Origin of the sequence: Pseudomonas gingeri (assembly GCF_013385425.1) — a bacterium.
In the GTDB taxonomy this organism is placed as follows: domain Bacteria; phylum Pseudomonadota; class Gammaproteobacteria; order Pseudomonadales; family Pseudomonadaceae; genus Aquipseudomonas; species Aquipseudomonas gingeri_D.
The window spans coordinates 113,208-228,550 of the sequence record NZ_JACAQA010000003.1 but is presented as its reverse complement, the minus strand read 5'-3'; the positions used below and the strand labels follow the sequence as shown (position 1 = coordinate 228,550).

Genomic DNA, 115,343 nt, shown 5'->3' with positions numbered 1-115,343 from the left:
ATGACCGCATCATCTCGGCCTGCGGTCGCATGCACTCCGCTGACGAGTGCGTGGAAACCATCCATCACGCCCGTGAAATCGGCCTGGACTGGGTCAGCGTCGACCTTATCTACGGCATGCTCGGCCAAAGCGTGGATGACGTGAAATACGACATGGAGAAGTCCCTCGAGCTCGAGCTTTCCCATGTGGTCATCAGCAAGCTGCACATGGAAGAGTTCATGAAAACCCGTACCGGCGTGTCGGGAGAGAAAGAAAGCCACTGGCAGAGAAAAGGGCTGATCAGTGTCAACGACATGAGCTTCCCGGGTCTTGGCAAGCAGTATCAGATGCGCGAGCTGGTGGAGCAGCACCTGTCATCCGGTTATCGCGAACACCCGACCATGTACTTCCACCAGAACCATCGACAACCGGAGAAATGGAAGGGGCTTATCACCGATCTCGATAAACAGTACCCGGAAGTGGCGATCGGTCTTGGTGGCAGCTCGAAATGCACGGGCTCCGAAGCCATCAATATCACCGGCTACAACAAGTACAAGCAGGCACTTGATGACGGCCGCCTGCCGATTGATGAAAGCCGGGGGTTCTCACCGCTCCAGCGCGAAGTGAATGCTTTCAAAATGGCACTTTCCACGCTGATTCCAGTGAATGACCAGGTCTTCAAACAGCGTTTTGAAGGCAGAAGCTTTTACGACAATCCGATTATCGGCGGCACGCTCAAAACCCTGGTCGACAAGGCTCTCGTCAGTGTCGATGGCGATCTGGTCAGCCTGACGCCCAACGGCGTAACGCTGGTCGAAGCCGTCATCAACACCCAGTTCGTGACGCCGCAAGCCTGAGGGAGGTATCCGATGGAACAGCAAAAAAGCTCGTCCGTGCCGGTCTTCAGCCTCTACTACATTGCTATCGACACTGAAGCCGGCGTGACGCCAGAACAGTTTGAGCACTTTGTTCGCCACAAGGGCGTACATATTCCCAGCTATCCGGGCTGGAGCTGGACCTTGTTACGCGGGTTGCGGGGCGAACGGGCAGGGCAATACCTGATGCTGTTTGAGATCGACAGCGCCGCGCAGCGCGATTGTTATATGGCCGCGGATGGTAATAAAACAGAACTGGCCCACCAGTTCTGGCGTGAACATCCCGAAGCGCTGGATATTCTCGGGGAGTGGAAGCGTTACGCTACCTTCAGCGAGCTACCCACCCTTTACACCGATTATCGGCTGCTGGCGGAAAACAGCAAAAGCACCTTGCCCCATGGCCCGCGTTACCAGGAGCGGGCAGGGGAGGAGCCTGTCGCGCGGGTTATCGGTATCCACAATCTCGCGTTGCGCCCCGATGTCCAGGCGCAGACCTTCGAGACCTTTATTGCGCAAAACCACCACCGCATCGAGGACTATCCAGACTGGAAATTCCGCTTGCTCAAAGGCGAGCGGGGCAACCGTCTGGACCAGTACGTGGTGCTGATGGAGATCGCGAGCCTGAAGGCGCTCGATGTGTTTTATCCGGAGCCGGATATCGCCACCGATGAAGCGGCGAAATTTGCCCGGGCACACCGGGACACCAAGCAGATGTACGAAGAGTGGAAGCAACTGGCCTCGTTTTCCGGCTCGCCGCAGATCTATACCGACTATCTGTCAGTGGCGCAAAGCCTGTGAGTACAAATGTATCCCTCTTGCAGAGCGGCTCGAATCTTCGTCAGCAGAACGCCACACGGGGCATCTTCTTTATTGCCGGGCTGGGCATGGCGTCCTGGGCGCCGTTGATTCCATTTGTCAAAGCCCGGCTCGATATTGATGACGGCACGCTGGGCCTGCTGCTGTTTTGTATTGCGGCGGGCTCCATGCTGGTAATGCCCTTTACCGGGCGCGCCATCGCCAGGCTCGGCTGTCGGACGCTGATCCTTGCCTGCGCAGCGGTCTTCTGTTTGATCCTGCCGTTCATGATGCACGCCACCTCTGCCGTGGAGATTGGCGGCGCATTGCTGGTTTTTGGCGCGGTGAACGGCCTGTTGGATGTGTCGATGAATGCCCAGGCGGTGATTGTCGAACGTGACAGCGGGCAGGCGAGGATGTCCGGGTTTCACGGCTTCTACAGCATTGGCTGTGTCGCCGGGGCAGGGGGCGTCAGCCTGCTGCTGTGGGCGGGGCTGATGCCTCTGCAGGCCATTTTCCTGATCGTGCTGCTGATTGCACTTGTGGTGATGACGGCTTCCGGTCATCTGCTCGCCAAGCGGCCGCAGGAAAGCGGTGAGTCTGGCGGTACGTTTCAGGCGCTCTCTCACCCGGGGATTCTGTTTATTGCCGTGTTGTGCTTTTTCATCTTCCTGATTGAGGGCGCGATGCTGGACTGGTCGGCTGTGTTCCTTCATACGGAGCGCGGCATGGAAAAAAGCCATGCCGGTTTTGGCTACACCCTTTATGCCATCGCCGTCGCGCTGGGCAGGTTGTACGGCGATCGCCTGGTCAACGCGTTCGGCCGGCAACGCATGCTGATGCTGGGCGGTTCATGTGCCGCAGTCGGGTTGCTGCTGATCGTCTCGGTCGATCTCCCTGGTGTGGCCCTCGCCGGGTTCATCCTGGCAGGCATCGGCCTGTCCAATATCATCCCGATTCTGTTCACCACCGCCGGCAACCAGCCGGATGTCCCGTCGAGCTTCGCGCTTTCGGCCGTGACCCTTATCGGTTACACGGGGTTGTTGAGCGGCCCGGCGCTTATCGGATTTGTTGCCCACCATTCCAGCCTGACCACGGCTTTCAGTGCGGGAGTGGTGATCATGCTGCTGGTCTGTTCCAGTGCTCGACGCATTGCGCGTTGAGGCTATGACAGGTCTGTCCTGACGTTGTCAATCCATGGAGTCTTTATGAGTCAATTATCCGGTCCGGTGTTCAGCCTGCATTACATTGGCCTCAATTTGAAAAAGGGCGTTACGGCTGAGCATTTCGAAAATTTCGTGCGCGAACGCGGTGTCGGGATCCCGGCTTATCCGGGCTGGCACTGGACATTATTGAAAGGGTTGCGCGGTGAAAGGGAAAATCAGTATCTGATGCTGCAGGAGGCACCCAGCGCGGAACAGTACGCCCAGTATATTGACCGCAACGGCGATCAGACCGTCCGTGCGCGGGATTTCTGGCGGGAACATTCGCAGGCACAGGCTCTGATTGCCGAGTGGAAAACCTTCTCAACCTTCGCCGAGCTGCCGACCATCTTTTCGTACTATTCAACAGTGGCGGAGAACACCAACAGCTCACTGCCGGAAGGCCCTAACTATCAGGCCAAAGCGCTGGCCCGCGTGGTGGGGATTCACAACCTGGCCCTGCGTTCCGGCGTGGCGCCGGAGACCTTCGAGGATTTCATCACCGGCAATATTCACCGGGTGGAAGACTACCCGGGCTGGAAATTTCACATGCTCAAAGGGCAGGGCGGCAGTCGCCTCGACCAATACGCGGTCATGCTGGAAATCGAAAGCCTGGAGTCCCTGAACGCCTTCCACCCTGAGCTGGATGTTTCGACGGACAAGGCCCTGACGTTCGTGCGCGAGCATCAGGAGAGCGAGCGTATGTACGACGAGTGGCGTGAACTGGCGTCTTTTTCTGGCGCGCCGCAGCTCTATACCGACTACATCACCATCGCCGGCAACAGTGGCTGAAAGGACGCTTGGCTAAGAGGTTTATTCCATCAGGCTGTGTGTGTTTTTCTGGCGGCTGATCAAGCGTAGGGGATTGGTTGAAATGAGCTTTCCCCGGGGCTAGTCTCATCCGGCCCCAGTGTTGTCTCAGCCGAGGGCGATGTCCCCGGGGTTCTAGCGTGATATTCAGGTGGGGTTATGAAGTCAAAACTTGCAGTCGCTGTTTTATTGCTGACAGCCTTCAACGGTGCGCAAGCCGCTGAAATCAAGGTGTTGACCACGGGAGCATTCAAACCGGTGTTATTGGCCATCGCGCCGGAGCTTGAGGCTTCGAAGCATATTACCCTGAACATTTCTAACGGTACTGCCGGGGAGCTGAACAAAAGGATTGAGTCAGGGGAACGTTTTGATGTGGCGATTCTTACGGATTCGCTGGTCAGCAAGTTCGAAGCCGCCGGGAGTTTGGATAAGGATACTGCGAAGAACGTTGCGAAGGTCGGTATCGGTGTGGCCGTCCCGTTGAACGCTCCGAAGCCAGTGATTTCCACGGTCAACGACTTCAAGTCCATGCTGCATTCTGAGGCAAAAATTGCTTATATCGACCCCAAGTCTGGAGGCTCATCGGGCATCTACCTGACTGGGTTATTCGATAAGCTGGGCGTTTCTGAAGAGGTTGCCAGAAAGGCTGTCCTGGTGAATGGTGGGCTGGTGGGTACGAAGCTCGTCGACGGTGAGGCAAGCGTTGCCATTCATCAAATCAGCGAATTATTGGCTGTACCCTGCATCCAGTTTGTTGGAGCGCTCCCGGCCGAAATCCAGAGCTATACGACCTACACGGCAGCAATGGCGAAAGGTTCTCGGCATGCAAAGGACTCGCTCGAGTTGATCAAGGCGTTGGGTGAAGAAAAAGCCGTGAGTTTATTGCAGGCCAAAGGGATGGAATGAGCGCCATGCCCTTGTTGATTGTGCAAGGTCTAGTGACCCGGGATCCCGAACGCGACTTTCACGTCGTGGATGTAGATCTGCCAGGCAATCAGCGCAAGCACTGTTTGTATCGCAGCCAGTCCCAAACCACCCCAAATGATCCCAATCGCGATTTCGTAGGCCAGGCGGCGTTCCGGAGTCTTTCTGGTCACCCTTGGTTCGTCATCATCACGTTCAGCGCGCATTTTCTGTCCTTGGCGTTTTTGAGAGCCGCTGCTGATCGTACAGCAATTGCTGAGATGCTCGAACGCTTCTGAGCTTTAATCCATGTGGCTCGAAACGCTCCTCACGGGTGGTACCAGTGCCAGGGCGAAGTTTTTTGGCCTGGCCGCCGTAACGTCAACTCCCGTGTTCATCAACCATACGCGGAGGAAAACAACATGAATCGTTTCGCAGGCAAAGTTGTAGTCGTGACAGGGGCCGGGACAGGCATTGGGGCCGCTACGGCCCGCCGGTTCTTGTCCGAGGGCGCATCGGTGGTGCTTAACGGCCGCCGCGAACACAAGCTCGCCAAAACAGTGGAAGGAGCCGATCCGACCAAGGTGATGCTCCATCCTGGCGACATCTCGGACGAGACGTACGTCAAGCGGCTCATAGCCGACACCGTCGCAAAGTTCGGCCGGCTGGACGTACTGGTCAACAACGCCGGCTTCGCCATCTTTGGCCCATTCGCCCAGCTTTCCACGGAGGACTGGCGGCGACAGATCGCCACTGACCTGGACGGAGTCTATTTCGGCTGCCGGGAGGCGTTGCCTCACTTGCTCGCCACCAAGGGCTCAATCGTCAATGTATCGTCAGCCTCCGGCCTGGGTGGTGACTGGGGAGGAAGCGGGTACAACGCAGCGAAGGGGGCGGTCAGCAATCTGACCCGGTCGCTTGCCCTGGAGTACGCCGCTCGGAACGTCCGGGTAAACGCCGTCGCTCCCAGCCTCACCAGCACCGATGCGACGGCAGATCTCGAGAAGAACGAGGCCATCATGGCGGCGTTTCGCGCCCGTCTGCCTGCCGGCCGGCAGGCATCACCGGAAGAAGTCGCGGCTGTCATTGCGTTTCTGGCCAGTGATGACGCCAGCTTCGTCAACGGGGTAATCATACCGGTCGACGGCGGCTTGGCCGCATCTAACGGCCAGCCAAACTTTCTTGCGATGTTCGGGGAGGACTGATACGCCTGGCACCGCGCCACGGGTGTCCTTGGCGTTTATCGTTTTCTGTGAGGCGCATCGGGCGAACGCTTGTCAGCTTGCTGACACCGTCGCTCGATGTTGCTGTGGAGTTTTTGCCTGTGGCGGTGAAGCGGCTCGGTTCAGAGCGCGGAACCGTCGCAAGCAGTCATGTCGGCGTAGTGGCTTGGCTTAGGTGCCTGAGGTTACGTCGATTTATGCAGGCCAGGGCCCGTAGGTCTCAATCCATAACTTCGCATAATGTATATTATGTTAAATTAAGTGATATGTTTCGAATGTTACTGCTGCGGCGCACACCTTGCTTCGCTGTTCACACTCCCTGTACGATTTCCCCAGTTTGTTTGGCTATCCACTCATTCCAAGGAAGGACCATGCGCTTCGTACAGTTCCTCAGCAATCCTCCTGAAAATTTCAAGGGTGGAGCCCGCCAGCGTGTGAAACGGCTCGTTGCCGAGATGTCACCGGGGGTGAAGCCTCACACGCCAACTCCACGAAACAACACGGTCCTGCCTCTTTCGATGTATGAAGGTGGAGTGGCTGACACCCGGCACGAAGACTGCCACCGAGGACACCTCATTGCTCTGGAGTTTGGTGGGCCCGAGTCCTCGAGCAACCTGGTTCCGATGTATGGCTCATTCAACTCGGGAGGTATATGGCGCCAATTCGAGCGTGAGCTTGAGAGCTGGGTGGATGCCGCAGGAGGTAATTGCGAAGTGGCCATCACCTGCGATTACGCTACCGAAATTTCCGAAGAACAGCGTGTGCCCACGCGGTTCACGATTATCACGAAAGTCCTGGCCGGCCTGCACGTCAATCGCACACGCACGTGGCCTATTCTGCATCCAAAGCCAGCGCCTATCATCGGCGGTGCCGACCCGACGAAGAAGGCCGAATACCTCGCACTCATCGACGAAATGACAAACGCAGGCTGGAACATCCAGGACCAGTTGAATACTGTAGGGTTTCCCTCTTACCGACGGCTCCCCGTTTTTCCTGCCGCGGCAAGGCCTTACGCGTTCCTCGATTATGCCGAGTGGAAGTCCGTCAAGGATGACCCCAAGCAGCTTGCGCATTGGAATGACCGCGTAATACTGTCGCAGGCAGCCGAGTTCTCAAGCACACAGATCGAAACTATCCGCGCAGTCAACCGCGTTCTCAACGATGGGTATCTTATAAGCGACGACATCGTTGACCCTGTGTACACCGACAAGTACCGCATTCCAGGCCAGCGGGTTGGTCTACTGGTCGAAGGTGGTCATGATCTCACACCTCAGGTCGATCACATTATTGCCAAGTCTGCCAGCGGAGCGGCCGTTTACAGCAATGCCATGTTGATCAGCGCCAAGCACAACAGCGACAAGCGCGCACGATTGGCGTTCGCAGACAGCAATGCTTTGAGCAGCATTGTTCGCGGTACCGGCAGAGTCAAAAGATATAAGCCTTACTGAACTTGATTTCGAAGACTCGATAGCTGCAGGCAAGCATCAGTGCCTGCCCTCCTCTCGGGCCTGTGAGCTACTTATGAACATCTGACATCGCCCACTTGTTAAATACGATATATTCATAAGGTCCCACCTGGTGTCAGCTTCAGACATTACGCCTTAAATTTCTGTCGCCTCCTCAAATCGAACCCGCGGACGCTCTGCTTGGAGCCTCTCATCGATTACACTGATGATTACTATCGAAGCCCCCGCCTATTGGGTTGCCAGAACCGATTCATATAATCGCCTCCAATTTCTCCCTTCCGCCTGGCTTCAGGCGAATACCCCCGGAACCCAACACCATGCCAAGCGCAAGCCAGGCCCCTCGAGGTCTTCCCGAACATAATCAACAGAGCGTCAAGCAGCAATGGCTGGCGATTCTCTCGGTCGCCGTGGGTGCCTTCGCCTTGGTGACCAGTGAGTTTCTCCCGGTGGGCGTACTCAACGACGTCGCCAGTGACCTGGGTATCAGTGCCGGCCACGCCGGGCTGATGGTTACCTTGCCCGGCATCATGGCCGCCCTCGCCGCGCCATTGCTGTCTGTCGGCATTGGCGCCATGGACCGTCGCTATCTGCTGATCGGCCTGACGCTGATAATGATCATCGCCAACTCGGTCGTGGCCTACGCCAGCGACTTCAGTCTGCTGCTGTTCGGCCGCGTACTCCTGGGCATCAGTATCGGCGGTTTCTGGGCCACTGCCATTGCCCTCAGCGGCCGCCTGGCCCCCAAGGGAGTCGGCGTAGCCCAGGCCACCTCGATCATCATGGTGGGTGTGACATTGGCCACCGTACTGGGTGTGCCCGTAGGCACCTGGCTGAGTGGCCTGATGGGCTGGCGCATGACCTTCCTGGTCACCGCGCTGTTGGGCGTACCGGTGCTACTGGCGCAGATATTCCTGCTACCGCGGCTCGCCCCGGAAAAGGCCATTCGCATCAGCGACCTGCCGGCCTTGTTCATCAATCCACAATCTCGGGTTGGCTTGATCGCTGTACTGCTGATTGGCCTGGCGCACTTTGCCGCTTACACCTATGTCGCCCCCTTCTTCAAACACAGTTCCGGCTTCGACGGGCCGACTATTGGCTCATTGCTGCTGCTCTATGGCGTGGCCGGGGTAATGGGTAATATTTTCGCCGGTTTCGCCGCCAACCGCAGCGTCCGTCACACCCTGTTGCTGGTCGCCCTGATGATCGGCACCAGCACTGCCCTGTTTCCCTATTTCGCCACGGGCATGACCGGCGCAGCGATGCTCATAGCGCTCTGGGGCTTCGCCTTCGGCGCCTTTCCGGCCTGCGCCAGCATCTGGATGTTTGTCGTAGCGCCCAAGGATGTGGAGCGCGGCATGCCGCTCTTCGTCGCCTTGTTCCAGGTGATTATTGCCCTGGGCTCATTCTTTGGCGGGCAGATCGTCGACCAACTGGGCAGCTCGGTGCTGTTGAGCCTGGCGACGGCCCTGGTGGGCTGCGGTTTTGTTACTGTGCTTGTGCTGGGGAGTAACGTCAGTAATAGCCTGGCGGCCCAACCCAGCTAACCAAGAAGGCTGGTCAAGTGTGCACCTGGTTCATTCAAACTCCTGCCGATTCTCCGGAGTGATCAGCTTGAACGGCACCCAGATCAGCGGTGAATCCAGGCTCTCTCCCCTGGCCAGGCGCAATGCAACCTCCACCGCGCCATTCGCCTGGCCGATGGCGTCCTGGAACACACTCACGGCCATCTTGCCATCGGCCATCAGCTTCAAACCGTCAGGCGTGCCATCAATGCCACCGACCCAATAGTCCTTGGCATTATTACCGGCCTTTTCCAGCCCCATGATCGCGCCAATAGCCATCTCATCGTTATTGGCCGCGATGATCGAGAAGTCCACGCCCGCCTTGACCCAATCGATAACAATGGCAGCCGCCTGGCTACGCTCCCAGTTACCGACCTTCTTCTGTACCACTTTCATGTTCGGGTATTTGGCGACGACCTTTTCCACATCTTCGGTGCGCATCAACGAGGACTTGTTGTTGGGGTCCCCCACCAGGATCACCACATTGCCCTTGTAGTTGGCGCGGCGGGCCAGCTCTTCCATTTGCAGCGTGCCCGACTCCAGCTCATCGGATCCGACGAATGCCGTCTGCGCCGGCCATTTATCGGGACCGGGGTTGCGGTTGACGAACACCAGCGGGATTTTCGCCGCAGTGGCCAAACGCAGCATTTCAGGGGCGCTCTTGGCATTGACCATCGCGACCACGATGGCGTCTACCTTGGAATTGACCAGGTTACGAAACTGGCGCATCTGCAACTCGGCGCTATCATGACCATCTTCCATGAAGATATCGGTATCCAGCACGGCGGCATGCTTCTGCACGCCATTGCGCAGGATGGTCTGGAAGTTGTCGTCGTATTTGGCCATGGCCACGCCCAACAGCGGCGTAGCGGCCTGGGCCAAACCGGCAGTAAGGCAACTGATACCCAAGGCAAGCGTCAACCACTGTTTCATGTTCGGTCTCCCCGGCGTCATACGCTGAAATGATGGAGCAGCTCACGCTGCACCTTGGCCATGTCCGACAGGCCCTGGCTGCTGCTGGCCGTACGCTCGGCGCCCTCGGCGGCCTGTTGGGCGGAGTCGTTGATCTGGGTGACCATGCGGCTGGTTTCCTGCACCGTGGCACTCTGTTCCTCGGTGGCGGCAGCGATCTGGATGTTCATGTCACGGATGGTGCCCACCGCTTCCCCCATCGCCACCAGCAGCTCATCGGCGCCAGAGGCCAAGGTCACGCAGTTGTTGGATTGCACCTGGCTTTCGTTCATCACTTGCACGGCGGAATGAATCTTGCCCTGCATCTGGCCGATCATTTCCTGGATTTCGCTGGTCGACGCCTGGGTGCGGCTGGCCAGTGAACGCACTTCGTCAGCCACCACCGCAAAGCCCCTGCCTTGCTCGCCGGCACGGGCCGCTTCAATGGCGGCGTTGAGCGCCAACAGGTTGGTCTGTTCGGCAATGGTGCGAATCGCATCGACGATACTGTCGATGTTCTGGCCATATTTCTGCAGTTCGTCGGTGACCGCCGAGGCCTTGTTCACCTGCTCGGCCTGCTGGCGGATATTGACGATGGTCTCGGCTACTCGCTGTTGCACCTTGTGGGTCAGCTCGCTGGTGTCGTCCACCGCGCTACGGGTGTCCTGCGCCCGCCGCGCGACTTCTTCGACGGTACTCTCCATCTCGGTCATCGCCGAAGCAGCGGAATGCAGGCGATCTTTCTGTTCATCCACTACCCGTGTGGTCTGCTCGCTGACCACCGCGTTATCGCTCGCGGACTGGGCCAGGGTATCGGCGGAGCCGATCAGCTCACGGAAGGTAGTCTGCAAGGACTGAGTCAGTTCGTTGAGGTAGCCGCCGAGTTCACCGAATTCATCTTTGCGACTGACATCGAAGCGCACCCGCATGTCACCCCAGGTAAGCTGCTTCAGCACCTCGCGAAAGGCCGCCAGCGGCCGACGCAGGCTGAAGGCCACCCACGTCCCGATCACCAAGGCGGCCAACACCGCCAGCACACAGACGATCAACAGCAGGCTGAGGCTGTTGCTGATGGTGGCGTCGGCATCGCTCTTCGCCGCGCTGGCCACGTCAAGAGACTGGCTACCGAATTCACCGATCTTGTCCAGCGTGGCCTGCAGGCGGGTTTCCGTCGTCTGGCGTTGTTCACGAACGTGGTCGGCCAGGCTGGCTTCCTGCTGAAAGGCACGATACAGCCCATCACTGCCGGTCAGGTCGTTGAGCAAGCGGTTGACCATGACCGCGACGATGCGCCCTACCCTGGGGTCAACCGCCAAAAATGCCTGGACCCGCGAGTTAATCACTTCGTTCTGCAGGTTAAGCAGGCGCTGCAAGGTCACGATATCCGGCTTGGCGGCGTGGGCGGCCAGACTGTCGTAGGACTTATTGACTTCCAGCAGCAACTTCTCCGCTGCGGCCAGGTGTTCATCTGCACCGGCACTGCGCTCACGGGCGATATAATCGCGCAGATAGCTGGTCAGTTGGACTCCCTGGCTGCCGCTGTAACCTTGCAACTCGTGGGTCAGGGCAACTTGCGCCACATACTGGCGATGGGTCTCCATCAGGCTCTGGGCCTGTTCGACATAAGCCGCACTGAGTTGGCGTTGTTGAGTCAGGTTGTCGCGTAACTGCGGGTGATCGCCGATATAGGTCGGAATACTCTCGAGCAATTGGGTAAAGCGCACCAGGCTGTCGTTGAACGGCTGCTTGCCGTCGTCGATCTGCTTGGGGTCGTTGCTGATAAGAACCGCCAACAGTGCCTGATTGGCCCTGAGAATATGAACGTAAAGCTCGCTGGCCGCCCGGCTCAACGGCGCAGATTGGCCGGTGATGATCGTCAAGCGCTCGCTGATCGAGTGGGTGCTTTGATAGCTGATGCCGACCATGGTGAGCAACACCACCAACAACACGGCAAATCCGCCAATCACTCGCTGAAGAATGGTCATGGCTATCCTCTTTTATTTTTATACGGACTCAAGCATACGTTGCACAGAGCACCAATCTTGGCGGTTTCTTGGTGGCCTGAACGGTTATCGGCGTGTCAATGGCCAACTTTAGGCTCAGCCTGTTGGCCTCTCCGACGACCTCACTCACGTTGGTACTTTGGCAGCTTCTCGACCACCCCGGCCAATAATGGCAATATGCCGCTTGACGAGCGGTACGTTCACTTTGAGGAATGGTAATATCGCTGGCCATCATTCACAGACAGCCCTTGAGAAGTGCTGAGGCTCTTTCGCTCAGGACGATGCAGTGAGCACCTTATATGCCAGCACGATATAAAAAAATAATAGCCCTCTTGTTTTATGTCATTTTACAAGGGACTAATCCTGCCTACGCCGCGAATGAAGAGCCTGACGCCAGCAAGATGCCAGAGGCCTCCATGAATGAGCGTGTGCTCAATATTCCCGGTGATAGCGAGCGTCCTGTTGCCCTGCAACTGACAATATTGACGCCCAATGGCCCAGGCCCGTTTCCCTTGGTGGTGATGAATCACGGCTCCGACGGCAAAAAAAAGCCGAAGGATAATCCCCGTTATCACCTGACTTTTTCCGCCTATTATTTTCTGTCGCGCGGTTATGCCGTGGCGCTGCCCATGATGCGTGGCTTTGCCGGATCGGGCGGACAACCAGAGCACCATGGTTGCGACTTTATAGCGACCGGTCTCAGCAATGCCCAAGACATCCGCGCAGTCATCCAGTATATGACCGCACAGTCCTACATCGATGGTCGGCGCATTGTTGTCGCAGGCCAAAGTTTTGGCGGCTTTAACACATTGGCACTCGGCACGCTCAACATCCCTAACGTCAAAGGCCTGATTAACTTTGCAGGTGGGCTCAAAGAGTCTGATTGTGCCACCTCGGAGCAAAGTATGGCCGTTGCCGCTGCCTACAACGGCGCACATACCAGCATTCCGTCCATCTGGTTTTATGGCAGCAATGACAAAGTGTTTTCTGAGCCGACCTGGCGCACCGTCTATGAGCGGTATACCGCAGCGGGTGGTGCGGCCGAACTAGTGGCGTATGGCGACTTCATGGACGACTCGCATAACCTGTTGGGTTTTCCGGAAGGCCTGGCGATTTGGGGGGCTAAAGTAGACGCCTTCCTGGCCAAATTGGGGCTGCCTCACCAACCGCTCCACCCCGAGTACCTGCCAGTACCTGCGCCGCCGCCAACCCGGTATGCCGCCATCGAGGATATTGGCGCCGTGCCGCTTACGAACGACCTGGATCGACAGAAATACCGAGAGTTCTTGACCCAATCCATGCCGCGCGCTTTCCTTATCGGCGAAAATGGTGGCGTCGCTTCCATGCATGGTGGGTTCGATCCGCTCGGTGCCGGGCTTCGCGCCTGTAAAAATAAAGGCGCCACGTGCTACCCCTACGCGGTGGATAATGAAGTGGTCTGGGTGAAGCGATTACCGACACAGGTTCCACCACCAACACATTTCGCGGCACTCAATGATGCGAATGCCGTACCGTATATCAACGATCAGGGCCGGCAAACCTATCAACAGTTTCTAACAAAACAGCTTCCACGCGCCTTTCTGATTGCTGGCGATGGCACTGCTGCTTCAATGCAAGGTGGTTTTGATCCGCTTGGCAGGGGATTGGCCGAATGTAAAAAAGTGGGAAAAAACTGCCGGCCCTACGCCGTGGACAATGACGTAGTTTGGGTTAAACCCGCACAAACTCCACCCCCCACGCATTTTGCGACGCTAGAGGATACGACGGCTATTCCCTATCTCAGCACAACGGCCCGAGACGGGTATCGAAAGTTTCTGGCACTTAAAAAGCCACGCGCTTTTACCATCGCCCCCGATGGCGGCTGGTCTGCATCGGCCGGCGGTCACGAACCACTGCAAACTGCTTTGGATGAATGTGCAAAAGCCCATCGAGACTGTCGACCTTATGCGGTCGACGATGAGGTCGTATGGTCGAAAAGGTAACTGAAAAAAGGCGCCAGTTCCGATGATCGTTGTGTGATTTAGTCGTTTCCAACCTGCTCTGATAACGCGTTCCATCGTGCGATGATCGCCACCTCGGGGTGGTGGGCATCGTAGGTGAGAATGCTCAGTGTGGTTACATCTGAGTCTGTGTAACAGCGCCTGTTGAGCGGCCACCACATTCGCCTCCTCACCGCGCCAGATCTCCAAAGCCGGCTCGACGATGGGCACCAGCCCCTCCTCCTGGCACAACGCGGCATAACGGGCCAGCGCCTGGGCGTTGGCCTCGATGCAACCGCTGCTGGGAATGCCGCTCCCCACGGTGATGACCGCACGCCACTTGGCAAACCGGGCGCCCATTTGCAAGTATTCCTTGAGCCGGTTGCGCAGCCCGTCCAGGCCCTCGGTGATTTTTTCTCCTGGATGAGCGGCCAGATCCGTTGCCCCCATGTCCACTTTGATGCCTGGAATAACACCCGCGGCGCCCAGGGCGTCACTGAATGAGACGCCTTGTTAATAGAGGATTTCCGGCGGCTGGCCACAGTGTAGAAGATGGCCGAAGCGCCAGATTCACCAAAGAGCTGCCCCAGCCCTGGACACCCGTTAATACTCAGGATAAAAAACATCAAGTCCGTTTTGTTCTATGCCCATGCATTGACAGCCATTTGATATCACGCTCTACTTCGGCTTACATAAAGCTATATCCATATAAGGAAATGAAAGCATGCGCAAGGACGCTGAGCAATCGAGCTTGCTCACCCTCAAAAGCGTCGTTAATTCGCATTCAACTCTTTGATTTTATTCTGCGCGCACCATGATTTTGGTGCGTTCTAAACTGGGTCGATTCGAATAAAGAGGGGCACCTTCTCGTGGAGAACTACAAAGAAAAGCATAACCTGTCCTCCCTGCCTTTCTGGGTGCTCTCCGCGAGACAACTCTGTGACCTGGAGCTTCTGGCTAACGAGGCTTTTTCGCCACTGACGGGTTTTCTCGGTTTAGAGGATTATCTCAGCGTCGTCCACCACATGAGACTGAGCTCGGGTGCCCTTTGGCCAATGCCGATCACCCTGGATATCCCGCAGACATTGGCTGATCAGCTGGTACCCGGGGGCGAGTTGGCGCTACGTGATCCGGAAGGCCTCACATTAGCCGTACTGGCCATTGAGTCAATCTACCAACCGGACCATCACATCGAGGCGTTGCGGGTTTTTGGCACCCAGGACAAGGGCCATCCCGGTGTGGCAGCCTTGTATCGGCAGCATGCTTTCAATGTCGGCGGGATCATCAAAAAAGTCGACTCGGTGACGCACTATGATTTTTCTGATTTGCGCTTGTCGCCCGCGCAAGTCAAACGCGAAATAGCCCGTCGTGGCTGGGACGCGGTCGTTGCCTTTCAAACACGTAATCCGATGCATTGTGCCCATGTCGAACTGACCCTTCGCGCCATGAAACAGGCCAATGCGGCCTTGTTGCTACAGCCCGTCGTGGGGCTGACCAAACCGGATGATATCGATTATTACACCCGTGTCAGGTGCTACAAACACGCCCTGAAGTCTTACCCCGCCGATGCCGTCCTGCTGTCATTGCTGCCGTTGGCCATGCGTATGGGCGGCCCCCGTGAGGCCGTTTGGCACGCCCTGATTCGCAAGAACTTTGGTGCCACGCACTTTATCGTTGGCCGTGATCACGCCGGTCCCGGCAACGATAAGCACGGCAACGCGTTCTACTCGCCCTATGCCGCCCAGGAAATGGCGTTGGCACATGCGCAGGAAATCGGCCTGCAGATCCTGGCCTTCGAGGAAATGTTGTATATCAAGGAGGAGCGACGTTACGCGCCGGCCTCAGAGGTGCCACCAGGTGCCGCCGTGCTGAGCCTGTCGGGAACCGCCGTCAGGGAAAAGCTGGCCAGCGGCGCGGAAATTCCCGAATGGTTCAGTACACCCGATATCGTCGCAGAACTGCGTCGTTCATATCGTCCGAAACAACAGCAAGGCTTTGTGCTCTTTTTTACCGGGCTGTCTGGCGCCGGCAAGTCAACGATTGCCAATGGCATCGCCGTACGACTGCGGGAGGATGGGAGACGAACCGTGAGTTTGCTGGATGGCGATGTGGTCCGACATAGCCTCTGCAAGGGGCTCGGTTTTTCAAAAGAGGACCGCGAGGCCAATGTAGAGCGTATTGGTTTTGTGGCTATCGAGATCGCCAGGGCCGGCGGGATCGCAATCTGCGCGTGTATTGCGCCCTACGCGAGTACGCGCCAGGTCTGTCGAGAGTTGGCCGGCACCCACAAGACGGCTTTTTTCGAAATATATATAGCGGCGGATCTGGAAGTTTGTGAAAGACGTGACCGAAAGGGTTTGTATGCCAAAGCCAGGGCCGGGAAGCTACCGGGGATGACGGGTATTGATGCCCCCTATGAAGCACCGCTCTATCCCGACTTGCGAATTGACACCGCCTCCCTGAGTGCGGCCCAGGCGGTGGAGTTGATCATTGCCACCCTGGTCGAGCTGGACTATCTCCCCTCCTCTCTCCTTCATGAGCCCTGAACCACAACAGCCTTGTATACACCCATCCAAGTAGCCTGAGCCCGCTGTGTTTCCAAGGAGAACGACGTGAACGTGACCGACAAACCCGTGTCCACTGGCAATGCGCGCCCACGGCCCATCTTGATGATCCCGTTGCGTCGCTGCGGTAGTCATGCTCTGCGCCTACGCCTCAATCTCAATCCGCAGTTCTTTTCACCTTATCCGTTGCACATCGCTGACTATATGCCGATTGTTCCCCTGTACGGTGATATCGCCGATGACAACGCCTACTTTCGCATGGTGGTCGATGTTGTCGGTCTGCAGGCCGCCAGCATCGTCAAATGGCCCGGCAGCGCTTTCGATCCGATCGATATTTTCGAGCGGGTTCGCCACGAGCCGCGAAGCGTGCATCGGATTACCTGGGAGTTGCTGTTATGCGCGGCGGAGCAGCAGCACGCCCATGTGGCGATGGACAAGTCGCTCGACGATGTGCACTACGCCCATGAACTCATGCAGCTTTTCCCCAATATGCTGCTGCTCAATGTTGTCCGTGACCCCCGTGCGCAGGTCGCTTCAATGAATCGCGCGATCATTCATGACTTCGACACCTTGATCAATGCACAAACCTGGGTGGCGGCGCATCGAGCGGCGCAATCCTTGATCGAGCGTTACCCCGGGCGCGTATTGACCATACGCTATGAAGATTTCCTGCTCGATGAAGAATCGACACTCAAGCAGATCTGCCATTTTTTCGGCATTGAATTTCTCGACAAAATGCTCGATATCTCCGAATCCCGGGAAGCAAGGCAGATTTCGAAAATGTCGGCGCTTTGGTCATCCAACAGCTCTTCGCCGATCACCACGAATATTGATAAATTCAAAGGGCAACTGAGCACCCAGGAGATCGAAGTTATCGAGACCCTGGCCAAGGAGTTCATGTTGCGATATGGCTATGAGCCCATGACCGAGGCCAATTTCGCCTTTGACACGCACATGTTGGTGGACGCCGCCGAGCGCTCGGGTGACGCCCGCAAATTTGCCTGGCAAGACTTGGAACAGAAGAATTTCCAAGACTACATTTTGCGCCAATACCGCGTGGACTACCTGGCCTCGGTGCGCAGTCGGCTTGAGCGAAGTCGATAACGCCAGGCGGATGGCGGAGTAGCCGGGCAAATCGGCATAATCCGCCTATCCCACCTCAAGCAAGAGAATTTCATGGCGAACCAAGACATTACCTTCCTTCCCGACCCCGACGCGGATTCCATCTCCTCCGATGTTGCCGGTTTCGGCGGCCTGCTGGTCTCCACCCAGATCCCTACCCGTGCCGACGGCAGCCTGGAACTGGGCGACATCACCCTGCAGAGCGAGTGCACGCTACAGGCGCTCAAAGTGGCACTGGAAAAAGCCGGCAGTTCCATGGACCGGGTTCTGCACCTGACCATCTACCTCACCGACATCGCCGATCGCCCCGCCTTCAACGAAGTCTATAAACGCTTCTTCGCCAAGCCCTGGCCGGTGCGCGCAGCCGTTGGCGTGGCGGCCCTGGCGGTCGAAGGCATGCGGGTGGAAGTCACCGCGATGGCCGCCAAGGGCTGAGTTCGCGGCTTTATCCGGCGGCCGCGCTCAGCGAGTGGTCGCCGACTGGCAGCATTCGGGTGTCGGTCAGGCGTTTCGCCGCTACAATGCACGCCTTGACCGTGAAGCCTGACTAAAAAAACATGTCCCTACCCAAGCATCACCTGGAATTGCTCAGCCCCGCCCGCGACGTAGCCATCGCCCGCGAGGCCATCCTGCATGGCGCTGATGCCGTGTATATCGGCGGCCCGAGCTTCGGCGCGCGCCACAACGCCTGCAACGAAGTGAGCGATATCGCCGGATTGGTGGAGTTCGCCCGTCGTTACCACGCCCGGGTGTTCACCACGATCAACACGATCCTGCACGACAACGAGCTGGAACCGGCCCGCAAGCTGATCCATCAGCTCTACGATGCCGGCGTCGACGCCTTGATCGTCCAGGACCTGGGCGTGATGGAGCTGGATATTCCGCCCATCGAGCTGCATGCCAGTACCCAGACCGATATCCGCACCCTGGCACGGGCGAAGTTCCTCGACCAGGCCGGCTTCTCGCAGCTGGTACTGGCCCGCGAGCTGAACCTGCAAGAGATCCGCGCCATCGCCGACGAGACCGATGCCGCAGTCGAGTTCTTCATTCACGGCGCGTTGTGCGTGGCGTTCTCCGGTCAATGCAATATCTCCCACGCGCAGAATGGCCGTAGCGCCAACCGTGGCGATTGCTCCCAGGCCTGTCGCCTGCCCTACACCCTGAAAGATGACCAGGGTCGTGTGGTTGCCTTTGAGAAACACCTGCTGTCGATGAAGGACAACAACCAGAGCGCCAACATTCGCGCCCTGGTTGAAGCCGGCGTGCGCTCGTTCAAGATCGAGGGGCGCTACAAGGACATGGGCTATGTGAAAAACATCACCGCCTACTACCGCCAGCGCCTGGACGACGTCCTCGAAGACCGCCCGGACCTGGCCCGTGCTTCCAGTGGTCGTACCGCGCATTTCTTCTTGCCCGATCCGGAGAAAACCTTCCATCGTGGCAGCACCGACTACTTTGTCAGTGATCGCAAGATCGACATTGGCGCCTTCGACACCCCAACCTTCACCGGCCTGCCGGTGGGCGTGGTGGAGAAAGTCGGCAAGCGCGATATGCAGGTGGTGACCCATGAGCCGCTGTCCAACGGCGACGGCCTCAATGTGCAGGTCAAGCGCGAGGTAGTGGGCTTCCGCGCCAACATCGCCGAACCCAAGGGCGAATTCGAAGAAGATGGCGAGAAGCGCTATCGCTATCGCGTCGAACCCAACGAGATGCCGGCCGGGCTGCACAACCTGCGGCCGAACCATCCGCTGAGCCGTAACCTGGACCACAACTGGCAGCAAGCCCTGCTCAAGACCTCCGCTGAACGCCGGATCGGCCTTTCGTGGGAGGCTCGTCTGCGCGAAGAACGCCTGGAACTGACCGCCACCAGCGAAGAAGGCGTCAGCGCCAGCGTTGCCCTGGACGGTCCGTTCGGTCTGGCCAACAAACCGGAACAGGCCCTGGAACAACTGCAGGACCTGCTCGGTCAACTGGGCACCACCCAGTACCACGCCACGGATATCAAGCTGGATGCGCCACAGGCGTATTTCATTCCTAATTCGCAGCTCAAGACCTTGCGCCGTGAAGTGATCGAAGCGCTGACCGTGGCCCGTATTGCCGCGCACCCACGGGGCAGCCGCAAGGCCGAGACCACGCCGCCACCGGTGTACCCTGAGTCGCATCTGTCGTTCCTGGCCAACGTCTACAACCAGAAGGCCCGCGACTTCTATCACCGTCACGGCGTCAAGCTGATCGACGCGGCTTTCGAGGCGCACGAGGAGACCGGTGAAGTGCCGGTGATGATCACCAAGCACTGCCTGCGCTTCTCCTTCAACCTCTGCCCCAAGCAGGCCAAGGGTGTGACGGGCGTGCGCACCAAGGTCGCGCCGATGCAGCTGATCCACGGTGACGAGGTGCTGACGCTGAAGTTCGACTGCAAGCCTTGCGAGATGCATGTGGTCGGCAAGATCAAGGGGCATATCCTTGACCTGCCGCTACCAGGCAGCGGCGTGCAGCAAGTCGTTGGGCATATCAGTCCTGAAGATCTGCTCAAGACGATTCATCGGGCGCCGCACTGAGGCCATGACTGTTTGACACAAGAACGGGGAGCAAACTCCCCGTTTTCAGACGTTTGAGTCATGTGGCAAGACATCGGCCCGGGGTCGCTCCTGAATACGCTCCCACGCGATGCCCAAGCCTACGCAACCCCAGGAAAAGTCCGACTATCTCTCCCAACAGGTTTAGTCGAGCATACGGGCTGGATCGCTGTTGTTCACAGCACTCGGCCAGGAAGGCTACGTTGACGGCTACAACCCCTTGCGGCCGCCGTCAGAGGATGCCTCCAGGTCGCGGGTCAATTGCAGGAGGCATGATGAAACTATCGCTCACCTTATACGATGCACTGACAGCTGCCACCATTCCGGCGAACAAGGCCAAGGCAGTTGTAAATGCCTGGGAGGCCGATGTGGAAAATCTCGCGTCAAAATCTGACTTGCAACAAACCGAGACGCACCTGAAAGCATCCATCTCGGAGCTGGGTTCCGCCATCAGGGAGCAAGGTGTCGAACTGCGCGCACTGATCAAGGAACAAGGCGCTGAACTGCGCGCCTCCATTTCGGGATTGGAGTCGCAGAACAAAATCCTGCGCTGGCAGTTTGGCCTGATCTTCATCTGTGTCGCGGTACCGATCCTGAAAATGGGATTTGAGCTACTGGCCCGGTCAGCTTGACCCCCTCTTTCGATTTCGGTTGTCCGCGATTTTTCGGGGCTGTGCGCTTGTTGCGCACAGCCCCACGAACCTATACTCGGCAGCCGTCATAGGGGGTTTTACATGGGCTGTCCCCAAGTCTGTTCCGGCGCTACCCTGCAATGCACCTTCGGCCTGGCGCCCGGCGTGCTCAACGTACTGCCGCAGAACCGCACCCTGGTGTCTGGTATGCCTGCAGCGAATCTCATGGACCATATTCCCCTGGTCAACATCATGCCCTTCGGCATGTGCCAGAGCCTGGCCAACCCCATGGTGGTGGCCGCAACGGCGGCGGCACTCGGGGTGCTGGTGCCCATGCCCTGTATTCCCGTGACCGTCGCGCCCTGGATACCCGGTGGTGCGCCGACCATGCTGCTGGGGCCGATGCCCGCGCTGGATGCCAACAGCACGCTGATGTGCAACTGGGCCGGGGTGATCAAGATCCTCTTCCCGGGCCAGGTGCAGATGCTGATTCCCTGATCAGGCATCGGGCGGCTGCCGCCATTTCAACCACCAGGCTTTCCAACGCGCCATGGGTTTTCCCGATTCATCGAGTGGCCGTCCATCCGCGGCATAGGATTGTGCGCCGTCCTGCGGTTGACCTTTGTCGTATTCAATCCGCGCCGCCAGCTGGCCATTGCCATGGAATCGCTGGTAAAGCCCCTGCAATTGCCCCTGCTGATAGTGTTCGCGAGACGCCAGCGTGCCGTCTTCGAAGTAACTGAGCACCTGCCCGTGCAGCAAGCCGGCGCGGTATTGCGCCTCGCGGATCAAGGCGCCTTGCGGGTTGTGGAACACCGCCTGGCCGTCGAGTTTATCCTTGCGGAAATTCAGCCGTGCCGAAGGCTGGCCGTTGGGGTGATAAATCACCATCGGCCCCTCCAGCGTGCCCTGGCTATAACTGAGCACTGCCTGCGGGCGACCACTTTCGCTCACCCGGGCCGGGCCTTCCAACTGGCCACCGATCAGGGTGGCGTTGAGAGTACTGTCGCCGCTGACGACTTCAACCTTGGCTGGTTTGTCCATATCCCCTCCTCAGTTGACCTTGACCAGGCCGCCCTTGATGGTCAGCATCGCACCGCCGTCCACGGTCTGCTCGGCACCGCCCTTGTTCATCAGGCTGACGCCGGCGTCGTTGGTCAGCGTGGTACCGGCCTTGTTTTCCAGTGAGGTCCCGGCTTTGTTGCTCAAGGCCGTACCAGCCTGGTTGCTCAGGGCCATACCGGCCTTGGCGCTGAGATTGGCGTCGCTCTTCGCCGTGAAATCGCCGCCACTTTGCAGGGTCAGGGTACCGGTCACCTTGATGGTGAGGTTGCCGTCCACGGTCAGTTGGTAATTGCCGCTCACCGTGTGGCTGTAGTTGCCACTGGTGGTGTGGGTCTGGTCGCCGCCGACCTTGAGTGTACGATCGCCCTTGACGTCCAGGGTGTCGCTGCCGGTCTGCAGGGTCACCGTACGCTTGCCCTTTTCCAGGGTGACGGTTTCATCGCCTTCCTTGACCGTGCGCGTACGGGCATTCTGCACCGTGAGGGTTTCGTCGTGGCCGACGGTGGCGGTGGTGTCGTTGAGTACATTGAACTTGAGGTCCTTCTGCGCCTGGAGAAAGACCTCCTCCGCGTCTTTCTTGTCCTCGAAACGCAGTTCGTTGAAGCCCTCGCCGCCCTTGGAAGACTGGGTCTTGATCCCGGACTGGGTCTGGTTGGCCGGCAAGGCATAGGGCAGCGTGTTTTCGCCGTTGTAGATACAGGCGGTGACCAGAGGGCGGTCCGGGTCGCCGTCGATAAAGGTCACCACCACTTCCTGGCCGATGCGTGGAATGAACTGCATGCCGAAGCCCTTGCCGGTCCAGCCTTGGGCTACGCGGACCCAGCACGAACTGTTCTCGTTCTTTTCACCCTCGCGGTCCCAGGTGAACTGGACCTTTATCCGCCCGTACTCGTCGGTCCAGATGTCCTCGCCGTCCTTGCCCACCACCCTGGCCGTCTGGGTATGCATGGTCGGCTTCGGGGTCAGGCGCAGGGGCCGATAGTTGACGCTCTTGGGAACCGCCTCGAAGCGATTGCGATAGTGTTCGTGACTGGCCTCATGGCTGACCGAGGTCAACAGCCATTCAATGTTCGCGCTGCTGTCGTCGTGCCCGGTCAGGGCGAAGGTGTAGCCGGGCTGCAACCAACGGCAATCGCTTTCACCGATCAGCCGCAGCGCCTGGGTACGCAGGGCGTCCATGCGCTGTTTGCCCAGGGCATCGCCCCGCGCCTTGGCGGTGTAGCCACCGGGGTGTTCATAGACCGACAGAGGTCCTGACTCGGCTTCAGCGCGGCCGTACAACGAAGTGGTGGGGGTGACGAACTGATAGTCGGTGGCACTGTAGACCCCGGATACCGCTTGCTGGCTGATTTGCGCCGAGCGGATGCCCTGCAACTCCCGATTGCCGATCTGCTGGCCAAGATAGGCGATGCTGGCACCGTTCGGGCAGGCGACAAAGGCGCTGTTGCTGTCCGCCAATATCAGGGTATGCCGCCCTTCGGCATGGCTGAAAAACCAGAAGATCCCCTCCTCCTCCAGCAACCTGCAGACAAAGGCGAAATCGGTCTCGCCGTACTGGATGCAGTATTCGCGCGGTTCGTAGGTGCCGGAAAGCTTCAACTCGTAGTCGCTGAAGCCATGGGCCTTGAAGATACTGGTGACGATATCGCTGGTGGGCAGGTTCTGGTACACCCGGTTGTTGCTGGCCAGGGTCAGCCACCAGAGCCACGGGCGCAGTTGCAGGCTATAGCGCTCGGCGGTGGCATCGGCCGGTAGCTGGCGAATCTGCGCGCAAAGCCCATCCACGGGACGCTTCAGCGCGTCGTTATGCAGGGTCAGGGTCACATGGGTGGCCACGGCGCTGGCCATGGCCACTGTCTCGCTGCTGTAACCGGTGACGCTGAACTCGCCCAGTTGGTTCAGGGACTCTTCGCCGCTCAGGGTTTCGGGGAACAACGGCGCCATGACCGCACCGCTCAACGACAGCGAGGTGTTGGTATCAGTGGGACGGGGCATGGTTTTCCTTGAGGATCATCTTTGACTACCTGTATTCATTCCAGCACCCATTGCGCCAGCTGCCCTGCCACCTGTTCCATCAGTACATGTTCCACATCCCGCGCGCCAGCGGCACTGCAACGGGCCAGCACGGCCTTGACGATGCCATCGTCGTAGTCGAAACGCTTGCCGGTGGCCGCCAGGTAGCGCGCGCGCAGTTTCTCCAGCTTGGCCAGGACAATCCCTTCCAGGGTCACCTCATCCAGGGCGCGATACGGTACCACGGTCATGCGTGCCAGAAAGGCCGGGCGAAACGCCTGCAACAACACAGTGTGCAACTGCTGGTTGAAGGCTTCGGCGGTTTGTTGCTCAACGGCGCTGTCGAGGATCAGTTCCGCCCCGACATTGCTGGTCGCCAGCATCACGGTGTTCTTGAAGTCGACCACCAGGCCGCTGCCATCCTCCATAAGGCCTTTGTCAAACACGTTATAGAAGGCTTCGAGCACGTCCGGATGGGCTTTTTCGATTTCGTCCAGCAAGACCACGCTGTAGGGCTTGCGCCGTACCGCCTCGGTCAATACGCCGCCGCTGCCATAACCGACGTAGCCCGGCGGCGCGCCCTTGAGCTGGCTGACGGTATGGGCTTCCTGGTATTCGGAAAGGTTGATGCTGATCAGATTGCGCTCGCCACCGTACAGCGCATCGGCCAGGGCATAGGCGGTCTCGGTCTTGCCCACGCCGGTGGGTCCCAGCAGCAGGAACACCCCGACCGGTTTTTGCGGGTCGGTGAGCCCGGCGCGATAAGCTTGCAGCCGTTGGGCGATGGCGCCGAGGGCAGCCCCCTGCCCCATTACCCGTTGGCCGAGGCGCTCGGCCAGGGTGCGCAGGGCATAGGCTTCGTCGGCGAGCACCTTGCCTTGTGGAATGCCGGTCCAGGCGGCAATCACCGCGGCGACGACTTTCGAGTCGACCTGTTCCGGTACCAGCGGATCGTCCTCGCGAATCGCGTTCAGGCCACTTTCCAGGCGCACCAGTTCGCTGGCCAGTTGTTCGAGACGGTTGTCCAGTTCCTCGTCATCGCGGTTCGGATCGACGCTTTCGTTGAGCGCGAGCATCTCGCGACGGGCCCTGAGCAACTCGGTCACGGCCTCGCGTTCCTTGTGCCAACGGGTTTCCAGTTCGACGATGGCCTGGCGGTCTTCCTGCTCCTGAAGTTCGAGCGGCCGGATACGCAGATCATGATCATGCCCGATGGCCTGTTCGCGGCGCAGGCGTTGCAGTTCGTCATGGGTCGCCGCCTGGCGATGCCGCAGGCTTTCCAGGGCAGGCGGCACGTCGTGCTGGGCCAGTGCCACCCGGGCACAGGCGGTGTCGAGCACGCTGATGGCCTTGTCCGGCAGTTGCCGCCCGGAGATATAGCGCTGGCTGAGCTTCACCGCATCCTGGATCGCCGCGTCCAGTACTTCGACGCCATGGTGCTGCTCCAGCTTGCCGGCCACGGCGCGTAACATTTGTATGGCGGTCTGCTCGTCCGGCTCTTCGACCTGGACCAGTTGGAAGCGTCGGGTCAGCGCCGGGTCTTTCTCGAAATATTTCTTGTACTCAAGCCAGGTGGTGGCGGCCAGGGTCCGCAGTTCACCACGGGCCAAAGCCGGCTTGAGCAGATTGGCCGCGTCGTTCTGCCCTTCGGCGGCACCGGCGCCGATCAGGGTATGGGCCTCGTCGATAAACAGGATGATCTTGCCGGCGGCGTTACGCACGCCTTCGATCACCCCCTTGAGGCGCTGTTCGAATTCACCCTTGACCCCCGCCCCGGCTTGCAGCAGCCCGAGGTCCAGTACCCGCAGGCTGACCGCCTGCAAGGGCGGCGGCACATCCCCTTGGGCAATGCGCAGCGCCAGGCCCTCGACCACCGCGGTCTTGCCGACCCCGGGAGCCCCCACCAGGATCGGGTTGTTCTGCCGACGGCGCAGGAGGATGTCGATGCACTGGCGGATCTCCCCGTCGCGGCCGATGATCGGGTCGATGCGCCCCTGGCGGGCGTCCTCCGTGAGGTCCTGGGTGTACTGCTCGAGCAATGATGCGTCAGCGCCGCCGGCTCGCGACGAAGCTTTTCCGGGGCGGGCCGGCAGGCCGGTTTCACAGGAGTGCTCGGTCAAGGCCATGAACTGGGTGCGCAACGGATCGCGGGCAATTCCGAGCAATGACGGGATGCTGCCTTGCAGCAGGGCCCGATATTCGTCGCGATCGAGCAGCGCCAGCAACAGCAGCCCGGAACGCACCCCCGTGGTGCCGAACACGCTGGCCTGGACCACGGCGTCCTCGATCAGCGCCAGCAGTTGTTTGGACAGCGTCGGTGTGCGGGTATTACCGGTCTTGAACAGCTCCAGGGCGAGATTGATTTCACTCGCCAGGCGATCGCGCTCCAACCCCAGCGCCGGCAACAGGCAAGCCAGGTCGCCGCCTTCGATCTCCAGCAATTCCAGCATCAGGTGTTCGATCTCGACAAAGTGCTGGTTACGCTGCCAACTGCGCTGGGCGGCCCGTTCCATGGCGTCGCGGCACTGATGGTTCAAGCGTGAGATCAGCACGGCGATTTCCATCTCAGGCACTTCCCTCTTCGTGCAAACGCAGGTCGATCCGGAAATCTCCCGTGCGCGCGACACGGTTCAACCGGGTTCCCTGACCCAGAGCGGTAGGTTGCTCGCGGCCAATCGTCAGGGTTGCGCTGCTGGTGACGTGCACGGACAGCGTACAACGCAGCTGCGCGCCAAAATAGAAGGCCACCAGCGCCGCCAACTGTTGGTGAGCCTCCCGGCCCGGCATAAAGCGCTCGGCCATCTCGGGCTCCTGTGGGCCGAGGCGGATATGAATACCGGCATGCTCATCCCAGACCCGGGTCCCGCACAGGGCGTTGCGTCCCAGGACCAGGTTACGGCCCTTGCGGCCCAGCACGCTCTGGTCGTTGGAAGCAATCTGTTGCCAGGCGCCCTGGTAGCCGTGCAGTTGCACGGGCAAATCGAAGTAGTGCTTGAGCAGGTTCTGAAACCCGGCCAGGGATCGTCGCCGGTTGGCCAGCAATCCGGCGCGAGCGATCAGGGCCCTTTCCGGCAGCACAGTCAGCTGCTCCACGGAGCTGGACGACAGCCCGCACAAGGCACGCAACTGTTGGTACACCGGGCTGAGTGCCGGCTGGCTGTAAGGCAAGGCTACTCGCTGGCGTTGTTGCACCCGATACATCAGGCTCAGCAAGCGGTGCTGGAACAGATCGAGAAACGCCACCGTGCCGTGATCGCGGTTGCGCGCCCTCTGCTGCAACCATTCCTGATAGGCATAGGGTAACGGGCCGTCCGGGCCGCCGAGGCCGAACACCTGGGTGTGCAGGGTCAGCCGGGACCCGGGCATTTTCGCATTGGGGACCTGGCGCAAGCTGCTGATCTCGCTCGGTGCGAACTCCGGCAACAGCGGCCCGCGCAGGCGCACCACCTCTCGCTCGGGATCACTGCCGGTACCCAGCGAGTCGACGGTTTGCTGCGCGCGTAAACGCGCCAACTCTTCTTCGAGGTCACTGCCAGTCCCCGGCGAATCAGCCGTTTGCTGCTCGCGCTCCAGAATCAGCAACGCTTGCAGCAATTCGAAACGCTGGGGGACCTGACGCAGCAGCGCGCCTAGAGAGCCAGGATGGGGTTGCTGCTCGGACTCCATTGCTTGATCTCCTTATCGCCCTCTACCAGCACGGTGCGAACAAAACAGTTGGCATTGGCATACAGCGCGAAAAAGTGCGCCAGTACCCCGGAGAACAGCACCCGGCTGCTACCGGAAAACTTGCTCGGATCCAGTTCCAGATGAACCTCCAGGCCGTTGCGCCAGCCGCGCCAGGCATCCTTGCCGACACGGCCGACAACCCGTTCGGTTTTCAGCGAGAGAATGCCATTGATCTGCAGGCGAGCCGAGGGCTCGTCGCGCAGATTATGCAGAATCAGCATCTCCTTGAGGGCCTCCAGGGCCTGGGGGCCTTCGGTCAACGACAGATGATTGAGGTTGAGTTGCGAGATCAGGCGCCAGCGTGAAGACCCCTCCAGGTCGGGCAGTGATTGCGGCGTGGGGCTTTTCAGCAAGGCAATGGTGGCCACCGGACCGCTACGTTCGAACTTCAAGGAGGTGCCGGTCAACAGGTTTTGCGCCATATGCCGGTTGGTACACCAGACCTGCGCGGTAAAGGTGTCGTCAGGCGACGCGGAGCGCGGCTGGAACTGGCTGTCCACCAGGCTCAGGATCATGTCGGTGCCGGCTCGCGAGTGACCGGGGGCACTGATCCGCCGGGCGTGCCAGAACAGGCCATCCTCCCCTTGCCCATGCTGGTAGCCGTAGTACGGCGGCACGGTCTGGTAGCCGTTGGCGGTACCGGCCACCAGCTTGCGGATGCTGTGGATTTCAACACTGTTGTCACGGTGTGAGTCGGCTACCAAACGGTATTCGCTTTGCGTGCCGTCCGGGCGCAGGGTTTCAGCGGTACGGGAAAACAGATTGATGACCGGCGTACAGCCCAGGGCGATATCTTCGCGTTGCAGGCTGATACGGCTGTCGGGGGCGCGATCGAAGGCGACATAGACCTCGAGCAGATCCGTAGCCTGCGGCGGGATCTTCAGGGCGAGATCGAAAAAAGCGAACTTCTCCGGAAAAGCAAAATACTCCACCAACAAGTGCAGCCCGGGGTGCACGCCGTCTTCCTCCGGCAACAGCCGCTGGTTATCGTCATAACCGGCTGGCAAAGGCCGGACCCCGAGTGGCTGGCCGAGGCTGCCGGGCAAGCCGCAGACAATATCCAGACTATGGGCGGCCAGCAGATCATAGAGTTGGGAACGATTACCCGCAGGCCCCGCCAGGTGAATGCGCAAGGTCTGGATCGGCAATTCGCTCCAGGGCTTGCCATTGTTGCATTTCAACACCAGACGCAGTGCCGCCTCGGCATTGGCGATCCCGGTGACCGACTGCGCGGCGCTGCCTTCGATCAGGCTGGCGTCCTGAACCTCCAGGGGCCATAGGGTGACATCGGCGCAGGTGCGGAAATACAGGCTGTCGAGCTGCTCTTTCTGCGGGGCCTTGAACACTTGCGTACCACGCGGCAGGTGATAGCCGGCGGCCAGGCTGCCTTTGCTCGGGTCCGGCCCGAACTGCACGATGGCGCAGGACGGCATCGGCCGTAGCGCCATCGGATACAGCTGTTCCAGCAAGGCGTCGCTGAATTCGGAGTAACCGTCGTCGAGCCGGCGTTGCAAGCGCGCGGCGAGCAAGGCGAAGCTTTCGATCAAGCGTTCGACATGGGGGTCCTGGGAGCCACTGGACGACAGCTTCAGGCTGCTGGCCAGACTCGGATGGTTCTCGACGAAGTCGCTGCCGGCACGATGCAGCCAGGTCAATTCGCGCTGATAGTAATCCAGCAGTCGGGCATCAATCGAATCACTCATGCCTGACCTCGAAGCCGCTTTCACCCAGCTCCAGGACGAACGACATGTTCGGGGCCGTGTCCAGGCCCCGGACATGCCCCATCACGCGCACCGTCATGCGTGTACGTTGCCCCGGCAGCGCCTGTACATCGACGTCTTCCAGCGCCAGGCGTGGTTCGAAACGGGTAATGGCCTTCCGTATATCGCGAATCAGGATGCGATGATCCTCTTCACGGTCGGCATACAGGGTGCTCCAGTCGCTCATCCCGTAATCGATGATGGTCGGGGCGAACCCATGAACCCGTTCGGTGCGCCGGGTATTGAGCAGGCGCTCCAGCTCAAGGCGAATGGACTCGACGATCCGCAACGGATCACGGGCATCGAAGTAGCCCTCCGTGTCCCCCGCCAGGAGGTCGAACAGCGCAACACGCATGAAAATCTCCAACCGGATGAAAACAGGCGATCAACCCTTGATGAGTTTGTTCGCCGCCAGGTCCCAGGTGGAGGCTGCAGTGCCTTCCTTGGTGCCGTCGTCTTTCTGGGCGGTCAGTTCCCACTTGATCTTGGTGAAGTTCAGCGACAGGGTTTCCACTGGCTTGCCACCGGCGCCGCCGCTGACACTGACGTTGGAGACCACCACGTTGGTCAGGGTGTAGATAATGAACGGCATCAACTGGCCGTTGCTCTCGGCGGCGTTACGGCCGACGGTGACCTTGACCTCGGCGATCGGCTTGCCGCCGCAGCAGTACTCGTTGATGCTCGGGGTGGCGGAGTCGACGAATTTGGTCAGGGTGAACTCACCGATATGCGGCTTGCCGGAGGTACGTTCCGAGTTGCTGACATCGTTGGTGACCTGCATGGCCACGTTGTGGCTGTAGGACATGACTTCGATCTTGTCGGCATAGCCTTCCAGCAGGGAGTCGCCTTTGATCGTGGTGCCCAGGTCGAGAATAATTGCATCCATGGGGTGTTGTTCCTTGCACGACTAGCAGAAATGGAGGGCCCGCCGGGTCACGGCGGGCTGCATGGCATGGATCAGGCCGCGGCGGGTGCCGGCAGCGCGGCGACCAGGCGGATCGAAGCGGTCAGCTCTTCCAACTGGAAGTGCGGCCGCAGGAACACCGTGGCGGTGTAGCTGCCGGGACGTCCAGGCACATCGCTGACATCGACCCGGGCTTCCCGCAGCGGATACTGCGCCTTGATTTCCTGGGGGGCGTTGTCATTGATCAGCACGTAGTCGGCGATCCAGTTGTTGAGGTAGGTCTGCACGTTGTCGCGGGTGGCGAAGCTGCCGACCTTGTCGCGCAAGATCACCTTCAGGTAATGGGCAAAGCGCGAGGCGGCCAGGATGTACGGCAGCATGCCGGAAATCCGTGCGTTCGCGTTGGCCTCGAAGGTGTTGTAGGTCTGCGGTTTGTTGGTGGTCTGGCCACCGAAAAATACCGCGACATTGCTGTTCTTGCGATGGCACAAAGCGATGAAGCCCAGCGAGTCGAGTTCCTTTTCCCGGCGATCGGTGATCGCCACTTCGGTCGGGCACTTGATCGCCAGGTCGCCGACCTGGGTATTGAACTGGTACACCGGCAAATCGCTGACCGTACCGCCGCCTTCCGTTCCGCGAATCGCGGCACACCAACGGTACTGCGCAAAGGCGTTGGTGATACGTTGGGTCAGCAGCCAGGCGGCGTTGCCCCAGAGGAACTTCGCCGAGTCGGGCTCGACCATCTTTTGCGCATCGACATCGGCGCTCTCAGGCGGTACGCCCGAGGCTTTGGCCGCCGCAACGGCGGCAATGGCCGCTGCCGCCGCCGTCGCCCCGGCGGTGGTGTTGACGTCCTCGACGAAGGTCGACATCCCCGGTACCGGATTGTTCAGCGGATCGTACGGCAGACGCGACAGGTAATGCGGCAGGACCATGGCCACATAACGCGAGTCCTCGGTCTTGCGGAACGCGTTCCACTCGATCAGCGCGCCGCTTTCGAAAACCTTGCTCAGGTCACGGGGCACGCCCAGGTCGGCGAAGGTCTTGAGGTCGAACAGGGCCGGACTGGCCGCCGTGATCAACGGCGCATGGGCCGCCGCCGCGACACCCGACAGGTTGGTGAGCATCTTGACGTCGACACTGTTGCGACCGAATTCATAGTCGCCCATCAGCAGGCTGAACGGGCTGCCACCGAGGGTGCCGTACTCTTCCTCGTAGACCTTCTTGAACAGTACGCTCTGGTCGAAATCGATGGCTTTCTCCAGGTCCTGTTGCAGTTCGCTTTTGGTGACGTTGAGCAGGCGCAACTTCAGGGATTCACCGGTTTCGGTGTTCATCACCAATTGGTGCAGGCCACGCCAGGACGCTTCCAGGGCCTGGAACGACGGATCGTGCAGCACCAGGTTGAGCTGGGCGTTGATCAGCGTGTCGAGATCGGCGATACGCTTGCTGATGGTGGTCAGCATGTTCTCGTCGGCCTGGACATTCTTTTCGCCCACTTCGTCGGCGAAGACGCTGAGCATCTGCTGGGCATACTTCTTCTGGACGCCATCCTGGGCACCCAGGATCATCGCCTGGACGATGCTTTCAAGCAGTGGGGTTGGAGCTGTCTGGTCGGCCGTTGGTGCGGCCGCCGCCGGCGTGGTTGCGGGCGTCAAAGCGGGGTCATTAGGCATCGCGATTCCTCCATGGAGGGGAGCTGATCAACTAGGATTTGGTAGGATCGACAACCGGTGCGGGGTCCACGGGCTTGTTGGGATCCACGGGCGCCACTGCGGGGTCAGCCTTGACCGGGTCGACGACGGCCGCGGGGTCGGTCTTGGCAGGATCGACAATCGCTGCGGGGTCCGCTGCTGGCGGCGCGAGGGCCTTTTGCAGGTCGCCCTTGAAGGCCAGAATCGCCGCGTCATCGTGCAGCCTGGCAATCAGGCTCCGGTCCAGATCGTCATTGCCATCGAGCTTGATCAGCAGGTCCTGCAGCTTCTGACGTTTGTTGTAGAGGTCTTTGAGTCCATCGATCTGGGAAACGATATTTTCCGGGCTGAAATCTTCGATGGTCTTGAAGGACAGCTCGGCCCACAGGCCGTCGTTTACTTTTTGGGGATCGATCAGGTTCGCGACTTTGAACTTTTGTTGCGGGTTGATCCGGCTCAGCACCGTGTCGAAGCTGTCCCGGTCGATGTCGACAAAACCGCGCGAAGACAGTGGATCGGGTTTGTTCGGCTGGTTGTTGCCGGAGAGGTCGGACAGGATGCCCACCACCAGCGGCAGTTCCTCTTTGGTGAAGGCGTTACCGATTTCTACGTCATAAGTGATTTGCACACGCGGGGGGCGGTTACGACCCAAGTACTTCTGCTTGCTTTCCTGATTAGCGGCCATGCCCTTCTCCTTCTGGCGCGCCTACCGAACGGCAACGCGCTCCTGGTGGTATAAACCTTTTCCGACGGCTTGAGTGCGAATTTTCTGTAGGAAAATCGACTGTCCAAAACCTTAGAAGAGGTCTATAAGACAAGCAAGAAATATCTGGCAAAACCTATATTTGAATCCTATGAAGCGAATTAAGTTCCTCGGTAGCAGCTGCGCGCTAGCTTTTTTCATGATATTTCAGATAAGTGGTTGCAGCCTGTTCGCGCCCAAGGTCGCGCTACAGAAAGTCATAGTCGATGTCGAGCCCAAAGCCAACAGCGACACACCACTGCCCCTGGATTTCGTCGCTGTCGCCGATCCGCAATTACTCGAGCGTCTCAAGGGCACGCCGGCCAACCAGTGGTTCGCCCAGCGAGAGCAGCTACGCCGCGATTTCCCCCAGGGTTTCAACATCTGGAGCCTGGAGGTGGTTCCGGGGAACCTGGTGACGTTCGCGAGCAATCCCCTGCAAGGTGAAAAGGCTGAAGGCGTGTTGTTGTTCGCGGGCTACAGTACACCGGGCGCACACCGATTGTTGCTCGACAAACAAACGGATATCTGGCTCAAGGTCGGCGCCCGCGAGATGCGCCTGCTCGACGCCCAGGGCCAGTGAAACCCGTATTCCAGGAAGGCTAGGAGTGAAGGATGCGCGCTATACCGGATGCTATACCGGATGCGATCTGTTGGAGTGAAGGCATGCATCTGCTGCCACAACATTTCCAGTTGCAGAGCTTGCGTGCCGAGGGCGTGAGTGCCCGGCTCGCAGCCAATGCCAGGCCCTGGTACTGGGGTGTGCAGTACATTGAATTACTGGTAGAGGACAGCGGCAAAATCACCGTCAAGGCACTCGAGGCCGTAATGCCCGACGGTCTGGTGGTCGACCTGGATGCCGTCAAGGACAAAGAGCACTATCCGCTCGAACTCAAGCTGACTGCCGATGATTTCCAGAAGCAGAGCACCCTGATGGTTTACCTGGCGGTCGATCCGCTGTGGCGTGCCGGGCTGCTGGGCGAGGTCAGTGGCCGGCTGCGTTCGCTCAATATCAACGCCGTGGACCTGAACGGCAGCGACGCCCCGACGCCCGACACCGTATGTGTCTGGCGCCCCATCGTGCGGCTGGTCACGGAAAACCAACTCTCCGACTCGATCTGCCTGCCATTGCTGCGCATCAGCCATTCGGGCGGTGTGTTCAGCCAACTCGACTACGTGCCGCCCTGCCCTGTGTTGACCCCGGACTCGGTGATCGGCGAAAGGATCAGCAAGGCGTGCCTGCTGGCCCGCAGCAAATGCGATTTCCTCAAAGGCCGCTGGCGCCTGGCGCAGGACGCCGGCAAGACCCTGGAGGGCGCTGAACTGCGCGGCCAGTTGGTCGCGATCGGCTCCCGGCTCCCGGAGTTGCAAGCCACGCTGGATACCGGTGTTGCTTCACCGATGGCGCTGTACCTGCAATTGACCGGCCTGGTGGGTGCGCTATACGGCTTGCAGCCGGAAGAGACACTGCCCCGTTTCAGCCCCTTGCTGTTCGACGATATGCTGCCAGGCTTCGCCCAGGTGCTTGACTGGATCGAAGGCCAGCTCAACAACATTCGCGCCAGCTACACTCGACGCAGTTTCGACTACAAGGACAAGCATTTCTCCATCGCCCTGCTGGACCGCCAGACGCCGATCCAACAGTTGGTCATCGGCCTGCGCATGCCTTCCGGCGCCACGCCACAGGCGGCGGGGGATTGGCTGCAAAACGCTTTCAGGGCCTCTCGGGCACAATTGCCGCCCCTGATCCAGCAGCGCTCCCATGGGTTGGCGTTCAACGTGCTGGGGCGCAATGACCAGGTCGCCTACGGCGTTGCCGAGGATATTCGTCTGTTCACCTTGCAGGCCGCGGGTGATTGGTTCGCACCTGATACCGACCTGTGCCTGTATATGCCACCGGGCAGTGCAAGGGTCGAACCTGTTGAAATCATGATATTCGACGCCACTCGGGACTGAACCGGATCAGGGATTGATGAGCGATGTTGGATAATGACGCACTGCCGACGTTCGACACCTTCGAGGCGGCGCCCCTGAGCAGCGCCTTCAACCGGGCCTGGAATGAATGGCTGGTATTCTGGCAGGCCCTGCCACATACCACCGAAGCCAAGGTCCAGGTCGTGCAAGTGGCCGAGCAGGTCAGTCAGATTGCCCGGCGGCTATGGCGCAGCACCTTCGCCGCCGTCGGCGATGCCCAGGGCCAGCAAGCCAAGGCAACGCTCTTCGCTTTCGTCGGGCTGGTGGACGAACACCTGTTGTTCGAAGACTGGCCGGGGCAATCGATCTGGCAGGATCTGCCGATGGAAACCCGCATGTTCGGTACGCGTTCGGCGGGCGACCGGATTCCGGTCGCCATCAAGAAACTCCTGGAAACCCGCGACCCGGCCCTGCGCGACCTGGGCAGCGTCTACCTGTACTGCCTGATCCTCGGTTTCCAGGGCCGGCTGCGCAACGGCAGTGGCCCGGCCTTGCACGAAAAATGGCGGCGCAGCCTGTTCACCTTTATCCGCCAGCGCAGCGCCACACCCAACGACATCGCCCAACAACTGCAACGCCCGAGCGCCATCGCGCCGCAACAACTGCCGGTACGCCGCAGCCTGCCCGACGGTTACCGGCTGGGCCTGGCCTTGGGGTTGGGATTCTTGCTGTTGCTCGCCATCAGCCAGGGCTTCTGGTTGAACATTCAATACCGGGTGCAGCCTGCTCTTGATCAGGATCGGCAAACACTGGTCACGGAGCTCAAGCGCTGATGGCTTACCTGGGTGAAATACTCGCGGCCCTGCTCCTGCTGGTGGTGGTCGCGGCACTGTTGTGGAAGTATTCCGCGCGACTGAACGGCGCCAATCGCAGCTTCTACGCTGCGGTGAGCGAGTGGGAACAAGCGCTGGGCGTGCACGATCGTTATGAGACGCCGTGGGTGCTGATGCTCGGCGATGCGCCGCGGATCGAGGCGCTACTGGCCGGCTGGGGACTGACCAGCACGGCGCAACCGGCCTGGTTCGGACGTTGGTGGTACGGCCCCGACGGCGCGGTGCTGGTGGTGCCCGCGCCGCTGTTCAGCCATGGCGAGCGCGCCAGCGTGCAGCTCAAGCTCTGGCGTCAACTGCTGGAACTGCTACTGCAAGCCCGGGCGAATCGACCGGCCGACGGCATTATCTGGCTCTGCGACCTGGAGCAACTGGCGCCCGATCAGGATACCGCCGCCGCCGGCCTGGCGGTGCGGCGCAAGTTTATCGATCTGCAACAGCGCCTCGGCCTGAGCCTGCCGGTGTATATGCTCCTGAGTGGTTTCGAGAGCCTGCCCGGTACCAGCAAACTGCTGGAAGTGCTGCCAACGGCGGCGAAAGACGCACCGTTCGGCTGGACATCGCCCTATACGGCGCAAACCCCTTGGCACCCGGACTGGATCAGCCAGGGCCTGGGCCTGGTCGAACAGACCCTGGCCGACCTGCTGGTGGAAATCGGCACGTTGCGTGGTCAGGTGGATGCCGAGCTGTACTTGCTGCCCAAACAATTACAAGCCTTGCATGATCCCCTGCGCTCCTTGTGCGACCCGATATTCCAGGGCAACGCCATGGGCGAAGCCCCGCGTTTGCGCGGCATCTATTTCAGTGCCCAGGCCAGTCCCGCCGCACCGGCGGCCGATGCCGACCCCTTTGCCGAAGGCCCGGCGCCGATCCCGGCGCCGCCACTGTTCACCGCGCGCCTGTGGCGGCAACGAATCATTGCCGAACAAGGGCTGGCACAGCCGATCACGCGCATCCTGCAATTACGCCAACGCTGGCAGCGCCTGGTGGCGCTGGCCGTGGGCGTGATCGGGCTGGTCTGGGTGATCGGCATGCTCTGGGCCTGGCATGGTCGTAGCGATGCCGCGACGCAGTTGAGCAGCCTGCTGCACGAGGACCAGGCGCATAACCCGGTGACCGTTGACGACGACGCCGCGCGCGAACGCATCGCCAGTTTCTGGCGCCTGCTCCAGGCCGCGCCGCGTTGGCATATGCGCACCTCGCTCCTGCCCGGTTCGTGGTTCTCCTCACTGGACCAGCAACTGGCGCAGGAGCTGCGCGCCCGGGCCCGGGTGCAATTGTTCACGCCGCTCAAGGGCAAGCTGCAGGACGAAATCACTACCCTGATTGCGCCTCGCGTGGCGCCGCGTCCCAGGGCCGGTAGCAGCAGCAATGAAGAGGCCTACCGACAAGCCATGCAGGTGCTCGACCAGGCCCTGGCGGTGGAACACCACAACAAACGTTTCGCCCAGAGCCTGCAAGGCGACCAACGCCCGCTGGACGACGCCATCGCCCTGGCCAACGAGTTGTTCGGATTCAATTTCCAGACCAAGGGCCTGCCGCTGGGCGATGACTACAACAGCCTGTTGGCCACGCCAGAAATCCCGCTGGCCAGCCCGGTGCAACTGGACCCGCTCAAGCCGCAGATAGCTGCGCGCTACGTCAATGCCATGCGCCTATGGCTTGACAGCCTGTTCGCCAGTTCCGACTTCAGTGCCACGGCCGGCGCCCTGAACAGCCAATTGCGGGCCTTGCAGGGGGGACAGCGCAACAGTCTCGCCGAGCTTGAAGAACTGGATGCCTCCATATCCCAACTGCGCCAGTTACTGACCCTGACCAATGCGGCGTGGAGCCAGGGCAACGGCGCACAGTTGGCGCCCGGTTATCAGGAAGGGCTCGAAAAGGCCCGGCAAAGTGCATTGATCGGCAGCGTCGCCGTCGACCAGGTCGAGCGTTATGCCGACACCTCGAAACGGACCTTCCACGATCGCTGGCTGGAACAGGGCGACGAGGAACAGGGCATTTTGCGGCAACAGAGCAGCGGTACCCTGGAGTTGCAAGCCAACGTCGACAAGCTCGGGCAGGTGGTTGCGGCGCTGTTGCACCAGGACTTCAGCCAGATGGCCCTGAACCAGGACGATGCCCCACCGCTGAGTGGCCAGGGGCTGCGCGAGCTGGACAGCGGCAAGTTGGATGCGGCGCTGCACTATCACGACAGCTACCAACTCTGGTTGCAACAGAATGTGGCGGAGCTGCCGGCGCCCTACCGCAAGTCCATGATCAGCGCCGCCCGTTCGGCGACCGCCACCGCCATGTGGCAAAGCCTGAACAACGTCTCCAGCCTGAGCGCCAGCAAGCCCCCGAGCATCGACAGCGGCACGACCTTCAACCTGCCCGCCGACAAGGCCCTGCAAGTGCTGCAAGTGTTCAGCGATATCGGCGACTCCCGCCAGATCGAGCTATTGCGGCAAGAGTTGAATACCCGTGCGCTGAACGATATGCGCCGTGCCTCGAACGAGATCGCGGCCCTGCCACTGTTCCGCCAACCCATCGACTTCAGTCAATGGGACGGTACCCGCAACCTGTCGCTGCGCAGCTTCCGGGAAAGTGATCCACCGGCGCTGAAACTGGCCTTGAGCCGACAATTCACGCTGATCGGCGACTCGCTGAGCACCGCGCGCCCGGCCATCGAGTGGCTCGACCAGCAGCGTGATCGACTCTCGGCCAGCGATGATGGGACCCTCGACAGCTTTGTCGACATGAGTGCCGAGCTCAAGAAGTACGGCGACCAGAACCCGGCGAGTTCACCGCTGCAGTACCAGCAGATGGTCCTGCGTGACTTCAATGACATGGACCTGGGTAACTGCGCCAAGATCCTCGCCGATTCCATCCTGCCGATGGGACAAGGCAATATTGCCCTGCTCGCCCGCAGCGCCCATGACCGGGCGCGGCAACGCTGCGACAGTTTGCAGAATTACACGGCCGCAGTGGCCTGGAAGCGCCTGGGCGATTACTTCAGTACCTACCTGGCCGGGCGTTTTCCCTTCAGCGGTGACGACACGCCGGTCGATGCCAACCCCGACCGGGTCCGTGAGTTCCTCGACCTGATCGACAAAAACCTGCCCAGCGCCTTCAGCGGCCTGGAGAACAACCGCTCGCCACAATCGTCCGCGGCCGCCGAGTTCCTGTTCAACCTGCAAAACGCCCGGGCCTGGCTCGGTCCGTTGTTGCTGCGTGACAAGGACGGCGTGCGCGGCCTGGACCTGGAAGTCCGCTGGCGTACCGACCGCGAGGAAGAGCGCGGCGCCGACCAGGTGATTGACTGGAACCTGGCCACCGGTCCACGGGAAGTCGGCTATCCGGCGGAAAACCTCAGCCACGCCAATTGGACCGTCGGCGAACCGGTCCGCCTGGCCCTGCGTTGGGCCAAGGGCAGCAGCCAACGGCCGCTGGACGATCCGAAACAACCGGCGCTGGCCGTGGCCGACTTGCAAGCCAGTTGGTCATATGACGGCACCTGGGCCTTGCTGCGGTTTATCCACGCCAACCAGGCCGGCAATCACTTCGCAACCCAGGATGAGGGTGACCGGCCGCTGGCCCTGCAACTGCCGTTGCGCTCGCCGCAGCCGGGCAATGCCAACGCCCTGATGTTCCTGCGCCTGTCGCTCAAGGCCGTTGGCGGCAAGCAGCCGCTGACCCTGAGCACCTTGCCGACACGCGTGCCGGCCTCGCCCTATGGGTCGGTCTTCCCGTTGCCCGTGGCCAGTACCGAGAGCCAACAATGACGATCGACACACCCTCCCTCGATCAACTGCGCCTGCGTTTGCCGGGCTTGATCGATCCCCTGCCCGGCGCTGACCCAGCGGGTATCAGCTTGCGCTCGGCGCCCGAAATCGACGTATTGCGCGAGGCCCGTCGCGAAGACGATGCCAGCCTGCCCACCGGGGTCTGGCAGACCGACCTCAAGCGCGCGGACTGGTCGACGGTGGAGAACCTGGCCAGCGAGCTGTTAAGCAAGCAGAGCAAGGACCTGCTGGTGGCGACCTGGCTGGGAGAGGCCTGGTTGCAGCGTTATCAGTTGCCCGGTGTCTGTGTGGCACTGGAACTGGTGGTCGGGCTTTGCGAGCGTTATGGGCAGACCCTCTACCCCCGGGGCGACGACGCCAGCTGGCTGGCCTCGCCACTGGGCTTGCTGGTGCGCCAGTACAGCCTGTTGCTGAATATTCGCCTGCCCTTGCTGGGCGGCGCGGCGCGCGGGTTCGAAACCCTCACGCTGGAACAGTGGATGCGCGCGCAGAAACAGCTGCTGAACAAAAGCGAGGAGCGCAAGGCCAAGGCCCTGGCGCAGGAGTCCCAGGACCTGCTGCGTGACTGGCGCGAGGCTGTGCTGCGAATTCCGCTCGATCAGCTCGACGCACGGTTACAGCTGTTCAATACCTGTTTGCAGAATGTTGAGCGACTGAACCGCTGGGGCGACAGCCAACTGGGTGGAGATGCACCAAGCTTTGCCGCATTGCAAAACATCCTCGATCTACACGTTCAAGCTTTGCGGGAGTTTATCGCCATGCATCCGGAACCGCTGCCTGTGCAAGTCAGCCTGCCCCCTGAACCGACGATCGAGGAGCCCGCCGCGACAACGGCCCCCCTGCCGCTTTCGGCACCCGAGTCACGCCAGGCCGCCTACCGGCAGTTGAAGGTTATTTCCGACTATCTGAAACGGGTCGAGCCCCACAGCCCGGTGCCCTACCTGATCAACCGTGCGGTGGATTGGGGGAATATGGAGCTGCCGGAGCTGCTTGGCGAGTTGATCAAGGCCGACCCCGATATCCAGCGGATCTGGCGACTGCTCGGGGTCTTGCCTTGAATACGGCGTCTACCTTCAGTGCATGTCGCCGTGATCGGCCATGCTGTTCAGTGCGCGGGCGCGGGCCTTGACTTCAATGGATTCCTTGACGCCCTTGGCGTTTTCCACCACCAGGGTCAGCGGCACTTCGTCGCCCCCCTTCACCTGCCCCACCAAGTCGATCAGCATCACGTGATACCCCTCGGGCTCGATGGCCACGGTCTTGCCCGCCGGCAACGGCACGAACTCCACCGGCTGCATGCTCATCACGTCATTGTCCATCTTCGACTGGTGGATCTGCACGATCTTGGCCACCGGCGATTTCGCCTCCAGCAGCTTGGCGTTGTCACTTGAGGTGATCCGCATAAAGGCCCCGGTCGAAGGCTGACCGGGTACGGTGGCGCGGACCCAGGCGTCATCCACGCGGGTTTGTGCAAAGGCCGGGACACTCAGCAACGCGAGCAGGGACAACATCAGGACGTTCAAGGGTTTCATGGCCGCAACCTTATAAATTCGAGTATTCATCAGCAGACTTCCATCACCGTGAGCAAGTCTTCGGCGCACTGTTTGGCCGACAGCGATGGCGACAGCCCCAGGCGCAGCACGCCCCGCGTGTCATAGACAAAACTGGTCGCCGAATGGGACAGCGTGTAGGTCGAACCGCTGGGGATCTTTTCGTAGAACACCTTGAATTCCTTGGCGGTGGCCGCGGTTTCTTCCAGGGTGCCGTAGAGCGCGACAAAGCTCGGGTCGAAGGCCTTTACATAGGCATCGAGGACCTTGGGCGTATCGCGTTCCGGGTCCAGGGTGATGAAGATCACCTGCAATCGATCGCCGTCCACACCCATCAGCTTCTTGGCCTGTACCGCCCTGGCCAGCGCGGTCGGGCAGACGGCCGGGCACTGGGTGAAGCCAAAAAACACCATCGGCATCATGCCGCGGTAACTGGACAGCGTTTTGACGTTGCCCGCGGTGTCCTTCAGCTTGAAGGTCCGCCCGAGGATCTCGTCGCTCAGGTCCTTGCCGTATTTGTACGACAAGCCGTTGGAGCTGTCGCAGCCAGTCAGCGCGCCGAGGCCGAGCAGGCCAAGGCCGGCAACGACCTGGCGGCGAGTCAGCAATTCATTCATGTTCTGTAGTCCTTCGTATGGAGCGATGTCGCGGCCTGGCGTTGCCGGATAAATGCACATTGACGCACATCAGGGCATCGGGTTTATCGGCAGCAGGTCGTTTCGACAATGATCGGTGCGGTGGATCAGACGCTGGCCTGAGGCGGTGCACGAGAACGGGCCCCCGGAAAAACCGGGGCCGAGGCTTGCTCGGGGATGAAGTGGTTGTGGGCAAAGCTGATCGGGACCAGTGCCAGGCGAGGTGCCAGGGCATGGGAGTCGCTCAGGGCCGGGTGTTGGAACAGCAGCGAGCAATAACCGCACTTTTCCCAGAGCATCGTCCCGTGATGATCCGCCGGGACGGAGTCTTGCTGCGCCACCGGGTTCAGGCCTGGCACGGCGCCGCAGATATCCTCGATCGCCGGACCGGCACCGTGGGCCAGGCTCAGCCCCTGCCCGATCAGCGGGCCGGCGAAGACCAGCAGCATGGCCAGCAAGCTGAGCCAGGCACCGGTGCGGCGGCGGCCGGACGGTCGAAGGGACGGGATGGGTTTCATGGGCGCAGAATGTAACACCGTCGCTGTGGCCGGTGGTGCGACAAAATGGCACATCGGGTGCCGCACCACGGGTTCAACGCTTACGCCAGCTTGACGTTCATGGTGATCCGCGCCGTGAACACCTGCACACCCTCCTCGTCACGAATGTCCACCACGACAATCTTGTCTCCCGCCGTCGACCAGTCGACCGCACTGCCATCGGCCACGGCGCGGACGTCGGTCTTGGCCTTGGCCAGGTACTCCACGCTCATGCCCTTGGGAATCCAGCGCGCACCCTCGGGAATCGACACATCGGTCATCACCCCGGCTGCCAGCTCGGCGGCGTTGCACAGGGCAATGGCGTGGACAGTACCCAGGTGATTGGTGATTTCCCGACGAAACGGCACCAGCACCTGCGAATGCCCGGCGCGTAGCTCGCTGATCAACGGGTTGATGGTGCTGAAGTACGGGGCGATCTGGCAGGCCATCTGACTGAATTTTTCCGGACCTGCACTGGTGAACATACTCAGGAACTGGCTCATCGGGTGTACCTCGGTGGGTGTCTTGTTCGGTTAACAGAATAATATTCTGTAAAAGAACAATATTCTGTTAATGGAAAATCTGTCAAGCTCAGGCTTCTGTTTCATAAGATTGCTGCCTTGCCACCGGACTTCAGGTTGTTGCTTCCATGGAAAACCTCGATCTTCTCGAACGCTGTTACCCGGGCCGTCGGGCCGAACTGAAACGCGCGATCCTGGCGCAGGCCCTGTCCAGCTTTAACGAGCACGGGATCGAAGCCACGACCATCGAAACCATCCGCGCCGAATGCGATACCAGCGTGGGAGCGATCTATCACCACTTCGGCAACAAGGAGGGGCTGGTGGCGGCGCTGTTTTTCGCCGCACTGGAAGACCAGGCCGGTTTGCGTGAGCGTTATCTCTCGGCTGCCGAGACATTGCAGGACGGTGTGCGGGCGTTGGTGTACAGCTATGTCGATTGGGTCGACGCGCAACCGCAATGGGCACGATTCCAGTTCCAGGCGCGTTTTGTCGTGGCCCAGGGGCCCCATGCCATGGAACTGGCCACCCGTAACAAGGCGCGTAACCGACAGTTGCGCGAATGGCTGGGCGAGCCGGCCCATGCCGACGGCCTCAAGAATGTTCCGGCCGAGCTGTTGCTGTCGTTGATTGTCGGGCAGGCGGAGAACTATTGCCGGGCCTGGTTATCCGGGCGGGTCCAGAGTCGCCCCGCGACTTTCCGGAACGAGTTGGCCGAAGCGGCCTGGCGCTCGCTGCAGATCTAGTCTTTCAAATCCGGATGCAGAAGCTTTGGGAGCGGAGCTTGCCCGCGAAGCTTTTAGCGACCTCACGGTCGTCTTCGCGGGCAAGCTCCGCTCCCACAAAGTGGCGGAAGGCAGCCGGAGTCGAACCTGCCCGGGAACGGATGCCGTCCCCAACCGGGTTTGAAGCCCGGCCGCGCCACCGGGCGCGATTGCCTTCCTTGAGATCTGTACGCCTGGACGAGGCCTTGGGCACGCTGCAAACCTGTAGGAGCCTGGTTTGCCAGCGAAGAGGCCCTTGAGAGCGCTAAAAGCTTCGCTGGCAAGCCAGGCGCCTACAGGTTTTGCGGCGCACTCCGGGCCAGTGCGTTGTCAGCACGAATAAAGCGCAAGTTGCCGACACGCCGGGTCAGGCCGATCCGATCGAAAAACTCCAATATCTGAATGCAGCGTTTACGTCCCAGACCCAGCCGATCACGAAAGGCGATCACCTGTACCGTCGGATTATCCGCCGCCAATTGCACCAGCATAGCCGCCAATTGCCGGACCGCCGCCTCCGTGTAAAAACGATCGTGCACCACCTGGTATACCTGCCCCAGCCTCGCCAGCTTGCGCAGCAGCAAGCGTACGGCGTTTTCATCCTGCCCGGTCGACAGTGCCAGGGCGCGTACCCACGGAGGATCGATTGCGCCCTGGTCCAGCAGCGGTTGCAGCTGTTGCCACAAGCTCTCGTCGCTTGCGTTCAGGCGGACCTGATGGTCGGGCAAATGCAACCAGGGGCCGCTTGCTGCAATCGCTGCGTCGTCGAGCAGCGAGTCCAGCAGGCTGATAAATACCGGTCGTTCCAGCGCCAAGGCGGCGAAACGCCGCAGGCGATCGCGGTCCGGCCCCAGTTGATCGGGCTCCAGGCTGTGAAAGCGTGCCAGTTGCGCGAGCAACGCGTCCTTCTGGGCTTGCCAGCCTGTGCTGCTGAACAACAACGAGCCTTGGCGCGTGGCGATCACACTGATATCGGCGGGCAGCGTCCAGCTGTTGCGCGGACGATTGAACTGACGCTCCAGGCGTTGCGGATCAAGCCCCCCGGTGCTGCCGGCAAGTAATGTCGGCAATACCGTCTCCAGGCTTTGGGCCTGCGCCAAGGCCTGCAACTGCGCCAGGCGCTCGGGGCTGCGGCGCTGACGGGTTGGCGCAAAGGGATCCAGCACCCGGCCACCACCGAGGGTCCGTTGTGCGCTTTGATCGCGCAACACCAGACGGTCACCGTGCACGGCCTGCAAGGGTGCATGGGTCAGCAACTGGGCAAAGGCTCGGCCTCCCGGCGCCAACTGCGTGGTATCCAGCAAAGCTACCCGGCCCAGTACATCCTGGGTGCCCAAGTGAATATGCACCGAACTGAAGTGTTCGAACCGGCGGGCTTCACTGGCGAGCAGTCGCAGTTCGATATCCAGCCGCTGGGTCGGGGCATGCAGCCACTCGGACAGCAGCCAGTGACCGCGATGAATCTGCTCGAGCGCCAGGCGCTCGGCACTCAAGTTCAAAGCGACCCGCTGCCCGGCGAACGCCTTGCTTGCCGCCTGATTCTGCGCGTGCAGTCCACGGACTCGCACCGCTTTACCGTTGGGTCCAAGGGCCAGGACATCACCGGTTCCAACGTGACCGGACAAAGCCGTGCCGGTGACCACGATACCGCTGCCCGGTACATTGAAGGCGCGGTCGATCGCCAGGCGAAAGCCGCCCTCATCACTGCGTCGCCGGACCTCGCCCTGGGCTTCGAGCAACGCCTGGCGCAAGGTCTCGATACCCTCACCGGTGACACTGGAAACCTCGATAAACGGTGCCCGGGCATAAGGGCCGGACGCCAGCAATGCCTGGATCTCGGTGCGCACCTGGGCCCTGCGCGCACGGTCTACCCGGTCGCACTTGCTGATCGCCACCAACGCCCGGGGAATGCCCAGCAGCTCGACAATCGCCAGGTGCTCGCGGGTCTGGGGCATCACCCCGTCATCGGCGGCCACCACCAGCAACACCAGATCGATCCCCTGGGCGCCGGCCAGCATGTTATGGATAAATCGCTCATGGCCGGGCACATCGATAAAACCGGTCAGCGCGCAGCCGGGCGCCAGCGAGGCATAGAGGTAACCCAGATCGATGGTGATGCCGCGCTCGCGCTCCTCGCGGCGCTTGTCGCCGGCCTGACCGGTCAGCGCCTGGAGCAGGCTCGTCTTGCCATGGTCGATATGCCCCGCCGTGCCGACGATCACCTCGTCCGACTCCCCTGCGGCCCGCTTTTTGTAGGAGCAAGCTTGCTCGCGATGAACGATGACGCGGTCCCGAGGTTCAACCCCGCAAGCTGCGCCACCCAGACCGCCTCGTCATCCAACTGACGCAGATCCAGCCACAAGGCATCATCATCGATGCGCCCCAACACCGGAATCGGCAACCCCCGCAACGCGGCCTCCAGCCCATGTAAAGTGCGCCCGCGCAGGCGCTTCGAGGTATTGGCCCGCAGGCACAAGGCCGCGCTGGGCAGCCGCGCCACCGGTTGGCTACCGCTGCCGATCATGCCCAGCGCCGGCATCGCCGAGACGCTCCAGCCCTCCCCCAAGACGTCGGCCAACAACGGGCGCAGACGCTCGGCCTGGGCAAGGATCTCCGCCTGGGGTCGGGTCAGCAGGCGCAAGCTGGGCAAACGCTCGGCCAATCGGTCCGGGTTACGGTACAACCCCAGCACCGCCTCCAGCGCGGCGAGGGTCAGCTTGTCGACCCGCAACGCCCGTTTCAACGGGTTCTTCTTGATCTTCGCGATCAACTCCTTGCGCCCGACAATCAACCCGGCCTGGGGCCCACCGAGCAATTTGTCGCCGCTGAAGGTGACAATATCGGCGCCGTCTTCCAGCGCCTGGCGCACCGTGGGTTCGGCGGGCAGGCCCCAGCGTGTGAGGTCAAGCAGGCTGCCGCTGCCCAGGTCTTCCAGCAACGGCAAGCCATGGCGATGGGCAATCTCTGCCAACCGGGCGGTGGGCACCTGGGCAGTAAAGCCCTGGATGTTGTAGTTGCTGGCGTGCACCCGCATCAACAGGCCGCTACGTGGGCCGATGGCGGTTTCGTAGTCTCGGGCATGGGTGCGATTGGTGGTGCCCACCTCATGCAGGCGGACACCGGCGCGGGCCATGATATCGGGGATGCGAAAGGCCCCGCCGATCTCGATCAACTCGCCCCGGGAGATGATGCCTTCCTTGCGTTGCCCGAGGCTGTTGAGGGCCAGCAGCACGGCGGCGGCATTGTTGTTGACCACGGTAACGGCTTCGGCGCCGGTCAGTTCGCGAATCAGGCCTTCGATCAGGTCGTCACGGTCGCCACGCTTGCCGCTGTGCAGGTCGAATTCGAGATTGAGCGGGTAACGGGCGGCGATTTGCATGGCGTCTATGGCTTCTTCGGGCAGCAGCGCCCGGCCGAGGTTGGTGTGCAGCACCGTGCCGGTCAGGTTGAACACCCGTTGCACACGGCTGCGGTGCTGGTTGAACAGGCGTTCGCCGGCTCGGCCCGCCAGAACGGGCGGGGTCAGTTCGTTGGCCGTGAGCTGGCCCGAACGGACCGGTTCACGCAGTTCATCGAGCAACTGCCGCAAGGTTGTCAGCAAGGCATCCCGACCATAGCGCTCGGCCAGGGGCTGGCAAGCGGGGTCGCGCAGAAGGCTATCGATGGAAGGCAGACGTGGCGGGACAGCGGCAAGGCTCGAGGACATCAGCGGTTTCCTGAAGACGCGATGCGGAAACCTGAGTGTAGACGCCTCGCTCGTTCCTTGAGGGAGGGGCACGACGCCATCGCCTAATCGCCCCCTGGCGCCAGCAACAGATTCGGTGCCTGGCGCAGATACCCTTCCTGATCGAGACGAATATCCAGCGCCAGGCTGGTGATATCAGCTGACAGCGCCTCGGCCTCGGCATCTTCTTCCAGATAGAGCAGCTTGAGATAGCTGTTACAGCCCGGGCAGATTTCCGCCCGTAACGGCGCATGACCGGCACCATGGCCGTCATCCCCCAGGCTCAGGTACTTGAGCCCCTTGCTCTGTTCGCAGTAGATGCATTTGACCCGTACCACATGCCACTCGCAGGCGCACAGTGAACACACCAGGTAACGCAGGCCATTGAACTTGCCCCGGTGGCGGATCACCCCGGCCATGGCCGGCGAACCGCAGGCCGGGCATTGGCTCAGGCTGTCGCCGGGTTTCAAGGCCAGGTTCGGCACGCTCAGCAGCCAATAGCTCCAGGCCGCCTGCAAGGCCGCCCCGAGAAACGGCACCAAGGCTGCCGGCAGGCCGGAATACTGGCCCCCGAGCAAGGCCAGCGCCCAGACTTTACGTTGCCCGCCCCGGGTGTCCTGCAAAGTGCTGATGGCCTGTCGCACGGCGGGGACACGGGTGGCATGACCCGACAACAAGGCGTCCAGCCAAGGCAGCCAAAGGTCTTCGCGTACCAGGCTGTCAGCAGCCAGCGGCGGCAGGCCATGCTCCAGGCACAGCCGCTGGCGCTCAGGATCGGGAAGCGCGGTGCTTGGCGGTTGATCCAGCAGTTGCTGCTGCACCCGACAAAGCCCGGCCACCAGTCCGATATATTCGGCCAGCGGATGCCCGACCGCCAACTGCTCCAGCCGCGCTGCGCGCAGGGCGAACAGCGTCGGCGGCGGCAGATGCAGAAACGGCGGCGAACTGGCCGAAGCCTCGATCTGTCCAGGTTCCAATATCGTGCTCAAGCGCTTATCCCTTTTTCCGTGGCTCGGCGGTCGAGGCCTCGTTCCGGGTCACCTCGCGGTACCACAACTCATGGTGTTTGCGTGCCCAGGCACGACTGACCCAGCCATGCAGCATGGCCCCGACCGAGCCCTTGATCCAGATACCGGCATAAATATGCACGAGGATGCTCAACACCAGTACGAACGCCGCCAGGGCATGGAGCAACACCGCCAGGCGAATGCTGCCGATGCCGAAGTACTGGCTGAAATACGCCCGCCAGATCACCACGCCGCTGAACAGCAGGACCAGCATGCAGGCCAGCAGCGTCCAGAACAGCAGTTTCTGCCCGGGGTTGTACTTGCCGATCGGCGGTACGCCCTCCTCCTCGTTACGGATCACCCGATCAACCCGTTTGAGCCACAAGCGGTCGTTGGCGATAAAGAAGTTGGCCCGCCAGAAGCGGATCACCAATCCGAGGAACAGCACGAACATCAGCAGGCCCATGAACGGATGCAGGATACGGGTCCAGGGACCGCCGCCGAACAGTTGGCTGAGCCAGAACAACGACGGGTGAAACAGCGCCAGCCCGGACAGACCGGCCATAAAGAACAGGATCGCCACCAGCCAGTGGTTGGTGCGCTGGTTGGCGGTATAACGCAGGATCGGCTTGTCGCTCATGGCCGTGGCTCCTCACCGGTTTTCGGATCAAAGACATGCACGCTCGGATCGACCTGATGGACGCTGCTGTCCGGGGGCGCCGGATGCTCGTCCTCCTCCACCCGTTGCGGGCCGATGCGCACGTAGTGGAAAAAGCCCGCCAGCACCGCCGCGCCCATCGCCAGCAGGCCCAGGGGTTTGCTGATGCCTTTCCACAATTCGACGAAGGGGCTGATGCTCGGCTGGTTCGGCAGGCCGGCGTACAGCGACGGCTGGTCGGCGTGGTGCAGCACGTACATCACATGGGTGCCGCCGACCCCGGCCGGGTCGTACAAGCCGGCCTGGTCGAAGCCGCGGGACTTGAGGTCGACAATGCGTTCGGCGGCGTGTTCCTTCATGTCCTCCTTGCTGCCAAAGACAATCGCCCCGGTCGGGCAGGTTTTCACACAGGCCGGCTCCAGCCCCACCGCCACCCGGTCCGAACACAGCGTGCACTTGTAGGCCTTGTGGTCCTTCTGCGAGATGCGCGGTATGTCGAAGGGGCAACCGGTGATGCAGTAACCGCAACCGATGCAATGGTCCTGGTTGAAATCGACGATGCCATTGGCGTGCTTGATGATCGCCCCCGGGCTGGGGCAGGCCTTCAGGCAGCCGGGGTCGGCGCAGTGCATGCAACCGTCCTTGCGGATCAGCCACTCCAGGTTGCCGGCGGCATTTTCATGCTCGGTGAAGCGCATCAGGGTCCAGCTTTCGGCACTCAGGTCCTGGGGGTTGTCGTAGGTGCCATGGTTATGGCCGACCTCGTCGCGCAGCTCGTTCCATTCCGAACACGCCACCTGGCAGGCCTTGCAGCCGATGCACTTGGTGGTGTCGATCAGTTTGGCGACTTCTTCCTGCTGGCGCACGGAGGGCGGCAAGGTGGTGGTCGCCGAACGGGCAATGATGTCTTGGCTGGCCATCAGATTTTCTCCACGTTGACCAGGAATGACTTGGATTCCGGGGTCTGTGAATTACCATCGCCGAGGAACGGCACCAGGGTGTTGGTCAGGTAGCCATGCCGCGCCACCCCGGTGAATCCCCAGTGCAACGGGATGCCGATGTGGTGCACGACCTGGTTGTTGACCTGCAGCGGCCGAATCCGTTTGGTCACCACCGCCACCGCCTCGATATGCCCGCGCTTGGAGCTGACCCGCACCCGGTCGCCGGCCACGATGCCCTTCTCCTTGGCCAGGAGCTCGCCGATCTCGACGAACTGCTCGGGCTGGGCAATGGCGTTGAGCTTGCAGTGCTTGCTCCAGAAGTGGAAATGTTCGGTCAGCCGGTAAGTGGTCGCGGCATAGGGGAAATCCTTCGCCACGCCCAGACTGTCCCAGACCGAATCGAAGATCCGGGCCGCCGGGTTGCTGGTGACCTTCTTGTTGTCCGGGTGCAGCGGGTTGATGCCGATGGGGGTTTCGAACGGCTCGTAATGCTCCGGGAACGGCCCTTCGGCCATCTTGTCCACGGCAAAGAACCGCGCCACGCCCTCGGGGTTCATGATGAACGGGTTCATCCCGGCTTCCGGCGGTACATCGGCTTTGTAGTCGGGCACGTCGGTGCCGCCCCAGGCCTTGCCGTTCCACCACACCAGGCGTTTTTCCGGCGACCAGGGCTTGCCCTGGGTGTCGGCGGATGCACGGTTGTAGAGAATGCGCCGGTTCATCGGCCAGGCCCAGGCCCAACCCAGGTGCTGTTTCATGCCGTAGGGATCGCTGTTGTCGCGCCGGGCCATCTGGTTGCCCTGCTCGGTCCAGCTGCCGCAGAAGATCCAGCAGCCCGAAGCGGTGCTGCCGTCGTCCTTGAGCTGGGCGAATCCGGCCAGTTGCTGGCCGGCCTTCATCGCAGTCCCCGTGGCATCGGTGAAGTCCGCGCTGGCGTAACCGTTGATTTCTCGCGCCAGTTCCTCCGGTGACGGTTCATCAGCGATCTTGTACGGCCAGCTGAGCTTGAGGATCGGCTCGGGGAAAGCGCCGCCATCGGCCTGATAACGTTTGCGCAGACGCAGGAACAGTTCGCTCATGATCTTCACGTCGGTGCGGGTTTCCCCTGGCCCCTCGGCGCCTTTCCAGTGCCATTGCAGCCAGCGGCTGCTATTGGTCAGCGAGCCATCCTCCTCGGCGAAGCAGGTGGTCGGAAAGCGAATGACCTCGGTCTGGATATTGCCGGTGTCGACATCGTTGTAAGGTCCGGCGTTGCGCCAGAACTCCGAGGTTTCAGTGGACAGCGGATCCATCACCACCAGCCACTTGAGTTTGCCCAGCGCCGCGGTCACCCGGTTCTTGTCGGGCAGCGCGGCAATCGGGTTGAAGCCCTGGCAGATATAGCCGTTGACCAGCCCCTGGCCCATCCGGTCGAACATGCGCAGGATGTCGTAGCCGGGGTTGTCGAGCTTGGGCAGCCAGTCGTAGCCCCAGTGGTTTTCGGCGGTGGCATTGGCGCCATACCAGGCTTTCATCAGGCTGACATGGAACTTGCCGTAGTTCTGCCAGTAGGACAACTGGCCGGGACGCAAGGGTTTGAGGGCGCGCTTGGAGATATAGGTGTCGTAGTCCTGCTCGGCATCGGAGGCCAGGGTCAGGTAGCCGGGCAGCGAATTGGACAACAGCCCGAGGTCCGTCAGCCCCTGGATATTGGAGTGACCGCGCAAGGCATTGACCCCGCCGCCGGGCATGCCGACGTTGCCCAGCAACAGCTGGACCATGGCCGCACTGCGGATGATCTGCGAGCCGATGGAGTGCTGGGTCCAACCCAGGGCATAGAGAATCGTCATGGTCTTGCCCGGTTGCGAGCAGGTGGCGATTTCGTCCCAGATCTTGCGCATGGCGTCCTGGGGCATGCCGCAGGTCTGGCTCGCCAGTTCCAGGCTGTAGCGGCTGTAGTGCTGTTTCATCAGTTGGTAGACGCAGCGCTCGTGTTGCAGGCTCGGGTCGATCTTGGCGAAACCGTCCTCGCCCAGCTCATACCCCCAGGAGGACTTGTCGGTATAGGTGCGGCTGGCCGCGTCGTAGCCGCTGAACAGCCCGTCCTCGAAGCCGAAGCCGGCTTTGACGATAAACGATACGTCGGTGTAGTTGCGCACATATTCGTGCTGGATCTTGTCCTCGGTCAGCAGGAAATTGATCAGCCCGCCCATAAAGGCGATATCGCTGCCGGTACGGATCGGCGCGTAATAGTCGGCCACCGAGGCGGTCCGGGTAAAACGCGGGTCGACCACGATCAGGCGTGCCTGGTTGTGGGCCTTGGCTTCGGTCACCCATTTGAAGCCGCACGGATGCGCTTCAGCGGCATTGCCACCCATTACCAGGATCAGATTCGCGTTGGCGATATCGGTCCAGGTGTTGGTCATGGCGCCACGGCCGTACGTCGGGGCAAGACTTGCCACCGTCGGGCCGTGTCAGACACGTGCCTGGTTGTCGAACCCCAGCATGCCGAGACTGCGAATGACCTTGTGGGTCAGGTAACCGGCTTCGTTGGACGCCGCCGAAGCGGCGAGAAATCCGGTGGTCAGCCAGCGGTTGACCGTCTGCCCCTGGGCGTTCTTCTCGATGAAGTTGGCGTCGCGGTCGGCCTTGATCAGGTCGCTGACGCGGTCCAGCGCTTCATCCCAGGAAACCCGGGTCCATTCCTGGCTGCCCGGCTTGCGTACCTGCGGGTACTTGAGGCGATCAGGGCTGTGGATGAAGTCCAGCAGGCCGGCGCCTTTGGGGCACAGGGTGCCGCGATTGACCGGATGGTCGGCATCGCCCTCGATATGGATGATGTCCTGGACCACGTTCTTCGCGGTATCACCCTGGCTGTACATGATCAGCCCGCAACCGACCGAGCAATACGGGCAGGTGTTGCGGGTTTCATGGGTATGGGTGAGTTTGAAGTGGCGCACTTGCTCGGCGAAGGCAGGCGTCGGGGCCATGCCCAACGCGGCCAGACTCGAGCCTCCAAGGCCGATGGCGGCGACCTTGAAGAACTGACGACGGTTGAGATCCATCGCGTACTCCCGATCAGGTGAAGGTCCCGGTCAGGTGCCGGGCTCTTTGAAACGATCACGGTGGCGGCACAATTGCCGTCAGTTTCACTCTAGCCATGATTGGCGATTGTGCGACGTGACCTGATCATCGGTATCGGCTCAAACATGGGCGCGCCAATACACGAGGGATCAATCCGCTATGGTTTGCCGGCCACCTTGGCCGTGACCGGCACGCCCTGCTGGCGAATCGAGCGTTGGGTCTGCAGCACGCGCTCCAGCGCCTGCTCGGCTTTGTGGTCCTGCATCGGCGCATGGATGGCCGCCGAGACCAGGCTGATCAGCTTGGCCATGACTTCGGCATCCGTGGCCGGGCGCCCCAGGCTCATGGCCTGCATCAGGAAACGCAGCTCGGTCCCGGCAATCACCCCGGAAATCGCCTTGAGGGCGAATTGCAGGCGCACCCCGACTTCATTGCGCGGCATATCCGGCAGCGCCAGGGCGAAGGCCTTGAAGAAACGCTCGAAAACCGGCTGGTAATGCTCCTTGAGGTACTCCTGGATAAAGGGTGAGGTGTCGCTGTAGACCCGCCCCAGGAAACGAATGAAGGAGCGGCTTTCATCACCATCGCCGCTGCGTTCCAGGCCCATGGCCGGGGCGAACAGAACCCCCAGCAGGGTCTCGCAGTCCAGCGGGCCGTCCGCCTGTTCCTCGCATTTGGCCAACAGTTCCAGGCGCTGCTCGTTGAGCGGCCCGAGGCGCTGCATGAGCAAGGCGGTCATCAGGGAATCCTTGTCCCCGAAGTGATAGTTCACCGCGGCCAGGTTGACCTGGGCGCGCTCCGTGATCTGGCGCAATAACACGGCGTCGTAGCCGTATTTGATAAACAGTGCCTCCGTGGCATCCAGTAGTCGGGTCTTGGTGACATTCGGGGCACTGAGTTTCTTTGCGACCATATGTGAGGAGCCTTTGCGGGGTGAAAATTTGACCGGATGAACAGTGTTTTAAAAATAAATTTGATTTTTTATACCCGTGAAAGCCTTTGAAAGCAAGCCTCTACGCCGGGTACCGTGTCTTATCGGGTGTTTGAAAACCATTCTATTTGGGTTCAAAAAGACACAGTTGGAGGCAACTGTGTCCAGGCTGTCCCTCGTGAGCAAGGCTAGTGCCTGCACTCGTCGCGGCCGGCTTGACCGACCAATAAAATGTATCCAGTTGTCACAAAGCCCTGCCTGAAATGTCTTGGCCTTCCTTGAACCCGGCGGCTGGCGTCGCCCCAAGATCACGGTTACTATTCAAACAATTATTTGAAACAATAAAATAAACCTTGTGCTTGTCCCTGCCCCGAGAACCGCCTGAGCGTCCCACAAAGCGCCCGGGACGGAGGCTCCTGCCGGGTCAAGCCGGCCGGCGCGGTCAGCGATGACAGACACGATTGCTCACGAAGGCTTCATCTCCCTGCAAGGCATCGCCAAGCGTTATCGCCTCGCCGAGCAAACCCTCACCATTCTCGACAATGTCTCGCTGTCCATCGAGGCCGGTGAAAGCTGTGCCATTCTCGGCGCTTCCGGTTCGGGCAAAAGCACCCTGCTCAATATCCTCGGGTTGCTCGACCTGCCCGACAGCGGCCACTATCGTTTTGCCGGCCATGACATCTTCCGCTCCAGCCCCGACCAGTTGGCGGCGATCCGCAACCGGCAGATCGGCTTCGTCTTCCAGAGTTTCAACCTGCTGGCGCGCCTCAGCGCCCTGGACAATGTCGCCCTGCCCCTGAGTTATCGCGGTGTCCCCCGTGGCGAGTCACTGACCCGGGCCATGGCCATGCTCGAACAGGTCGGCCTGGAGGCGCGCGCGCACCATCGCCCCGCCGACCTCTCCGGCGGCCAGCGCCAACGGGTGGCGATTGCCCGGGCGCTGGTGGGGGAACCTTCGGTGATCCTCGCCGACGAACCCACCGGCAACCTCGACAGCAGCACCGCCCGGGAAATCATGGACCTGTTGCTGGAGCTCAATCGCGTCCGCCAGGTCACGCTGATCATCGTCACCCACGACCCGCAGATAGCCCAACGCCTGGGGCGGCAGATCCGGGTGCACAACGGCGTGATACGCGAGGCCTGCCCGGCATGAGCGTGCAGGTCGAACAAAGTGCCAGCCAGTTGCTCCACGAGGCCTTTGTCAGCCTGAGGACCTTGGGTAAACGCTCGCTCCTGGCCTTGCTGGGGATTGTCATCGGCAGTTCATCGGTGATCGCCCTGATCAATATCGGCCACAACGCGGCCCAGGAAGCCTCGGCGATCTTCAAGGACATGGGCACCGATACGTTGTCGGTGCAGTTTCCCGGCAATGCCGATGTACGCACGCCGATGCCGGCGACCCTCGATGTGTCGTCGTTGAACACGGCGTTGCCAGGCCTGCTGGAGATCGCCCCGATCACCCTGTCCAGCGCCGCGGTGGTGTTTCACGGCCGGGCCAGCAACGCCAATCTGGTGGGCAGCACCGCCCAGTTGATGGGGGCCATGCGCCTGCAACTGGATGAAGGACGCTTTATCTCCGACTTCGATCACGGCGAAACCTATGTCGTGGTCGGGCACAAGATCGCCCAGGCCTTGAGCAAACCCGGCGACCCGCTGCGCCTGGGCGAACGCATCCGCATCAATGACTACCTGTTCCAGGTGATCGGCATCGCCCGCAGCCAACCGCCGGCCATCCTGATTCCGGTGCAGGCCGACGACTCGCTGTTTCTCCCCCTTGAAGGCCTGGGGCGAATCATGAGCGACCCGCAGATCAGTAATCTCATCGTGCGGGTGGCCCCCGGCCAGGACACCAATCAAGTCGCCGATGCCCTGACCCAGGCCTTGAAACAGCGCCTCAGGGGCCGCCAGGTCGAGGTCCAGGTACCGCAACAGATGATTGACGGCATGACCCGGCAAAGCCGGACCTTCGGCTACCTGCTGATGGCCCTGGGCGGCATTTCCCTGGTCGGCGGCGGTGTCGGGGTGATGAATGTGATGCTGATGAACGTCTCCGAGCGCCGTCGGGAGATCGGCGTGCGCATGGCGCTGGGCGCGCGGCGCAAGGACATCCGTAATCTGTTTCTGCTGGAGGCGGTCACCCTGACCGCCGTCGGTGCTTTATCCGGTGCGCTGCTGGGCATGGCCGCAGCCTACCTGTATGCGCGGATGTCCGGCTGGCAATTTTCCCTGGCGGTGCTGTCGCTGCCATTGGGGGTCGGCAGTACCCTGCTGGTGGGCCTGTTCTTCGGCCTTTATCCGGCGATTTCGGCATCACGACTGCAACCGGTGGAGGCCTTGCGCGATGAATAGATCCTGGCCATGGATGGCGCTACTGCTCTGCCTCTCGTACGGCCCGGCCTTGGCCGGCGACGATCTGGTCGGCCAGCCGTCAGCCCCGAGTCTGCGGAGCAATCAGGCCCGTGGCGTATTGTTGAGCCAGCAGAACACCGACCTGACCCTGGGGGACGCGGTGTACCTGGGGTTGCGCAACAACCGCAGCATCCGCAGCGCCTACCTGCAACGGATCGCGCAGAAGTTCGACCTGCGGGTTTCTGAAGATGTATTCAATCCCAAGCTGTTGCTCAGTGGCACCTATCAGGCGAACCGGGGTTCCAAGGACAGCTCGCGCAATGCCACCCTCTCGCCGACCACCAGCCTGCTCAGCGAGTACGGCACCCGCCTGAGCATGGCCTGGACCCAACAACTGACCAATGCCGATGTCGCCGGTCGTTATCGCAGCGACGGCCTCGACCTGGCAATTATCCAGCCGCTGCTGCGGGGCGCCGGTTGGGATGTGACCACCGCCCCACTGCGGGTGGCGCGGATCGCCGAGCAGGTCAACCGCCTGAGCCTCAAGTCCAATGTCGCGCAGACCATCAGCGACATCATCACCTCCTACCGGGAAGTGCTCAGGTCCCAGGAACAACTGACCATTACCCAGGACGCGCTCAAGCGCGCCCGTGCCCTGCTCGACGTGAACAAGGCGCTGATCGCCGCGGGGCGCATGGCCGAGTTCGAAATCGTCCAGACCGAGGCCGATATCGCCACCCAGGAATTGGGCGTCGAGGAAGCCCGCAACCAGGTGGATATCAATCGCCTGTCGTTATTGCGCCTGCTGGCCCTCGACCTGTCCACGCCGATCCGCGCCACCGAGGCGCTGGAAGCCAACCGGGTCAACATCGACAAGCAGGACGCCTTTCGCGTGGCCCAGGTCCAGCAGCCGGACTACCTGGCGTCCTTGCTCGGCAGCCAGCAGGCCGACCTGAACCTGGTGATCGCCAAGGACCAGAGCCGTTGGGATGTGTCGCTGATCGCCGGGGCCAACCAGATTCGCGATCGCACCGACAATGACCTCGGCAACGTCGGCAGCCGCCGTTGGGACAGCTACGCCGGCGTGCAGGTGCAGATCCCCATCGGCGACCTCAGTACCCGCCAGGCCGAAGTGCATGCCCGGATCGATGTCGAGAATCAGCAGATCACGCTCGCCGATGCCAAGCAGGCGCTGGAGCGCAGCGTCAATGACGTGGTGCGCGACCTCGGCACCCGCTGGCGGCAATACGAGATCGCCCAGCGCGCCGTCGACCTTTCCCGGCGCAAGCTGGATATCGAGCGGGAAAAGCTCAGTGCCGGGCGCTCCAGCAACTTTCAGGTCCTGAGCTATGAAGGCGACCTGCGTAACGCCGAAAACGCCCGACTCAACGCCCTGATTGCCTATTTGAACGCCCAGACCCAGTTGGATCTGACCCTGGGCATGACTCTGGAGAGCTGGGACATTGCGCTCAATGACTACTGACACAACGACCCGCCGCAAACGCTGGTTGCAAGGCGGCGCACTGGGGCTGGTGGTCGTCGTCGCCGCCACGGTGATCGGCTATCGCGCCCCGGCTGCCGATCCGCCGAAGAACGGCCAGTGGATCCCGGTGCAGACCGCGCCGCTGGTCCACCAGATCGGCCTGGTGGGCAAGATCGAGCCGCAGAAAACCATCACCCTTACCGCGCCCTTCGACGGAAATGTGCGCGCCGTGCTGGTGGAACAGGGACAGCGGGTCGAGTCCGGGCAGACACTGGTGCAGATGGACCCGGCGCTGCTGGAAATCCAGCTGCGCGACGCCTTGTCCGCCCAGCTCAAGGCACGCCGCGCCGTCCAGGAGTTGCAGGACTGGAACAACAGCCAACAGGTGGCCCGCGCCCGGCGCTCGCTCAGGGCGGTGGAAATGTCCGTCGGCAACAACGAGCGCAAGCTGCGCGAAAGCCAGACCCTGCTCCAGCGCGGCATCATCGCCCGTGGCGAGCTGGACGATCTGCAGCAGCAACTGCAAACCCAGCGCCTGGATCTGGCGGCGGCCCAGGGTGATCTGCGACAGGCCCTGGACCAGGGCAAGGGCGAATATCGCCAGATCGCCGATATGGAATTGACCAATACCACGGTCAAGTACGAAGCCTTGCGCACCCTGCTTGAGGGAAAGAATGTGTTGGCACCGTTTGCCGGTATCGTCGTGCCGGCTCCGGGGGCGTCCGGCCCGCAAGGCTCGACAGCCAGCAGCGCCGGGCCGGTGCAGAACGGCAGCCGGGTCACCCAGGGGCAGGTCTTGTTCGGCCTGGCCAATATCGAGCAGCTGAAGATCGTCAGCAAGGTCTCGGAGCTGGACATCAACCAACTGCATCAAGGTCAGAGCGTCGAGATCCTGGGAGACGGTTTCGACGGTGTGCGCCTCGACGGCGCCGTCGATATTGTCAGCAGCCTGGCGCTGCCCAGCGATGCGCCCGGCGGCGGCGCACAGTTCCCGGTGACGCTCTCGGTGCCGAAACTGAGCAAGGAGCAGTTGCAACGGGTCCGGCTGGGCATGAGTGCCCGGCTGACTATCATCACCTACCGCAACGAGCAGGCGATCGTGCTGCCGCCCGCGGCGCTCCAGCATGTCGATAACGGCCTTGAGGTGGAATACCGCGAGGCGGTGGGTCAGCCGGTCAAGCGCGTGGCGGTCACCACCGGCCAGGCGACACCGGAAGGCGTCGAGGTGTTCGGTTTACAACCCGGGTTTGTGCGGCTGTTGGAGTGACGCGCTGACGACGGAGGGCAATGGACAACATGGGTTAAAACGTCCCGCTCTTTCCGATGAAGCTTCCTGTTGCTCAAGGCCGTTTTACCTACAAGAATAGCGGTTTTCTAGAAAGCTCCTACGTATATATACGTAAATATGACGGCTATTAAAATCCGCTCATAACTAGCACCCGGCTGAGCCTGCTTTAGACTAAAAAGGTCGAGCTTTTTACCCTCTGTTCTCCTTACGCAGTGCGCCCATTCTGTAGAGAACCCGTCATGTCCAATGAAGATTGCGACCCATTACCGCCCGCCGCCATCAAGGCGAACACCCGGGGCGCCCTCGGGCCAGGTCCCGGCAACGGTGCCGCGCCGAACCCGGGGCTCCCTTTGAGCAAGTTGATGGCACTGCGCGATGCCTTGGTCGCACTCAAGGGACCGTTGTACGACGAGCCCGGCTTTCGGCAAGTGATTGAAAGCGTGTTGCTTAACAATGAGGTCCATGAGCGGGTATTGGGCAAGCGGGTTGGCGGCTTCAGCTCGCCCCTATCCCTGCAACGGCGCTTTGAGATCTACCCCCAGGGCCTGGGCGAAAGCCTTGACCAGCGGGCTGCGCGTCGTGTTGTGGCGCAGGATCAGATTGAAGGGAGTGCAATAGCTGACCCGCTCCGGCATCAAGGCCCGCAATAAGCCTTTGGCCACCAACGGGGCGGCATAGTGCTGCGGCAGGAAGCCAAGAAAACGCCCGGTCTGGACAAGCATCGCCACAGCCTCCACCTGGGACGCCGAGGCGGAAAAACTGTCGTAGGTGACAAAGTCGAGTTTGTCGCGATGGATGGCATAACGGTGGTTGACGAACGGGTACTCACGCAGCACTTCGACACTGCTGAGCGCGTCTTCCGAGTCGAACAGCGGGTGTCCGACACCACAGTAAACCTCGGCCCGCTCCTCATAGAGCGTGAAATAATCAAACTCTTCTCTTTTTTGATAAACCGGTACTATCCCCGCAATATAACGACCTTCTACAACCCCTCGCTCCACTTCATCCAACTGTGCCGCGTGCAGGCGAAATCTTACTTTCGGTGACTCATCGTGAATCTTGCGCAGCGCGGCAACTAACGGAGAATTAAGGTCGGAAATAGTATTGTCCACGACGCCTACACTCAAGTCGCCGATCAGTTCGTTCTGGGCCGAACTAAGTCGGTCGCGAAAGTTGTCGACCGAGGCAAACAAATCAATTGATGCCTGGTACACCAGACTGCCCTCTTCGGTCAGGCAAAAACCCTCTCGTCCACGGGTACACAGGCGCATGCCAATGCGGATTTCCAAGTCGGAAATCTGCTTGCTGATGGCGGCCAGCCCCACATTCAGCTCATTCTGAGCCGCGCTGAAGCCCCCGGCCTCGACCACCGCCTTGAACACTTTGAGTAATTTGAAGTCCAGTCCACTGAGTGCCAAGGGCGCTCGCTGTCCGGGTTTCGGCGCCGGGTTTCCAGAATTGGAAAGCTGGGTTTCCATCATGCTTATTGACCTCGAACCACATATTCAACAGGCTTAGCTCCACAAGAAAAACGTCGCCGGTCGATAATAATGAACACAGAAAACCAGGCTTGGCAACCACCGATATTTTTTGCAAATCAGCCACAAGTCGCTGATTGCAAGCGTTTAAACGCCATTCTTTTGTACTTGTAGGTGTCCACGAGCGGCGTCTACAAGGATTCGTAATCTGCCCTCCTGATAGTGCATGACCCTGCCCCTCCCCGGACGGTTGGCGGCGGTCCTGTGTTGAATCGATCATTTGCTGGAGGAAAACAACAATGGCTCAAGCCACCGACCGTCTCTGGGGCGCCCGTTTCAAGAGCGGCCCATCCGCCGCCCTGGCCGCCCTCTCCCGCTGCCCGGATGGTTATTTCCGCCTCACCCCCTATGACCTCGCCGGTTCCCGGGCCCATGCCCACGAATTGCAGCGGGCCGGCCTGCTCGACGAGCAGGAAACCAAAAGCATGGTCGAGGCCCTGGACACCATCGGCGAGGATTTCCGCGCCGGCCGTGTCGCCCCGACCCTCGACGACGAGGACGTGCACACCTTTATCGAGCGCCTGCTGACCGAGCGCCTCGGCGCCCTGGGCGGCAAGCTGCGCGCCGGGCGTTCGCGCAACGACCAGACCGCCAATGACCTGCGCCTGTTCCTGCGTGACCATGTGCGCACCCTGGCGGTGGAAGTCCTGGCCCTGCAACAGGCGCTGGTCGACCAGGCCGAGCAACATGTGCAGAGCATCTGCCCCGGCTTCACCCACTTGCAGCAGGCCCAGCCGATCGTGTTCGCCCATCACCTGCTGGCCCACGCCCAGGCGATGTTGCGGGATGTCCAGCGGCTGGTGGACTGGGATGCCCGTACCTCGCTGTCGCCCTTGGGCGCGGCGGCCATGGCCGGTTCGGCCATTGCTCGCCAGCCGCAGCAATCGGCGCGGGAAATGGGTTACAGCGGCGTCTGTGAAAACTCCATCGATGCAGTGGCCAGCCGTGACCATGTCGCCGAGTTCCTGTTCGTCGCCAGCATGCTCGGGATCAATATCTCGCGCCTGGCCGAAGAGTTCTGCCTGTGGTCGTCCCGGCAGTTCCGCTGGGTGGCGCTGGACGATGCCTATGCCACCGGCAGTTCGATCATGCCGCAGAAGAAAAACCCGGATATCGCCGAGCTGGCGCGGGGCAAGGCCGGCCGCCTGATCGGCAACCTGACCGGGCTGCTGTCGACCCTCAAATCCTTGCCGCTGTCCTATAACCGTGACCTGAGCGAAGACAAGAACGGCGTGCTCGACAGCGTCGACACCCTGTTGCTGGTGCTGCCGGCCATGGCCGGGATGGTCGCGACCATGACCGTCAACGTCGAGGAATTGCGGCGCCAGGCGCCCCTGGGTTTCACCCTGGCCACCGAAGTCGCCGACTGGCTGGCGATGCGCGGCGTGCCGTTCAAGGAAGCCCATGAAATCACCGGCGCGCTGGTCAAGGCCTGCGAAGCCGGCGATCTGGAACTGTGGGAAGCGAGCCCGGCGTTGTTGGCCGAGATCGATCCACGCCTGACCCCGCAAGTGCGTGACTACCTGACCCTGGAAGCCGCCATTGCCGCCCGTAGCGGTTGGGGCGGAACGGCGCCTGAGCGAGTTCGCGAGCAGATCGCCCGGTTGAAAATCGCACTCGAAGCACAGCACCAATGGGCCGCCGAATACGCCGGCCTGCGTGTGTAGCAAGGCTTAGAAAACACCGCCCCCCTGTAGGAGCAGGGCTTGCCCGCGAAGCTTTTGGCGGCCTTGATGGCCCCTTCGCTGCGATGCGGCGGCCCGACAAGCCAGGCTTCTACAGGACGGTGTAACCAGAAACAACGGCGGCGCCCCGGCGCCGCATACGGAGAAACACCATGAGCCAATCCCAGGCAGAACGCTTGCTCGCTGAGCGCAAACTGGCCGAGAACCAGTTCGATATCACCCAGTACGAACACGTACCGCGGCGCTATTACGGACGTATTTTCTTCGCCACCCTGATCGTCGTCGCCCTGGTCGGGCTGGTCCGGGCCTTTGCCCAGGGCCAGATCGAATGGTCCTATATCGGCCAGTTCCTGACCGCCAACGCGATCCTCACCGGGCTGCTGAACACCATTATCATGGCGATCCTGGCCATGGCCCTGGGCGTGGTATTCGGGGTGATCACGGCGATCATGCGCATGTCGGCCAACCCGATCCTGCGCTATGTGGCGATCACCTACACCTGGCTGTTCCGTGGCACGCCGCTGATCCTGCAACTGCTGCTGTGGTTCAACCTGGCGCTGATCTTCCCGACCATCGGGATTCCCGGAGTATTCCAGCTCGATACCGTCAGCCTGATGACGCCTTTTGTCGCCGCGCTGCTGGGCCTGTCGATCAACCAGGGCGCCTACACCGCCGAAGTGGTCCGCGCCGGCCTGCTCTCGGTGGACACCGGCCAGTATGAAGCCGCCAAGTCCATCGGCATGCCGCAACTGCAAGCCCTGCGCCGGATCATCCTGCCCCAGGCCATGCGCATCATCATCCCGCCAGTGGGCAACGAGTTTATCGGCATGGTCAAGATGACCAGCCTGGCGAGCGTGATCCAGTACTCGGAACTGCTCTACAACGCCCAGAACATCTACTACGCCAACGCCCGAGTCATGGAGCTGCTGATCGTCGCCGGGATCTGGTACCTGGTCGCCGTCACCGTACTGTCCTTCGGCCAGAGTCGCCTGGAACGGCGTTTTGCCCGTGGCGCCGGCAAGCGCTCGTAAGTGTCCTGGAGAATTCGAACATGAGAAGCATCATCAAGGCTGTCGGCCTGAACAAATACTACGACTCGTTCCACGCCCTCAAGGACATCAATATCGAAGTCGAGCAAGGCGAAGTGCTGTGCATCATCGGTCCTTCGGGTTCCGGCAAGAGCACCCTGCTGCGCTGCGTCAACCAGTTGGAAAAGATCGACAAGGGTGGCTTGTGGGTCGACGGCGAACTGGTCGGTTACCGGATCGCCGGCAACAAGCTGCATGAACTCAATGAAGCGCAGATCGCCCGCCAGCGGCTGGCCACCGGCATGGTGTTCCAGCGCTTCAACCTGTTTCCGCACATGACCGTGCTGGAAAACATCATCGAAGGCCCGGTCCAGGTGCTCAAGCGTTCGCCCAAGGAGTCGGTCGAGGAAGCCCTTGAGTTACTGGCCCGGGTCGGCCTGGCGCACAAGCGCGACAGCTATCCCATCGAGCTGTCCGGCGGCCAGCAGCAACGGGTGGCCATCGCCCGGGCCCTGGCGATGCGGCCCAAGCTGATGCTGTTCGATGAACCCACTTCGGCACTCGACCCGGAATTGGTCGCAGAGGTGCTGTCGGTGATGCGCGACCTGGCGCAGACCGGCATGACCATGATCGTCGTCACCCATGAGTTGGGCTTCGCGCGCGAAGTCTCGAACCGCATGGTGTTTATGGATGGCGGCCAGATCGTGGAGGAAGGAAGCCCCGAAGAACTTCTAATAAGTCCACAAAACCCGCGCACCCAAAGCTTCATTTCTGCCGTTCGAACCTAGGTTCCCTGAGCCTTCACAACATTCATAAGAGAACGACCATGAAGAATTTCGTCATTCCCGCAGTACTCGCCGGCCTTATGGCCTCCAGCTTTACCTGGGCCGCCGAATTGCCCGCCAGCATCAAGGCCAAGGGCGAGATTGTCGCCGCGATCATGCCCAACTACCCGCCGATGGATTTCAAGGACCCGGCCAGCAACGAGCTCACCGGTGTCGACTTCGACCTGGGTAACGCCCTGGCGCAGCATATGGGTGTGAAAATGAAGTGGCAGGAAACCTCCTTCGAACAGATGATCAACGCCCTGACCACCAAGCGCGTGGACATCGTGCTCTCGGGCATGACCGACACCGCCGAGCGCCAGAAAGCCGTGGACTTCGTCGATTATTTCACCAGTGGTTCGCAGTTCTACACCCTGGAGAAGAACAAGGACATCAACGAGATGACCGATATCTGCGGCAAGACCGCCGGTACCAGCCGTCGCACCACCTTCCCGGCGGAAATCGCTGCCTGGAGCAGCGCACACTGCCCGGCTGACAAACAGATCAAGGTGATCGGCACCGAAGGTTCGGCCGACGCCCGCGCACAGCTGCGCCAGAGCCGTATCAACGTTGCCGTGCAAGGCAGCGAGACCCTGCCGTACCTCGCGAACCAGGAGAAAAACACCTTCAAGATCATCGGCACGCCGATGGTGGTGCAGTTCACCGGGATTGGTGTGAGCAAGGAAAACCAGGAACTGCGGGACGCTATCCAGGCGGCCCTGCAAAGCATGATCGCCGACGGCAGCTACCAGGCCATCCTGAAGAAATGGGACCTGTCGGTGGGTGCCGTCGATAACATCGCCGTGAACAAGGGCCAGTAAACAGGAGCTGCCACTCATGTCCTCGACCCCGACCTGGCCGGATGGGCACAAAGCCTGCCTGGCCCTGGCGTTCGACCTCGACGGCCCCACCGGCGATGCCATGCTCGATGGCTCGATCTGGCACAAGCCCGAGTACTTCGGTTTTGGCGGCTACGGCCCGTATCGGGCGTTGCCGCGGATTCTCGACCTGCTCGACGAGTTCCGCCTGCCGACCACTTTCTTCGTCCCGGCCTGGGTCGTGGAAAACTGGCCCCGGCAATGCCAGGCGATTGTCGAACGCGGACATGAAGTGGCCTACCACGGCTACAAACACGAATCCTTTTACGCCCTGACGCTGGAACAGCAGCGGGACGTGATGAACAAATGCCGCGAGGTGTTCTGGCAACACCTGAACATCCGCGCCGAGGGCTTTCGCACCCCCTCCGGTGACTGGCGCGCGGAAACCCCGGCGATGCTGGTCGACGCCGGGGTGACCTATTCCAGCAGCATGCGCGGTGATGACCGGCCCTACCTGGTGCAGGTGCCGGGCCATGCGCAGCCCTTGGTGGAAATCCCCGGCCGCTGGGAAATGGACGACTACGCCTCCATTGCCTACACCCGCGAACCGAATTTTCCGTCCGGGCTGGACCGCACGGCCAGCTATGAGCTGACCCTGGACAACTGGTGCCGGGAATTCGATGGCGCGGTTGACGAAGGACTGTGCCTGACCACTCTGTTTCACCCCAAGATCACCGGCAAACCGGGCCGTATCCTGCTGCTGGAGCGGCTGTTCGAGCATATGCGCGAGCGCGATGACGTCTGGTTTGCCACCTGCCGCGATGTCGCCCATTGGTGGCTGAAGGAGCATCATCATGGCTGAGTTGCAACGTCCCGCGTTCCAGAGTCCATGGCCGGCGCCGTATCGCTGCGCCGTAGTAATTACTATTGATTACAATGATATACACGGCATTCTTACCCAAGCACCTGAGGTTGCCGGGCGCGACAAAAGCCTGTCGGTCTGGCGCTATGGCAGCCAGCGCGGGGTTGAGCGCCTGCTCGGTTTATTCGAGGAACTGGGGGTACGCAGCAGCTGGTGCATCCCGGGCATCGTCGCCGAGGAACAGCCCGCGCATATCCGAGCGATCCAGGCCGGCGGCCATGAAATCGCCTGTGCCGGATATCGGCACCAGAACTACGACACTCTGACCCTCGAGGAACAGAAGGCAGCGCTCGCACAAGGTTGCAAGGCCCTGGAGGCACTGACGGGAGAACGACCCAAAGGCTTTAGGATTCCCGCCGGCAATTGGCTACCGGGTTTCACCGAGGCCCTGCATGACGAGGGTATCCTCTGGTCGTCCTCCTGGCGTGGCGACGACCTGCCCTTCGCCCATCCAACGGCACCGCAGGTTATCGAACTGCCGCTGCACTATGAGCTGGAGGACGAACCCTACTTCGCTTTCAACCTCAGCCCGGCGGTGCCACCGGCACAATCACGGATCGCGTCCTACAGCCATACCCTGGGCAACCTGCAGATGGACTTTGCCGGCTTTCACCGGTTCGGGCTGTGCTATGTCCTGCGTCTGCACCCGGAAGTCATTGCCACGCCGGGGCGTATCGGTGTGCTGCGGGAGTTGCTCAAGGGGATCCAGCAACATGACGACGTGTGGATTGCCACGGGCGCCGAAGTGGCCCAGTGGTGGGACGACAACGGTCGCGCCATGACGGCGGACCATCCGGCGGCGGTCTATGAGCGCCACTACCGCAAGTATCTGCCGTGATGTTGCAGTGGTCCTGCCCGCGAAGCTTTTAGCGGTCTGACAGAGACGTTTCCAAAACAAGGATATAAGCACCACCGTGGCCACCTATTCCCTCGTTATCCGTCGGCTGATGATCTGCTCCGTGACCATCGTCGTCAGCCGTGCCATCACCAGTCCGCTGCTGACCCTGTTCCTCAGCAGGAAGCTCGGGCTGAACCAGCAGGATGTCGGCCTGCTGATGGGGATCGCGGTGTTTATCGCCACCCTGCTCTCGTTGTACGGCGGCTATATCATCGACCGTCTGGAAAAACGCCGGCTGATGATCCTCGCCATGCTCTCCAGCGGCATCGGTTTTACCCTGCTGACGTTCGCCCATGACCTGTACCTGACCACCCTGACCCTGGTGATGACCGAGACCGCATCGGCGCTGTTTCTGATCGGTTCCAAGGCCATCATCAGCGAGAACCTGCCCATCGACCAGCGGGCCAAGGTCTTTTCCCTGCGCTACACCCTGACCAATATCGGTTACGCCACCGGCCCGATGCTGGGCGTGGTGATCGCCGGGGTGCAACCCTTGGCGCCGTTCCTGATGGCCGCCGGTATCGCCTTTGGCAGTATTTTCCTGATGTTCGGCATCACCCCGACCGCCCAGGCCCAGATCGGCAAGCCCCCCAGTTTCATCAAGACCCTGGTGACGCTGCGCAATGATCGGACGCTGATCCTGTTTACCTGCGGCAGCTTGCTGAGCACCATCGTCCATGGCCGCTTCACGCTGTACCTCTCGCAGTTCCTGCTGGTGACCCACAGCAGCCAGGATGCCCTGACCACCTTGTCGGCGATCCTGGCCTGCAACGCCATCAGCGTAATCCTGCTGCAGTACCAGATCGGCCGCTTTCTCAAGCGTGAGCAGTTGCGCTACTGGATCGCCATCGGCACCAGCTTGTTTATCGTCGGGTTGATCGGCTTCAGTTTTGCGCAGAACCTGATGACCTGGTGCGCGGCCATGTTCATCTTCACCCTGGGGGAGATGATCATTTATCCGTCGGAATATCTGTTCGTCGACACCATAGCCCCGGAGGATCTGCGGGGCAGTTACCTCGGCGCGCAGAACCTGGCGGCCCTGGGCGGTGCATTGAGTCCGGTGATCTGCGGTTATCTGCTGATCCATGCGGCGCCGGGGACGATGTTTTATGCCTTGAGCGGGCTCACGGCGATTGGTGGCAGCCTGTGTTTCCTGGCGGGACGCGGTGTGCGCTCATTGCAGAAATGAGGCCGGGTGCGGTTTCTTCAGATAAAGGTTTTGTGACTTTGAGGGCCTCTTCGCGGGCAAGCTCCGCTCCCACACGAGGTCTTTGTCGTATACAAAATCTGTGTTCGACGCACATTCTGTGTGGGAGCGGAGCTTGCCCGCGAAGGCGTCAATAAGACCGCCATCCAACCCAAGCCGAATACCGATCAGCGCTTGGCGCTCAAGTCGGTATTGCCATCCCAACCACCGCCCATCGCCGCGATCAACTGGACGCTGGCGATCAACCGGCTCTGCAGCAAGCTCAGCACGCTACGCTCGTTGGTCAACGCCGTGGTCTGCACCGTGACCACATCCAGGTAAGTGATCAGGCCCGCCTTGTACTGGTTGTCGGTCAAACGCAGGGATTCCCGGGCCGCTTCCAGCGCCTGGGCCCGCACCGTCGCCTCGTCTTCCATGACCTTGAGCTGGACCATATAGTTTTCCACTTCACGGAATCCATCCAGCACGGTCTGGCGGTACTTGGCCACGGTCTGGTCATACACTGCTTCGGTCCGGTCCACTTCCGCCGAGCGCTGGCCACCGTCGAACAAGGTGGCGGCCAGCTTAGGGCCCACCGACCAGAAACGGTTCGGCAGGCTGATCCAGTTCTCAAAGGTACTGCTGCTGTAACCACCGGACAGGCTCAGGGTGAAGTCCGGATAATAAGCCGCCTTCGCCACGCCGATATTGGCGTTGGCCGCGATCACCGAACGCTCCGCCGAAGCGATGTCCGGACGCCGCTCCAGCAGTTGCGACGGCACCCCCAGCGGAATCGCCGGCAAGGCCGGAACACTGTTGGTGGCCGCCAGCTGGAATTGCGCCGGGGGCAGGCCGATCATGACGGCAATGGCGTTTTCGAACTGGGCCCGTTGCCAGATCAGGTCGATCAGGTCGCCCTGGGCGCTCTTGAGCTGGGTCTGCGCCTGGGCGATCGCCGCTTTCCCGGAAACGCCAAAGCGGTACTGGCTTTCGGTATTTTTCAACGAGCGCTCGTAGGCCTGCACCGTGGCTTCAAGCAGGCGCTTCTGTTCGTCGATCACCCGCAGTTGCAGGTAGTTCTGCACCAGACTCGACTGTTGGCTCAGGCGCATGGCCGCGAGGTCGGCAAAACTTGCCTGGGCACTGGCGTCGTTGGCTTCCAGGCCTCGGCGCAGCTTGCCCCAGACATCCGCCTCCCAACTCACCCCGAGTTGGGCGTTATAGGTGTCGACAATCCCGCTGGATGAACGGCTCAGGCTCGAGTTGCTGCTACCGGTGCCCTGGCTGGAGCGAGTTTTCCCGGCACTCAGGTCGACACTCGGAAAGAACGCCCCCCGGGCGCTCTTGACCAACGCCAGGGCCTGGCGGTACTGGGCTTCGGACTGCGCCACGGTCTGGTTGGCGCTGTTGAGTTTTTCCACCAGGCCATTGAGCGTCGGGTCGCCATACAGCTCCCACCAGGCACCACGGGCCAGAGAGTCACTGGGCTGCGCCTGACGCCAGCCGCTGGCTTCCTTGTATTGCGCCGGTGCGGCGGCGTCCGGACGCTTGTAGTCCGGGCCCACGGCGCAGGCGCTGAGCAGCAGCCCGCACAAGGCCAGGCTCAACAGGCGTGAACCACGGATGGTCTCCAGGCGCTGGGCGGCCAGAGGCATTTTGCATTGCGATTGGTCAGTCATAGCGGAGTTTCCAGAGCACCATCGGTGCGTACGCCGCGCCACTTGTTGAAGCGGTGGCGCAAACGGTCGAGATAAAGGTAAACCACCGGGGTGGTGTAGAGCGTCAGGATCTGGCTGAAGATCAACCCGCCGATAATGGTCAAACCCAGGGGCTGGCGCATTTCCGCGCCTTCGGCACTGCTCAGCAGCAACGGCAGGGCTCCGAGGATCGCCGCCAGGGTGGTCATCAGGATCGGCCGCAGGCGCAGCAGGCAAGCCTGGCGAATCGACTCCAGCGGGTCCAGGCCCGAATGGCGCTCCAGTTGCAGCGCCAGGTCGATCATCAGGATCGCATTCTTTTTCACCACGCCGATCAGCAGGAACAACCCCAGCAGCGAGATCAGGCTGAACTCGCCGCCCAGCAGGTAGATACTGAGCAAGGCACCGACCCCGGCCGACGGCAGTGTGGAAAGGATGGTCAGCGGATGGATGTAGCTCTCATAGAGAATGCCCAATACCAGATACACCGCCACCAGCGCGCCAAGGATCATGAACGGCTGGCTTTTCTGGGTTGCCGCAAAGGCGTCGCTGGTGCCGGCCATCTTGGCGATCACCGCTTCCGGCAAACCGAGCTTGGCGACGGCCCGCTCGATAGCGGCAGTGCCCTGCTCCACCGTGACGCCGGGCGCCATGTCGAACGACAGGCTTTCGGAGGCGAACTGCCCCTCGTGGTCAACCCGGTCATCCTGCAGGCTGTTTTCGTAATGGGCGATGGTCGACAGCGGAATACGCTGCCCGCTTGAGCCGATGACCTTGACCTGATTGAGGGTTTCCGGCGACTGGGCGTATTTCGGGTTGATCTCCATCACCACCTGATACTGGTTCAGGGTGTCGTAGATGGTGGAGATCTGCCGCTGGCTGTAGGCGTTGTTGAGCACCGTGGTCACCGTGTTCATATCCACGCCCAGGCGTTTGGCGGTATCACGGTCGACCACCAGGGTAGTCTGCGGCGCCCCGCGGCCTTCCCGTGCATCGATGGCGGTCAGTTCCGGCAAGGCCTTGAGGGCCGCGACCACTTTCGGATACCACTCGCGCAACGCGCCAAGATCGTCGCTTTGCAGGATGTAGGAGTACTGCGCGGTCTGTTGCTCGCGACCGCCGCCGAACTGCAGATCCTGATCGGCCATCAGCATCAGTCGGGCACCCGGCACCTTGGGCATTTCCGTGCGCAGGCGCTCGATAACGTTCTGCGCCGAGACGTTGCGCTCCTTGATCGGCTTGAGGCGCACCAGCATGAAGGCGTTGTTGGTGCCATTGTTGCCACCGATAAACCCGGCCACGCTTTGCACCGCCGGGTCGGCCAGTACCGCCTTGCGGAAGATTTCCATCTTCGGCTGCATATTGCCGAACGACATACCGTCGTCGCCACGGACATAGCCGATCAGTTGCCCGGTGTCCTGTTGCGGCAGGAAGGTTTTCGGCACCACCACGTACAGGGCGACGTTCACCCCGATGGTGACGAACAGGCTGAGCAGGGTCAGGCGCTTGTGCCGCAGGACCCAGTCCAGGCTGACGGCATAGGCCGCGATCATGCGTTCGTTGGCCTTTTCGCTCCAGCGCTGCAGCCGGCTCGGCTCACCCTGCTGGTGCGGCTTGAGCCAGCGCGCGCAGAGCATCGGCGTCAGGGTCAGGGACACCACCAGCGAAACCAGGATCGAGGCCGCCAGGGTGATGGAGAACTCGCGGAACAGGCTGCCGATGATCCCGCCGATAAACAGGATCGAGAGGAACACCACCACCAGCGACAGGTTCATCGACAGCAAGGTGAAGCCGACTTCCTTGGCCCCCAGGTACGCGGCCTTCATCGGTGGAATGCCATCGTCGATATGCCGGGAAATGTTCTCCAGTACCACGATGGCATCGTCCACCACCAGCCCGGTGGCCAGGATCAGGGCCATCAGCGACAGGTTGTTCAAGGAGAAGCCGTAGAGGTACATGACCGCAAAGGTGCCGACCAGCGACACCGGCACCGCCAGGGTCGGAATCAACGAGGCGCGGAAGTTGCCGAGGAACAGATACACCACCAGCACCACCAGGGCCACGGCGATCAGCAGGGTCATCTCGGCTTCGTGGAGCGTGGCCTTGATCACCGGCGAGCGGTCCATGGCCAGGTTCAGCTTGACGCTGGCCGGCAAGACCGCCTGTAAAGTCGGCAGTTGCGCCTTGATCTCGTTCACCGTCTCGATGATGTTGGCGCCGGCCTGGCGGTTGATCACCAGCAGGACCGCCTCGTCATTGTTGAAGAACCCGGCGTTGTAACGGTCCTCGACGCTGTCGCTGATCTTCGCCACATCCCCCAGGCGCAGGGCCGCGCCGTTCTGGTAGTGAATGATCAGCGGTTCATAGTCCTTGGCCTTTTCCAACTGGTCGTTGGCCTGTATCTGCCAGTTGCGGCCGGCATCCTCGAGCGAACCCTTGGGCCGGCGCACGTTGGCATTGGCAATGGCGGTCCGGACATTGTCCAGGGCCACGCCGTACTGGTTGAGCGCCTGGGGTTCGAGTTCAATGCGCACCGCCGGCAGCGAACTGCCGCCGATCTGCACCTCGCCCACGCCCGGGACCTGGGACAGGCTCTGGGACAGGATGGTCGAGGCCAGGTCGTAGAGCTGGCCCTTCTGCAACTGGTCGGAGGTCAGCGACAGCACCATGATCGGCGCCTGGGACGGGTTGACCTTCTTGTAGGTGGGCATGCTGCGCATGCCGCTGGGCAGCAGGTTGCGCGAGGCATTGATGGCCGCCTGGACCTCCCGCGCCGCGCCGTTGATATCGCGGTTGAGGTCGAACTGCAGGATCACCCGGGTCGAACCCTGGCTGGACCGGCTGCTCATGGTGTTGACGCCGGGAATCACGCCGAAGGAGCGTTCCAGCGGCGTGGCCACGGTGGAGGCCATGACTTCCGGGCTGGCACCCGGCAGGCTGGCCTGGACCACGATCACCGGAAAGTCCATTTGCGGCAGCGGCGAAACCGGTAACAGGCCGAAACTCACAGCGCCCAGCAGGACAATCGCCAGGCTCAGCAGCATGGTCGCTACCGGCCGGCGAATAAAAGGTCCCGACAGGTTCATGTTTCCACCTGCTCAAGACGGCTCGGATGCCGCCCCCAGCGCCGTCCGAGGCGATCGAAGTACAGGTAGATCACCGGCGTGGTGAACAACGTCAGTACCTGGCTGACCAGCAAGCCGCCGACCATCACCAGGCCCAGGGGTTGACGAAGTTCGGCACCGGAACCGGTGGCGAGCATCAACGGAATGGCGCCGAACAGCGCCGCCAGGGTGGTCATCAGGATCGGCCGGAAACGCAGCAGCGCCGCCTGGTAGATCGCCTGCTCCGGCAACATGCCCTGGTTGCGCTCGGCGTCGAGGGCGAAGTCGATCATCATGATCGCGTTCTTCTTGACGATACCGATCAGCAGGATGATCCCGATAATGGCGATCATGCCCAGGTCGTTGCCTGTCAGAATCAACGCCAGCAAGGCCCCGACCGCCGCCGAGGGCAAGGTCGAGAGGATGGTTACCGGGTGGATATAACTCTCGTAGAGCACCCCGAGCACGATGTACATGGTCACCACCGCCGCCAGGATCAGCAGCAAGGTGCTCGACAGCGAGGCCTGGAAGGCTTCGGCCGCGCCCTGGAACTGGGTCTGCACGCCCACCGGCATGCCGATCTCCTGCTTGACCTGGTCGATAACCTCCACCGCCTGCCCCAGCGCCACGCCCGGCGCCAGGTTGAACGACATCATCACCGCCGGGAACTGGCCGATATGGGAGATGGCCAACTGCGCCTGGCGCTCCTCGACACGGGCCAGGCTGGACAGGCGCACCTGTCCGCCGCTGGTGGTCTTGACGTGGATCTGCTCCAGCGCCTGCGGTCCGATCTTCTCCCCCGCCTGGGCTTGCAGCACCACGCGGTACTGGCTGGCCTGGGTGTAGATGGTGGAAATCTGCCGCTGGCCGAAACCGTCATACAGCGCATCGGTGATATCCGACACCGCCACGCCAAGGCGTGAAGCGGCGTCCCGGTCTATTACCAGGAAGACCTGCAGGCCCTTGTCCTGCAAGTCGCTGGCGACATCGGTCAGTTCCGGGCGCTGGGCCAGGGCGTCCACCAGCTTGCCGCTCCACTCGGCCAGCAGGTCGGGGTCCGGCGAGGACATGCTGAACTGGTACTGGGTGCGGCTGACCCGATCCTCGATGGTCAGGTCCTGCACCGGCTGCAGGTACAGGCGGATCCCCGACAGTTTGTCGACTTCCGGCTGCAGGCGGTTGATGATCTGCGTGGCGGTCTCACGGCGCTGGTGGCGCGGCTTGAGATTGATCAGGAAGCGGCCGCTGTTGAGCGTGGCATTGTCGCCGTCCACGCCGATATACGACGACAGGCTCTCCACATCCGGGTCGGTGAGGATGACCTTGGCCAGTTCCTGTTGGCGCTGGCTCATGGAGGCAAAGGATACCGACTGCGGTGCTTCGGAAATCCCCTGGATCACCCCGGTGTCCTGCACCGGGAAGAAGCCCTTGGGCACCATCATGTAGAGGAACACGGTCAGCGCCAAGGTGCCGACCGCCACCAGCAAGGTCAGCGACTGGTGCTTGAGCACCCACTGCAACTTGCGGCCGTAGGCCTCGATCAACCAGTCGATCCAGGCGCCGCTGGCACGATAGAAGCGGCCCTGTTCTTCGGGTTTCGGCTCGCGCTTGAGCAAGCGCGCACACATCATCGGCGTGAGGGTCAGGGACACCACCAGGGAAATCAGGATCGCCACCGCCAGGGTGATGGCGAACTCGCGGAACAGCCGCCCGACCACATCGGCCATGAACAACAGCGGGATCAGTACCGCGATCAGCGACAGCGTCAGCGAGATCAGGGTGAAGCCGATCTGCTTGGCGCCCTTGAGCGCCGCCTGCATCGGACTGTCGCCCTCCTCGATGAAACGCGAGATGTTTTCCAGCATGACGATGGCGTCGTCGACCACGAAGCCGGTGGCGATGGTCAGGGCCATCAGGGTCAGGTTGTTGACCGAAAAGCCCGCCAGATACATCACGCCAAAGGTGCCGATCAGCGACAGCGGTACGGCCACCGAGGGAATGATGGTGGCGCTGGCCCGGCGCAGGAACAGGAAGGTCACCATCACCACCAGGGCGATGGAGATCAGCAATTCATGCTGGACGTCGCTGACCGACGCACGGATGGTCTGGGTGCGGTCGGTCAGTACCTTGACCTCGATACCCGCCGGCAGGTTGTCGGTAATACTCGGCAGCAAGGCCTTGATCCGGTCCACCACCTCGATCACGTTGGCCCCGGGCTGGCGCTGGATATTCAGCAGCACGGCCTGGTTTTCATTGGCCCAGGCGGCGAGACGCTCGTTCTCGGCGCCATCGACGATCTGCGCGACATCCTTGAGCCGCAGCGGCGCGCCGTTCTTGTAGGCGAGGATCAGTTCGGCGTATTCCTTGGGCGAACGCAACTGGTCGTTGGCGTCGAGCATCGACACCCGGGTCGGGCCGTCGAAGTTGCCCTTGGGCTGGTTGACGTTCGAGGCGCCGATCAGGGTGCGCACATCCGACAGGTTCAGGCTGTTGGCCGCCAGGGCCTCGGGATTGACCTTGATCCGCACCGCCTGGCGCTGGCCGCCGGCAATGCTGACCATGCCGACGCCGCTGATCTGGGCGATCTTCTGCGCCATGCGGGTGTCGACCAGGTCATTGAGCTTGGGCAACAGCATGGTCTTCGAGGTGATCGCCAGGGTCAGCACCGGGGTGTCCGCCGGGTTGACCTTGTTGTACACCGGCGGTGCCGGCAAATCCTTGGGCAGCAGGTTGGTGGCGGCATTGATCGCCGCCTGGACCTGCTGCTCGGCGACATCCATATTGATATCGAGGTTGAAACGCAGGGTCAGGATCGATGCCCCGCCGGAACTGGTGGAGGCCATCTGGGTCAACCCGGGCATCTGCCCGAACTGGCGTTCCAGGGGCGCGGTGACCGCGCTGGTCATCACGTCGGGACTGGCGCCCGGGTAAAGAGTCATCACCCGGATGGTCGGGTAGTCGACCTGGGGCAACGCCGACACCGGCAGCAGCCGATAGGCGATCAGGCCGGCCAGGATAATGGCCAGCATGCTCAGGGTGGTCGCTACCGGGCGGAGAATAAACAGCCGCGAGAGATTCATGCGCCGACCTTTTTCGCCTTGTCGGCTTCAGCCGGTGCCTTGGCCGCCGCGCCGTCCTTCAACTGCCCGGCGGGCGCCTTGGGCACGTCCTGGGCGTCATTGACCACTTCCACTTCGCCGCCATCCTTCAAGCGGTCGGTGCCTTCCAGGACCACCCGATCACCGGCGGCCAGGCCATCCTTGATCACCGTGACATTGCCGTCGCTGGCGCCGACCTTCAGCGGCCGGATCTTGACCTTCTTGTCGCCGTCCATGACATAGACGAAGGTGCCGTCGTTGCCGAACTGGATCGCCGCGCTCGGCGCCAGCACCACGTTTTTCAGGGTATCGGCGAGCAGGTGCACATTGACGAACTGGTTGGGGAACAGGCTCTGCTCGCGGTTATCGTAAAGGGCCTTGAACTTGAGGGTGCCGGTGGTGATGTCGATCTGGTTGTCGATGCTCTGCAATACACCGCTGGCCTGTTGTTTCACATCGCCACGGTCCCAGGCTTCGGCGGGCAACTTCGCCCCGCCATGGAAGCGCGTGAGCACGGTGTCGAGGTTGTTTTCCGGCAAGGTGAAGGCGACGCTGATCGGCTGGGTCTGAGTGATGATCACCAGTATCTGGCTGTCGTTCGCCGCCAGCAGGTTGCCGACGTCCAGTTGGCGCAGGCCCAGGCGCCCGGAAATCGGCGCGCGGATCTTGGTGAAGTCCAGGTTCAGCTTGGCGGCATCGACCGCCCCTTGGTTGGCCTTGACCGTCCCCTGGTACTGCAGCACCGTGGCCTCGGCGGTGTCCAGGGTCTGCTTGGCGATACTGTCTTCGGCGAACAGCCCGCGATAGCGCTGCACATCCACCTGGGCGTTCTTCAATTGCGCCTGGCTTTGCAGGAGGGTGCCCTGGGCCTGGAGCAAGGCGCTTTCGTAGTTGCGCGGATCGATCTCGGCCAGCACATCACCGGCCTTGACCATCTGGCCGTCCTGGAAGTGAATCTTGACCAGTTGCCCGGCGACTTGCGTACGCACGTTGACCGTGTTGAGGGCCGTCACCGTCCCCAGGGCTTTGTAGTACACCGGGAAGTCTCCCACCGTCGCCGGTGCTACCCGCACGGGCACAGGGCCGGCGGACGCCCCGAAGCCCGGACGCGCCATGCCCGACTTGCCCGTGTGCGCGACGGACTTGGCTTGCGTGCCCTTGTGATGCGCGCCTGACGGCCAGAAATGCCAGCACAGTGCGCCAATAATCAACAGGATCAACAGGCCGAACAGCCAACGACGAGAAGTATGAGAAGCAGAAGATTGCATGGAGTGATCAACCATTTATGCGCGAGAACTTCTTTTGGGGAGGCTGCAAGATAAGCACTGAATTGTTTCAGGCAAAGCGCCTTTACCGGCAATTTACCTTCGCATGACATTCATCAGTGCTTCGGTAAGACACTGAAGCACAAATAAAAACAGCCTGAACAGGATCAGGCTGTAAATAATTATAAACCACTTGTTTCAGAGCCGTTTATTGCAGGGCCGCGAGTGCCGCCGCGTAATCGGGTTCCTGGCCGATATCCGCCACTAGTTCGCTATGCAACACCTTGTCGTGCGCGTCGAGGACTACGACCGCACGGGTAGTCAGGCCTGCGAGGGGGCCATCGACGATTTCCACGCCGTAGTCGCGCATGAACTCGCGGCCGCGCAAGGTGGACAGGTTGACGACCTGGTCCAGACCTTCTGCGCCGCAGAAACGTGCCTGGGCAAATGGCAGGTCAGCCGAGATGCACAGCACCACGGTGTTTTCCAGCTGGTTGGCGCGTTCGTTGAACTGGCGCACGGACTTGGCGCAGGTCGGAGTGTCGACACTGGGGAAGATATTCAACACCTTGCGCTGGCCGGCAAGGCTGGCAAGGGTGATATCGGAGAGGTCCTTGGCCACCAGGGAAAACGCGGGAGCCTGGGAGCCGGGTAGCGGTAATTGTCCGTTGATCTGGACCGTTACGCCCCTGCGGGTGACTTGAGCCATGTGTTTGCCTCCTTGTAAACACGAAATCCTACCTTGAAGCGGGCTTTCCTAGATAGCGATGTCATCTTTAGCCCTGCTATTACCGGCTTACAAAATTGGCGTTTCACCGCTAACTATCGTCGAACTCAATAAATATGGGAGTCGGCCTGCTGGCGATAGCAGTCTCGCCTTCACCGCAAACCGACTCCTTGCCATTACTTCAGAACAGCCAGGGCCGCTTCGTAGTTAGGCTCTTCGGCAATTTCCTTGACCAGTTCGCTGTGCAACACGTTGTCGTTCTCGTCCAGCACGACGACGGCGCGAGCGGTCAGGCCGGCCAGCGGGCCGTCGGCGATTTCAACGCCGTAGTCCTTAATGAACTCACGGCCACGCAGGGTCGACAGGTTCAGGACGTTTTCCAGGCCTTCGGCGCCGCAGAAGCGTGCCTGGGCGAACGGCAGGTCAGCCGAGATGCACAGCACCACGGTGTTGGCCACGTCGTTGGCCTGGGCGTTGAACTTGCGCACGGAGGTCGCGCAGGTCGGGGTATCGACGCTTGGGAAAATGTTCAACACTTTGCGCTTGCCAGCAAAGCTGCCCAGCGTAACGTCAGCCAGACCTGCGCCCACCAGGGAGAATGCTGGAGCCTTGTCGCCGGCCTGCGGCAATTGACCGTTGACCTGAACCGGGCCGCCTTTGAGGGTGACTTGAGCCATGAACTGAATCCTTCTAAACGGTTTCGATAAGAAGGTCGGGGTTAAACATGAAAATGCCACCCGACCTATGGGGCAGATAAAGTGTCACAGGATTTGCGGCCCGGCAAACCCTCTCGGGCTTTTTTTCTTGTGGGAATCCGGGCGCGACCACAGCGGACGCTTCAGTGATATTCGCGGGGAATCAGGCTCTGCAACTGCAGGGCCAGGAAGTCGGCATCGAACGGATAGATGTCCGCGTCCTTGAGGCCGTTGGTCTTGCGCCACTGCCAATCGCCAGTTCCCGGCACACCCACCAGCGAAACGCTGCCATGCCGGGCCGCCGTATGGCCCATGACCGCGATGGAAATCGTGCCGCCAGTGCCCATGACCTCCGGGACAAACTCCATCACTCTGCCGGCGATCTGGATCGTCAACTTCTGGGTCTTGAAGGGCGAGACTTCCACCGCCAGGTTGGGGCCGAAAGCCACGTAGGCTTCGCGCTGGGTTTCCAGCAGGTTCGGGCTCTTTACCGGGGCCAGCCACTGTTCCATGCGATCGAACAACTCGACGATGCGCGCCGTCCAGTGTGCCGATTGCTTTTCAAACAGTTGCTTCTTGTGTGTTTCAGTCTCGGCGTAGTGCCGAAGCATTTCCCCCAGTTGCTGTACACCATTCATTGGAGCGCTCCGTGGGTGAACCTGAATCGAAGGCCCGATCATGGCAGATCGCACCACGGGATGTGCGATTAACTCGACCGGGCATTGTCGAACGCTGACAGCATGGCCTTCCGCGGGGAGTGGAGGATCGCTAAAAGCTTCGCGGGCAAGCTCCGCTCCCACAGTGGTTCGGCGCAAGGCGGATGTTCAGGCTGGCCGACGAAACCGCGCCATGTTCAGGGTATTCACCAGACCACCGTCGCGAATCGCATAATCACGCATCACGCCCTCCTCCTCGAAACCGAACTTGCGATACAGACCCTGGGCGGCGACGTTATCGGCATACACCGTCAACTCGACCCGATGCAGGTTCATCCAGTTATCGGCCACATCCAGCACGGCAGCCAGCAGTTTCGAACCGACGCCCTTGCCCTGCCAGGCGCTTGCCACGCCCATGCCGATGGTGCCGGCGTGGCTGCGGCGCACACGAGCGTATTGTTCCAGGGAGCAACTGCCGATCACCACACCCTGATGCAGCGCCACCAACGACAGCAAGCGTTCATTGTCCTGGCGCTGGAGCAGCCGCTGACGCCAGACTTCGGCAGACTGAAACGGCATTTGCAGTACCTGGCGGCAAACGGCGGGTTCGTTATAGAGAGCCGTTATGCCGTCGATATGGGCTTCGCGAAAACGCTCGATGACGATGGAGGGGGTGTCGGCTGGCATCGTTTTTTTATCCATAAAAATAACAAGGCCGGCCAGTGTAGAGTGATTCGCGGCAAGCTGGCAAAGCCTGCTCCGGCATCCGCTCTTGCGCTACCGCAAGACCGTTTTACCCCTTAGCGCGACAGCATAAAGGTTTCGTACTCCAGGTCATCCAGCGCGGTCGACAGGCGCGCCAACCCCAGCAGCACGCACGCCAGCAGCGAAAAGGTGAACCCGTAACCGAAGAAACTCGGCCCCAGGTAGAGGCTGAGAAAGGTCAAGGCGGCGTTGAGCACGACGAACAACAGGCACAGTTCCAACACGATCGCCCGTTTGTCGAGGTAGAAAAACACGTTGAGAATCGCCATGAACACCACCTGGATGCTCACCCCGATCAGGTCGATGTAGAACAGCGGCAAGTAGTAGCTGGACATGCCCAGCCACTCCAGCAGGCGCGGACCGAACAGGAACAGCAGGACCACCGTCAGCCCCTGGACCTTGCAGATTTCCAGCAGGCCCTGGCGAATCGAGAAGGTCATTTCGGCTTTCAACGAAGCGATATGCCGCAAGGTCTCGCCATCACGCACCGCGCGGAACAGGCGGTCGTACCATTCGGCGAAGTCGGTTTCGATCCGCACCAGGAACACCGCCATCCCGGGAATGATCGCCAGGTAGGCGAGGAAGATCGGCAAGTCATAGAGAATCGAGGCGCGCATCGGTCCGATCACCTGGCTCGAGGTGTCCGGGTTGAACCAGAAGATCAATTTGTCGATCCAGATCCCCAGGTTGTAGCAGAGCCCGGTGAGCAGCAGGCTGACAAATACCTGGCGCCGATCGAGGAAGTCGAAGGCCACCAGTTTCTCGGCGCGGTACTCACGCAGGATGTCGTAGAGAAACAGGAACAGCAGTGTGCTGTGGCCGAGCAACAACGCCAGCAGCAAGCCTTCCATCCCCAGGTAACGCAGGAAGAACGCGCTGCCGACCATCAGCGCATAACCCGCCAGCATCACCACCAGGATGCGGTTATAGGCCTTCATCCCGGAGAGGAAGATGATCACCAGCCACAAGTTGCAGAGCACCACGAAGTTGGCCAGCGTCAGCAACCGGTAGACCAGCGGCTGGTCGAACAGCGTGGCCAACAGGATGATGCCCAGCAGCCCGGAGCCCAGGGTCACCAGCAGCAGCACGCCGACCAGGTTCGGCAGGATCTGCTCGTACTTGCGCTCGAACAGGCGGTCAGAGACGAAACGGGTGAAAAACAGCTGCAACCCGCCGGTGAGGATCAGCGACGTGGCCATCAGGTAGGTCACCGTGATCAGGAACTGGCGGATCAACACCTCCGGGACCACCAGCCCAAGGCTGATGACCCCCACCAGCATCACGCTGAGAATCGACAGGACCCAGGGTCCGGAACTGATCAGGCCGGCGTAGACATACGCGTGCAGCGTCGCCGTGTAGGAGTCGCGCGAGAGAATCTTGCGCAGTTCGAAACCGATGCCGGCCATTTACACAGTCCCCATGGCAGCGTGATAAAGCGTGCGATAACGGTCGATCATCAAGGTCTCGCTGTAGTAACGGTGAACCCGCAGCAAACCCGCGGCCTGGGCCGACTTCCAGCGCTCGGGGCTGCGCAGCAGATCGGTGATCGCCAGGGACGTGGCCTGTGGATCAGCGATTGCCACCACCTCCCCGGCCAGCCCGAGATCACGGTCGGCCGCGGTGCCGCCCTCGATCAGTTCGCGGCAGGAGCCGACGTCGCTGCTCACCACCGGCGTGCCGGCGGCCCAGGCTTCGAGAATCACCAGGGGCTGCGCCTCGCTGATCGAGGTCAGGACCATCAGGCCCAGTTGCGGCAGGATCTCCTGGATTTTCTGGAAGCCGAGGAACAGCACCTGTTTTTCCAGGCCCAGACTGGCCACCAGGCTGCGACACTCGGCGACGTATTCGGGGTCTTCCTCTTCCGGCCCGACAATCCAGCCCTCGACCTGCGGCATCACGCTGACCACCCCGCGCATGGCGCGCAGGAAGGTCTTCACATCCTTGATCGGCACGACCCGACCGATCAGCCCGACCACCGGCGCGATCCCTGCGGCACGAGCGTTGAGGGCCTGGGTCCAGAGCTCCAGGTTGATGCCGTTGGGGATCACCTGGGTACGCGCCGGCGGCGCGCCGTCCTTGATCTGCCGCTGGCGGTTGCCATCGTACAAGGCAATGATCTGGTCGGCGCTCTCGTACACCAGATGGCCGATGCGTTCGAAGAAGCGCACCCAGAGCATGCGGATATAACCGGTGCCGGTAACCATGCTGTCGTTGAGCGCCTGGTTGTTGCTTTCGGCGATCCAACTGGCCTGGGCCAGGTCGATCTTGCGCTCCTTGGTGTAGATCCCATGCTCGCTCAACAGCAACTGGCAACCCCACAACTGCTTGAGGATGCAGCCCACAAGCCCCGCATAACCGGTGGAAATCGAGTGCAGGACCCGTGCTCGCGGCATCCGTCGGGCGGCATCGGCCAGCATCAGCAGTGGCGACTGCATGGTGCGCAGGGTCCAGAAATAATTGACGAAGGACGGATCGGCGCAATGCTGCTCATAACCTTCGGTCAGGGCCTCCCAGCTGGGGCGGCTATAGAGCACATCGTCCAGGGTAATCCGCCCCTGGGCCAGGGCATCGAGCACGCCAAAGCCCAGCTCGGCGGGCGGCTTCTCGGGGTTGTGCAGATAGCGGTAGAGATTGCTCAGTTCTTCGAGGGACGCGCTGTGCGCGACCCGCTTGCGCTTCGGATTACGCCAGGCTTCCTCCAGGTACACCTCTTCGATATGCACCACGTTCGCCGGGATCTCATAGCGCCGCTGACCATAGGCTTCACGCTGGCCACCGATGAACAGCACCGAAAAGGTCAGTTGCGGCAACCCGAGGATCAGTTGGTGAATCCAGCCGGATACACCGCCGCGTACATAGGGCCAGGTACCTTCGAGCAGCAGGCAGACATCGGCGATTGGCGTTGGATTGGCGGGCTTTTTCATGTCCAGGTCCTTACCAGCCCGGCAAAGGGCGGGCGTTGTTGCAGCTCCGGCGGCAGGCTTTTCAACAGCCCGGGAATCTCGCTATAGCGTCCCGTTTCAAAGGCAATTTCAGCACTGAACGGCAGGACTTTGGCCGGGTCCATGCCCGCCTGCTCGGCCTGGTGCATATGCAGGCGCGCCTTGCCGATATCGCCGCGTTCCAGGGCAATACGCCCGGCCAGCAGCAGCAACTCACCGCCCTCACCCGCTTTCAGCGCCAGCTCGGCATGCTCGCCGGCTTGGCCGAGGACGTGCTGCTGGACGCTGCCCTGGGCCAGGCCCAGGTAGGCCAGCTCCCAGTACCAGCGAGCCAGCGTGGCGTGCAGGGCCCCGGCCTTCTGTGCGGGCGCGCCGGGCAACTGCGCGAGGGAAGACTGGATACGCAGGTTGATATCGCTTTCCTGCTTGTCGAGCATCGAATACGCCAGCAGACGGACATCGTCGCTCGGATCGCCCAGGGCCAGCTTGAGAATCGGCACCGCTTCCTTGCCCGGCATCCGTCGAGTGGCGAGCAGTGCCGCCAGGCGCTGGTCCGGGTCCGACGCATGGCGCAACACATCCTGCAGGCCACTGTCGCCGAAGGTTGGTGAATGCAGCTGGATCTGCGCCCGAAACGGCAGGTCGGGAATGCCCACTGCCTGCCACATCTGCATCTCGCGCTTGCGTGGCAGGTACAGGGCCGGAAAGATCGCCGCGACCACTCCCACGGCACCGATCAGCGGCACAAAAAACGCCAGGCTGAAGATAAACAACGGGCTCCATGGCAACGGCGCGCGGTAACGCGCCGGCAGCAACAGCCACACCGCCGCGGTCAACAGGCCGCAGGCGATGCCATGGGTCATGGTGTACAGGAGCGCGATCTGCAGGTCGGGCAGGCGGGTCGTCAGACTGGCCCAGCTCCCGGCTTCGAAAAACAGCGCCCCGCTAAACAGCCACTTGCTGAACATTCAGGCCACACTCGTTATGCAGGAAGTTACGCAGCCCGTCCCGTTGCCGGGCCGACTCCAGATCGTAAGGCAAGACATTGACCCCAAGGCCGGACAGCTCCACGCTCATGCCGAAGTGTTCGTGGATCAGCTTGCCCAGACGCATCAGATAACCTTGGGCGCCCTCGGCGCTGGTCAGCGGCAGCAGTACCAGTAACAACGCATGCCCGCGGTTGTTGGCCAGGGTCAGGTGCAGGTCCAGTCCACGCTGGCTGCGTTCGAACAGCCGGGCCAGCTCATCGTTGCTCCGGGTCAGCTCGAAGGCATAGAGGCAGCCGGACAAACCGTGCCGCTCGACATCCACCAACGAACGCTTGAGCTGGCGGGTGAAGTGCTGGGCGTCGGCATCCTCCAGTTGCAGCACCTGCGGGTCGTGGTGCAGCAGATCGGCAATATGCCCGGCCAGCAAGGCCAGCAGACTGAGGGTCCGTTCCTGGAAGGCAAAGAACGGCATCTGCCGGACCGCGAGGATTGCCAGCATCCGGCCCTCGGTATCCAGCAGCGGAATGCACGCCTGCAACGACGACACCGAGGCTTGGCCGCCAGCGTCGATCAGCTCTTCGCGCACGCTCACCAGTTCTTCGCGCTCCAGGCACAACTTGACCAGCAGGTCCTGGTTGTCCAGAGGCCCCATGACCCCGGTGGAGGCCAACAGGGTCAAGCTCGGTGCGGAGTCGCGCGGCGAGTCCAGACGGTACAGCCCGGCCACCCGCAACGAACCGTACTGGCCGAGCAAGGTCAGCACCGGTTCGGCCAGCAACGACAGCGAATCTTCGCCATTGGGCGCGGCACGCAGGCGCTCACGCAGGCCCAGCAACGAGCTGCGCAGGCTCTGGTCGCTGCCCGCCAGGCGCTGCTCCAGGCGATCGTGGGAGACCCGCAGTATCTGGTGCGCCCGGGTGAAATCGTCGAGCCGGTACTGGCGATACTCGTTGGCCATCTGCAAGCGCAACAGGCGCCGTTCCCACAGATCCCGCACTTCACCTACCAGCATCCCACAGACCAGCACGCCGACAATGTAGGACGGCGCGATCTGCGCGTAACCTTGCAGTCCCGACTGGCGCAGGACGAAGAACGTCGCCACCAGCAGGCTGGCACTGATCAGGCCACGGACAAAGCCGTAACGGACCCCCAGCAACAGCGGCGCCAAAAGCGACCAGGGAAACCCGCCGCGTACCTGCAACGGGTCTTCAGGGGTCAGCCAGAGACCGAAGCCGATGACCAGCGCGGTCACCAGGAAGGTTTCCAGCCAAGACGCCGGACCGCTGGCGCGCGGAGCCAGCGCGTAGTCCATGTGTGGAGAGTTCATCGCAGTCACTCGATCCGCAGGCCGCCGACAAGCTTGTCGAGGACCTTCTGGGCCGCGCCGGCCAGGCTTTCGCGGGACCAGCCGGCGCGGGCACCGCTATTGCTCCAGAGGACCTTGCCGGTGCCGGCTTCGACCACCCGCAGGCTGATACCCACCGCCGGTTCGCCATCCAGGCCGTTCTTGTACTGCCACTCTTCGACGCTGCCGGACACCACATAGTCGAGCTTCTGCTCACGGGCCCAGTCCATTGCCCCGGCGAGGCGCTCGTTATCGTCGAGCAGGGCCTGTTCGCCCTGCCCTGGCGCGCCGGCATAGACCTGCGGTTGCAGGCCACGGCTGCTCAACACGCTGAGCAGGATCTGCTCGCCGCGCTCACCGGCTTGTGGCGTCTGGGAATAGTTGACCAGCGGCAACACCCCCCAACGGGCCTTGCTCGACAGTTCCGGACTGTTTTGGCCGGTAAAGCTGCTGCAACCGGCCATCAACACGGCGACCATCGCCAGACTCACGCAACGAATCGTTTGCATAAGGTTAACTCCTCTTTGAATTCCATGATCAGCGTCCAAAACGCACGCTGTAACTGACGCCCGCAGTACCGCCAGACTTGCCTGTGCCGCCTTGCGGCGCCGACTGGTAGCCGAAGGTCACTGCCAATTCGTCATTGCCCAATACCTCGGTACCGACACCGGTACTGACGGCGTAGTTGATGGTGTTATCGGTCCACTGCCAGCCCGTGCTGAGATCCACCAGCCAGGTGTACTGCCCGCGCGTGCGGTTCAGTGCGCCGGGGAAACCGCGCCGCCAGGAACTGCCGAAGAACCACTGGCCGTACTGTTTCTGCAGCAAGGTCTGGCTGGTGATCTGACTCGGATCGTCCAGTTCGAGCCCGGCCAGGTCGATGCCCCCGCCCAGGGTATTGGCCAGATTGGCCAGTGAGCGGTTGTTCAAGCTGTTCTGCTGGTAGTCGATACCGCTGCGCAGCTCCCAGTTCGGCCCTTCGAACTGCAAGGTGTGGTCAAACTCGATCTTCAGTGCCTGGCCCTTGCCCAGATCATCGCCGCCGCGGGTCGCGAACCAGCGCTGGGCCAGGTTCCAGGACAACTGGTCACGAGCCGAGTAGCGATGCCGTCCGCCGGCCCAGAGATCATCCTGGCGGCCGAACGCGCGCATCAACCCGCTGTCCTCGTTCTTGCGGTGCCAGTCGGCACCGGCATCCAGCTCGTTGCCGCTGTCCACCTGCCAGGTCCGGCTGACACCGAGCCCATTGCGGTCATCGTCCTGGCGCAGGCTGCTGTCGAAGATCAGCTTGTAATTGCCACTCTCCAGTTGCCGCTGCAAGGTCAGCTCGGTATTGGTCTCGCTGCCCAAACGCGACGGCTCCAGGGTCTCGCCACTGTATCGACCCTGCTCCAGCACCAGCTTGGCGTACCAGTTGTCGTTCAGATAACGCGCGCTGGTCAGCCGTGGACCGTTGAATACCAGTCCACCGTAGTCCTGATGCTCCCAGGCGAGCAGCACGCCCTGCGGGGTGCGCTCGGTCATTTCAATGGCCTGGCGGCGCAATTGCTCACGGATCGCCGGCGGCTGATCGTCACCCAGTGCCGACAGGTCCACGGCCAGGGCTTCAGCGCCGCGTCCCAGGCTATTGAGCGCCTCGACCTGCTGCGCCGGATCCAGCTCGCCGCTGCTCACCAGGTGTTCCAATGCGGCCCGATTGCTGCCGCGCAGGGCTTCCTGGATCTGCTCGTAGCCATTGATCTTCAGGCCACGGCTACGGGCCCAGGCCAACCAGTCGTCTTTCTGCGCCGACTGATTGAGGTTATCCAGGCGTGCCAACAACTGGTCGAACCACAGTTGCAGCATCGGTTTGGAGCCATCCCGCCATTGCATTGCCTGGTTCAGCGCCTTGCGCGACGAATAGCTGCTGGCCAGCAGGCGTAACCAGGTGCTGTAGCCCTGCGGGGTGGCGCGAATCTGCTCCGGCGTCACCTCGCGGTCGAGCTTGAGCCGCAAGCGCTGGGCCGACTCGGCGTAACCGGCGCCTTCCAGCGCATCGGCATAGGCCGCCTGGACCATCCAGTCCCCGGCGTTGGCTTGCAGGTAGAGGCGATACCAGGCCAGGGCCTCGGTGTTGCGCCCGACCAACTGGCTGGCGGCGGCAAACGGCAGCCACAAGCTGCTGTCGCTACGGGCCAGGGCACGCCATTGCTGCAGCAACGGCTTGATTTCGCTGCTACGGCCCAGGTCGACGTACAGCCACAGCAGGCGCTCACGGAAGGTATTATCATCCGGGAAACGGCTCAACCCCAGGCGATACAGGCGCAAGGCCTCCTCGCTCTGCCCTTGCTGCACGGCCAACGCACCACGGGCCGCCAGCACCTGGGACCGCTCGGAAGCCTCCGGGTACTGCTCGGCATCCTTGAGCAGATCGATCACCAGCGGCCAGTCCTGAAGTTCCTGGGCCAGTTGCAAGGCGGCCACCAGCCGTTGCGGGGCGTGGCCCTGCTTCCAGCTGTCGACGGTCAACTGCAAGGCCTTGCGTGGATCCCGGGTTCGATAGAGAGCAATCAGCTCACTCTCGTCGCCGGTATTGAGCGAGCCCTTGATGGCGAGCATTTTCTCCAGCGCGAGCCGCAGCTCGTCGTCCAGCTCCAGGTCCCAGGCCAGCGCCGCGCGGGATTGCCAATAGTCGAGATCATTGATCTTGTTGCCATCGACCGCCGTGATCACCTTCCAGGCCGACGGGCTGTCAAACAGCTTGAGGTGGTTGTTGGCCCAGTCCACGCGCTCGGTACTGCTCAGCGGGAAACCTTTGGCGAAGCTCTGCCAGACGTCCAGGCGCGCCGTGTATTGCTCGGTGTTTTCCAGGTTCTGCAACAGCCGGACCCAGGCCAGGCGATGTTTCGGATACTTGGCGACATAACGACGCAACCAGGCTTCAGCCTGCTCGGGAGTGCCACGTGACTCTTCGGCGTACACCAGGGCATCCAGCTCGACATTGGTCAACGCTCGCGTGTCCATGATCCCCGCCAGCACCGGAATACCCCGATCGAAGTCGTAGGTCTGCATCGCCAGGCGCCAGGTGTGCTCGAATTCAGCAGGGTTGTCGCGCAGTTTGCTCAGGGCGATCCAGTAGCCCAGCGCGGCTACCGAGTCGTCCTGCCATTCGGCGATATGGGCCATCTGCTCCAGCAACGCCGGATCGTCCGGGCGCTGTTCGAGCAGTTGCAAGCCCGCCGCGTGCGCCCCCGGCAGATCGCCGAAGGCCAGGCGCTGCTTGAACTCCTTGGCCAGCACTTGCGGGCTGTCGGGCTGCAATTTGCGCCATTCGCTAAAAAACTGCTCAGCCAGGTCGGTACGGTTATGCGCCACCGCCACATCGACGCCCAGGTCAAGCAGCGCCGGATCGAATTGGCCATCCGGTTGCGCGAGCAACTCCCTGGCCAGCAGCTCGGCCGCCTGATCGCCTCGATCAGCGGCTACCAGGCCCTCGAAGGCGGCCTGGAGGAACTGGCGCCGCTCTTCGGGTTTCTGGCTACTTGCAAGCAGCTCGATATAGAGATCCGCCGCCCGTCCGGGCTGTTCACTGGCCAGGTACCATTTCGCCGCTTCGGTCAGCCGTTGGTCATGCTGTCGCGGATCGCGGCGCGCCAGTTCGGCATAGCTATCCGCGGCCAGGCCCGGTGCCTGGGCGCTCAGGGCCAACGGCGCCAGGTGTTCGAGTTGGGGCGTTGGCAACGACTTGTAGTCGAAGGCCTTGAAACGTTCGGCCAGCGCCTGCAATGCCGGGCTATCGCTGCTGTTGTTCAATGCCAGGGCATCGAGTTGCAGCCGATAATAGGTTTGCAGGGTCGAATCGGCTTGCGGCCATTCAGCCAGATGCTTTTCGGCGCGTGGGTATTCACCCAGCTGGATCAGCAGGTCGAGCAACTGGGTTCGCAGCTCGCTGTTCTGCGGGTGCGCCGCCAGCAGCACCTCGGCGTAGCTGGCCGAAACCTCGTCCGGCGCGCCACCCTTGGGACGAAAGGCTTCTTCATTATGAAAGGTCGCCCACAGCAGCACGCCGACGGCGATCGCCACCAGCAGCAGCGCCCAGGGATTGAGCAGCCGCGTGCTTTTAGCCTTAGTTGCAGAGGAGTTGGGCATCGCTCACCTGCTTCAGCGGAAGTTGGAAATGCCACAGGCCTTGTTCGGACCGGCCCGCGTAATGTTGCCCGTCAACCTCGACCCGGCAGGCGCCGGCCGAGCGTACCGAAAACTCCAGGTTGAATTCGCCGGCGAAGGCGAAGGTCACCTGCCGGTCATTCACATACCGCCAGTCAAGCAAGGGAATATTCGCCAGCTCCAGCGCCGGGCGAGGATCACGCTCAGGGCGCAGGGCCAGCAGCGCGCGGTCGCTACTCAGCGCCACATAGCGGCCCTGGGGCAGATCACGGACACCGGCCACGCCCTGGGAGCGGCCGAGGTCCGGCCAGCCGAGTGCCGGATCCAGGCGCAGGGTGCGCAAGCCATCCATCCCGCGCACCTGCCAGTCACCCTCGCCGGTGCGGGCCAGGCTGGCCTGGTACAGACCGTGAAGCCGATCCAGGTAATCGCTCATCCATAACGACATCGGTTGCTGGCCGCGCATGAACTGGTAGATGTCGGTCATGGCCTTGATCGATGCCTGCTTGGTCCCCGAATAGAAGTGGTAATACAGATGAATGCCGCGCAGGCGTCGTGGGCTGTCGGTCAACTCGAAGGTATCGATCACATCGCGAAAACCGTAGTACGGCCCCTTCCACAGGTTGGTGTACATATTCTCGTTGATCACCGGCGCGTAGTACTGCAAGCCACCGGCGGTGGGCCGCAACAAGGGATACAGGCCGGTCAGCGACGGATTGGCCTTGGTCAGGATGGTCTGGCCACCGTTGACGTTCTTCAGCCCGGCGTCATAGGCCAGCTTGATGGTTTCCGCGTTTGGCAACGCATCACCCGGCCAGAAGATCATCTTCACCGGCTTTTTCGCGGTGGTCAGACGGCTATTGATGTAGTCCCGCGAGCCAACGATCTCGCGCTGGTAGTCGAGGGTCTTGTAGCCCGGGATATTCAGCCGCAAGCCGTATTCGGCATGGAAATCTTCGTCCTGCCTGGCCTTGTCCGGCTGCATATAGAACGGATGGCTGTAGGTGTGGGTCGCCACTTCGACCTTGGGATCGGCAAAGATCTCCTGGGCGATCGGCTCCAGCTCCCGGGCCAGGAAAGGCGACATGCCCTTGGGCCCGACCTCGCCTTCAATGATCGACACCGAGGTCAGGAACGGATTGGGACGAATGTAGTCGGCCAGCACCTGGCGCCCGGAATACGGCGTGCCGCGCACTTCGGCGTGGGACGGAAAACCATCGCCATCGATATGCACCGTGGCGATCCGCCGGCCATTTTCGGTAGTGCTGTCCGGGCGTGGCTGGGCCGGCAGGCGCAAGGCTTTCTGGATGAACGCGAACGGATCGAGAATCCAGCGGGTCCGTTCGACGTTGGCTTCCACGACATAGGGTGCCAGGGCCATGCCGCCCCAGTCGCCGGTGACCACGGGGGCGAACTTGCCGCCCTTGCCGTCACCCAGCAACAAGCCCGGTTGCGGTCCGCCGGGCAGCAGCGTCACCCGGGTCAGCTCGCGGCTGCGTGGGACCACTGGCGCCTCAAAGGCACCGAGCAGCGCCTTGTCCTGGCCGAGTACCTGCAAGGTATCGCGATCCCCCGGCGCGGCGAGGTTCAGGCCCAGGCGCTTGAGCAGCGAGCGGTCTTCGATCGGCAGGCCGGCCATGATCGCCAGGGGGACCTGTTCATCCAGGCGCTTGCCGATCCAGCTATAAAAGGCACGGCTGTCTTGCGGCGGGCCGCTGGTCATCCACACCACCACCCCGGCGTACAAACCGGCGAAGCTGTAGGACGGCAAGCTGTCGTCGACCGGCAGGTAATCCACCCGATAACCCAGGTATTCCAACAGGCCTCCGAGCATCCGGTGGCCGGCGTGATCATAGAGTTCACCTTCACGCGGGTCATAGAGCATGGCGATACGCCGCGGCTGCACCTCCACGGTGCTCATGCTGATGGCATTGAGGTCCGGGGTCGTGACCACCGGGATAAAGCCTTCCTGGCTCAACTGACGGACCAGTTTGCGGGCTTCTTCACGCCGCGTGGACGGCAGGTAGTCGATGGCCACCAGCGGGATATTCCGCGCCCGCAGCGGTTTGAGCTCACCTTCAAGCCAGTTGCGGTCGGACTCGGACACCGGGCGATAACGCTTGGCCGAGGCATCCCAACCGGCATGGATCGATTCGACGGCGACGGCCGAGGCTACGTCATCGAGCTCAGCCAGTACCTCGAAGCCGCGATTGAAGAACAGCTTGAGGTCTGGCTGGCGGCGGTGCAGCTCGCGCAGAAACGCTACCAGCGCCTTGCGCTGCGGTTCGCGGTTGGCTTCGGGGAGCAATTGAAAGCTGTCGAGGGTATCGAGGAACAGGCCGGCATAGCCCTGCTCCTGCAACGCTTTGGCGCGCTTGAACAGATGTTCCCGCCAGGCCGGCGTGGCGATGTCCATGACCTGGCTGTCCCAGGCCTTGTTACGGATGCTGCTGGCGCCCTGTGTCAGCGCTTCCTTGTCCAGGGCGGCACGGTCGCCGTCGAACTCACCCACCGACAGGTAGGCGAATGGCTGGCTGCCGAGTTTGCGCAAGGTGGCAACATCGGCACCGGTCATATGGCCGGGTTCGACCACGGCCCATTCGAACTGTGCCAACTCCTGCAAGGGCGGCTGCTCGGCGTACCAGAATCCGACGCTGGCGGGAGCCGCCGGAGCGGCCTGTAACGCTGAATTCGTTACACACAATGCCAACGCGGCGAACAGACGCCGCACCATTTTGCAGACGCGCGCCCTGGAAAACTCGATTTTCATAACTCACTCTTTAGTAGATCAATCCGCGCAACATCAGACTACCGGCGCCACGCAATCGGGCGCCTGCAAGGCGATGCAACTAAAGACTGCGATAGAGGCGTGCCAAACCGTCGGCCATGGCGGTCGACGCCCCTAGCTCAAAGCGTTCGCACAAACGGCGGTTGTCCGCCTTGGAGTGCCGGATGTCTCCGGAGCGGGCCGGGGCATGACTCAGGTTCAGGGACTTGCCGCTGATCTGTTCCAGGGCGGCAATCAGGTCATTGAGCGTAGTCACGCCACCGAGCCCGACATTGGTGGCATCGACGGGAGGCTGCGCACATTCGAGACCCTGGACGAGGATCTTCACCAGGTCTTCGACATAGACAAAATCGCGGGTTTGCCCACCGTCGCCGAACACCGTGATCGGCCGTGCGGCTTTCGCCCGCTCGCTGAAAATGCTGATGACTCCGGAGTACGGCGATGACGGGTCCTGGCGCGGCCCGAAAATATTGAAGAAGCGCAGGATCACTGGCTCCAGTCCATGCTGGCGGCGGTAGAAATCCAGGTAGTGCTCGCTGGCGAGTTTGTCCGCCGCATAGGGTGTCAGGGGGGATTTGGGCGTGTCTTCAGCAATCGCGGTGCCCTCCCCGTTATTGCCATACACCGCCGCGCTGGAGGCAAACACCACACGCCGGATACCGGCGGCGACCATCGCCTCGCAAACCCGTAGGGTGCCAATGAAATTGCTCTGGTGGGTACGCACCGGGTCTTCGACCGAGGCCTGGACCGAGGCCACGGCGGCCAGGTGCACCACCGCACTGCAACCCTGCATGGCTTCAGCCAGGACGGCGGCATCGGCGACATCACCGACCACCAGCTTCAGGGAAGCATTGTTCATCGGCAGGTTACTCACCTTACCGCTGGACAGATCGTCCAGGACCCGAACGGCATGGCCTTTGGCCAATAACGCATCCACAAGATGAGAGCCAATGAAGCCGGCGCCCCCTGTAACCAGTATCCGTTCGGCAGACATAAATCATCCCAAGAGAAAATGTGGCGCAATCTTCATCGTCTGATGCTGGCACTGCTGGAAGGGAGCCGAGGCTATTCGCCTTGATGGCTGATCTTTCCTGCGCCGCCCGCTCTCTTTTAAGGGCTGTGTCGCCTTTTCATGGAGAGTCTTCAGAACGATGGCGTCAAAAAAACATGAGTAAAGTCAATTACTCAAGCACGCCATAGTGGGATATCAAGCTGATATCGTCAAGAATATGTCTATGTTTTTTATATTTTTTAACCAACTCTCAAAAAAAGCCAATATTTTGGCTGTAGACTGCAAATCTAAAACCCACGAGCTGGCATCACCGCTACTCAAACCACTCCCGCCGCTCCCTGAACGTGCCCAGCACCAGATCGACGATCAACTGCACCTCTTCCCTGCCCTCGGCCTCACGGCGAGTCGCCAGCCAGGCCCGACGCTGCATGGGTTCCTCGAACAACCCCGGCAGTGCCACCAGCCCACGATCGAAACGGGTGATATAACAAGGCAACAAACCGATGCAGGCGCCGCATCGGATCATTTCCAGCATCAGCTCATAGGAATGCACCTGCACCACGCCCGCCAGGCGCTGCTCCACCAGATGGTTCCACGGTTGGAAGTCGTCGATCTGCCGGTCGTGCTGCCATTGCACCAACATGTAGTCTTCAAGATCGGCAATCACATCCGGGCGCGCCGCCACCCTCGAATAACGCTTGGCGATATGCGGCAGGTAATCCAGCCGTACCAGGGGCTGCGGCGGGCTGATGGCGAAGCTCGGCCCCGAGACCGGCGAGTCCGGGCCGCACAGCCAGACCACCACGTCGGCGCTCAAGGCCTGCAAGGACATCACGCTGTCCACCGGGATGATTTCCAGGCGGATGCTGGCATTGCGGCGCAACAGCGCGATCAGGTCGCGACCGAGGATGTCGTGCAGGATCGATTCGGCAATCGCCAGGCGTACCAACGGCTGTTCCATGATCGGCAGACGTCGTTCATGGGCCAAAGCGAGCAGTTGCGCCTGCAACTGCTGGCCGTCGCGGCTGAGGATCAGGCTACTGCCCTCATACACGAGCAGTGGTCGATTGGCGCGTTCTTCCAGCAACGCCAACTGCTTGCGCAGTTGGGTCGACTTGATATTCAAGCTGCGCGCCGCCTGCATAAAGCAGCCGCAGCGGGCACTGGCCAGAAAGACCTGGGCCATCTGCGGTTCCATCAGCCTGGCCAAGGCCAGCCAGGGCTCGTGCGGCTCGCTCGGGCTGTGGTAGTCCATGACGCCCACTCGCGGGGCGTCTTCATTCAACGACATAATACTGACTCCCTGTCGGCATCCGGGGACGCCCAACCATCCAATGGCAATTTCTTGTCAGGGCTTTTCTTCCAGCACCTGGTTCAAGGCCGCACCGTCGATACTCAAGGTCGCGGTGTTGAGCATGCCTGCCAGGTAAGCCTTGGCAATCTGTTCCTGACGCTGGCTGCGCAACGCTTCGCGCAGACGGTCACGCAGTTCGTCCAGGGTCGCAGTGCGCGCCGGCTGCATTTCGTTGAGCTTGACGATATGGAAGCCCGCCGGACTCTGCACCGGATCCGCCACCGCACCGGTCTTGAGCCGCGACACGGCGCCACGCACCTCCGGCAGCAGTTGCTGCAGCGGTTGCAGACCGGCATCGCCACCGCGCTTGGCGCTGTCGCGATCCTGGGAATACTGGCCCGCCAGCGCGGCGAACTCGCCCGGTGCGGCCTGGGCCCGACGACTCAGTTCCACCGCCTGTTTACGCACGCTTTCCAGCGACTGCTGATCCGGCACGGCGAGGAAAATCTGGCTGACCCGGTACAACGGCGGCGTCTGCCAGGCCGATTTGCCGCTGTCATAGGCCTGTTGCAGTTCCTCGGCGCTGGGGTAGTCCGCCGGCACCTGGCTGACCGACGCCAGGTAGCTGCGAAAGACGATCTGCTCGGCGGCGGCGCGGGTCTGCTGCTCGATATCCGGGCGCTGCGGCCAGCCCTGGGCATCGGCCTGTTCGATCAGCGCCTTTTCCGCCAGGCGCGTCCGCAGCCAGCTTTCCAGGGCTGCACGATTGCCACGCAGTTGCTCACGGGAATCGGCCGGCAGGGCCGCAAACACGGCTTTCAGTTCCTGGGCATCGACTTGCTGGTTACCCAGGCGGGCCACGGCCGGGGCGTTCGACGTCGGTTGCAGCGTGGCAGGTGCCGGCTGCACCGCCGCCACCGGATCGCTGCCCGGGCGCATGACCAGGGCCACCGCACCGACCAGCACGGCCAGCACACCGGCGCCGGCCAACAGGTTGCGTTTTTTCACAGGGTCGCCTCCTCCTCATGGGCCACAGGCTCGACACCGGCTTGCGGTTGGGCCTGCAACTGCGCCGCCCGCTGGCTGTAGTCACGCAGGTAGACAATGAACTCCTGCAGCAGGCGATCCCAGAGTTCCAGGTTGCCGTGCAGGTAGTTGGCGCTGACACCGGCGGCCACCACCACATCCATTTCCATCACCAGGAACTCGCCCTGTACCGACATGCGGGCAAAACGCCGCGAAGCATTCCACAACTCGGCCAGGCCGGCCGGCAGCTCACCTTGCACCCGCAGGGCACAGCTGTAGGTGAAGTCGACATAACCCCCCTCGCCGGCCGCTGGATTACCGAAGCGCACGGCGTAACCGATGCCCTGGCTGGCGCTGAGCAGTTGCACGATACCGTTCTGCTCGGTGCGATTGACCCGGTAGCCGGCGCCTTGCAGCAGTTCGGTCAGGCTGTCCGGGGTCACGTGCTCGATCAATTGTTCGCTCATAAATTGTTCTTCCTTGCAGGTCATTGATTGACGGATGCGTGGGTCGCATCGAACTGGTTCTTGTAGAGGTTGTCGCCGAAGGTCTGCGCCATTTCCTCGAACTTGACCCGGGCCCCGCCGGCAAACGGCTGGCGAATCTTCATCACCTCGGCCACATCGATTTTTTCGTAGGCGGCGAGGATCTCCTTGGCGACCCCGTACATCTGTTGATTCTTGACCGAACATTGCTGCACTTGTATGTCACGCTCGGTCAACTGCACCTGCAAGCGCGCGCGCTCGGCTTCCTTGGCCTTGGCCAGCACCAGCAGGTCGTCATAGGCTTTCTTGAACTTGCCCAACTGTTCGTTGCTGGCGGCGGCAAACGCCTGGGCCTGGTTTTGCAGGTTCTGTTGCTGGCCGGCCAACTGCTCGCTCAACCCCTTGGCCTTGGCCAGCTCTGCTTCGAGCTGCTTGATCTGCGCCTGGGCCGCCTTGGTCTGGTTTTCGGCGGCGATCCGTGCCGCGCCGGCCTGGGCCTGTTCGCTCTGCAACGCTTGCAATTGCTGGGTGGTGCTACGCAACTGGGTGCGCAGGCGCTCTTCCATGCCTTCGGCGGACGCGCCATTGGCCAGCGCCACGCCGACCAGCAGCAACAACGTCGACCAACGCACCTGGGCTCGCATGTTCATGGGGTCTCCCTCGCGCTTAGAAGCGCGTGTTGATTTCAAGCTGCATGACATCGATATCGAACGGCGCGCCATACACCGCCTCCGAGTTGAGCCAGCGCGCGGTGGCGATCACGTTCTTGTCCAGGCCGTAGTTGGCCCCGAGGAAGAAGCCCTTGGCGTTGGTCCCGCCGAGGTGGAACGAGTTGTCGTTGAAACCGTCGGGCAAGGCATCCGGCTGGATGTACTTGTAGCCGCCGAAGACGTTCCAGTCGCCCTGGCGCTTGAGGTCCAGGGCGTTGCCGAGGGTGAACTGGACCATCATGGCATTGGCGCCGCTCTGGATTTTGCCGTCGTTGTCCAGGTTGTTGACGATCTGGCCCGCGGCCCGTCGGTTCATTTCGCCTTCGTCGTAGCCCAGGTTGTGCACGTAGTCGGCCTGGCTGCGCAGCTTGAAGTCTTCCGGCAGGTCGCTGTCGAGCACCAGGTTCAGGTCCAGCAGATTGAACTTCGAGGCCAGGCCGACGAATTGCGGTTGTGCCGTGGTGGTCGGGGTCAAAGGGTTGATGGCGATGTCCCGCAGCAGGAACACCGTGTTGCCCTTCTGCATGAACGCGGCGCGGGTGCCGTCGGAGCTGCAACCCGGGTCCCCGGCCCAAGGTCTACAGGTGTCGGAGCGCTGGCCTTCGATGTCGTCGAAACGATAGTAGGCCAACGCCCCCTTGAGCTTGTTGTGCTCGCTGAACTGCCAGGTCGCCCCGGCTTGCAGACCGTAAAGCCACTTGTCGGCGCTTTTTTGCTTGTCATAGCCGTTGCTGCTGGCGGTGTCGGAGCTGTACTCGATGGGGAACGCGCCAACGGTGCCGAACACGCCCCAGTCGGCATTGAGCTTCTGGTTGAAGATCGCCGCCACGCCGTCGAAGTTCAGGTCGGGGGAATACAAGATGTCGGTGGAGAAGAACGGGTTGGCGATACGCCCGCCGGTCAGGCTCAAGCGGTCGGAGTACTTCCAGGTCAGGTAGCCCTGGTCGAGCCAGAGGTCTTTCTTGGCGAAACCACCGCCGAGCACCTGGGTGGTCGAGACCGGGTTGTTGTCGGTACCGGTGCCGATGCGGATGCCAGCGGTCCAGTCCGGGGCGACAACCGCCTTCATACCCAGCCGGGCGCGGATGCGCAGGGAGTCGCCGCGATCTTCGCGGGTGTTGAGCAACGGTGGCAGGCTGGTGCTGGTTTTCGGGTTGACGTCGTAGGGGCCGCTGGCATTGAGCTTGGCAAAGTCGACGATCTGGTTGCTGTTGCCGCTGGAGTAATAACGCGACTCGTCGCGCAGGCGCAGGTCGCCGTCGAAGCTGATGCGCGAGACCCAATCCGGGAAGGTATTGGGCTGCGCCCAGTTTTCCTGCTTGGCGGTGGCCATGACTTCGGCCTTGACCTGGTCGCGGATCTGATCGCGGACAATGGCCGGGACGTATTGCACGCGAACCTCGCCTGGCGTCGCGGGCGGCCCGCTGGCGGCAACGGCGCTGGCCTGGCGCGCCTGCAGGGCTTCTTTCTCGGCCTGGGCGATCAGCCCGTCGGCCTGTTCCTGCTTGAGCACGCCCTGCTGCACCAGCAGGCGGATCAGGTTGATCGTGGCGTTTTCCGACGGCGCCGCGGGCGTTGCCGCTGCCGCCTGGCCGACCAGGGTCGCGATGACCAGGCCGACCGCCAGGCTCAATCGATTCACATTGGAAATCATTTGCACACAACTCCTATGACAAGACTGCGAATGGGGTGAACTAGCCGGGACGCCGGCCTTGCAAGGCAATACGCACCGGCAGGGTGATCGAGGCCGGCGGCCGTTCGCTCAAACGCGGCGCGGCGCGCAGGGCGGCCAGTACCTGGGCATCGAGCTTCGGATCGCCACTGGACTTGACCAGCTCGGCCCGGGTGATCTCTCCGGCCGCGCTCAGCCAGATATCGGTCTGCAGCGCAAAAGCCAGGTTGCGCAGTTGCGGGTCTTCCTTGAGCAAACGCTGGAAGGAATACGCCAGGAACTGGCTGTAGGTGCCGTTACCCAGGCGCCCTCCTCCGGCTCCGGCCATGCCGCCGCCCTTGCCCGCGCCGATGTTGAAAGCGTCACCGCCAGACTGGGCGTCGCCGTCGATCTGCATCGGGTTTTCCAGGTCGTTGACCGGTGACGGCGGCGCTTCGTCCTGGGGCTTGACCTGTTCCGGTTCCGGGGTCGGTTCGGGGATCTTTTCTTCCACCGGGGTTTCCGGCTCCTTGGGTTTTTCCGGCTCGGGTGGCGGTGGCGGAGGTGGCGGCAACGGAATCAGCATCGGCACCTTCGGTGCCTCCCGGCGCACACCACTCATGTCGTGGGCCCACTGCCACAGGAACCAGGCCGCAACGGCCCCCAGCAGCAGCCCCGCGCCCCATTTCAACGGGCGCAACGGCGACTTCTTCACGGGGTCGGGGCTGATCGGTAATTTCGCGGTCATGGTCAGCCCTGGGTCGGTTTGCCGGTGACCAGCCCGACCTGGGACAACTCCAGGCGCCGCAGCAGGTCAAGCACTTCGATGACTTTCTGGTACTGCACCGTGGCGTCGCCGCGCACGATGATCGGAAAGTCCGGACTCTGGGCCTTCTCGATGCGCAGGCGCTCCTCCAGCTCCGGCAGCGTCACCGGATAGGCGTCGAGAAACACCTGGCCACCGTCGTTGACCGAGATGGCCTTGGTCTTGGCCTGGGACAGCGACACCGAGGCGCTGGCCTTGGGCAGGTGGATCTGGATGCCCGAGACCTGGGCGGTGGCGGTGAGGATGAACATCACCAGCACCACCATCAGCACGTCCACCAGGGGCGTGATATTGATGCTGTCCACTGGCGCATCATCGTCATCGTCGTGGGAGGCATTTACGCTAGCCATGGCTGTTCCCCTCAGGCCGGAATCGACGTGGTTGGTTGATCGGCATGCAGGCCACGGCGCTGGGCGTTTTCGTGGGAGTGGCTCTCGCCGTGCATCTCGGCCAGGCGGGTGATGAACTCGTCGACGAACACCCGCATGTCGGCGCTGACTTCCTTGTTGCGGGTGATCAGGCGGTTGTAGCCGAATAGCGCCGGGATCGCGACAAACAGGCCCATGGCCGTGGCCAGCAAGGCCGCCGCCATGCCGGGGGCGATGGCGTTGATATTCACGTCACCGGCCATGGCCGTGCCGAGGAACACCACCATGATCCCCAGCACGGTGCCGAGCAGGCCGATATAAGGGCCGCCGGCGATGGCATTGGACAGGGTCGACAGCTTCGAGCTCAGTTGCTGGTTTTCCCGGGTGCGCACGCCGTCCATGGAGCAGCGGATCGCCTCGATGGTCGCCGCCGAGACCGTCGAGGTATCGGCGCCCTGGGCACGGCGAGTACGGATCTCCTTGACCGCCACCAGGTACAGGCGCCACAGCGAGGAATGCTCCAGGCGTCGGGCCAGGTCCTGGTCGTCGGCAAACATTTCCAGGCGGGTGCCGATCTGGGCGAATTGTTCGCGGAAGATCTCGTTGGCCCGGCTGACCCGGCCCAGGGCGCTGTTCTTGCGGATCATGATGAACCACGACTGGAACATCATCAGCACCAGGACCGCGATGATCACCCAGGCGTCCGCCGGCACCGCCTTGAGCAGGAAGCCCAGGCTGCCGAAGCCGAAGCCCGACTGCTCTTCATCGGCACCATAGGCCACCAGCTTCGATTCGGCCCCCTGGGACATGGCATCGGCCAGCAACGCGGCGGCCGGACGCACGACCTTGGACAGGCGCAGTTCGTCGATGGCGCCCTGGAAGGGTTGGTAGAGCGCGGCGACCGGAGCCGCCGGATCGGCGGCGGCGACCGGCAACTCGGCACCCACGGCGATCGGCGAGTTGAACGCAGGGACTTCCTGGGCCAGGCTCGCGGTCTCGCGACCGTTGACGAACAGCGTCACCTTGCTGCCCTGGACGGTGACGGCCAGGTGCTGCCATTGCCCCGGGTTCAGCGCCTGGGTCGAAACCCCGCGCTGGCCATTGACCTCCACGAATGGCGTGCCCTGGCTGACAGCGAGCACAAAGGCATGAGCGCCTTCACGGCGGGTGATCACCGACTGCTCGCCCGTGGCCTGGTCCAGGCGCACCCAGGCGCTCAGGGTCAGGGCACCGCCGGCGCTGTATTGCAGCGACGGGCTGGCCGGCAGCGACAAGGCCTGGCCGCCCAACTGCAAGGCACCACCGATCACACCGTCGATACGGTTGCCAGTGGCGTTCTGCGCGTTGTTGGCAAAAGCTGTGGCATCCTTGGGTGGCGTACCCACCGCGCCGTCGAAGTGATAGACCGCGGTGTAGTTGGGATCGAAAGCCAGCTGGCCGTTGCTGATCGCCGGTGCCTTCGCGTTGCCGTAGTACATCCACAGGTCCTGGCGTTGGCCCCCTTCGACCTTGGGCACATCGACCCAGATCAGCGCCATGCCCATCAGCGGGTCGAAGCTTTCGATCTGGTAGTTGAGCTGGGTCTTGTCGTCCGCCGCGACAAAGCGCAGGTCCGAGCCGTCCTCCTTGACCCCGTCGAAGGTGAAGTTGCCGGTATGCAGGCGTACCAGCAGGCTGCTACGGCCGGGAGCGTCGTTGATCGCCGCGCCTTGTGCCGTGGTGTCGACGGTAATCTGCTTGCGGTAGTGCCAGTCGTCCTGCCACCAGGCATTGGCGGTCGCCGGGAGCGCGAGGCCCAGGCAGATCAACAGGGATATCATCAGGCGCTGCATGAAAATTGCTCCGTAATTAGGTTCAGAAAGTCGCTTGCAGGCTGAAATGCAAACGCGAGTCCTGCTTCTGCGTGTTCGGTCCGTTGACCAGCGGGTAGCCCCAGTCGAGGCTGCCGGACAGCCATTTGCTCAGGCTGGCCCGAGTGCCGAGACCGACACTGGCCAGGCTGTAATCGGCTTTCTGTTCAGGCAGCGGCTCGCGCAGGTACAACTGGGCACCCTCGGCGAAGGCATACAAGCGCCACTCCTGGACATAGCTGCCCAGGTACTTGGCCAGGGACGGCGTGCGCAGCTCCTGGGAAAACAGAAAGCCTTGATCGCCGGTGACTTCCGCGGCGAGGTAGCCGCGCACCGAGGTGGCGCCGCCGGCGGACATCTGCTCGTTGGAAATCAGCGGCCCGGAGGCCAGTTGGAACGAGGTCTTGGACGCGCTCTGCCACTCGCCGAAAATATCCTGGGTGTAACTCAGGTCGCCTTTGAGCAGGGCGAAACTGGGGCTGGCGCGGTAACGCTTGTTATCGAAGTCCTGGTCATTGCTGCCGTAGCCGAAGAACGCCCGGGTACCGACCACCAGGCTCAGGCCCAGACCCAGCTGGGATTTCTCGGTGTAGCGGTAGCCGTTGTAACCGAAGGTCAGCGGTGCGTACTTGAGCGGTACCGTGTCGCTGCTGCCGCCGAGCTTGAGCTGCTCCTTGAAGTCCTTGAAGTCCACCCCCAGCGACAGCGAGTTGGACCAGATGCCGCCCCCCGGCACGGTGTAGATGCCCGAGACGCCATAGGAATGGCCCTTGCCGAGCACGTTGCTGCCGCCGATGGTGGCGACGTTGCTGTCGGACTGGTAACCGGAAAACTGCACGGCCCAGCGGTCGTTCAGCGGTGCGCTGTAAGAGCCGGACCAGACCTTGGCATTGCTCTGGTCCTCCGGTGCGGTGAAATAGGTCAGGGAGATGCTGTGGCCCAACTGCCAGAGGTTGTCGTAGCCGATCGAGGTGACGGCGCGCAGGTCCTTGGTGTCGGCGCTGTGGTCGTTGTTCAGGCCGACACTGCCGTGCCAGGGGTTCTTGTCGTCGACTTGCAGGTCGACGTCCATGGTCCCCGGGCGCTGGCCTTCGCGGACCAGCGGCATGACCTGGCGGCCGGGGCTCTTGTTCAGCGCCGCCAGTTCACTCTGGACATGGGCGAAGTTGGGGACGTCGCCTTCCTTCAAGGCCGGGACATCGTCACGGATCTCCACCGGCGAATAGTGCTGGGCACCGACCACCCGGACCCGACCGACCTTGGTTTCGCTGATCTGCAGGTAGACAATGCCGCCCTCGACCTTCTGCTCCGGCAACTCGACGTACACCGACTGATAACCCTTGGCCTGGTAGCTTTTCTGCAAGGCCTCGCGGGCGCCCTCGATATCGCTCAGGGCCTTTTGCGGACCGAGGAACGGGTACACCGCTTCCTCGATATCCCGCGCTTGCAGCACGGTGTTGCCACGCACGACATATTCGTTGACGTCGACCAACTTGGCCGGCGCGTCATCGGCCAGCAGCGGACGCCCCAGCACCGCCAGGACCAGGCCGCCACACACCGGCAGCCAGTGCCCGGCCAGTCCCGGTCGTGCCCTCTTGAAGAACAAATGCTCCACACCGCCCCCTTGATTCAAAATGGCCACGAACGCAGTCGAGGCCGTATGGGCCCGGGTCAATACCCCGGACACTTCAGTTATTCACGTTCGATATCGACGGGTGCCGGGCCAGCCAGGTATGCAGCTGGGCGAAGTTCAGGGAGAACTCCGGCATCTGCAGCAAGGCGCCGCAGAACACTTCACCGATGATTTTCTGGATCAACAGCACCGCCTGTGGGTGATCCAGCAGCGTGGCGATGTCCTTGCTCAGCACACTGAAGTTCCAGACCTTCTGGTTCAGGTCGAGGCCGACGAACCAGCGGAACAGCAGGTTGTAATTGAGCTGCTCGTAGAGTTGCTGCTCGCTGGGTACCGAATACAGCAGTTGCAGCAAGAGAATGTGCATGACGGTCTGGGGGGCGATCTGCATGCCGGAGTCGGCATTCAGCGAGCGCAGGAATTCACGATCGTCGTCGAGCAGGTCGTCGATCTGCGGACGCAGCAACACCAGGGAATGGCCGGGCGGGATATAGCTGGAGACTTCCTTCAGGGCGCCCTGCCAATCGTCCTGGGAGACAATCCAGACCCAGGGCGCGCCGTAGCGATAGACCGAGACGGGCTTCTTGCGGGCCGCCTCGACGATCTTCGACAAACGCTGATCCAGTTCCTGCATGCCCACCTTCGAGTAACGTTCCATAGTTCTCCTCGTCTCTCTGCCGGCCTTGCCATGGCATGGGGACAGGTCCCCTTGCGTGCCCTTGACCGCTTCACATATCCATGACCGGGCTGGCCTTGTGCTACCGAACTTTTGTCATAAAAGCTTCATTCCATGGCGGCGTTCGAGGTGTGTGGAAGACGGTTTCGCAGGCAAAAAAAAGGCGGCCATTACGGCCGCCCCTGAGGAGAAACATCGGTTCATTACAAGGTCAGATTGCCCCTCTCCTCCTCGGTCAGACGGGCCCGGGCCTGCTCGCTCAACGTCCCGGCACCCAGCACCTGCACCGGGCTGTCGGGGTTGTAGTTCGGCGTGCCACGGCTGGCACCGTCGCCCGAAGGCTCCAGGCGTTCCTGGCCGAAGCTCAGGACCTGCACGCTGAACACCGAGGGTTGGTTCTGTCGCGCACTGGCCTGCTGCTGGCGTGCAACGTTGTCGGCAGCCTGGACCGCCGAGGTGGCCGCGGCGCTGGCCGAGGTGATCGCCCCGGTATTGACCGAGGCCACCACCGGCACGCCCGAAGACTTGCCCTGCACCTGGATATTCGCCGCGTTCACCACCTGCAAGGCGGCGATATTGACGTTGCCCGAGACGCGGATCCCCGCCTCCCCCGCATCGATGGTGCCCAGTGGCGCGATCAGGTCGATATCCCCCGGCAGCACCTCCGGAATCGGGTTCAGGGTGGCAATACCGGCCCCGGTGCTCGGCACCGCCGGCGACAGGCTCACGTTGCCCCAGGAGTCATAGACCCGCTTGGGCGGCGTATAGACCACGGTGGTCTTGGAACCGCGACCGGCGTTGATGTCGCCAGCGGCCGACCAGGCGGTGATCGAACCGCCGAAGGTGGTCATGACCCGGCTCTGGCCCAGCAGGATGTTGTTCTGGGCAAACAACTGGATGTCGCCCTGGCCCTGGGTGATGATCCCCGCCGTGGACGGCGGTGCGGCGCCTTCGATACCGAACACCAGGCCGCCACCGGGGGCAAGCATCTGGATATCGCCGCCGAAGTTGGTGTGTACGCCCGATGGACCATAGAGGGTGATCGCGCCCTGGTAGAGGATCGGGTTGCCGGCGACGTCCTTCTCCGGGAACAGCGCGGCAATCGCATCTCGACCGCGCAGGTAGCTGCCCTGGCGGATACCACCGACCAGGTTGTATTCGCGGCCGGCGGCCTTGAGTTCGGCGAAGTAGACGCTGCGGGCGAAGATGTCCTGCTGCTGGGGCGGTAGCGCGGCGTAATAGGCTCGTGCTTCGTCGACGCTGCCGGTAAAGCCATAACGCTCGCCGAGCCAGGCCACCAGTTCGGTGTCGTAGGTCTTGGCCACCTTGCCCGGCTGGCTGGCCAGCGGCGTTCCGGCCTGGGCCTGATTCGACGGGTCCAGGTAGGGGGCGATAAAGGCCTGGTAGTCAGGACCGTTGGGGCCGACGCCGGCCTGCATGACGATGCTGGCGCCCGGGCGGGAGTCGCCAGGTACCACGGCGCCGAGGCTGGTGATGCTGGTCTTGTCCGCCATCAGGACATTGCGCCCCGCACTGACCACCAGGGTGCCGGGACCGGCGACATTGAAGTTGCTGTAGAGGATGTCGCGACCGGCCGAGACCAGGGAGATGTCGGTGGGGTTGTTTTGGACGAAGAGGTTGCCAACTGTTCGATAGGTACTTCGATAGTCGACTTCTCCGGCAGGTGAACTACCACTGCTGACAATATCTCGCCCCGCCTGCATCCAGACCGGTCCACCGCCTTCATACCAGGTTTGACCATAACGGGAATCGGAGGTAACACTGTAAGTAACGATACGACCCGTTCTTACCCCGATCAGGTCTCCAGTCAGCGCATAGAAGCGTGCAGGCTCAGCGTCTGGGTTCCACTGTCCAGAAACACTATCGGGACCGAACGCGAACAAAGGCCCGACGCTGCCGAAGAAGAGCTGGTTGCCATCCGCCGATAGATTGCTACTGCCAGCAATTGGAAGACCGCTTGACGATTGTGCAACAAATGCAGGCCGTTCAGGCGTGGTCAGCGCGTCCGGGTTTGCGCTGGATTGGCTGATCGTCAGATTACCGCCATAGATCGAATTGGCGGCCAGAAGCTGCAACTGCCCTTTGTTCGAGGGCGCCAGGGTTAGCGCGGCGGCAACGGTAGCAGCAGAGTTGCTGTTGGCCGCATCACCGTAATAAATACTGCCGTTCGCGGCAATGCCATTCAGGATAGAAGGATAGACCACGGCATTGTCGGAGGCCGCCCCTGCGAACACTGGCGTCAGGTTGCCGCCCGCTGAGAACAGGTTGATGGCCGTGTGGTCGGTCCACAGCGAGAACCAGCTCAGGCCATTGCCATGGCTGCCATCGCTGGCCAGGTAAGGCGACGCATTCAGCGCAACGACGCGCCCTGGGTCGCTCACCGTTTGTACGACCAGATCGCCCAACGTCGACAGGTCAAAGGTTGCATCTCCCGGTACCAACGTCAGGCCCCCGCCCGCAAGGCTTCGCGTTGAAGTGAAGGCTGTGTAGCCACGGGTTTCTCCAGGCGCCTGCTGTCTGTCGTTACTGCCATACAAGAGTGTCAATGCGCCAACAGTGGTGCTGTCCAATACGACGTGACCACGCAAGTTGGTGATTACCCCGTTCTGATCGTCGGTGGCCTGATTGTTGATGGCGGCGGTCGCTGCCGGGTTCAGATCCCCACCCACCCTCAAGGTCAGGTTGCCGCCCCCGGTCACCTGCACGCTGCCATCGGCGGCGACTCGCCCCGTGCTCCCCACGGCCAATACCAATCCCTGGGTACGCGGGTTGACACTATCGCCGCCGATGTCATGACCAGCCATGCCCGCCAAGATACCCGCACTGCCTGCAACCTGAACGTTCAGGTTACCGCCGCCCAAGGTACCGAACCCGGTAAAGCCGAGCATCTGATCGACACCGGGAGGGGCGCTCAGCGATGCAGCGTAGGTACCGAAATTGATCCACCATGCAGTCGGCTGTGGTGAGGTTCCTGTATTGACATTGCCACTACCCTGACGCCAAAGCCAGTCGGAGGTACTAGCCGAATCATGGTCGGTATCTCCATTGGGTTTGGTTATCCCATTATTGGTGGGCAAGACAATATTCCCACTCAAATCACCACCGACCTTGAGCGTAAGGTTACCACCGCCCCCGGGATACCAGGCGCGATAAACACTGTCGCTGCCGCCGTTTACCAGATTGTCGCCGCCACTACTGAGGACGGTTCCATTAGGGCCCAGAGCCCTAGGCTGGTTATAAGGGTCATTGGCCGAAGTCACGCTGGAGGACGTGCCAGCTGTGTAGACGCCAAACAACGAATCCATGCTCAAATTGCCGCCGGACACCAGTTCAAGATCGGCAGCCCCTGTGCGGATGACACTGAAGCGCGAGCTACCCGCCTTGACTGTATAGGGCCCGTTTGGATCTATTCCACAATCTCCAGGTATATCAGTACAGAACGTTGGCCAACCTATGGCAACGAAATCAACAGGTTGGCCAACCATGCTGAGATCACCCCAAGCATCAAGAGATCCTTGTGCGGTGTAGACCGGAGTCCCAACGCGATACATACCATAATGGCTGTCGGCGAGCTGCAGGTCGCCATGGACAGGACTAACTTGCACAACACGATTGTCCGCCGCAGAGGTGTCCGCTCCTGCCACCAAACGTAATGACCATGATTGGGAGCCCTCGGCAAGCATTGGGGCTATGCCCCAGAGCTCGCCCTGGCGTCCGGCGACTTCAGGGCGCAGTTGCACCGAACCCACGCCGCCCGGCAGCAGCACATTGGTCCCTGAAGGAATCAGTGCGCCGCGGGCCAGGGCCAGATCACCATTGAGTGTGAGCACATTGGTTGATGACTGGGAACTGCCGGCGATGCTCGGCAACGCCACGCCCTTCGGCCAACTGAATGCACGCAGGGCGGTATCGGCGCTTAGTAGCGTGCCGGCATCCAGTTGTGTGCCGGCCGGCAGGTTTTGTGCCTGGGTCAACAGCGTACCGGCGGCGAACAACAGGTTGCCGTTGCTGTCGCGTACAGCGGCAGCCAGCACGGTGCCGGCGGGCAGCGACAATGGCTGGTCCAGGGTCACGCTGACGGGCAAACGCGTGCCCGACACCAGGGTCACGGCCCTGAGCGGTACATCGTAGTTCAGCGTCGAGCCCGCCGGGAAACGGGTACCGTCGGCCAGGGTCACGCCCGCCCCGGGTACCACGATATTGCCACCCGAGAAGTCGATCCCGGACAACAGCAACCAGCCTGTGTCGTCATCGGTCTTCGGAGGCGGCGCAAAGCCGTCGGTGATGCTGCCGTAGATATTAAGGTCACCGCCGGCGCGCAAGGCCAGCTTGCCCACTTCGCCAGAACCGTACACCCCGGTTTTCTGGGTGAACGGGTTGAGGCTGGCGTAACGATAACCCGACAGGTCGATATCACCCTGGACCACCAGGTCGCCACCCGGCGTGGCACTGACAATCTCTACTGCAGGGCGCAGGTGCAGAACATCACCATAAGTAGCGTTATACAAACCCGCGAGTTTGTTCTGCAGCAGATTGTTGTTAAGCAGCGCCGCATCGACAAATGCGCTGTTTTGCCGGTCGATGCCATCCAGGTAAGACTGGGTGATCACCTGGTAAGGTCGGCCGCTGGCCGCAGGGTCGGTTCCCAGCGGCGCATCGCTATACTGCCAGGTGCCATTGACCGCGATGGAGCGCGCCCCGCGAATCGCCAGGTTACCGCTGGCATCGATGGCGATATCGCCGGCCGAGACCCCTCCCAGGCGCGGTGCATCGAGCTCCAGGGTGCCGCGTGCCCGGCCATCGTTCTGGCCCGGCCCGCTGCCCAACGCCACGCCAGTGCCGGCCCTTAGGTCGATGGTGGCGCCACTGGCCAGAGTCAACAGTTCCTGGCCGGAATTCAGCTCGACCATGGCGCGATTCGGCGAATCGATGATCTTGCCTTGGCTGTCGACTTGCAAACCGCTGCCGTGGGCATCCAGAACTGCGTTACCGGCCAGAGTCAGACCCTGGCTGGCCGACAGATTGATACTGCCCACCTGAACGCCGCTGGCATCGACCTTGCCGTTGACCAGCAGGCTGCCGTTATCCAGCGAAATCACAATGGCATTGGCCTTGAGGTCATTGCCGATGGTCAGGTTGCCCTGCTTGATCTGGAAGGTACGGGCGCCATAGACCTGCCCGGCGTTCAGGCGTTGGTTGAGGGCGGCGAATGAAGCGTCTTCAGCGCCATTTGCCCCCAGACGCTGCGCCTGGATATTGGCAAAACCGCCCAGGTAAGGCAGATAGGTACCTCCGGCATCGTAGAAGCCGCTGCTGCTGCCAAGGATGCTGCCCTGCAGGTCGACCAGTCCTTCCGCCGGGTCCACGGCCTGGGCGGTGAATTGACCGGCACGGTTGTTGTGCGCCGACAAGTCGATACGCGAACCTGCGGCCTGGTAGATATTGCCGGTGATGCTTTTGAGGGTGACGTCGCCGCCCCAGCTGTATTGGGTCACATCATTGAATTTGATCGCTCGGCCGGCCATATCGATCTGCGCGCCGTCACCCAGCGTCAGGTCTTGCGTAGCGGTCAGGTTCAATTGACCGCTGGACAACACCACGGCGGTGTCCAGGGCCAGGCTGTTGGCGTTCAACGAAAGTTTTGCACCCTGGCCGCCAGTGCGGGTCTGGGTGCCGGACAGTGCCGTGACATTGAGCGCGCCACCGACGGTGATGGTGTTCACCGAGCCGGCTTCGCCCGTCAACAAGGGCGTGGAGATATTCAGGTTGCCACCGCTATAGGCAAAGCCCGAGCCCGCCTGATAAGCGCCCTGGCTCTGGTACACCGACAGACTGCCCTTGTGGTTGGCAGTCACCCGTTGGCTGGCGCTGATATCGACCTGGGAAAAGCCAAGGAGCAACCGGTCCAGGCTGGCGACCGAATTGGGTTGTGCGTACGGACCATAGCCGAACTCCAGGGTTTCGGTCTGCAGATTCAAGCGTCCGCTGCCTGTGCCAGCACCGCCGGCGACCACATTGCCAGCGGGGTTGGCAGCGCCGTTCCAGATCAGGTCGGCGGTGTGAATGGTCGCCACATCAGCCGCACCGCCGGCGCCATAAATGGCCGGGGTACTGAGGATCAGATTGCTGAGCAGCGACTTGCCGGTCAAAGGGTCGTAGGTATCGAGTGTTGTGCTGCCGTACACATTCACGCTGTCGTGAGCGGCCAGTTCAAGGGTTTCCAGGGCCGGAGCACCGTATTGGGTATCGCCCTTGAGCAAGCGTGTCAGCACGCTCTGATTCAAACTCAGACCTGCCGGCAACAGGTTGCGGGTGGCGGCATCGGCCAGGGCCTGGTCGCTTCCGAGGTTGATGGCACTCAGGGCCAGGGTCAGGTGGCGCGTGCCATAGCGTACGTTATCGGCAAGCACGAAATCATTGCCCGTGCCCACGACGATAGAGCCCGAGGAATACAGTTCGGTCTGGCCCGTGCAAGATGCCGAGCTGCAGACCCCGACATGGATGCCCGCGTCACCTGGCAACGAAGGTGCCAGAACCTGGAGCAAGCCATTGGAAACCCCGAGGAAGTTGTAGCGGGTGGTACTGGGGAAGCCAACCGTCGTCAGGTCGTAGATATAACCCTGACTGGCATCGTATGCCGTAGGCCCCATACCTAGAGTATTGATCGAGGCGCCCTGCTCGACCGTGATCGCTCCGCCGCTGGACACCAACAGCACCTCTGGAGCCGCCAGTTTCGCGCCGCTACGCAACACCACGCTGCTGCTGAGGTTGGAGCCCAAACCGATGTAATTTCCTCCCTGTCCATAGCTGATCGCCGGCATGCCACCGATCATCAGGCTTGCGGCGCCCAAGGCATTCAGGCTGCGATCGTCTACCGTCACCCCGACAAAGGATGCCGGAGCAAGTGTTCCCGCTGATACTACCTCGATTGCGCCTCCCGAACTGATCACCCCGACCGTACCGGCATGGCCGCCCTCAGCGGCACCAAAGCGACCGATGCCGTCGAACGAAAAGGCGCTGCCGGTTGCACCTTGCACTAGGTTCAGTTGCAGGCTCTTCGCATCCGCTTCGATCATCGGGCGCGGTACGCCCAATCTGGCGGCATCGGCGATAGCAAACTGGTCATAGCTGGTTTCGTTATATTGCGAATAGGTGCGCAATACATTCGCCGATGTCAGGATGACCTGGCTGGCAACGCTGTTGCGAATGCCAGTATTGGCGATCGACAGTTGCCCGGCAGTGCTCCAGGAACCGTTGCGCATGGCCTGTGCACCAGCCCCCGTGCCAACACCCGCCAGACCGTTCAATTCAACCCTGAAAGCGCCGGGCAGCAGTGCATAGGTGGAAGGCAACAGCGTATAGGTACCCGGCGCCAACCCCGGTACCCCGGCGCCAATGGTGATTTGCTGGCCGAGCACCGGATCCTGCGCGCCGGACTTGCCCGCCGACGGCGCATACACCTGCTGCACGCCAGGCACGATGGCATACACCGGGTTGGTCGCCAGGCCCGGCAAGACGAAGGTGCCGTTGGGGTTGACTTGCACCAGCGGGTTGTAGCGCGCGTCGGTGGAGCCGCCACGGCCGGAAACGAATCCGGCGCCAAGCAGGTCGCCACCACCGGAGAGGTCCAAAGTGGCACCGGCCGAAACCACGACCGATTGGCCGCCCATGACCACGCCGATCCCACTGCCACCACTCAAGCCAGTCTGCCCATACAAGGTGACGTTCTGGCCGTTGTACAGATAAGTCTGCCCGTCCGAGGTCCCGCCGTAAGGCATGATCAGGCCGTTGCCGCTGACGGAAGTGAGACTGTCGGGCAGCAACTCCACGCGTTTGGTGCTGCCATTGCCAAGTTGAATCAGCCCCAGCGGCGCGCGCACCACACCGCCTTGCTCAATATTGGGGGCGAGCAGGGTCAGGCTGCCAAACGCCGAATACGGCAGTTGGGGAATCGCCTGGGTGGTGCGACCTATGGTCAAGAGCCGCGTTCCCAGTGTATCCCCTGCCCCCGCTGACACTGCCGCGATACTGCCCGTTTCGGGATACAACTGCGCGGCGCTCAGATGCAGATCGCCAGCCGTGATCAGTTGCGTCGATGGAGTCGCGGTACCTGTTGGTATACCTGCCAGAAAGCGCAAGTCACCCTGGCTGGTCAGATTCACCTGATCGAAACCGCGTCGCTCGACCTGCTGCACCACTGGGGCCCGGTCATCGCGGCTCTTGACAAAGGAGCCTTTGGAACCGAACACCACATTGTTGCGCAGGTCGATCACCGCCCCCTCGGCAGAAAAATCAGCTTGGCTCGGTAATAACGAACTGGAAAAACCTCCTGTGGATACGGGGGATGTATCGTATGAGAGGATTGGAGGCTGGACCCCAGCGAGCAACAGGGAAGGCGCGGCAACATGGACGTGAATATTGTCCGACACATTTTCCGGCAACGTGAATGCACCAGCATAGAGTTGCAGGCTCTGGCCCAAGCGAAGGTCCAGATTACCGTTGAAGGACAGGAAACCCTGACTGTAGAGGGCGAGATTATCGAATCCACCCGTCTGGACCTGATCGGCGGCCAGTTGCCCGTGGCCGTAGACCAGCGCATTGAGGTCTGGAGCGAGGCCGGAGTCGGCGGTTTGCCCCAGTACCAGTTCTCGAACCTGCAACACGCGGTCGGTCGCTATCGGGACTGTGCCGCCAGTGAGCGAGTAAAGCGGCGTCTGCAATACCACCGACAGACTGCCGCCCGCCGCCCCCTGGCCGCCGGCACGGGCGGTGAAACTGCCCAACAGATAGAGGCCATTGTTGGACCCCAGGGAAATGCTGCCGCCATTACTGGCCACCAGCGTGCGGCCCTGACCGGCGATATCCAGGTTGGCCTGGGTGCCCGAGGCCTCCAGGCGCGCACCTTTGCTCACCACGATAAAAAGATCGGCCGCCGTGGCGGTGCCGGCCGCCGCATTGATTGCACCGCCGCCGATGACAATGGAGCCGCCGCCGGACACCTGGCCGTAGACTTGCCCACGCATGTCCACCGCGGTGGCCGCCCTTGCCGCGACATCGATCAGCGCCTCATCGCCGAGTAGGATAGAGCGACTATTACCTGTGCCATTTACATCCTGCGAAGGGTCCACGGCACCGACTTCATTGAGGCTGACTTTCCCGCCCCAGGCATTCAGAGTGCCGTTCACGGTCAACTGGCCAATACTACCCAGGCTGATGGCCTGACCTGGATCGACAGTGATGACCGCGCCGCTACCCACGGTCAGTACAGTGGTCACCCGCTGTGCATCCGTGGGGTTGAGCGTACCGGCCTTCAGGCTCAAGCTGGCGCCGCGCCGTTGAGTCAGCACGCCCTTGAGCGGATCCTGTTGATAGAGGTCAGGTGTCCAGATTTGCAGCGCCTGCGCCGGGTCGCTGCCGGAAGCGACGGTGGTGGCATTGTCGCCCAGACGATAGACCGGTTGGCTCACGTCCACCTGAGTACCGTCGGCGACGGTCAGCCCCTCGTTACCCGTGATGTCGTAGGCCGAGAAACCTTGCTTGAAGAAGTCACCGTCCAGTTCGACCGCACCGCTTACCGGTGTTGTCGGCGTACCGATCACCACCTGGCTGCTTTGCAGGGTCAAGGTGCCGCCGCCGTTGACACCCACGGCACGAATATCGCCGCCCAGGCTCAGCACACCGCCCACGCCGAAGCCCCCGGCATTGGCCGCCAGGATCAGGCTGCCCCCCTTGCCGCCGAGGAGCTTGCCGTTGGCCTGCAACACCGCGCCGGACGACACATCGATCAGGCTTCCGGCCTGCAGGCTCAGATTGCCGCTGCTGCGCAGGGAAACCAGGCCGCCGTTGACATAGGGCAGGCCCTGGTTGTCGGTCGAGTCCAGCAACTGGTTGGTCCACAGGCCCGCGGTGTTGAGCGTTACACCCGCGGCCACGGTGGTACTGGCCACTGAACTGCCGGGGGCTGCGATCAGCGTGTCTCGCAGCTTGAACGACTGATTAGGGTCGATCTGATTCAATACGTTGCCCAATTGCAGCGTACCGCCACGGGCCGTCAGGTCGGCATTCACCGTGACTTGCGGGCCATAGAGGGTGATGGTGCCGCCATTGGTGACACTCAGGTTGTTATCGACCTCGATCTGTTGTTTGGCGGCGACCTTGATTGCGCCCAGCTGGAAACCGTTGAGCTGGTTGGTGTCCAGCACCAACGTGCCCTGCCGGCTAACCGGGACCACTGAACCGAGGTCCACGCCCGCAGCGATGGCAGTCGGGTTGGCCGCGAAGCTGACCTGATTCAGGCTGGCGCCGAGGTTGTAATTGACCACCCCCGCGATCGGGTCATAGATCGGTGTGTAGGTGCCGGCGATCAATTGCGCGCGGCGAGCCACCGCCGTCTGCGATTGCTGATAACCATCGAGGGTCGGATTGGCGGCCTGATTCTGTTGAGGCCCCTGATACACATCACCGATCACCTGACCTTCAAGTACCGCGCTGCCGGTCGAAATCACCAGGTTGCCGGCGTCGCGACCCACGGTGTAACCCAGCTCGTAACGCTGGCGCGGAGCGATCAACGGATTGTAGTAATAATCCGTCTGCCCCCAGCGCACGCTCGTATCGGCGAACCCCTTGTAGACCCCGGTGTAGAGCAGGTCGCCCGGGGCGCTGGACAACTCATACAGACGCCCGTCGGAGCCCGTCAGCCAGGTCTGTTTGATATAACCGCTTTGCACATCCAGGGTACCGCCGGACAGATTGATCTGGGCGCCCTGCTGGGTGACCACATCCTTGCCGGTAAACGTCAGGGTGCCACCCTGGGCCATCCACTCGCCGACGCCATGCCCTTGCGTGCCCAGGTAACCGCTGACTTCCAACAAGCCGCCGGCGGTGTACCAACGCGCCGTGGGGTAACCGTCGGTGCCGGCCGGTACATAGACCAGGTCACGCACATCGACCCAGACATCGCTGCTGCTCAGCTTGCCTGCATCACGGTTGCCAGAAGCGTCACGCAGCTCGTTGCCCTGCACGTTGACCTTGATCGAGTTGGCCTCCATGGCCACCTTGACTCCGACCGCACCGGATACATCGATGATCGAGCCGTCGCGCACCAGGCTGCGTTGCCCTGCGCTGACCGCAACCTGGCCGCCGGTGGCGAGGGTCAGCGAACCGTTCTGGAAATCCACGGTACCGCCGCTGACGATCTCCACCCGAGACTGCTCGATGCGGTCGACCACGCTGCTCAGGTTATCGAACTTGCCGGTGATCAGGTTGCTCGGGCTACCGTTGAGTGCGGCCAGTGCGGCGGCGCGCTGGCTGTCCAGGCCGGTCGTGCTGGCATCGAGCAGGATAGCGGTGGTGCTGCCCGTGCCCAGGGTGATGCTGCCGGTACTGTCACCCGCCGAGTTGAGCAAGTGCACCGTGCCACGGGTATTGGTCGAGGTGCTGCTGGCGATCACGCCGTTTTGCAGCACCTGGTGGCCAGTCAAGGTGATATCGCCGGTGGACGCGGTGATCAAGCCGCTGTTGATCACCGTCCCTGAACGGCTGCCGCTGTTCAGGGTGCTGGCCACCTCGTTGCCACGGGTGGTCGAACGCGGGTTGCCGGCAGTGGATAGCCCTTGGCGAATATAGAAGTTGTCGCCCGCCGCCAGGGTGACCTGGCCGTTCGGGGTAACCAGGCTGCCGTCGTTGAGCACCTCGCTGCCCAGCAGCAAGGCATAACCGCCCGAGTCGGTGGATGTCGCGGGATTCAAGGTCTGGATCTGCGCCCCGCGCTCTACCTGGATCTGCCCCACGGCATCGGTAAAGGTCGGTTGTGTGCCGGTGCTGTCGACATACAACCCCTTGCTGAACTGGGAGTCGCTGATGTTTGCGGCGGCGGCCACCAGGTTACGCACGTTGACCTGGCTGGTACCGCTGAAGATTACCCCGTTGCGGTTGACCAGCATGACCGTGCCATTGCCCTTGATCTGGCCTTGGATCTCGCTTGGCCGCGACTGTGGGTCGTTGATCCGGTTGAGCACGGCCCAGTTCGACTGCTGGGAGAAATCGACGGTGGTATTGCGCCCGACGTTGAAGGTTTCCCAGTTGAGAATGGCCTTG

Annotated in this window: 83 protein-coding genes, 1 tRNA gene and 3 pseudogenes (2 of these 87 cut by a window edge); 34 read left to right on the top strand and 53 right to left on the bottom strand. The window is 61.8% G+C overall.

The annotated features are described in order from the left end of the window. The 9 genes from HX830_RS03675 to HX830_RS03635 form a co-directional block, all read left to right on the top strand. Nucleotides 1-836, top strand: partial view of a radical SAM protein gene (locus HX830_RS03675; protein ID WP_177099005.1) — the 3' portion only. Its footprint begins 604 nt before the window's first position; only the last 836 of its 1,440 coding nucleotides appear in the window; its start codon lies beyond the left edge, outside the window; the stop codon is at nucleotides 834-836. A gap of 12 nt (nucleotides 837-848) precedes the next feature. Then, the gene (locus HX830_RS03670) at nucleotides 849-1,652 is read left to right on the top strand and encodes a hypothetical protein (protein WP_177099004.1); all 804 of its coding nucleotides are present in this window, start codon (nucleotides 849-851) and stop codon (nucleotides 1,650-1,652) included. Further along, nucleotides 1,649-2,812 carry an MFS transporter gene (locus HX830_RS03665; RefSeq protein ID WP_177099003.1) on the top strand — a complete coding sequence of 388 codons (1,164 nt, stop codon included), beginning with the start codon at nucleotides 1,649-1,651 and terminating at the stop codon, nucleotides 2,810-2,812. The genes HX830_RS03670 and HX830_RS03665 overlap by 4 nt, the downstream gene beginning before the upstream one ends. Nucleotides 2,813-2,857: 45 nt before the next feature. Beyond that, a complete protein-coding gene (locus HX830_RS03660; RefSeq protein ID WP_177099002.1) occupies nucleotides 2,858-3,643 on the top strand; it encodes a hypothetical protein in 786 nt (261 codons plus the stop codon). Between the two features lie 177 nt (nucleotides 3,644-3,820). Then, the gene (locus HX830_RS03655) at nucleotides 3,821-4,567 is read left to right on the top strand and encodes a molybdate ABC transporter substrate-binding protein (protein WP_177099001.1); all 747 of its coding nucleotides are present in this window, start codon (nucleotides 3,821-3,823) and stop codon (nucleotides 4,565-4,567) included. A 5-nt stretch (nucleotides 4,568-4,572) separates the two neighbouring features. Beyond that, the gene (locus HX830_RS03650) at nucleotides 4,573-4,863 is read left to right on the top strand and encodes a hypothetical protein (protein WP_177099000.1); all 291 of its coding nucleotides are present in this window, start codon (nucleotides 4,573-4,575) and stop codon (nucleotides 4,861-4,863) included. A gap of 123 nt (nucleotides 4,864-4,986) precedes the next feature. Next, the gene (locus HX830_RS03645) at nucleotides 4,987-5,769 is read left to right on the top strand and encodes an SDR family NAD(P)-dependent oxidoreductase (protein ID WP_177098999.1); all 783 of its coding nucleotides are present in this window, start codon (nucleotides 4,987-4,989) and stop codon (nucleotides 5,767-5,769) included. A 389-nt stretch (nucleotides 5,770-6,158) separates the two neighbouring features. Beyond that, a complete protein-coding gene (locus tag HX830_RS03640; RefSeq protein WP_177098998.1) occupies nucleotides 6,159-7,235 on the top strand; it encodes a DNA/RNA non-specific endonuclease in 1,077 nt (358 codons plus the stop codon). 335 nt (nucleotides 7,236-7,570) lie between these two features. After that, a complete protein-coding gene (locus tag HX830_RS03635) occupies nucleotides 7,571-8,797 on the top strand; it encodes an MFS transporter (protein ID WP_152739052.1) in 1,227 nt (408 codons plus the stop codon). 30 nt (nucleotides 8,798-8,827) lie between these two features. Here the strand turns inward: HX830_RS03635 and HX830_RS03630 are convergent, their stop codons facing one another. The 3 genes and pseudogenes from HX830_RS03630 to HX830_RS32375 all read right to left on the bottom strand — a co-directional run. Continuing rightward, nucleotides 8,828-9,748 carry a substrate-binding domain-containing protein gene (locus HX830_RS03630; RefSeq protein WP_177098997.1) on the bottom strand — a complete coding sequence of 307 codons (921 nt, stop codon included), beginning with the start codon at nucleotides 9,746-9,748 and terminating at the stop codon, nucleotides 8,828-8,830. Between the two features lie 17 nt (nucleotides 9,749-9,765). Continuing rightward, nucleotides 9,766-10,521 carry a methyl-accepting chemotaxis protein gene (locus tag HX830_RS32380; protein ID WP_370868275.1) on the bottom strand — a complete coding sequence of 252 codons (756 nt, stop codon included), beginning with the start codon at nucleotides 10,519-10,521 and terminating at the stop codon, nucleotides 9,766-9,768. A 102-nt stretch (nucleotides 10,522-10,623) separates the two neighbouring features. Further along, nucleotides 10,624-11,043: pseudogene (locus tag HX830_RS32375) on the bottom strand (HAMP domain-containing protein); the annotation flags it as partial. Between the two features lie 1,142 nt (nucleotides 11,044-12,185). Here HX830_RS32375 and HX830_RS32025 point away from each other — a divergent pair. Then, complete coding sequence (locus tag HX830_RS32025) at nucleotides 12,186-13,751, top strand: dienelactone hydrolase family protein (RefSeq protein WP_177098995.1); 1,566 nt, start codon at nucleotides 12,186-12,188, stop codon at nucleotides 13,749-13,751. A gap of 267 nt (nucleotides 13,752-14,018) precedes the next feature. On the opposite strand, the pseudogene HX830_RS32020 reads toward HX830_RS32025, so the two are convergent. Further along, a pseudogene (locus tag HX830_RS32020) lies at nucleotides 14,019-14,204 on the bottom strand (class I fructose-bisphosphate aldolase); the annotation flags it as partial. Between the two features lie 413 nt (nucleotides 14,205-14,617). Between HX830_RS32020 and HX830_RS03610 the strand changes: the two are divergent. The 6 genes from HX830_RS03610 to HX830_RS03585 all read left to right on the top strand — a co-directional run bounded on the left by HX830_RS03610 (nucleotide 14,618) and on the right by HX830_RS03585 (nucleotide 21,140). Next, nucleotides 14,618-16,294, top strand: coding sequence for a bifunctional sulfate adenylyltransferase/adenylylsulfate kinase (locus HX830_RS03610; protein WP_152739041.1), 1,677 nt, complete (start codon nucleotides 14,618-14,620; stop codon nucleotides 16,292-16,294). A gap of 66 nt (nucleotides 16,295-16,360) precedes the next feature. Next, complete coding sequence (locus HX830_RS03605; RefSeq protein ID WP_218171190.1) at nucleotides 16,361-17,416, top strand: sulfotransferase family protein; 1,056 nt, start codon at nucleotides 16,361-16,363, stop codon at nucleotides 17,414-17,416. A gap of 72 nt (nucleotides 17,417-17,488) precedes the next feature. Beyond that, on the top strand, nucleotides 17,489-17,869 hold the full coding sequence (locus tag HX830_RS03600; RefSeq protein ID WP_103494116.1) for a RidA family protein: 381 nt from the start codon (nucleotides 17,489-17,491) through the stop codon (nucleotides 17,867-17,869). 122 nt (nucleotides 17,870-17,991) lie between these two features. Then, nucleotides 17,992-19,992, top strand: a complete 2,001-nt coding sequence (locus HX830_RS03595) for a peptidase U32 family protein (protein WP_177098994.1) — start codon at nucleotides 17,992-17,994, stop codon at nucleotides 19,990-19,992. A 293-nt stretch (nucleotides 19,993-20,285) separates the two neighbouring features. Next, entirely contained in the window at nucleotides 20,286-20,642 is a 357-nt protein-coding gene (locus tag HX830_RS03590) for a DUF1640 domain-containing protein (RefSeq protein ID WP_152739033.1), read from the top strand. Nucleotides 20,643-20,744: 102 nt separating this feature from the next. Next, nucleotides 20,745-21,140, top strand: coding sequence for a DUF4280 domain-containing protein (locus tag HX830_RS03585; protein WP_100943185.1), 396 nt, complete (start codon nucleotides 20,745-20,747; stop codon nucleotides 21,138-21,140). Here the strand turns inward: HX830_RS03585 and HX830_RS03580 are convergent, their stop codons facing one another. The 9 genes from HX830_RS03580 to tssB all read right to left on the bottom strand — a co-directional run bounded on the left by HX830_RS03580 (nucleotide 21,141) and on the right by tssB (nucleotide 32,489). Further along, entirely contained in the window at nucleotides 21,141-21,686 is a 546-nt protein-coding gene (locus tag HX830_RS03580) for a toxin-antitoxin system YwqK family antitoxin (RefSeq protein ID WP_152739027.1), read from the bottom strand. 9 nt (nucleotides 21,687-21,695) lie between these two features. Continuing rightward, on the bottom strand, nucleotides 21,696-23,702 hold the full coding sequence (gene tssI, locus HX830_RS03575; RefSeq protein ID WP_177098993.1) for a type VI secretion system Vgr family protein: 2,007 nt from the start codon (nucleotides 23,700-23,702) through the stop codon (nucleotides 21,696-21,698). 35 nt (nucleotides 23,703-23,737) lie between these two features. Then, on the bottom strand, nucleotides 23,738-26,284 hold the full coding sequence (gene tssH, locus HX830_RS03570) for a type VI secretion system ATPase TssH (protein WP_152739315.1): 2,547 nt from the start codon (nucleotides 26,282-26,284) through the stop codon (nucleotides 23,738-23,740). Between the two features lies 1 nt (nucleotide 26,285). Beyond that, nucleotides 26,286-27,386, bottom strand: coding sequence for a type VI secretion system baseplate subunit TssG (tssG, locus tag HX830_RS03565; protein WP_177098992.1), 1,101 nt, complete (start codon nucleotides 27,384-27,386; stop codon nucleotides 26,286-26,288). Then, a complete protein-coding gene (gene tssF, locus HX830_RS03560) occupies nucleotides 27,350-29,149 on the bottom strand; it encodes a type VI secretion system baseplate subunit TssF (protein ID WP_177098991.1) in 1,800 nt (599 codons plus the stop codon). Before tssF ends, tssG begins: the two co-directional genes overlap by 37 nt. Next, complete coding sequence (gene tssE, locus HX830_RS03555) at nucleotides 29,142-29,561, bottom strand: type VI secretion system baseplate subunit TssE (RefSeq protein ID WP_177098990.1); 420 nt, start codon at nucleotides 29,559-29,561, stop codon at nucleotides 29,142-29,144. The genes tssF and tssE overlap by 8 nt, the downstream gene beginning before the upstream one ends. Nucleotides 29,562-29,591: 30 nt before the next feature. Next, nucleotides 29,592-30,092 carry an Hcp family type VI secretion system effector gene (locus HX830_RS03550; protein WP_100943178.1) on the bottom strand — a complete coding sequence of 167 codons (501 nt, stop codon included), beginning with the start codon at nucleotides 30,090-30,092 and terminating at the stop codon, nucleotides 29,592-29,594. 71 nt (nucleotides 30,093-30,163) lie between these two features. Beyond that, nucleotides 30,164-31,786 carry a type VI secretion system contractile sheath large subunit gene (gene tssC, locus HX830_RS03545; RefSeq protein ID WP_152739012.1) on the bottom strand — a complete coding sequence of 541 codons (1,623 nt, stop codon included), beginning with the start codon at nucleotides 31,784-31,786 and terminating at the stop codon, nucleotides 30,164-30,166. 31 nt (nucleotides 31,787-31,817) lie between these two features. Next, nucleotides 31,818-32,489, bottom strand: coding sequence for a type VI secretion system contractile sheath small subunit (gene tssB, locus HX830_RS03540; protein ID WP_177098989.1), 672 nt, complete (start codon nucleotides 32,487-32,489; stop codon nucleotides 31,818-31,820). A gap of 217 nt (nucleotides 32,490-32,706) precedes the next feature. Here tssB and HX830_RS03535 point away from each other — a divergent pair, with 217 nt between their 5' ends. Genes HX830_RS03535 through tssA form a run of 5 tightly spaced genes read left to right on the top strand, consistent with a single transcriptional unit; the run spans nucleotide 32,707 to nucleotide 40,193 of the window. Then, nucleotides 32,707-33,129, top strand: a complete 423-nt coding sequence (locus HX830_RS03535) for a type VI secretion protein (RefSeq protein WP_248764316.1) — start codon at nucleotides 32,707-32,709, stop codon at nucleotides 33,127-33,129. Between the two features lie 32 nt (nucleotides 33,130-33,161). After that, entirely contained in the window at nucleotides 33,162-34,502 is a 1,341-nt protein-coding gene (gene tssK / locus HX830_RS03530) for a type VI secretion system baseplate subunit TssK (protein ID WP_152739003.1), read from the top strand. A gap of 23 nt (nucleotides 34,503-34,525) precedes the next feature. Further along, nucleotides 34,526-35,293 carry a DotU/TssL family secretion system protein gene (locus HX830_RS03525; RefSeq protein ID WP_152739000.1) on the top strand — a complete coding sequence of 256 codons (768 nt, stop codon included), beginning with the start codon at nucleotides 34,526-34,528 and terminating at the stop codon, nucleotides 35,291-35,293. Further along, a complete protein-coding gene (locus tag HX830_RS03520; protein WP_177098987.1) occupies nucleotides 35,293-39,114 on the top strand; it encodes a type VI secretion system protein in 3,822 nt (1,273 codons plus the stop codon). The genes HX830_RS03525 and HX830_RS03520 overlap by 1 nt, the downstream gene beginning before the upstream one ends. After that, nucleotides 39,111-40,193, top strand: coding sequence for a type VI secretion system protein TssA (gene tssA, locus HX830_RS03515; RefSeq protein WP_152738993.1), 1,083 nt, complete (start codon nucleotides 39,111-39,113; stop codon nucleotides 40,191-40,193). The genes HX830_RS03520 and tssA overlap by 4 nt, the downstream gene beginning before the upstream one ends. 15 nt (nucleotides 40,194-40,208) lie before the next feature. Here tssA and HX830_RS03510 read toward each other — a convergent pair whose 3' ends face one another. The 4 genes from HX830_RS03510 to HX830_RS03495 form a co-directional block, all read right to left on the bottom strand. Further along, complete coding sequence (locus HX830_RS03510; RefSeq protein WP_177099241.1) at nucleotides 40,209-40,667, bottom strand: copper chaperone PCu(A)C; 459 nt, start codon at nucleotides 40,665-40,667, stop codon at nucleotides 40,209-40,211. 29 nt (nucleotides 40,668-40,696) lie between these two features. Then, nucleotides 40,697-41,302, bottom strand: coding sequence for an SCO family protein (locus HX830_RS03505; protein WP_152738990.1), 606 nt, complete (start codon nucleotides 41,300-41,302; stop codon nucleotides 40,697-40,699). 125 nt (nucleotides 41,303-41,427) lie between these two features. Continuing rightward, complete coding sequence (locus HX830_RS03500) at nucleotides 41,428-41,838, bottom strand: DUF2946 domain-containing protein (RefSeq protein WP_177098986.1); 411 nt, start codon at nucleotides 41,836-41,838, stop codon at nucleotides 41,428-41,430. An 80-nt stretch (nucleotides 41,839-41,918) separates the two neighbouring features. Further along, nucleotides 41,919-42,359 (bottom strand): hotdog fold domain-containing protein, encoded by a 441-nt coding sequence (locus HX830_RS03495; RefSeq protein ID WP_103494110.1) that lies wholly within the window; start codon nucleotides 42,357-42,359, stop codon nucleotides 41,919-41,921. Nucleotides 42,360-42,505: 146 nt separating this feature from the next. Between HX830_RS03495 and HX830_RS03490 the strand changes: the two genes are divergently transcribed. Beyond that, entirely contained in the window at nucleotides 42,506-43,120 is a 615-nt protein-coding gene (locus tag HX830_RS03490; RefSeq protein ID WP_177098985.1) for a TetR/AcrR family transcriptional regulator, read from the top strand. A 101-nt stretch (nucleotides 43,121-43,221) separates the two neighbouring features. Here the strand turns inward: HX830_RS03490 and HX830_RS03485 are convergent. From HX830_RS03485 to HX830_RS03450, 8 genes are all read right to left on the bottom strand, one after another. Then, a tRNA-Sec gene (locus HX830_RS03485) sits at nucleotides 43,222-43,317 on the bottom strand. A 114-nt stretch (nucleotides 43,318-43,431) separates the two neighbouring features. Continuing rightward, complete coding sequence (selB, locus tag HX830_RS03480; protein ID WP_177098984.1) at nucleotides 43,432-45,357, bottom strand: selenocysteine-specific translation elongation factor; 1,926 nt, start codon at nucleotides 45,355-45,357, stop codon at nucleotides 43,432-43,434. Further along, on the bottom strand, nucleotides 45,354-46,841 hold the full coding sequence (gene selA / locus HX830_RS03475; RefSeq protein WP_177098983.1) for an L-seryl-tRNA(Sec) selenium transferase: 1,488 nt from the start codon (nucleotides 46,839-46,841) through the stop codon (nucleotides 45,354-45,356). The genes selB and selA overlap by 4 nt, the downstream gene beginning before the upstream one ends. Before the next feature lie 83 nt (nucleotides 46,842-46,924). Beyond that, nucleotides 46,925-47,848 (bottom strand): formate dehydrogenase accessory protein FdhE, encoded by a 924-nt coding sequence (gene fdhE / locus HX830_RS03470; RefSeq protein WP_177098982.1) that lies wholly within the window; start codon nucleotides 47,846-47,848, stop codon nucleotides 46,925-46,927. Between the two features lie 4 nt (nucleotides 47,849-47,852). Continuing rightward, nucleotides 47,853-48,506 (bottom strand): formate dehydrogenase subunit gamma, encoded by a 654-nt coding sequence (locus HX830_RS03465; RefSeq protein WP_177098981.1) that lies wholly within the window; start codon nucleotides 48,504-48,506, stop codon nucleotides 47,853-47,855. Beyond that, nucleotides 48,503-49,444 carry a formate dehydrogenase subunit beta gene (gene fdxH, locus HX830_RS03460; RefSeq protein ID WP_103494104.1) on the bottom strand — a complete coding sequence of 314 codons (942 nt, stop codon included), beginning with the start codon at nucleotides 49,442-49,444 and terminating at the stop codon, nucleotides 48,503-48,505. The genes HX830_RS03465 and fdxH overlap by 4 nt, the downstream gene beginning before the upstream one ends. Beyond that, complete coding sequence (gene fdnG, locus HX830_RS03455) at nucleotides 49,444-52,509, bottom strand: formate dehydrogenase-N subunit alpha (protein ID WP_177098980.1); 3,066 nt, start codon at nucleotides 52,507-52,509, stop codon at nucleotides 49,444-49,446. The genes fdxH and fdnG overlap by 1 nt, the downstream gene beginning before the upstream one ends. 176 nt (nucleotides 52,510-52,685) lie before the next feature. Further along, a complete protein-coding gene (locus HX830_RS03450; protein WP_177098979.1) occupies nucleotides 52,686-53,441 on the bottom strand; it encodes a TetR/AcrR family transcriptional regulator in 756 nt (251 codons plus the stop codon). Nucleotides 53,442-53,907: 466 nt separating this feature from the next. Here HX830_RS03450 and HX830_RS03445 point away from each other — a divergent pair, with 466 nt between their 5' ends. The 5 genes and pseudogenes from HX830_RS03445 to HX830_RS32015 form a co-directional block, all read left to right on the top strand. Beyond that, nucleotides 53,908-54,612 carry an ABC transporter ATP-binding protein gene (locus tag HX830_RS03445; protein ID WP_152738973.1) on the top strand — a complete coding sequence of 235 codons (705 nt, stop codon included), beginning with the start codon at nucleotides 53,908-53,910 and terminating at the stop codon, nucleotides 54,610-54,612. Continuing rightward, entirely contained in the window at nucleotides 54,609-55,808 is a 1,200-nt protein-coding gene (locus HX830_RS03440) for an ABC transporter permease (RefSeq protein WP_152738970.1), read from the top strand. The genes HX830_RS03445 and HX830_RS03440 overlap by 4 nt, the downstream gene beginning before the upstream one ends. After that, nucleotides 55,801-57,291, top strand: coding sequence for a TolC family protein (locus tag HX830_RS03435; protein ID WP_152738967.1), 1,491 nt, complete (start codon nucleotides 55,801-55,803; stop codon nucleotides 57,289-57,291). Before HX830_RS03440 ends, HX830_RS03435 begins: the two co-directional genes overlap by 8 nt. Then, complete coding sequence (locus HX830_RS03430) at nucleotides 57,281-58,558, top strand: efflux RND transporter periplasmic adaptor subunit (RefSeq protein ID WP_177098978.1); 1,278 nt, start codon at nucleotides 57,281-57,283, stop codon at nucleotides 58,556-58,558. Before HX830_RS03435 ends, HX830_RS03430 begins: the two co-directional genes overlap by 11 nt. A gap of 371 nt (nucleotides 58,559-58,929) precedes the next feature. Next, nucleotides 58,930-59,061, top strand: a pseudogene (locus HX830_RS32015) (type VI secretion system contractile sheath small subunit); the annotation flags it as partial. A 24-nt stretch (nucleotides 59,062-59,085) separates the two neighbouring features. Here the strand turns inward: HX830_RS32015 and HX830_RS03420 are convergent. Further along, nucleotides 59,086-60,057 carry a LysR family transcriptional regulator gene (locus tag HX830_RS03420; RefSeq protein WP_152739309.1) on the bottom strand — a complete coding sequence of 324 codons (972 nt, stop codon included), beginning with the start codon at nucleotides 60,055-60,057 and terminating at the stop codon, nucleotides 59,086-59,088. A 299-nt stretch (nucleotides 60,058-60,356) separates the two neighbouring features. On the opposite strand from HX830_RS03420, the gene argH reads away from it, so the two are divergent. From argH to HX830_RS03385, 7 genes are all read left to right on the top strand, one after another. Next, nucleotides 60,357-61,784: an argininosuccinate lyase gene (argH, locus tag HX830_RS03415; RefSeq protein WP_152738962.1), complete on the top strand. Its 1,428-nt coding sequence runs from the start codon at nucleotides 60,357-60,359 to the stop codon at nucleotides 61,782-61,784. A 170-nt stretch (nucleotides 61,785-61,954) separates the two neighbouring features. Further along, nucleotides 61,955-62,833 carry an amino acid ABC transporter permease gene (locus HX830_RS03410; RefSeq protein WP_177098977.1) on the top strand — a complete coding sequence of 293 codons (879 nt, stop codon included), beginning with the start codon at nucleotides 61,955-61,957 and terminating at the stop codon, nucleotides 62,831-62,833. Between the two features lie 20 nt (nucleotides 62,834-62,853). Continuing rightward, on the top strand, nucleotides 62,854-63,618 hold the full coding sequence (locus HX830_RS03405; protein WP_103494095.1) for an amino acid ABC transporter ATP-binding protein: 765 nt from the start codon (nucleotides 62,854-62,856) through the stop codon (nucleotides 63,616-63,618). Nucleotides 63,619-63,656: 38 nt separating this feature from the next. Next, a complete protein-coding gene (locus HX830_RS03400) occupies nucleotides 63,657-64,475 on the top strand; it encodes an ABC transporter substrate-binding protein (protein WP_103494094.1) in 819 nt (272 codons plus the stop codon). Between the two features lie 16 nt (nucleotides 64,476-64,491). After that, a complete protein-coding gene (locus tag HX830_RS03395) occupies nucleotides 64,492-65,334 on the top strand; it encodes a polysaccharide deacetylase family protein (protein WP_103494093.1) in 843 nt (280 codons plus the stop codon). Then, a complete protein-coding gene (locus tag HX830_RS03390) occupies nucleotides 65,327-66,232 on the top strand; it encodes a polysaccharide deacetylase family protein (RefSeq protein WP_177098976.1) in 906 nt (301 codons plus the stop codon). Before HX830_RS03395 ends, HX830_RS03390 begins: the two co-directional genes overlap by 8 nt. Before the next feature lie 76 nt (nucleotides 66,233-66,308). Further along, nucleotides 66,309-67,481 carry an MFS transporter gene (locus tag HX830_RS03385; RefSeq protein ID WP_177098975.1) on the top strand — a complete coding sequence of 391 codons (1,173 nt, stop codon included), beginning with the start codon at nucleotides 66,309-66,311 and terminating at the stop codon, nucleotides 67,479-67,481. Between the two features lie 185 nt (nucleotides 67,482-67,666). Here HX830_RS03385 and HX830_RS03380 read toward each other — a convergent pair whose 3' ends face one another. The 27 genes from HX830_RS03380 to HX830_RS03250 all read right to left on the bottom strand — a co-directional run. Beyond that, nucleotides 67,667-69,157: an efflux transporter outer membrane subunit gene (locus HX830_RS03380; protein WP_177098974.1), complete on the bottom strand. Its 1,491-nt coding sequence runs from the start codon at nucleotides 69,155-69,157 to the stop codon at nucleotides 67,667-67,669. Then, complete coding sequence (locus tag HX830_RS03375; RefSeq protein ID WP_177098973.1) at nucleotides 69,154-72,261, bottom strand: multidrug efflux RND transporter permease subunit; 3,108 nt, start codon at nucleotides 72,259-72,261, stop codon at nucleotides 69,154-69,156. Before HX830_RS03375 ends, HX830_RS03380 begins: the two co-directional genes overlap by 4 nt. Beyond that, a complete protein-coding gene (locus HX830_RS03370; protein WP_103494088.1) occupies nucleotides 72,258-75,359 on the bottom strand; it encodes an MdtB/MuxB family multidrug efflux RND transporter permease subunit in 3,102 nt (1,033 codons plus the stop codon). Before HX830_RS03370 ends, HX830_RS03375 begins: the two co-directional genes overlap by 4 nt. After that, nucleotides 75,356-76,660 (bottom strand): MdtA/MuxA family multidrug efflux RND transporter periplasmic adaptor subunit, encoded by a 1,305-nt coding sequence (locus HX830_RS03365; protein ID WP_177098972.1) that lies wholly within the window; start codon nucleotides 76,658-76,660, stop codon nucleotides 75,356-75,358. Before HX830_RS03365 ends, HX830_RS03370 begins: the two co-directional genes overlap by 4 nt. 190 nt (nucleotides 76,661-76,850) lie before the next feature. Next, a complete protein-coding gene (gene tpx / locus HX830_RS03360; RefSeq protein ID WP_152738934.1) occupies nucleotides 76,851-77,351 on the bottom strand; it encodes a thiol peroxidase in 501 nt (166 codons plus the stop codon). Between the two features lie 194 nt (nucleotides 77,352-77,545). After that, nucleotides 77,546-78,046, bottom strand: coding sequence for a thiol peroxidase (tpx, locus tag HX830_RS03355; RefSeq protein ID WP_100943143.1), 501 nt, complete (start codon nucleotides 78,044-78,046; stop codon nucleotides 77,546-77,548). 161 nt (nucleotides 78,047-78,207) lie between these two features. Beyond that, nucleotides 78,208-78,702 carry a hypothetical protein gene (locus HX830_RS03350; protein WP_103494085.1) on the bottom strand — a complete coding sequence of 165 codons (495 nt, stop codon included), beginning with the start codon at nucleotides 78,700-78,702 and terminating at the stop codon, nucleotides 78,208-78,210. A gap of 186 nt (nucleotides 78,703-78,888) precedes the next feature. Further along, nucleotides 78,889-79,407, bottom strand: a complete 519-nt coding sequence (locus HX830_RS03345; protein WP_177098971.1) for a GNAT family N-acetyltransferase — start codon at nucleotides 79,405-79,407, stop codon at nucleotides 78,889-78,891. Nucleotides 79,408-79,520: 113 nt separating this feature from the next. Next, entirely contained in the window at nucleotides 79,521-80,891 is a 1,371-nt protein-coding gene (gene pelG / locus HX830_RS03340; protein WP_177098970.1) for an exopolysaccharide Pel transporter PelG, read from the bottom strand. Beyond that, entirely contained in the window at nucleotides 80,892-82,409 is a 1,518-nt protein-coding gene (gene pelF / locus HX830_RS03335; RefSeq protein WP_177098969.1) for a GT4 family glycosyltransferase PelF, read from the bottom strand. Further along, nucleotides 82,406-83,395 (bottom strand): HEAT repeat domain-containing protein, encoded by a 990-nt coding sequence (locus tag HX830_RS03330; RefSeq protein ID WP_103494081.1) that lies wholly within the window; start codon nucleotides 83,393-83,395, stop codon nucleotides 82,406-82,408. Before HX830_RS03330 ends, pelF begins: the two co-directional genes overlap by 4 nt. Next, nucleotides 83,373-84,743: a PelD GGDEF domain-containing protein gene (locus tag HX830_RS03325; protein WP_177098968.1), complete on the bottom strand. Its 1,371-nt coding sequence runs from the start codon at nucleotides 84,741-84,743 to the stop codon at nucleotides 83,373-83,375. The genes HX830_RS03330 and HX830_RS03325 overlap by 23 nt, the downstream gene beginning before the upstream one ends. A gap of 5 nt (nucleotides 84,744-84,748) precedes the next feature. After that, nucleotides 84,749-85,270: a penicillin-binding protein activator LpoB gene (locus HX830_RS03320; RefSeq protein WP_177098967.1), complete on the bottom strand. Its 522-nt coding sequence runs from the start codon at nucleotides 85,268-85,270 to the stop codon at nucleotides 84,749-84,751. 28 nt (nucleotides 85,271-85,298) lie between these two features. Beyond that, on the bottom strand, nucleotides 85,299-88,889 hold the full coding sequence (locus HX830_RS03315) for a tetratricopeptide repeat protein (RefSeq protein ID WP_177098966.1): 3,591 nt from the start codon (nucleotides 88,887-88,889) through the stop codon (nucleotides 85,299-85,301). Next, nucleotides 88,867-91,677 carry a bifunctional glycoside hydrolase 114/ polysaccharide deacetylase family protein gene (locus tag HX830_RS03310; RefSeq protein WP_177098965.1) on the bottom strand — a complete coding sequence of 937 codons (2,811 nt, stop codon included), beginning with the start codon at nucleotides 91,675-91,677 and terminating at the stop codon, nucleotides 88,867-88,869. The genes HX830_RS03315 and HX830_RS03310 overlap by 23 nt, the downstream gene beginning before the upstream one ends. Nucleotides 91,678-91,756: 79 nt before the next feature. Further along, nucleotides 91,757-92,689 (bottom strand): NAD-dependent epimerase/dehydratase family protein, encoded by a 933-nt coding sequence (locus HX830_RS03305; RefSeq protein WP_177098964.1) that lies wholly within the window; start codon nucleotides 92,687-92,689, stop codon nucleotides 91,757-91,759. A 331-nt stretch (nucleotides 92,690-93,020) separates the two neighbouring features. After that, nucleotides 93,021-93,998, bottom strand: coding sequence for a LysR family transcriptional regulator (locus HX830_RS03300; RefSeq protein WP_177098963.1), 978 nt, complete (start codon nucleotides 93,996-93,998; stop codon nucleotides 93,021-93,023). Between the two features lie 57 nt (nucleotides 93,999-94,055). After that, nucleotides 94,056-95,009 carry a peptidylprolyl isomerase gene (locus tag HX830_RS03295; RefSeq protein WP_177098962.1) on the bottom strand — a complete coding sequence of 318 codons (954 nt, stop codon included), beginning with the start codon at nucleotides 95,007-95,009 and terminating at the stop codon, nucleotides 94,056-94,058. Continuing rightward, nucleotides 95,006-95,494 carry a YbjN domain-containing protein gene (locus HX830_RS03290; RefSeq protein ID WP_177098961.1) on the bottom strand — a complete coding sequence of 163 codons (489 nt, stop codon included), beginning with the start codon at nucleotides 95,492-95,494 and terminating at the stop codon, nucleotides 95,006-95,008. The genes HX830_RS03295 and HX830_RS03290 overlap by 4 nt, the downstream gene beginning before the upstream one ends. A gap of 20 nt (nucleotides 95,495-95,514) precedes the next feature. Continuing rightward, nucleotides 95,515-96,162 carry a DNA repair protein gene (locus tag HX830_RS03285; RefSeq protein ID WP_177098960.1) on the bottom strand — a complete coding sequence of 216 codons (648 nt, stop codon included), beginning with the start codon at nucleotides 96,160-96,162 and terminating at the stop codon, nucleotides 95,515-95,517. A gap of 16 nt (nucleotides 96,163-96,178) precedes the next feature. Continuing rightward, nucleotides 96,179-97,876 carry a putative porin gene (locus tag HX830_RS03280; RefSeq protein ID WP_152738897.1) on the bottom strand — a complete coding sequence of 566 codons (1,698 nt, stop codon included), beginning with the start codon at nucleotides 97,874-97,876 and terminating at the stop codon, nucleotides 96,179-96,181. A 40-nt stretch (nucleotides 97,877-97,916) separates the two neighbouring features. Further along, a complete protein-coding gene (locus tag HX830_RS03275; protein ID WP_152738895.1) occupies nucleotides 97,917-98,621 on the bottom strand; it encodes an energy transducer TonB family protein in 705 nt (234 codons plus the stop codon). A gap of 2 nt (nucleotides 98,622-98,623) precedes the next feature. Then, the gene (locus HX830_RS03270) at nucleotides 98,624-99,049 is read right to left on the bottom strand and encodes an ExbD/TolR family protein (protein WP_103495630.1); all 426 of its coding nucleotides are present in this window, start codon (nucleotides 99,047-99,049) and stop codon (nucleotides 98,624-98,626) included. An 11-nt stretch (nucleotides 99,050-99,060) separates the two neighbouring features. Then, nucleotides 99,061-100,899 carry a DUF2341 domain-containing protein gene (locus HX830_RS03265; RefSeq protein ID WP_177098959.1) on the bottom strand — a complete coding sequence of 613 codons (1,839 nt, stop codon included), beginning with the start codon at nucleotides 100,897-100,899 and terminating at the stop codon, nucleotides 99,061-99,063. Between the two features lie 22 nt (nucleotides 100,900-100,921). Continuing rightward, entirely contained in the window at nucleotides 100,922-102,532 is a 1,611-nt protein-coding gene (locus tag HX830_RS03260) for a ShlB/FhaC/HecB family hemolysin secretion/activation protein (protein ID WP_177099240.1), read from the bottom strand. Between the two features lie 73 nt (nucleotides 102,533-102,605). After that, nucleotides 102,606-103,208 (bottom strand): transposase, encoded by a 603-nt coding sequence (locus HX830_RS03255; protein WP_177098958.1) that lies wholly within the window; start codon nucleotides 103,206-103,208, stop codon nucleotides 102,606-102,608. Nucleotides 103,209-103,429: 221 nt separating this feature from the next. Further along, nucleotides 103,430-115,343, bottom strand: the 3' portion of a protein-coding gene (locus HX830_RS03250; RefSeq protein WP_177098957.1) for a filamentous haemagglutinin family protein. Its footprint extends 491 nt past the window's final position; the window shows 11,914 of its 12,405 coding nt (coding positions 492-12,405); its start codon lies beyond the right edge, outside the window; the stop codon is at nucleotides 103,430-103,432.

Bases quoted from the DNA above. Each gene is read 5' to 3' on its own strand.
- HX830_RS03290 (WP_177098961.1), bottom strand. From the start codon at position 95,494: ATGAGCGAACAATTGATCGAGCACGTGACCCCGGACAGCCTGACCGAA.
- HX830_RS03255 (WP_177098958.1), bottom strand. From the start codon at position 103,208: ATGGAACGTTACTCGAAGGTGGGCATGCAGGAACTGGATCAGCGTTTG.
- HX830_RS03670 (WP_177099004.1), top strand. From the start codon at position 849: ATGGAACAGCAAAAAAGCTCGTCCGTGCCGGTCTTCAGCCTCTACTAC.
- HX830_RS03630 (WP_177098997.1), bottom strand. From the start codon at position 9,748: ATGAAACAGTGGTTGACGCTTGCCTTGGGTATCAGTTGCCTTACTGCC.
- HX830_RS03495 (WP_103494110.1), bottom strand. From the start codon at position 42,359: ATGAGCCAGTTCCTGAGTATGTTCACCAGTGCAGGTCCGGAAAAATTC.
- HX830_RS03285 (WP_177098960.1), bottom strand. From the start codon at position 96,162: ATGAACATGCGAGCCCAGGTGCGTTGGTCGACGTTGTTGCTGCTGGTC.
- HX830_RS32025 (WP_177098995.1), top strand. From the start codon at position 12,186: ATGAATGAGCGTGTGCTCAATATTCCCGGTGATAGCGAGCGTCCTGTT.
- HX830_RS03275 (WP_152738895.1), bottom strand. From the start codon at position 98,621: ATGACCGCGAAATTACCGATCAGCCCCGACCCCGTGAAGAAGTCGCCG.
- HX830_RS03655 (WP_177099001.1), top strand. From the start codon at position 3,821: ATGAAGTCAAAACTTGCAGTCGCTGTTTTATTGCTGACAGCCTTCAAC.
- HX830_RS03490 (WP_177098985.1), top strand. From the start codon at position 42,506: ATGGAAAACCTCGATCTTCTCGAACGCTGTTACCCGGGCCGTCGGGCC.
- HX830_RS03585 (WP_100943185.1), top strand. From the start codon at position 20,745: ATGGGCTGTCCCCAAGTCTGTTCCGGCGCTACCCTGCAATGCACCTTC.
- HX830_RS03380 (WP_177098974.1), bottom strand. From the start codon at position 69,157: ATGACTGACCAATCGCAATGCAAAATGCCTCTGGCCGCCCAGCGCCTG.
- HX830_RS03345 (WP_177098971.1), bottom strand. From the start codon at position 79,407: ATGCCAGCCGACACCCCCTCCATCGTCATCGAGCGTTTTCGCGAAGCC.
- HX830_RS03375 (WP_177098973.1), bottom strand. From the start codon at position 72,261: ATGAACCTGTCGGGACCTTTTATTCGCCGGCCGGTAGCGACCATGCTG.
- HX830_RS03520 (WP_177098987.1), top strand. From the start codon at position 35,293: ATGGCTTACCTGGGTGAAATACTCGCGGCCCTGCTCCTGCTGGTGGTG.
- tssC (WP_152739012.1), bottom strand. From the start codon at position 31,786: ATGCCTAATGACCCCGCTTTGACGCCCGCAACCACGCCGGCGGCGGCC.
- HX830_RS03370 (WP_103494088.1), bottom strand. From the start codon at position 75,359: ATGAATCTCTCGCGGCTGTTTATTCTCCGCCCGGTAGCGACCACCCTG.
- HX830_RS03315 (WP_177098966.1), bottom strand. From the start codon at position 88,889: ATGCCCAACTCCTCTGCAACTAAGGCTAAAAGCACGCGGCTGCTCAAT.
- HX830_RS03420 (WP_152739309.1), bottom strand. From the start codon at position 60,057: ATGGAAACCCAGCTTTCCAATTCTGGAAACCCGGCGCCGAAACCCGGA.
- argH (WP_152738962.1), top strand. From the start codon at position 60,357: ATGGCTCAAGCCACCGACCGTCTCTGGGGCGCCCGTTTCAAGAGCGGC.
- tssE (WP_177098990.1), bottom strand. From the start codon at position 29,561: ATGCGTGTTGCGCTGTTCGACCTCCTGGCGGGGGACACGGAGGGCTAC.
- HX830_RS03640 (WP_177098998.1), top strand. From the start codon at position 6,159: ATGCGCTTCGTACAGTTCCTCAGCAATCCTCCTGAAAATTTCAAGGGT.
- HX830_RS03300 (WP_177098963.1), bottom strand. From the start codon at position 93,998: ATGTCGTTGAATGAAGACGCCCCGCGAGTGGGCGTCATGGACTACCAC.
- selA (WP_177098983.1), bottom strand. From the start codon at position 46,841: ATGTCCTCGAGCCTTGCCGCTGTCCCGCCACGTCTGCCTTCCATCGAT.
- HX830_RS03505 (WP_152738990.1), bottom strand. From the start codon at position 41,302: ATGAATGAATTGCTGACTCGCCGCCAGGTCGTTGCCGGCCTTGGCCTG.
- pelF (WP_177098969.1), bottom strand. From the start codon at position 82,409: ATGAAAAAGCCCGCCAATCCAACGCCAATCGCCGATGTCTGCCTGCTG.
- HX830_RS03525 (WP_152739000.1), top strand. From the start codon at position 34,526: ATGTTGGATAATGACGCACTGCCGACGTTCGACACCTTCGAGGCGGCG.
- HX830_RS03365 (WP_177098972.1), bottom strand. From the start codon at position 76,660: ATGGTTGATCACTCCATGCAATCTTCTGCTTCTCATACTTCTCGTCGT.
- HX830_RS03440 (WP_152738970.1), top strand. From the start codon at position 54,609: ATGAGCGTGCAGGTCGAACAAAGTGCCAGCCAGTTGCTCCACGAGGCC.
- HX830_RS03500 (WP_177098986.1), bottom strand. From the start codon at position 41,838: ATGAAACCCATCCCGTCCCTTCGACCGTCCGGCCGCCGCCGCACCGGT.
- HX830_RS03510 (WP_177099241.1), bottom strand. From the start codon at position 40,667: ATGAAACCCTTGAACGTCCTGATGTTGTCCCTGCTCGCGTTGCTGAGT.
- HX830_RS03280 (WP_152738897.1), bottom strand. From the start codon at position 97,876: ATGATTTCCAATGTGAATCGATTGAGCCTGGCGGTCGGCCTGGTCATC.
- HX830_RS03310 (WP_177098965.1), bottom strand. From the start codon at position 91,677: ATGAAAATCGAGTTTTCCAGGGCGCGCGTCTGCAAAATGGTGCGGCGT.
- HX830_RS03265 (WP_177098959.1), bottom strand. From the start codon at position 100,899: ATGCAGCGCCTGATGATATCCCTGTTGATCTGCCTGGGCCTCGCGCTC.
- HX830_RS03550 (WP_100943178.1), bottom strand. From the start codon at position 30,092: ATGGATGCAATTATTCTCGACCTGGGCACCACGATCAAAGGCGACTCC.
- fdxH (WP_103494104.1), bottom strand. From the start codon at position 49,444: ATGGCCAGCCAAGACATCATTGCCCGTTCGGCGACCACCACCTTGCCG.
- tssK (WP_152739003.1), top strand. From the start codon at position 33,162: ATGCGCGCTATACCGGATGCTATACCGGATGCGATCTGTTGGAGTGAA.
- HX830_RS03350 (WP_103494085.1), bottom strand. From the start codon at position 78,702: ATGAATGGTGTACAGCAACTGGGGGAAATGCTTCGGCACTACGCCGAG.
- HX830_RS03390 (WP_177098976.1), top strand. From the start codon at position 65,327: ATGGCTGAGTTGCAACGTCCCGCGTTCCAGAGTCCATGGCCGGCGCCG.
- tpx (WP_152738934.1), bottom strand. From the start codon at position 77,351: ATGGCTCAAGTCACCCGCAGGGGCGTAACGGTCCAGATCAACGGACAA.
- HX830_RS03590 (WP_152739033.1), top strand. From the start codon at position 20,286: ATGAAACTATCGCTCACCTTATACGATGCACTGACAGCTGCCACCATT.
- pelG (WP_177098970.1), bottom strand. From the start codon at position 80,891: ATGGCCGGCATCGGTTTCGAACTGCGCAAGATTCTCTCGCGCGACTCC.
- HX830_RS03445 (WP_152738973.1), top strand. From the start codon at position 53,908: ATGACAGACACGATTGCTCACGAAGGCTTCATCTCCCTGCAAGGCATC.
- HX830_RS03400 (WP_103494094.1), top strand. From the start codon at position 63,657: ATGAAGAATTTCGTCATTCCCGCAGTACTCGCCGGCCTTATGGCCTCC.
- tssI (WP_177098993.1), bottom strand. From the start codon at position 23,702: ATGCCCCGTCCCACTGATACCAACACCTCGCTGTCGTTGAGCGGTGCG.
- tssA (WP_152738993.1), top strand. From the start codon at position 39,111: ATGACGATCGACACACCCTCCCTCGATCAACTGCGCCTGCGTTTGCCG.
- tssH (WP_152739315.1), bottom strand. From the start codon at position 26,284: ATGGAAATCGCCGTGCTGATCTCACGCTTGAACCATCAGTGCCGCGAC.
- HX830_RS03600 (WP_103494116.1), top strand. From the start codon at position 17,489: ATGGCGAACCAAGACATTACCTTCCTTCCCGACCCCGACGCGGATTCC.
- HX830_RS03465 (WP_177098981.1), bottom strand. From the start codon at position 48,506: ATGAGCGACAAGCCGATCCTGCGTTATACCGCCAACCAGCGCACCAAC.
- HX830_RS03635 (WP_152739052.1), top strand. From the start codon at position 7,571: ATGCCAAGCGCAAGCCAGGCCCCTCGAGGTCTTCCCGAACATAATCAA.
- HX830_RS03535 (WP_248764316.1), top strand. From the start codon at position 32,707: ATGATATTTCAGATAAGTGGTTGCAGCCTGTTCGCGCCCAAGGTCGCG.
- HX830_RS03320 (WP_177098967.1), bottom strand. From the start codon at position 85,270: ATGCAAACGATTCGTTGCGTGAGTCTGGCGATGGTCGCCGTGTTGATG.
- HX830_RS03580 (WP_152739027.1), bottom strand. From the start codon at position 21,686: ATGGACAAACCAGCCAAGGTTGAAGTCGTCAGCGGCGACAGTACTCTC.
- HX830_RS03435 (WP_152738967.1), top strand. From the start codon at position 55,801: ATGAATAGATCCTGGCCATGGATGGCGCTACTGCTCTGCCTCTCGTAC.
- HX830_RS03650 (WP_177099000.1), top strand. From the start codon at position 4,573: ATGCCCTTGTTGATTGTGCAAGGTCTAGTGACCCGGGATCCCGAACGC.
- HX830_RS03645 (WP_177098999.1), top strand. From the start codon at position 4,987: ATGAATCGTTTCGCAGGCAAAGTTGTAGTCGTGACAGGGGCCGGGACA.
- HX830_RS03270 (WP_103495630.1), bottom strand. From the start codon at position 99,049: ATGGCTAGCGTAAATGCCTCCCACGACGATGACGATGATGCGCCAGTG.
- tssF (WP_177098991.1), bottom strand. From the start codon at position 29,149: ATGAGTGATTCGATTGATGCCCGACTGCTGGATTACTATCAGCGCGAA.
- HX830_RS03330 (WP_103494081.1), bottom strand. From the start codon at position 83,395: ATGTTCAGCAAGTGGCTGTTTAGCGGGGCGCTGTTTTTCGAAGCCGGG.
- HX830_RS03405 (WP_103494095.1), top strand. From the start codon at position 62,854: ATGAGAAGCATCATCAAGGCTGTCGGCCTGAACAAATACTACGACTCG.
- HX830_RS03430 (WP_177098978.1), top strand. From the start codon at position 57,281: ATGACTACTGACACAACGACCCGCCGCAAACGCTGGTTGCAAGGCGGC.
- tssB (WP_177098989.1), bottom strand. From the start codon at position 32,489: ATGGCCGCTAATCAGGAAAGCAAGCAGAAGTACTTGGGTCGTAACCGC.
- HX830_RS03410 (WP_177098977.1), top strand. From the start codon at position 61,955: ATGAGCCAATCCCAGGCAGAACGCTTGCTCGCTGAGCGCAAACTGGCC.
- HX830_RS03305 (WP_177098964.1), bottom strand. From the start codon at position 92,689: ATGTCTGCCGAACGGATACTGGTTACAGGGGGCGCCGGCTTCATTGGC.
- HX830_RS03660 (WP_177099002.1), top strand. From the start codon at position 2,858: ATGAGTCAATTATCCGGTCCGGTGTTCAGCCTGCATTACATTGGCCTC.
- HX830_RS03395 (WP_103494093.1), top strand. From the start codon at position 64,492: ATGTCCTCGACCCCGACCTGGCCGGATGGGCACAAAGCCTGCCTGGCC.
- tssG (WP_177098992.1), bottom strand. From the start codon at position 27,386: ATGGAGTCCGAGCAGCAACCCCATCCTGGCTCTCTAGGCGCGCTGCTG.
- HX830_RS03325 (WP_177098968.1), bottom strand. From the start codon at position 84,743: ATGAACTCTCCACACATGGACTACGCGCTGGCTCCGCGCGCCAGCGGT.
- tpx (WP_100943143.1), bottom strand. From the start codon at position 78,046: ATGGCTCAAGTCACCCTCAAAGGCGGCCCGGTTCAGGTCAACGGTCAA.
- HX830_RS03450 (WP_177098979.1), bottom strand. From the start codon at position 53,441: ATGGTCGCAAAGAAACTCAGTGCCCCGAATGTCACCAAGACCCGACTA.
- HX830_RS03595 (WP_177098994.1), top strand. From the start codon at position 17,992: ATGTCCCTACCCAAGCATCACCTGGAATTGCTCAGCCCCGCCCGCGAC.